The sequence below is a fragment of the Mitsuaria sp. RG genome (genome assembly GCF_028369275.1).
Classification (GTDB): domain Bacteria; phylum Pseudomonadota; class Gammaproteobacteria; order Pseudomonadales; family Pseudomonadaceae; genus Aquipseudomonas; species Aquipseudomonas peradeniyensis.
Window position 1 is genome coordinate 1 of the sequence record NZ_JAQMYQ010000001.1, and the last position, 112,420, is coordinate 112,420.

104 protein-coding genes and 1 tRNA gene (1 of these 105 cut by a window edge) are annotated in these 112,420 nt (G+C 64.7%); 64 read left to right on the forward strand and 41 right to left on the reverse strand.

The genetic code is table 11. The annotated features are described in order from the left end of the window. Positions 1–137: 137 nt before the first annotated feature. The 3 genes from ubiD (at position 138) to POF53_RS00015 (ending at position 3,567) form a co-directional block, all read left to right on the forward strand. Positions 138–1,604, forward strand: coding sequence for a 4-hydroxy-3-polyprenylbenzoate decarboxylase (gene ubiD, locus POF53_RS00005; protein WP_186660587.1), 1,467 nt, complete (start codon positions 138–140; stop codon positions 1,602–1,604). Continuing rightward, complete coding sequence (locus tag POF53_RS00010; RefSeq protein ID WP_203649512.1) at positions 1,604–2,572, forward strand: CDP-6-deoxy-delta-3,4-glucoseen reductase; 969 nt, start codon at positions 1,604–1,606, stop codon at positions 2,570–2,572. The genes ubiD and POF53_RS00010 overlap by 1 nt, the downstream gene beginning before the upstream one ends. 344 nt (positions 2,573–2,916) lie before the next feature. Further along, positions 2,917–3,567, forward strand: coding sequence for a gamma-glutamylcyclotransferase (locus POF53_RS00015; protein ID WP_203649520.1), 651 nt, complete (start codon positions 2,917–2,919; stop codon positions 3,565–3,567). A 16-nt stretch (positions 3,568–3,583) separates the two neighbouring features. On the opposite strand, the gene tcyN is transcribed toward POF53_RS00015, so the two are convergent. From tcyN to tcyJ, 3 genes are read right to left on the reverse strand one after another with little or no spacing between them, the layout of a single operon-like run. After that, positions 3,584–4,345 carry an L-cystine ABC transporter ATP-binding protein TcyN gene (gene tcyN, locus POF53_RS00020; protein WP_203649522.1) on the reverse strand — a complete coding sequence of 254 codons (762 nt, stop codon included), beginning with the start codon at positions 4,343–4,345 and terminating at the stop codon, positions 3,584–3,586. Between the two features lies 1 nt (position 4,346). Further along, positions 4,347–5,015, reverse strand: coding sequence for a cystine ABC transporter permease (gene tcyL, locus POF53_RS00025; protein ID WP_203649523.1), 669 nt, complete (start codon positions 5,013–5,015; stop codon positions 4,347–4,349). Continuing rightward, entirely contained in the window at positions 5,012–5,818 is an 807-nt protein-coding gene (gene tcyJ, locus POF53_RS00030) for a cystine ABC transporter substrate-binding protein (RefSeq protein WP_203649525.1), read from the reverse strand. The genes tcyL and tcyJ overlap by 4 nt, the downstream gene beginning before the upstream one ends. A 346-nt stretch (positions 5,819–6,164) precedes the next feature. Here tcyJ and epsC point away from each other — a divergent pair, with 346 nt between their 5' ends. Next, complete coding sequence (epsC, locus tag POF53_RS00035) at positions 6,165–7,103, forward strand: serine O-acetyltransferase EpsC (protein ID WP_498965776.1); 939 nt, start codon at positions 6,165–6,167, stop codon at positions 7,101–7,103. 269 nt (positions 7,104–7,372) lie between these two features. Then, complete coding sequence (betT, locus tag POF53_RS00040) at positions 7,373–9,376, forward strand: choline transporter BetT (protein ID WP_498965778.1); 2,004 nt, start codon at positions 7,373–7,375, stop codon at positions 9,374–9,376. A 117-nt stretch (positions 9,377–9,493) separates the two neighbouring features. Here the strand turns inward: betT and tauD are convergent, their stop codons facing one another. The 4 genes from tauD to tauA all read right to left on the reverse strand — a co-directional run bounded on the left by tauD (position 9,494) and on the right by tauA (position 13,052). Then, positions 9,494–10,327, reverse strand: coding sequence for a taurine dioxygenase (tauD, locus tag POF53_RS00045; protein ID WP_203649536.1), 834 nt, complete (start codon positions 10,325–10,327; stop codon positions 9,494–9,496). Positions 10,328–10,451: 124 nt separating this feature from the next. Continuing rightward, a complete protein-coding gene (gene tauC, locus POF53_RS00050; RefSeq protein ID WP_203649538.1) occupies positions 10,452–11,291 on the reverse strand; it encodes a taurine ABC transporter permease TauC in 840 nt (279 codons plus the stop codon). Next, positions 11,288–12,067, reverse strand: coding sequence for a taurine ABC transporter ATP-binding subunit (gene tauB, locus POF53_RS00055; protein ID WP_203649540.1), 780 nt, complete (start codon positions 12,065–12,067; stop codon positions 11,288–11,290). Before tauB ends, tauC begins: the two co-directional genes overlap by 4 nt. A gap of 13 nt (positions 12,068–12,080) precedes the next feature. Continuing rightward, complete coding sequence (gene tauA / locus POF53_RS00060; protein ID WP_232854974.1) at positions 12,081–13,052, reverse strand: taurine ABC transporter substrate-binding protein; 972 nt, start codon at positions 13,050–13,052, stop codon at positions 12,081–12,083. 516 nt (positions 13,053–13,568) lie between these two features. Here tauA and POF53_RS00065 point away from each other — a divergent pair. From POF53_RS00065 to POF53_RS00100, 8 genes are all read left to right on the forward strand, one after another. After that, complete coding sequence (locus POF53_RS00065) at positions 13,569–14,933, forward strand: OprD family porin (protein WP_203649544.1); 1,365 nt, start codon at positions 13,569–13,571, stop codon at positions 14,931–14,933. A gap of 164 nt (positions 14,934–15,097) precedes the next feature. Next, positions 15,098–15,736, forward strand: coding sequence for a peroxiredoxin (locus POF53_RS00070; RefSeq protein ID WP_028689219.1), 639 nt, complete (start codon positions 15,098–15,100; stop codon positions 15,734–15,736). Positions 15,737–16,080: 344 nt separating this feature from the next. Further along, positions 16,081–16,674 carry an NADPH-dependent FMN reductase gene (gene ssuE / locus POF53_RS00075; RefSeq protein ID WP_203649547.1) on the forward strand — a complete coding sequence of 198 codons (594 nt, stop codon included), beginning with the start codon at positions 16,081–16,083 and terminating at the stop codon, positions 16,672–16,674. A 95-nt stretch (positions 16,675–16,769) separates the two neighbouring features. Then, complete coding sequence (locus POF53_RS00080) at positions 16,770–17,735, forward strand: sulfonate ABC transporter substrate-binding protein (RefSeq protein WP_110735535.1); 966 nt, start codon at positions 16,770–16,772, stop codon at positions 17,733–17,735. 60 nt (positions 17,736–17,795) lie between these two features. After that, positions 17,796–18,944 (forward strand): FMNH2-dependent alkanesulfonate monooxygenase, encoded by a 1,149-nt coding sequence (gene ssuD / locus POF53_RS00085; RefSeq protein WP_203649551.1) that lies wholly within the window; start codon positions 17,796–17,798, stop codon positions 18,942–18,944. A gap of 11 nt (positions 18,945–18,955) precedes the next feature. Beyond that, positions 18,956–19,753, forward strand: a complete 798-nt coding sequence (gene ssuC / locus POF53_RS00090) for an aliphatic sulfonate ABC transporter permease SsuC (RefSeq protein WP_232854976.1) — start codon at positions 18,956–18,958, stop codon at positions 19,751–19,753. Beyond that, positions 19,750–20,565 carry an aliphatic sulfonates ABC transporter ATP-binding protein gene (gene ssuB / locus POF53_RS00095; protein ID WP_498965784.1) on the forward strand — a complete coding sequence of 272 codons (816 nt, stop codon included), beginning with the start codon at positions 19,750–19,752 and terminating at the stop codon, positions 20,563–20,565. The genes ssuC and ssuB overlap by 4 nt, the downstream gene beginning before the upstream one ends. A gap of 29 nt (positions 20,566–20,594) precedes the next feature. After that, on the forward strand, positions 20,595–20,810 hold the full coding sequence (locus tag POF53_RS00100; protein WP_008095172.1) for a TOBE domain-containing protein: 216 nt from the start codon (positions 20,595–20,597) through the stop codon (positions 20,808–20,810). 124 nt (positions 20,811–20,934) lie between these two features. Here the strand turns inward: POF53_RS00100 and POF53_RS00105 are convergent, their stop codons facing one another. The 4 genes from POF53_RS00105 to POF53_RS00120 all read right to left on the reverse strand — a co-directional run bounded on the left by POF53_RS00105 (position 20,935) and on the right by POF53_RS00120 (position 26,096). Then, positions 20,935–21,567 (reverse strand): TetR/AcrR family transcriptional regulator, encoded by a 633-nt coding sequence (locus POF53_RS00105; protein WP_232854977.1) that lies wholly within the window; start codon positions 21,565–21,567, stop codon positions 20,935–20,937. Continuing rightward, positions 21,567–23,144, reverse strand: coding sequence for a glutamate--cysteine ligase (gene gshA, locus POF53_RS00110; RefSeq protein WP_203649555.1), 1,578 nt, complete (start codon positions 23,142–23,144; stop codon positions 21,567–21,569). The genes POF53_RS00105 and gshA overlap by 1 nt, the downstream gene beginning before the upstream one ends. 241 nt (positions 23,145–23,385) lie before the next feature. Next, positions 23,386–23,769 carry a PaaI family thioesterase gene (locus POF53_RS00115; RefSeq protein ID WP_110735521.1) on the reverse strand — a complete coding sequence of 128 codons (384 nt, stop codon included), beginning with the start codon at positions 23,767–23,769 and terminating at the stop codon, positions 23,386–23,388. Further along, a complete protein-coding gene (locus POF53_RS00120; RefSeq protein ID WP_232854979.1) occupies positions 23,769–26,096 on the reverse strand; it encodes a Tex family protein in 2,328 nt (775 codons plus the stop codon). The genes POF53_RS00115 and POF53_RS00120 overlap by 1 nt, the downstream gene beginning before the upstream one ends. Positions 26,097–26,367: 271 nt before the next feature. Between POF53_RS00120 and ompR the strand changes: the two genes are divergently transcribed. Then, a complete protein-coding gene (ompR, locus tag POF53_RS00125) occupies positions 26,368–27,108 on the forward strand; it encodes an osmolarity response regulator transcription factor OmpR (protein WP_028689209.1) in 741 nt (246 codons plus the stop codon). A 94-nt stretch (positions 27,109–27,202) separates the two neighbouring features. Then, positions 27,203–28,516 carry an ATP-binding protein gene (locus POF53_RS00130; RefSeq protein WP_232854980.1) on the forward strand — a complete coding sequence of 438 codons (1,314 nt, stop codon included), beginning with the start codon at positions 27,203–27,205 and terminating at the stop codon, positions 28,514–28,516. Between the two features lie 114 nt (positions 28,517–28,630). Here the strand turns inward: POF53_RS00130 and rimK are convergent, their stop codons facing one another. Both rimK and rimB read right to left on the reverse strand, forming a co-directional pair. Continuing rightward, the gene (rimK, locus tag POF53_RS00135; protein ID WP_203649560.1) at positions 28,631–29,536 is read right to left on the reverse strand and encodes a 30S ribosomal protein S6--L-glutamate ligase; all 906 of its coding nucleotides are present in this window, start codon (positions 29,534–29,536) and stop codon (positions 28,631–28,633) included. After that, on the reverse strand, positions 29,533–30,015 hold the full coding sequence (rimB, locus tag POF53_RS00140) for a retropepsin-like aspartic endopeptidase RimB (protein WP_028689207.1): 483 nt from the start codon (positions 30,013–30,015) through the stop codon (positions 29,533–29,535). The genes rimK and rimB overlap by 4 nt, the downstream gene beginning before the upstream one ends. Before the next feature lie 109 nt (positions 30,016–30,124). Between rimB and POF53_RS00145 the strand changes: the two genes are divergently transcribed. From POF53_RS00145 to gcvP, 6 genes are all read left to right on the forward strand, one after another. Next, positions 30,125–30,526, forward strand: a complete 402-nt coding sequence (locus POF53_RS00145; RefSeq protein WP_203649562.1) for an RNA-binding S4 domain-containing protein — start codon at positions 30,125–30,127, stop codon at positions 30,524–30,526. Between the two features lie 123 nt (positions 30,527–30,649). Further along, positions 30,650–31,651: an extracellular solute-binding protein gene (locus POF53_RS00150; RefSeq protein ID WP_232854981.1), complete on the forward strand. Its 1,002-nt coding sequence runs from the start codon at positions 30,650–30,652 to the stop codon at positions 31,649–31,651. A gap of 162 nt (positions 31,652–31,813) precedes the next feature. Next, on the forward strand, positions 31,814–33,436 hold the full coding sequence (locus POF53_RS00155) for an ABC transporter permease (protein ID WP_232854982.1): 1,623 nt from the start codon (positions 31,814–31,816) through the stop codon (positions 33,434–33,436). 124 nt (positions 33,437–33,560) lie between these two features. Then, positions 33,561–34,643: a glycine cleavage system aminomethyltransferase GcvT gene (gene gcvT, locus POF53_RS00160; protein WP_232854983.1), complete on the forward strand. Its 1,083-nt coding sequence runs from the start codon at positions 33,561–33,563 to the stop codon at positions 34,641–34,643. A 49-nt stretch (positions 34,644–34,692) separates the two neighbouring features. Beyond that, positions 34,693–35,076, forward strand: a complete 384-nt coding sequence (gene gcvH, locus POF53_RS00165) for a glycine cleavage system protein GcvH (RefSeq protein WP_232854984.1) — start codon at positions 34,693–34,695, stop codon at positions 35,074–35,076. Positions 35,077–35,251: 175 nt separating this feature from the next. Further along, positions 35,252–38,125, forward strand: coding sequence for an aminomethyl-transferring glycine dehydrogenase (gcvP, locus tag POF53_RS00170; protein WP_498965791.1), 2,874 nt, complete (start codon positions 35,252–35,254; stop codon positions 38,123–38,125). Positions 38,126–38,282: 157 nt separating this feature from the next. On the opposite strand, the gene POF53_RS00175 is transcribed toward gcvP, so the two are convergent. The 3 genes from POF53_RS00175 to POF53_RS00185 all read right to left on the reverse strand — a co-directional run bounded on the left by POF53_RS00175 (position 38,283) and on the right by POF53_RS00185 (position 40,786). Next, complete coding sequence (locus POF53_RS00175) at positions 38,283–38,597, reverse strand: DUF2388 domain-containing protein (RefSeq protein ID WP_028688550.1); 315 nt, start codon at positions 38,595–38,597, stop codon at positions 38,283–38,285. Between the two features lie 92 nt (positions 38,598–38,689). Further along, positions 38,690–40,372, reverse strand: a complete 1,683-nt coding sequence (locus POF53_RS00180) for a GspE/PulE family protein (RefSeq protein ID WP_254464440.1) — start codon at positions 40,370–40,372, stop codon at positions 38,690–38,692. 99 nt (positions 40,373–40,471) lie between these two features. After that, positions 40,472–40,786 carry an ACT-like domain-containing protein gene (locus tag POF53_RS00185; protein ID WP_203649577.1) on the reverse strand — a complete coding sequence of 105 codons (315 nt, stop codon included), beginning with the start codon at positions 40,784–40,786 and terminating at the stop codon, positions 40,472–40,474. A 126-nt stretch (positions 40,787–40,912) separates the two neighbouring features. Between POF53_RS00185 and POF53_RS00190 the strand changes: the two genes are divergently transcribed. Continuing rightward, a complete protein-coding gene (locus tag POF53_RS00190; protein ID WP_050707492.1) occupies positions 40,913–41,383 on the forward strand; it encodes an Lrp/AsnC family transcriptional regulator in 471 nt (156 codons plus the stop codon). Between the two features lie 57 nt (positions 41,384–41,440). On the opposite strand, the gene POF53_RS00195 is transcribed toward POF53_RS00190, so the two are convergent. Then, on the reverse strand, positions 41,441–42,820 hold the full coding sequence (locus tag POF53_RS00195; RefSeq protein WP_498965794.1) for a CYTH domain-containing protein: 1,380 nt from the start codon (positions 42,818–42,820) through the stop codon (positions 41,441–41,443). 237 nt (positions 42,821–43,057) lie between these two features. On the opposite strand from POF53_RS00195, the gene argE reads away from it, so the two are divergent. After that, positions 43,058–44,203, forward strand: a complete 1,146-nt coding sequence (argE, locus tag POF53_RS00200; protein WP_203649582.1) for an acetylornithine deacetylase — start codon at positions 43,058–43,060, stop codon at positions 44,201–44,203. Positions 44,204–44,312: 109 nt separating this feature from the next. Next, positions 44,313–45,611 (forward strand): amino-acid N-acetyltransferase, encoded by a 1,299-nt coding sequence (gene argA / locus POF53_RS00205; RefSeq protein ID WP_110734217.1) that lies wholly within the window; start codon positions 44,313–44,315, stop codon positions 45,609–45,611. 207 nt (positions 45,612–45,818) lie between these two features. Here the strand turns inward: argA and POF53_RS00210 are convergent, their stop codons facing one another. Beyond that, a complete protein-coding gene (locus tag POF53_RS00210) occupies positions 45,819–47,099 on the reverse strand; it encodes a glutamine synthetase family protein (RefSeq protein WP_498965797.1) in 1,281 nt (426 codons plus the stop codon). Positions 47,100–47,862: 763 nt separating this feature from the next. On the opposite strand from POF53_RS00210, the gene POF53_RS00215 reads away from it, so the two are divergent. From POF53_RS00215 to POF53_RS00245, 7 genes are all read left to right on the forward strand, one after another. Further along, the gene (locus tag POF53_RS00215; RefSeq protein WP_028688542.1) at positions 47,863–49,221 is read left to right on the forward strand and encodes a glutamine synthetase family protein; all 1,359 of its coding nucleotides are present in this window, start codon (positions 47,863–47,865) and stop codon (positions 49,219–49,221) included. Between the two features lie 48 nt (positions 49,222–49,269). Next, positions 49,270–50,631 (forward strand): aspartate aminotransferase family protein, encoded by a 1,362-nt coding sequence (locus tag POF53_RS00220; RefSeq protein WP_498965799.1) that lies wholly within the window; start codon positions 49,270–49,272, stop codon positions 50,629–50,631. A gap of 168 nt (positions 50,632–50,799) precedes the next feature. Next, complete coding sequence (locus POF53_RS00225) at positions 50,800–51,897, forward strand: polyamine ABC transporter substrate-binding protein (RefSeq protein ID WP_232854989.1); 1,098 nt, start codon at positions 50,800–50,802, stop codon at positions 51,895–51,897. Between the two features lie 161 nt (positions 51,898–52,058). Then, positions 52,059–53,153, forward strand: a complete 1,095-nt coding sequence (locus tag POF53_RS00230) for a polyamine ABC transporter substrate-binding protein (protein WP_498965801.1) — start codon at positions 52,059–52,061, stop codon at positions 53,151–53,153. Positions 53,154–53,210: 57 nt separating this feature from the next. Beyond that, positions 53,211–54,353 (forward strand): polyamine ABC transporter ATP-binding protein, encoded by a 1,143-nt coding sequence (gene potA, locus POF53_RS00235; RefSeq protein WP_110734228.1) that lies wholly within the window; start codon positions 53,211–53,213, stop codon positions 54,351–54,353. Beyond that, complete coding sequence (locus tag POF53_RS00240) at positions 54,350–55,270, forward strand: ABC transporter permease subunit (protein ID WP_498965803.1); 921 nt, start codon at positions 54,350–54,352, stop codon at positions 55,268–55,270. Before potA ends, POF53_RS00240 begins: the two co-directional genes overlap by 4 nt. Further along, the gene (locus POF53_RS00245) at positions 55,267–56,160 is read left to right on the forward strand and encodes an ABC transporter permease subunit (protein WP_203649594.1); all 894 of its coding nucleotides are present in this window, start codon (positions 55,267–55,269) and stop codon (positions 56,158–56,160) included. Before POF53_RS00240 ends, POF53_RS00245 begins: the two co-directional genes overlap by 4 nt. Positions 56,161–56,248: 88 nt before the next feature. Here the strand turns inward: POF53_RS00245 and POF53_RS00250 are convergent, their stop codons facing one another. Beyond that, on the reverse strand, positions 56,249–57,415 hold the full coding sequence (locus POF53_RS00250) for an AAA family ATPase (RefSeq protein WP_232854991.1): 1,167 nt from the start codon (positions 57,413–57,415) through the stop codon (positions 56,249–56,251). A gap of 140 nt (positions 57,416–57,555) precedes the next feature. On the opposite strand from POF53_RS00250, the gene POF53_RS00255 reads away from it, so the two are divergent. From POF53_RS00255 to POF53_RS00340, 18 genes are all read left to right on the forward strand, one after another. After that, a complete protein-coding gene (locus POF53_RS00255; protein ID WP_203649598.1) occupies positions 57,556–58,644 on the forward strand; it encodes an efflux RND transporter periplasmic adaptor subunit in 1,089 nt (362 codons plus the stop codon). After that, positions 58,641–59,708: an efflux RND transporter periplasmic adaptor subunit gene (locus POF53_RS00260; protein ID WP_203649600.1), complete on the forward strand. Its 1,068-nt coding sequence runs from the start codon at positions 58,641–58,643 to the stop codon at positions 59,706–59,708. Before POF53_RS00255 ends, POF53_RS00260 begins: the two co-directional genes overlap by 4 nt. Beyond that, complete coding sequence (locus POF53_RS00265; protein WP_232854994.1) at positions 59,705–62,770, forward strand: efflux RND transporter permease subunit; 3,066 nt, start codon at positions 59,705–59,707, stop codon at positions 62,768–62,770. Before POF53_RS00260 ends, POF53_RS00265 begins: the two co-directional genes overlap by 4 nt. A gap of 259 nt (positions 62,771–63,029) precedes the next feature. Beyond that, the gene (oscA, locus tag POF53_RS00270; RefSeq protein WP_016489716.1) at positions 63,030–63,212 is read left to right on the forward strand and encodes a sulfur starvation response protein OscA; all 183 of its coding nucleotides are present in this window, start codon (positions 63,030–63,032) and stop codon (positions 63,210–63,212) included. Positions 63,213–63,260: 48 nt separating this feature from the next. Beyond that, positions 63,261–64,268, forward strand: a complete 1,008-nt coding sequence (locus tag POF53_RS00275) for a sulfate ABC transporter substrate-binding protein (RefSeq protein ID WP_186732399.1) — start codon at positions 63,261–63,263, stop codon at positions 64,266–64,268. Positions 64,269–64,453: 185 nt separating this feature from the next. Beyond that, positions 64,454–65,272, forward strand: coding sequence for a sulfate ABC transporter permease subunit CysT (cysT, locus tag POF53_RS00280; RefSeq protein ID WP_110734244.1), 819 nt, complete (start codon positions 64,454–64,456; stop codon positions 65,270–65,272). A 12-nt stretch (positions 65,273–65,284) separates the two neighbouring features. Beyond that, positions 65,285–66,157 (forward strand): sulfate ABC transporter permease subunit CysW, encoded by an 873-nt coding sequence (gene cysW / locus POF53_RS00285; RefSeq protein ID WP_234560613.1) that lies wholly within the window; start codon positions 65,285–65,287, stop codon positions 66,155–66,157. A gap of 3 nt (positions 66,158–66,160) precedes the next feature. Further along, positions 66,161–67,150: a sulfate/molybdate ABC transporter ATP-binding protein gene (locus POF53_RS00290; protein ID WP_011536261.1), complete on the forward strand. Its 990-nt coding sequence runs from the start codon at positions 66,161–66,163 to the stop codon at positions 67,148–67,150. 386 nt (positions 67,151–67,536) lie between these two features. Then, the gene (locus tag POF53_RS00295) at positions 67,537–68,334 is read left to right on the forward strand and encodes an energy transducer TonB (RefSeq protein ID WP_498965809.1); all 798 of its coding nucleotides are present in this window, start codon (positions 67,537–67,539) and stop codon (positions 68,332–68,334) included. 30 nt (positions 68,335–68,364) lie between these two features. Next, positions 68,365–69,087 carry a MotA/TolQ/ExbB proton channel family protein gene (locus tag POF53_RS00300; RefSeq protein WP_028688527.1) on the forward strand — a complete coding sequence of 241 codons (723 nt, stop codon included), beginning with the start codon at positions 68,365–68,367 and terminating at the stop codon, positions 69,085–69,087. A gap of 1 nt (position 69,088) precedes the next feature. Further along, positions 69,089–69,490, forward strand: coding sequence for an ExbD/TolR family protein (locus POF53_RS00305; RefSeq protein WP_028688526.1), 402 nt, complete (start codon positions 69,089–69,091; stop codon positions 69,488–69,490). A 341-nt stretch (positions 69,491–69,831) separates the two neighbouring features. Beyond that, complete coding sequence (locus tag POF53_RS00310; RefSeq protein WP_203649611.1) at positions 69,832–70,413, forward strand: alpha/beta hydrolase; 582 nt, start codon at positions 69,832–69,834, stop codon at positions 70,411–70,413. A gap of 63 nt (positions 70,414–70,476) precedes the next feature. Further along, a complete protein-coding gene (locus POF53_RS00315; protein WP_498965812.1) occupies positions 70,477–71,424 on the forward strand; it encodes a sigma 54-interacting transcriptional regulator in 948 nt (315 codons plus the stop codon). Between the two features lie 180 nt (positions 71,425–71,604). Further along, entirely contained in the window at positions 71,605–72,390 is a 786-nt protein-coding gene (locus tag POF53_RS00320) for a MetQ/NlpA family ABC transporter substrate-binding protein (RefSeq protein ID WP_498965814.1), read from the forward strand. A 553-nt stretch (positions 72,391–72,943) separates the two neighbouring features. Continuing rightward, a complete protein-coding gene (locus tag POF53_RS00325) occupies positions 72,944–73,609 on the forward strand; it encodes an amino acid ABC transporter permease (protein WP_498965816.1) in 666 nt (221 codons plus the stop codon). Then, complete coding sequence (locus POF53_RS00330; RefSeq protein WP_232855000.1) at positions 73,590–74,249, forward strand: amino acid ABC transporter permease; 660 nt, start codon at positions 73,590–73,592, stop codon at positions 74,247–74,249. Before POF53_RS00325 ends, POF53_RS00330 begins: the two co-directional genes overlap by 20 nt. Next, the gene (locus POF53_RS00335; RefSeq protein ID WP_232855001.1) at positions 74,246–75,019 is read left to right on the forward strand and encodes an amino acid ABC transporter ATP-binding protein; all 774 of its coding nucleotides are present in this window, start codon (positions 74,246–74,248) and stop codon (positions 75,017–75,019) included. The genes POF53_RS00330 and POF53_RS00335 overlap by 4 nt, the downstream gene beginning before the upstream one ends. Continuing rightward, on the forward strand, positions 75,016–75,888 hold the full coding sequence (locus POF53_RS00340; protein ID WP_234560618.1) for a transporter substrate-binding domain-containing protein: 873 nt from the start codon (positions 75,016–75,018) through the stop codon (positions 75,886–75,888). The genes POF53_RS00335 and POF53_RS00340 overlap by 4 nt, the downstream gene beginning before the upstream one ends. 207 nt (positions 75,889–76,095) lie before the next feature. Here the strand turns inward: POF53_RS00340 and POF53_RS00345 are convergent, their stop codons facing one another. Continuing rightward, the gene (locus POF53_RS00345; RefSeq protein ID WP_498965820.1) at positions 76,096–78,462 is read right to left on the reverse strand and encodes a penicillin acylase family protein; all 2,367 of its coding nucleotides are present in this window, start codon (positions 78,460–78,462) and stop codon (positions 76,096–76,098) included. A gap of 88 nt (positions 78,463–78,550) precedes the next feature. Between POF53_RS00345 and POF53_RS00350 the strand changes: the two genes are divergently transcribed. Further along, on the forward strand, positions 78,551–79,117 hold the full coding sequence (locus tag POF53_RS00350) for a sugar O-acetyltransferase (RefSeq protein WP_498965822.1): 567 nt from the start codon (positions 78,551–78,553) through the stop codon (positions 79,115–79,117). Here POF53_RS00350 and POF53_RS00355 read toward each other — a convergent pair. Continuing rightward, positions 79,096–79,653, reverse strand: a complete 558-nt coding sequence (locus tag POF53_RS00355; protein ID WP_234560620.1) for a DUF6436 domain-containing protein — start codon at positions 79,651–79,653, stop codon at positions 79,096–79,098. The two genes, POF53_RS00350 and POF53_RS00355, sit on opposite strands and share 22 nt — an antisense overlap. Before the next feature lie 192 nt (positions 79,654–79,845). Here POF53_RS00355 and bipL point away from each other — a divergent pair, with 192 nt between their 5' ends. Next, complete coding sequence (gene bipL, locus POF53_RS00360; RefSeq protein WP_203649631.1) at positions 79,846–80,772, forward strand: phospholipase BipL; 927 nt, start codon at positions 79,846–79,848, stop codon at positions 80,770–80,772. Here bipL and POF53_RS00365 read toward each other — a convergent pair whose 3' ends face one another. Beyond that, positions 80,773–81,525 (reverse strand): DUF2059 domain-containing protein, encoded by a 753-nt coding sequence (locus POF53_RS00365; protein WP_203649633.1) that lies wholly within the window; start codon positions 81,523–81,525, stop codon positions 80,773–80,775. A 121-nt stretch (positions 81,526–81,646) separates the two neighbouring features. On the opposite strand from POF53_RS00365, the gene POF53_RS00370 reads away from it, so the two are divergent. Both POF53_RS00370 and POF53_RS00375 read left to right on the forward strand, forming a co-directional pair. Then, positions 81,647–82,270, forward strand: coding sequence for a 2OG-Fe(II) oxygenase (locus POF53_RS00370; RefSeq protein ID WP_232855005.1), 624 nt, complete (start codon positions 81,647–81,649; stop codon positions 82,268–82,270). Beyond that, positions 82,257–82,754, forward strand: coding sequence for a 2-thiouracil desulfurase family protein (locus POF53_RS00375; RefSeq protein WP_498965825.1), 498 nt, complete (start codon positions 82,257–82,259; stop codon positions 82,752–82,754). The genes POF53_RS00370 and POF53_RS00375 overlap by 14 nt, the downstream gene beginning before the upstream one ends. Positions 82,755–82,830: 76 nt before the next feature. Here the strand turns inward: POF53_RS00375 and POF53_RS00380 are convergent, their stop codons facing one another. Continuing rightward, entirely contained in the window at positions 82,831–83,313 is a 483-nt protein-coding gene (locus tag POF53_RS00380; RefSeq protein ID WP_498965827.1) for a transporter substrate-binding domain-containing protein, read from the reverse strand. A 228-nt stretch (positions 83,314–83,541) separates the two neighbouring features. Between POF53_RS00380 and POF53_RS00385 the strand changes: the two genes are divergently transcribed. Further along, positions 83,542–84,018, forward strand: coding sequence for a DUF4399 domain-containing protein (locus POF53_RS00385; RefSeq protein WP_203649642.1), 477 nt, complete (start codon positions 83,542–83,544; stop codon positions 84,016–84,018). Between the two features lie 58 nt (positions 84,019–84,076). Here the strand turns inward: POF53_RS00385 and POF53_RS00390 are convergent, their stop codons facing one another. Together POF53_RS00390 and POF53_RS00395 are read right to left on the reverse strand one after the other, a co-directional pair. Then, entirely contained in the window at positions 84,077–84,946 is an 870-nt protein-coding gene (locus POF53_RS00390) for a LysR family transcriptional regulator (RefSeq protein ID WP_203649644.1), read from the reverse strand. A gap of 32 nt (positions 84,947–84,978) precedes the next feature. Next, positions 84,979–87,270: a heavy metal translocating P-type ATPase gene (locus tag POF53_RS00395; RefSeq protein ID WP_498965830.1), complete on the reverse strand. Its 2,292-nt coding sequence runs from the start codon at positions 87,268–87,270 to the stop codon at positions 84,979–84,981. A gap of 51 nt (positions 87,271–87,321) precedes the next feature. On the opposite strand from POF53_RS00395, the gene cadR reads away from it, so the two are divergent. Further along, complete coding sequence (cadR, locus tag POF53_RS00400; RefSeq protein ID WP_475860017.1) at positions 87,322–87,765, forward strand: cadmium resistance transcriptional regulator CadR; 444 nt, start codon at positions 87,322–87,324, stop codon at positions 87,763–87,765. 105 nt (positions 87,766–87,870) lie between these two features. Here cadR and POF53_RS00405 read toward each other — a convergent pair whose 3' ends face one another. Genes POF53_RS00405 through POF53_RS00415 form a run of 3 tightly spaced genes read right to left on the reverse strand, consistent with a single transcriptional unit; the run spans position 87,871 to position 90,498 of the window. Then, positions 87,871–88,842, reverse strand: a complete 972-nt coding sequence (locus tag POF53_RS00405; protein ID WP_232855009.1) for a thymidylate synthase — start codon at positions 88,840–88,842, stop codon at positions 87,871–87,873. A 47-nt stretch (positions 88,843–88,889) separates the two neighbouring features. Then, positions 88,890–89,699, reverse strand: coding sequence for a prolipoprotein diacylglyceryl transferase (gene lgt / locus POF53_RS00410; protein ID WP_186732418.1), 810 nt, complete (start codon positions 89,697–89,699; stop codon positions 88,890–88,892). A 16-nt stretch (positions 89,700–89,715) separates the two neighbouring features. Further along, complete coding sequence (locus tag POF53_RS00415) at positions 89,716–90,498, reverse strand: sulfite exporter TauE/SafE family protein (protein ID WP_050707397.1); 783 nt, start codon at positions 90,496–90,498, stop codon at positions 89,716–89,718. A 131-nt stretch (positions 90,499–90,629) separates the two neighbouring features. Here POF53_RS00415 and POF53_RS00420 point away from each other — a divergent pair, with 131 nt between their 5' ends. Then, on the forward strand, positions 90,630–91,376 hold the full coding sequence (locus POF53_RS00420; RefSeq protein WP_232855011.1) for an NRDE family protein: 747 nt from the start codon (positions 90,630–90,632) through the stop codon (positions 91,374–91,376). Between the two features lie 115 nt (positions 91,377–91,491). On the opposite strand, the gene ppk2 is transcribed toward POF53_RS00420, so the two are convergent. From ppk2 to POF53_RS00445, 5 genes are all read right to left on the reverse strand, one after another. Beyond that, on the reverse strand, positions 91,492–92,502 hold the full coding sequence (gene ppk2, locus POF53_RS00425; protein ID WP_254464427.1) for a polyphosphate kinase 2: 1,011 nt from the start codon (positions 92,500–92,502) through the stop codon (positions 91,492–91,494). Positions 92,503–92,690: 188 nt separating this feature from the next. After that, positions 92,691–92,766, reverse strand: a tRNA-Phe gene (locus POF53_RS00430). Between the two features lie 90 nt (positions 92,767–92,856). Continuing rightward, positions 92,857–93,129 carry an oxidative damage protection protein gene (locus POF53_RS00435; RefSeq protein ID WP_110734368.1) on the reverse strand — a complete coding sequence of 91 codons (273 nt, stop codon included), beginning with the start codon at positions 93,127–93,129 and terminating at the stop codon, positions 92,857–92,859. After that, positions 93,126–94,193 carry an A/G-specific adenine glycosylase gene (mutY, locus tag POF53_RS00440; RefSeq protein ID WP_232855013.1) on the reverse strand — a complete coding sequence of 356 codons (1,068 nt, stop codon included), beginning with the start codon at positions 94,191–94,193 and terminating at the stop codon, positions 93,126–93,128. The genes POF53_RS00435 and mutY overlap by 4 nt, the downstream gene beginning before the upstream one ends. Further along, positions 94,190–96,439 carry an AsmA family protein gene (locus POF53_RS00445; protein WP_498965835.1) on the reverse strand — a complete coding sequence of 750 codons (2,250 nt, stop codon included), beginning with the start codon at positions 96,437–96,439 and terminating at the stop codon, positions 94,190–94,192. Before POF53_RS00445 ends, mutY begins: the two co-directional genes overlap by 4 nt. A 436-nt stretch (positions 96,440–96,875) precedes the next feature. Between POF53_RS00445 and POF53_RS00450 the strand changes: the two genes are divergently transcribed. The 6 genes from POF53_RS00450 (at position 96,876) to hisF (ending at position 101,828) form a co-directional block, all read left to right on the forward strand. Beyond that, a complete protein-coding gene (locus POF53_RS00450) occupies positions 96,876–98,534 on the forward strand; it encodes an OFA family MFS transporter (RefSeq protein WP_498965837.1) in 1,659 nt (552 codons plus the stop codon). Between the two features lie 255 nt (positions 98,535–98,789). Continuing rightward, entirely contained in the window at positions 98,790–99,383 is a 594-nt protein-coding gene (hisB, locus tag POF53_RS00455; RefSeq protein ID WP_028688464.1) for an imidazoleglycerol-phosphate dehydratase HisB, read from the forward strand. Continuing rightward, complete coding sequence (gene hisH / locus POF53_RS00460; protein ID WP_203649682.1) at positions 99,384–100,022, forward strand: imidazole glycerol phosphate synthase subunit HisH; 639 nt, start codon at positions 99,384–99,386, stop codon at positions 100,020–100,022. Continuing rightward, complete coding sequence (locus POF53_RS00465; protein ID WP_016714500.1) at positions 100,023–100,283, forward strand: DUF2164 domain-containing protein; 261 nt, start codon at positions 100,023–100,025, stop codon at positions 100,281–100,283. Positions 100,284–100,310: 27 nt separating this feature from the next. Further along, positions 100,311–101,048, forward strand: a complete 738-nt coding sequence (gene hisA, locus POF53_RS00470) for a 1-(5-phosphoribosyl)-5-[(5-phosphoribosylamino)methylideneamino]imidazole-4-carboxamide isomerase (protein ID WP_232855015.1) — start codon at positions 100,311–100,313, stop codon at positions 101,046–101,048. A 9-nt stretch (positions 101,049–101,057) separates the two neighbouring features. After that, positions 101,058–101,828: an imidazole glycerol phosphate synthase subunit HisF gene (hisF, locus tag POF53_RS00475; RefSeq protein ID WP_186521271.1), complete on the forward strand. Its 771-nt coding sequence runs from the start codon at positions 101,058–101,060 to the stop codon at positions 101,826–101,828. A gap of 51 nt (positions 101,829–101,879) precedes the next feature. Here hisF and POF53_RS00480 read toward each other — a convergent pair whose 3' ends face one another. The 4 genes from POF53_RS00480 to choX all read right to left on the reverse strand — a co-directional run bounded on the left by POF53_RS00480 (position 101,880) and on the right by choX (position 106,652). Next, positions 101,880–103,463 (reverse strand): zinc-dependent metalloprotease family protein, encoded by a 1,584-nt coding sequence (locus POF53_RS00480; RefSeq protein ID WP_498965841.1) that lies wholly within the window; start codon positions 103,461–103,463, stop codon positions 101,880–101,882. Positions 103,464–103,599: 136 nt separating this feature from the next. Further along, on the reverse strand, positions 103,600–104,778 hold the full coding sequence (gene choV, locus POF53_RS00485; RefSeq protein ID WP_498965843.1) for a choline ABC transporter ATP-binding protein: 1,179 nt from the start codon (positions 104,776–104,778) through the stop codon (positions 103,600–103,602). Beyond that, positions 104,775–105,620, reverse strand: coding sequence for a choline ABC transporter permease subunit (choW, locus tag POF53_RS00490; RefSeq protein ID WP_269806675.1), 846 nt, complete (start codon positions 105,618–105,620; stop codon positions 104,775–104,777). The genes choV and choW overlap by 4 nt, the downstream gene beginning before the upstream one ends. 84 nt (positions 105,621–105,704) lie before the next feature. Then, positions 105,705–106,652: a choline ABC transporter substrate-binding protein gene (gene choX, locus POF53_RS00495; RefSeq protein WP_232855017.1), complete on the reverse strand. Its 948-nt coding sequence runs from the start codon at positions 106,650–106,652 to the stop codon at positions 105,705–105,707. A gap of 444 nt (positions 106,653–107,096) precedes the next feature. On the opposite strand from choX, the gene POF53_RS00500 reads away from it, so the two are divergent. Continuing rightward, complete coding sequence (locus POF53_RS00500) at positions 107,097–108,473, forward strand: L-serine ammonia-lyase (RefSeq protein ID WP_232855018.1); 1,377 nt, start codon at positions 107,097–107,099, stop codon at positions 108,471–108,473. Positions 108,474–108,862: 389 nt separating this feature from the next. Beyond that, entirely contained in the window at positions 108,863–109,969 is a 1,107-nt protein-coding gene (gene gbdR / locus POF53_RS00505; protein ID WP_050703415.1) for a choline metabolism transcriptional regulator GbdR, read from the forward strand. Positions 109,970–110,119: 150 nt separating this feature from the next. On the opposite strand, the gene POF53_RS00510 is transcribed toward gbdR, so the two are convergent. From POF53_RS00510 to cdhC, 4 genes are all read right to left on the reverse strand, one after another. Further along, positions 110,120–110,377: a hypothetical protein gene (locus POF53_RS00510; RefSeq protein ID WP_028688456.1), complete on the reverse strand. Its 258-nt coding sequence runs from the start codon at positions 110,375–110,377 to the stop codon at positions 110,120–110,122. A gap of 372 nt (positions 110,378–110,749) precedes the next feature. Beyond that, the gene (locus tag POF53_RS00515) at positions 110,750–111,223 is read right to left on the reverse strand and encodes a thioesterase family protein (protein WP_203649712.1); all 474 of its coding nucleotides are present in this window, start codon (positions 111,221–111,223) and stop codon (positions 110,750–110,752) included. A gap of 10 nt (positions 111,224–111,233) precedes the next feature. Beyond that, positions 111,234–112,199, reverse strand: coding sequence for an L-carnitine dehydrogenase (locus tag POF53_RS00520; protein WP_234560634.1), 966 nt, complete (start codon positions 112,197–112,199; stop codon positions 111,234–111,236). A gap of 153 nt (positions 112,200–112,352) precedes the next feature. Then, positions 112,353–112,420 carry the final stretch of a 3-dehydrocarnitine:acetyl-CoA trimethylamine transferase CdhC gene (cdhC, locus tag POF53_RS00525; protein WP_254464421.1) on the reverse strand. The gene runs 817 nt beyond the window's last position, so the window shows 68 of its 885 coding nt (coding positions 818–885); the start codon falls outside the window, past its right edge; it ends in the stop codon at positions 112,353–112,355.

A 112,420-nucleotide genomic window follows, 5' to 3' on the forward strand; every position in this document is an offset into this window, starting at 1 on the left:
TTAACAAGCCCCCTGTAGGAGCGGCCTTGTGCCGCGATGGGCCGCGAAGCGGCCCCTTTTCATTTTTGCCCCCAAACCAGGCGTGAACGGCGCTACACTCTGCACCCCGACCGATACGCCCAACACGAGGCCCTTGCATGCAGTATCGCGATCTGCGCGACTTCATCCGTGGCCTGGAACAGCGCGGTGAACTCAAGCGCATCCAGGTTCCCATCTCCCCCGTACTGGAAATGACCGAAGTCTGCGACCGCACCCTGCGCGCCAAGGGCCCGGCGTTGCTGTTCGAAAAGCCCACCGGCTTCGACATCCCGGTGCTGGGCAATCTGTTCGGCACTCCCGAGCGGGTGGCCATGGGCATGGGCGCCGAATCGACCGAGGAACTGCGCGAGATCGGCAAGCTGCTGGCGTTCCTCAAGGAGCCCGAGCCGCCGAAGGGGCTGAAGGACGCCTGGTCGAAACTGCCGATCTTCAAGAAGGTCGTGTCCATGGCGCCGAAGGTGGTCAAGGACGCGGTATGCCAGGAAATCGTGGTCGAAGGCGACGACGTCGACCTGGGCCAGTTGCCCATCCAGCACTGCTGGCCGGGCGACGTGGCGCCGCTGATCACCTGGGGCCTGACCGTCACCCGCGGGCCGAACAAGGACCGCCAGAACCTGGGTATCTACCGCCAGCAGGTGATCGGCCGCAACAAGGTGATCATGCGCTGGCTGAGCCACCGTGGCGGCGCGCTGGACTACCGCGAATGGTGCGAGAAACACCCAGGCCAGCCGTTCCCCGTGGCCGTTGCCCTGGGCGCAGACCCTGCGACCATCCTCGGCGCCGTGACCCCTGTCCCCGATACCCTTTCCGAATACGCCTTTGCCGGCCTGTTGCGCGGCAACCGTACCGAACTGGTCAAATGCCGTGGCAACGACCTGCAGGTGCCGGCCACTGCCGAGATCATCCTCGAAGGTGTGATCCACCCGGGCGAAATGGCCCCGGAAGGCCCGTACGGCGACCACACCGGTTACTACAACGAAGTGGACAGCTTCCCGGTGTTCACCGTCGAGCGCATCACCCACCGGCAGAAACCGATCTACCACAGCACCTACACCGGCCGACCGCCGGATGAGCCGGCGATCCTCGGGGTGGCGCTGAACGAAGTGTTCGTGCCGATCCTGCAGAAGCAGTTCCCCGAGATCACCGACTTCTACCTGCCGCCGGAAGGCTGCTCGTACCGCATGGCGGTGGTGACCATGAAGAAGCAGTATCCAGGCCACGCCAAGCGCGTCATGCTGGGTGTGTGGTCGTTCCTGCGACAGTTCATGTACACCAAGTTCGTTATCGTCACCGACGACGATATCAACGCCCGCGACTGGAACGATGTGATCTGGGCCATCACCACGCGCATGGACCCCAAGCGTGATACGGTGATGATCGACAACACCCCGATCGACTACCTCGACTTTGCGTCGCCGGTGTCGGGCCTGGGGTCGAAGATGGGCCTGGACGCCACCCACAAGTGGCCGGGCGAGACTACACGCGAATGGGGCCGGGTCATCGTCAAGGACGAGGCCGTCACCCGCCGTATCGATGAGCTGTGGGACCAGTTGGGAATAGATTGATGCAGGTAACCTTGCAGCCTTCCGGGGCGGTACTGGCGGTCGAACCGGGTGAAAGGATTCTGGATGCGGCGCGGCGCCTGGGCTACGACTGCCCAAGCAGCTGCCGCAACGGCAACTGCCATGTGTGTGCCGCGCTGCTGGTGGAAGGCAGTGTTCGCCAGGAAGGCCAAGTCCGCGATCACGGTGAACTGTTCACCTGCATCGCCGAGCCGCTGGAGGACTGCGTGTTGCTGTGGGATGGTGTGCTGGCCCTGGGCGAGCTGCCGGTGCGCAAGCTGGCCTGTACCGTGAGCGAATGCGTCGAGGTCGGTGGCGACGTCTGGCGCGTGCGCCTGCGCGCGCCTGCCGGCAAGCCGCCGCGCTATCACGCGGGGCAGTACCTGATGATCGAGCGTGAGGGCATGGACAAGGCGGCCTTCTCCCTCGCCTCGGCGCCCCATGGTGGGCGCGACCTCGAGCTGCACGTGCTGGCGCGGGAAAGCAGCGCGGTGCAGTTGATCCAGCAGTTGCAGCGCAATGGACTGGCACGCATCGAACTGCCGTTCGGCGACGCCCACCTGGCGGAGCTGCCCGATGGCCCTCTGGTACTGATTGCCGCCGGCACCGGCATGGGCCAGATGCACAGCCTGCTCGAGCACTGCCGCGCCCAGGGCTTCAAGCATCCGGTGCACCTGTACTGGGGCGTGCGCCGGCCTGAAGATTTCTACGAGATCGAGCACTGGGACGAGTGGCAGCGCCTGCCCAACCTGTTCCTGCACAAGGTGGTCAGCGACCTGTGCGGCTGGGAAGGACGCTGTGGGCTGCTGCACGAGGCGGTGTGCGAGGACATCGGCGACCTGAACCAGGTGCATGTCTATGCCAGCGGCTCGCCGAACATGGTCTATGCCACCCTCGATGCGTTGGTCGAGGCCGGCATGGATGCCCACCGCATGCGCGCCGACGTGTTTGCCTACGCGCCGCGCGGCTGAAACAACCCGCACGCTGCAAGGGCGTGCCGGGTTTAATAACCAAGTATTTTCCTGTTGATTATAGGGCGGGGATTATTACCGCTGCGGGTAATAAGTTTCGCTATACTCGGATTATTAGTTTCCGTTCAGCGGAAGGTTGAATGAAATTGTGTCTTCCGGCTTGAGTCGCAAGTGTCTTATCCCTTACGTTAAGCGCCAGGGTCTTCGCGGGTAAACCCGCTCCCACAAGCCCTGCACACCTCCTGTGGGAGCGGGTTTACCCGCGAAGACGTAGGGTCAGGCCCTGCATCAACAGCAGTGGAACGCGCAACTTTGTAGTTCACAGGAATTAATGGCGGCAGCTCATGTCGACACTTGAAAGTTTATCCTGGCAAATAGCCTATCCGCCGTCACTCGACTTCGGGCAACAGTTGTCCCGCGAACAACTGCAGCGCTCGATGCAGGAAACCATGTCCCTGCACGAAGGCGGCCCGGTCTGGCTGTTTGCCTACGGCTCGCTGATCTGGCGCCCCGAATGCAACTCGGTCGAGCGCCAGCGGGCACGGGTGCATGGCTACCACCGCGGCTTGTACCTGTGGTCCCACGAGCACCGTGGCACCCCGGAGTGCCCGGGCCTGGTGTTCGGCCTGGACCGTGGCGGTTCCTGCAGCGGTTTCGCCTACCGTCTGGACGAAAGCAACCTTGACGATTCGCTGATGGCCCTGTGGATGCGCGAAATGCCGTTCCCGGCCTATCGCCCGCACTGGCTCAGCTGCCGTCTGGGCGACGGCAGCAAGGTCCAGGCCCTGGGCTTCGTGCTGGAACGGCACCTGCCATGCTACGCGGGCAACCTGCCGGACACCTTGCTCAGCCAGATCCTCGCCAGCGCCAAGGGGCGCTATGGCACGACACGCGATTACGTGGAGCAGACCCTCAACGCCCTGCGCAGCCACCAGATGCCCGATCGCAACCTGGAAGCCCGTTTCAGGCGTTGCCACAACCTGCGCGAGGTGTGAGCCCCGCGCATCGGGCTCATTCCTGGCCGGCGGCGGTGCCGAGGAACTTGCGCAGGAACTGGCGGGTGCGCTCTTCCCGCGGATTGGCGAACAGCGCCTTGGCCTCGCCTTGCTCGACGATCACCCCCTTGTCGAAGAAGATCACCCGGTTGGCGACATCGCGGGCGAAGCTCATCTCGTGGGTGACGATGATCATGGTGCGCTTTTCCTCGGCCAGGCCGCGGATGGTTTCCAGCACCTCGCCCACCAGCTCCGGGTCGAGCGCCGAGGTAGGCTCGTCGAACAGGATCACCTCGGGTTCCATGGCCAGGGCGCGGGCGATGGCCACCCGCTGCTGCTGGCCACCGGACAGGCGGCGCGGGTAGGCGTCTTCCTTGCCCGCCAGGCCGACCTTGGCCAGCAGGCGCCTGGCCAGCTCGATGGCCTTGTCGCGGGGCGTCTTCTTGACGATCACCGGCCCCTCGATGACGTTCTCCAGGGCGGTGCGGTGGGGAAACAGGTTGAAGTTCTGGAACACGAATCCGGCCTGCTGGCGCAGGCGGCGGATCGCACCCTGCTGGCCGCCCAGCGGGCGATTGGCATCGATGCTGATGTCGCCGATCTGGATGCGTCCGGCATCGGGGGTTTCCAGCAGGTTCAGGCAACGCAGGAACGTGGTCTTGCCCGAGCCGCTGGGGCCGATGATGGCGACCACCTCGCCGGGTTGCACGGTCAGGTCGATGCCGTTGAGCACGGTATGGCCCTTGAACTGCTTGGTCAGGCCTTGTACTACGATCATCTCATTGCTCCTGGTCGTGCTGGTTGACCCGCGCTTCCATGCGGTTCTGGAAGTGCGCCAGGATGCTGCAGAGGATCCAGTAGACCACCGCGACAGCCAGGTACATGGTGAAGACCTCGAAGGTCCGGGCGGTGATCAGCTGTGCCTGGCGGAACAGCTCGGGCACCTGGATGGTCGCCGCCAGGGCGGTGTCCTTGACCAGCGAGATGAAGCTGTTGCCCAGCGGCGGCAGTGCGGTGCGCAGGGCCTGCGGCAGGATCGCCCGGCGCATGGCCTGGGTGCGGGTCATGCCGATGCTGGCCGCCGCTTCCCACTGACCACGGTCGATCGAAGAGATCGCCGCGCGGAGGATTTCGCAGATATACGCCGCCATGTTCAGCGACAGGCCGATCAGCGATGCCGGGATCGGATCAAGCTCGATGCCGATCTGCGGCAGGCCGAAGTAGATCACGAACAGCTGCACCAGCAGCGGCGTGCCGCGGAAGAACGACACGTAGATGCGGGCGAGCCAGTCCAGCGGCAGGATCTTCGACAGGCGCATCAGTGCCAGGGCGAAGCCCAGCACCAGGCCGAAGAACATGCCGCCGACACTGAGCAGCACGGTATAGCCCGCGCCCTTGAGCAGGAAGGGCGCGGAATCGACAACGAGTTGCAGGCTTTCAGCGATCATTTGGTGACATCGGCACCGAAGTATTTCTCGGACAGCTTGGCCAGCGTGCCGTCGGCCTTGAGCTTGTCGATGGCCTTGTTCAGCGCCGCGAGCAGTTCAGGCTCGCCCTTGCGCAGGGCAACGCCCGACTCCAGCTTGGAGAATTTCTCGCCGGCCAGCGCGGTGGGTTTCTTGTCCTTGGCGGTTTTCTGCACGTACTCGAGCGCGGCCAGGCGGTCGATCAGGATGGCGTCGATACGGCCGTTGCGCAGGTCGGCGAATTTGGTCGGGTCGTCTTCATAGGTACGGACATCGGCTGTCGGCACGTCCTGTTTCACCCACTGCTCGTAGTTGGTGCCCAGGCCGACGCCGACCTTCTTGCCACCGAGGTCGGCGGCGGTCTTGATGTTCTTCTCGTTGTCGCTGCCCTTGAGCACCAGGGCCTGGATGCCGGAAACCGTGTAGGGCTCGGAGAAGTCGTACTTCTTCTTGCGCTCCTCGGAGATGGTCACCTGGTTGATCACCACGTCCAGGCGCTTGGACTCCAGGGCGGCGAGGATACCGTCCCACTTGGTCGGCTGGACCTTGGCCTTGACCCCCAGTTCCTTGGCCAGCAGTTCGGACAGTTCGACCTCGAAGCCGGCCAGCTTGCCGTTCTCGTCCTGGAAGCTGAACGGTGGGTAGGTGCCTTCCAGGCCGACGTTGATCACGCCCTTCTCCTGGATGGTCTTCAACTGCTCGCCGGCGAAGGCCTGGCCGAGCAGGCCGGCACCGAGCAGGAGCGCCAGGCTGGCGTTGAGAAGGGGTTTGGCGAATTTGGTCATGGCAGGCCCCGCGCTTGTTGTGGAAGTAGTGAGGTGGCGACTATAGAGGTGGGCTTCATAGGCCGGGAAATAATAAAAAATCATGTTGTTATTCCCGTTTCTGCATTTTGCAGTCGCTTATGCCCGACTTAGCTCAGGATGGAATAAAGCGTTGTTTTTTCCAAGAGGCAGATTTGACGTATCGTTGATCGCATCCATCCAATGCTGGCCTCTTCGCGGGTAAACCCGCTCCCACAGGTCCAGCGCAAGCCTCAAGGGCAATACGGTCCCTGTGGGAGCGGGTTTACCCGCGAAGGGGCCCTACCCGGCGATAAAAACAGTTGGCCTATCCGGCAGGAGAAACACCGTGAGCGAACAACCATCAACCGGGCACTGGCAACTGCAGGGCATCGTCAGTGGCCTGCGCAGCGCCCGTGAGCAGTGGCGCAGCAACAACGGCCGCAGCAGCGGCGAGCAGGGCGGGCGCGAGCTGCCGTCGCGCGAGGCGCTGCGGCAGATTCTCGAGCAGCTGTGCGGCGCGCTGTTCCCCATGCGCCTGGGCCCGGTGGATCTGCGTGAAGAGAGCGAAGACTTCTACGTCGGCCACACCCTCGACGCCGCGCTCACCGCGCTGCTGGCCCAGGCCCGCCTGGAGCTGCGCTACGCGGCGCGCCATGGCAAGACCGATGTGGTCGATGTCGATGGCCATGCCCTGCGCCTGATCCAGGACTTCGCCGCGGCCCTGCCGGCCCTGCGCGTGCTGCTGGACACCGACGTGCTCGCGGCCTTCCACGGCGACCCGGCGGCGCGCAGCGTCGACGAGGTGCTGCTGTGCTACCCGGGCATCCTGGCGATCATCCACCACCGCCTGGCCCACCACCTGTACCGGGCCGGCCTGCCGTTGCTGGCGCGGATCAGCTCGGAGCTGGCGCACTCGGCCACCGGCATCGACATCCACCCCGGCGCGCAGATCGGCCCGAGTTTCTTCATCGACCATGGCACCGGCGTGGTGATCGGCGAGACCGCGATCATCGGCGAGCGGGTGCGTATCTACCAGGCCGTAACCCTGGGCGCCAAGCGCTTCCCCAGCGACGAGTCGGGCACCCTGCACAAGGGCCTGGCCCGCCACCCGATCGTCGAGGACGACGTCGTCATCTACGCGGGTGCGACCATCCTCGGGCGGATCACCATCGGCAAGGGTTCGACCATCGGCGGCAACGTCTGGCTGACTCGCAGCGTGCCGGCTGACAGCAATATTACCCAGGCTAACCTGCAGTTGGATTGCGAGGGCAAGAAAGCCCTCTAGCATCGAGTGTCTGGACCGTGGGAGCGGGCTTGCCCCGCGATGGCGACGTCAGTTCAACCATCGCCATCGCGGGGCAAGCCCGCTCCCACGTGCTAGACACTCGATGCCCCGCCCAGCGGCATCGGGTCGCATTGAAACTCGATCCATGTTTAACTTGAACGCTTGTTCAACGAAAAACGCTGGTCCATTGCCGGTGTTCAAAAGGAGGAATCGCCTTTGCTGAACCCGTTCAATCCGAACCTCACGTCCTTCGACGAGGTGCCTGTTCAATGAGTGCACCGACCCCCGACCTTGCCAACGGCAAGATCCGCATGAACCCCCCCGTGTTCTACTTCGCGGCAAGCTTCATCCTCCTCTTCGGCCTGGTCGTCATCGCCCAGCCCCAGGCGGCCGGCGACTGGCTGCTGGCGGCGCAGAACTGGGCGGCCAACACCGTCGGCTGGTACTACATGCTGGCCATGACCCTGTACCTGGTCTTCGTGGTGGTTACCGCCCTGTCCGGCTACGGCAAGATCAAGCTTGGCGCCGACCACGACGAGCCCGAGTTCAGCTACCTGTCCTGGGCCGGCATGCTGTTCGCCGCCGGCATCAGCATCACCCTGTTCTTCTTCTGCGTCTCCGAGCCGCTGACCCACATGCTCCAGCCGCCGCAGGGCGAGGCCGGCACGGCCGAGGCCGGGCGCCAGGCGATGCAGATCCTGTTCCTGCACTGGGGCCTGCACGGCTGGGGCGTGTTCGCCTTCGTCGGCATGGCGCTGGCCTACTTCGCCTACCGGCACAACCTGCCGCTGGCCCTGCGCTCGGCGCTTTACCCGCTGATAGGCAAACGCATCAACGGCCCGATCGGCTACGCGGTGGACGGCTTCGGCATCATCGCCACGGTGTTTGGCCTGGGGGCCGACATGGGCTTCGGCGTGCTGCACCTGAACGCTGGCCTCGACTACCTGTTCGGCATCAGCCACAGCCAGTGGGTGCAGGTGATCCTCATCACCCTGATGATGGGCGCGGCGGTGGCCGTGGCGGTCGCCGGGGTGGAGAAGGGCGTGCGGGTGATGAGCGACATCAACCTGTTCCTGGCCTGCGCGCTGCTGCTGTTCGTGCTGTTCGCCGGGCCCACCCAGCACCTGTTCAATACCCTGATCCAGAACCTCGGTGACTACCTGGGCGCCTTGCCGCGCAAGAGCTTTGATGTGTACGCCTACGGCGAGCAACGCGACTGGCTGGGTGGCTGGACGGTGTTCTATTGGGCCTGGTGGATTGCCTGGGCGCCGTTCGTGGGGCTGTTCATCGCGCGGATTTCGCGCGGGCGCACCATCCGTGAGTTCGTCTTCGGCGTGTTGCTGATCCCGCTGGGCTTCACCCTGGCGTGGATGTCGATCTTCGGCAACAGCGCCCTGGACCAGGTGATCAACCACGGCATGACCGCCCTCGGCCAGTCGGCCATCGACAACCCGTCGATGAGCCTGTACCTGCTGCTGGAAACCTACCCGTGGAGCAAGACGGTGATCGCCGTGACGGTGTTCATCAGCTTCGTGTTCTTCATCACCTCGGCCGACTCCGGCACGGTGGTGCTGTCGACGCTGTCTGCCAAGGGCGGTGGCGCCGACGAGGACGGCCCGAACTGGCTGCGCATCTTCTGGGGCGCGATGACCGCGCTGATCACCAGCGCGCTGCTGTTCGCCGGCAGCATCGATTCGCTGAAGTCGGCGGTGGTGCTGACCTCGCTGCCGTTCTCGCTGATCCTGCTGTGCATGATGTGGGGGCTGCACAAGGCCTTCTACCTGGAAAGTCAGCGGCAGATCGCGCAGATGCATTCGCTGGCACCCTTCGCCCAGTCCCGGCGTGGGCGTGGCGGCTGGCGCCAGCGCCTGAGCCAGGCCGTGCACTTCCCGTCGCGGGACGAGGTGTACCGCTTCATGGACGACGTGGTGCGCCCGGCGATTGCCGAGGTGCGCGAGGTGTTCGAGCAGAAGGGGCTGGTGCTGATCACCCAGGACGATCCGAGCCATGACAACGTCAGCCTGAAGATCGGCCATGGCGAGGAGCAGCCGTTCATCTACCAGGTGCAGATGCGTGGCTACTTCACGCCGTCGTTCGCATTGGGTGGGTTGGGTACCCAGGAGTTGAAGAACCGTCGCTACTACCGGGCGGAGGTGCACTTGAGCGAAGGTAGCCAGAACTATGATCTGGTGGGCTACAGCAAGGAGCAGATCATCAACGACATCCTCGACCAGTACGAGCGGCACATGCAGTACCTGCATCTGGTCAGGTAGATCGCTGGGGCCGCTTTGCGGCCCTTATCGCGGCACAAGGCCGCTCCTACAGGGGAATGTGATCTCCTGTAGGAGCGGCCTTGCGCCGCGAAAGGAGGCCAAAGGCCTCCCAGGGGCTCAGAACGGCGCATCCCCCAGGATGGTCGCCCGGTGCATCACCCGCCGATTGGGTCGGTAATCATCCACAGCAAAATGCTGCGTGACGCGGTTGTCCCAGAACGCCACGTCATTTTCCTGCCATCGCCAGCGAATGCTGAACTCCGGCCGCGTCGCATGGGCGAACAGCAGCTTGAGCAGCGCCTCGCTCTCCTGCTCGTTCAGCTCGTTGATCCGCGTGGTGAACCCCTCGTTGACGAACAATGCCTTGCGCCCGCTGACCGGATGGGTGCGCACCACCGGGTGCGACAGCGGCGGGTTGTTGCGTCGGGTAGCTTCCCAGCGCGCCAGGTCCTCTGGGGTGGTGCCGAAGCGCTCCAGCGGGAACGACTTGGTGAAATCGTGGGTGGCGGTCAGGCCGTCGAGCATCGTGCGCAGCGGCGCCGACAGCGCCTCGAACGCGGCGATCCCGCTGGCCCACAGGGTGTCGCCGCCAAAGGCCGGCAACTGCTTGGCGCTGAGCACCGCGCCCAGCGCGGGAGTCGGCAGGAAGGTCACGTCGGTGTGCCAGACGGCGTTGTCGCGCACGTCGGTGACCGCGGTGTCGAGGATCAGTACCTGCGGCGTCTGCGGCACATTGGGGTAGATCGGGTGGATGTGCAGGTCGCCGAAGCGCGCGGCGAAACGGGCCTGTTGCTCGGGGGTGATCGGCTGGTCGCGGAAGAACAGCACCTGGTGTTCGAGCAGCGCCTGCTCGATGGCATCACGCTGTTCGAGGGTGATGTCGCGGCTGATGTCCACGCCGCTGATCTGCGCGCCAAGGGCCGGGCTGAGAGGGGTGATGGTCAGGCTCATGTCGGTCTCGCTTGAAGGTTCGTTTCTCGTGCAGGCCGAGAAGTTCTATCGCGGGGCAAGCCCGCTCCCACGAGGTGAGACGGCTGCGTGGGAGCGGGCTTGCCCCGCGAATGGTCGTGACGGATCAGTGGCTCTGGCCATGCCAGGGCACCAGCTTGCGCTGCAGGGCGCGCAGGCCCATTTCCAGGGTGAAGGCGATCAGGGCGATCAGCAGGATCCCCAGCACCACCACGTCGGTGACCAGGAACTGCGCCGCCGACTGCACCATGAAGCCCAGGCCGCTGGTGGCGGCGATCAGCTCGGCGGCGACCAGGGTCGACCAGCCCACGCCAAGGCCGATGCGGATGCCGGTGAGGATGTCGGGCAGGGCGCTGGGCAGGATCACATGGCGGATCAGTTGCGCCCGGGTGGCCCCCAGCGACTGCGCGGCGCGCAGCTTGGCCGGGTCGACGGTGCGCACGCCGGTGGCGGTGGCGATGGCGATCGGGGCGAAGATCGCCAGGTAGATCAGCAGCACCTTCGACAGCTCGCCGATGCCGCACCAGATGACGATCAACGGCAGGTAGGCCAGCGGCGGGATCGGCCGGTAGAACTCGATCAGCGGGTCGAGGATGCCACGGGCCACGCGGTTGTAGCCGATGGCCAGGCCGACGGGGATGGCGGTCAGGGTCGCCGCCACCAGCGCCAGGCCGATACGGCCCAGGCTTGCGCCCAGGTGCTGCCACAGGCTGGCATCCATGTAGCCCTGGGTAAGCAGCGTCCAGCCCTTGGCCAGGATATCGGCGGGCGAGGGCAGGAACAGGGGTTCGACCCAGCCGGCGGCGGTTACCAGCCACCACGCCAGCAACAGGGAGGCCAGGGTGAGGGTGCTGATCCAGCGGGTCGGCAAGGGCTTGCGGGTTTTCACGACAGGAGGCGTGCGTGGTGCCCGCTTGGCGGCGGCCGGCAATTCGATACTGCTCATGCGGACTCCTGACGTTGCGAGAACACCCGCGCCAGCACGTGCTCGCGGGTTTCGATGAAGCGGGGATCGGACTTGATCGCCCGGGCCGACTCGCCAGCGGCGTAGCGCTGGCCGAAGTCCAGTTGCAGACGCTCGACCACACGCCCCGGATTGGGCGCCAGCAGCACCAGCTCGGTGGCGAGGAACACCGCCTCTTCGATGTCGTGGGTGATCAGGAACACTGGTTTGGCGGTGCGCTGCCAGACCTGCAACAGCAGCTCCTGCATCTGTTCGCGGGTAAAGGCATCGAGGGCGCCGAACGGCTCGTCCATCAACAGCACCCGCGGGTCGGCGGCCAGCGCCCGGGCCAGGCCCACGCGCTGCTTCTGCCCGCCGGACAATTGCCAGATACGCCGCTCGCCGAAGCCGGCGAGGTCGACCAGCGCCAGCATCTCGCGGGCCTTGGCTTCACGCTGGACACGGGGCACGCCGGCCAGCTCGAGGCCGAAGGCGACGTTGCCGAGCACGTCCTGCCAGGGCAGCAGGGCATCGTCCTGGAACACCACGCCGCGATCGGCGCCAGGGCCTTGCACTGGCGCGCCGTCGAGGCTGATGCGCCCGCCGCTGGGGGCAACGAAGCCGGCGATCAGGTTGAGCAACGAGGTCTTGCCGCTGCCGGACGGCCCGAGGGCCACCAGCAGCTGGCGCGGGCCCAGGCTCAGGTTGATGTCGGCCAGCACCGGGGTAGCGGCGCCGGGGTACTGTGCGCTGATGCGCTCCAGTTCGAGCAAGGCCATGACGGGCTCCGGATCAGTTGGGCAGGTATTGGGCGCTGACGTAGGGCGAGTAGTCGGGCAGCACGGCGTCGACCTTGCCCTGTTGCTTGAGGAAGGTGGCGGTGTCGGTCAGTGCCTGGGTGGTCGGCTCGCGCAGTGCGCTGGCCTGGTCGGCGGCCAGCGGATAGACGTTGCCCTGCAGCAGTACCGGGATATCGGCAGGCTTGGCGCCGGACAGCTTGACCAGCTTGGCGACGTTGTCCTTGTCGGCCAGCCAGGCTTTCGGGTCCTTGCGGTAGTCGGCGTAGGCATCGAGGGTGACCTTGGCGAACGACTTGACGATCTCCGGGTGCTTGGCGGCGAAGTCCTTGCGCACGATCCAGGCATCGAAGGTCGGCGCGCCTTTCTCGGCCAGCTCGCCCGAGGTGATCAGCACCTTGCCGTTTTCCTTGGCCACGCCCAGGGCCGGGTCCCAGACGTAGGTGGCGTCGATGTCGCCGCGCTTCCAGGCGGCGATGATCGCCGGTGGCGCGAGGTTGAGGATCTGCACTTTCGACGGGTCGATGTTCCAGCTCTTGAGCGCGGCCAGCAGGCTGTAGTGGCCGGTGGAAACGAACGGCACGGCGACTTTCTTGCCGATCAGGTCCTGCGGGGTCTTGATGTTGTCACGGGCGACCAGGGCCTCGCCGGCGCCGATCTGGGTAGCGATCAGGAAGGTCTCGACCGGCAGCTTGCGAGTGGCGGCGGCGGCCAGCGGGCTGGAGCCGAGGTAGCCGATCTGCACGTCGCCCGAGGCGACGGCGGTGATCACATCGGCGCCATTATCGAACTTGCGCCAGTCGATGCTGGCCTTGCTGTCCTTTTCATAGGTGCCATCGACCTGGGCCACCTTGGCCGGGTCGACGGTGGTCTGGTAGGCGACGGTCAGGTCGGCGGCCTGGGCCAGCCAGCTGGCACTGGCGAGGGTCAGGGCGGCGAACAGGCGCAGCGGAGCATGCGGGATCATGGTTGAACCTCTCGTCAGGCATTCTGGGATGGATGGCGAGAAGACTAGATGATCTAAGAAATAGTAAATAAATAACTTTTTAGAATTAGCTTAAAAGCCAAACGCTCTGAACCTGCGCGGTTTACGGGCTCGCTCCCACACGAGGTGGGAAGCTGGCGGAATCGCTCAAGACGGCTAGTCTAGTTCGGTTCCTGCGGGGGCACCATCGGTCGACAGTTCGGCAAACGTTTGCACATAACCTAAAGGTATGATTGACGGCGTCGATACAGCGTTTCGTAGGAATGGTTCCGATGTTATTCCGTAAAAATCTTACAGATTCATAAAACGGTCATTTTGGATTTATAGGATTGTCATTATCCTGTAGCGCAGGTCGGCGGGTTAGACCAAAGTCGCAGATCGACCGTTAGCGATTGACTTGGCGGTCACGCATTTGTGCTAAATCGCCAATCCGGGTGAGTGGGGCAGCAGACTCCGCCGCTTGAGACGCACAAAAATTAGAACGTAGAGGAGCAAAACATGTACAAGTCCAGCCTGGCCCTGGCCGTGGCACTGGGGGTTCTCGCCCAACAAGCAGGCGCTGCCGGTTTCATCGAAGACAGCAAGCTGTCCCTGAGCTCGCGCACCATGTACTTCGACAACAACAACCGCGAAGCGCACGCCACTCCGGCAACCGCGACTCGTCCGGCCGGCAAGCGTCCGGATCAGCGTGAAACCGGTCAAGGTTTCAAGCTCGACTACATCTCCGGCTTCACTGAAGGCACCGTAGGCTTTGGTGTCGATGCCCAGGCCGTGTGGGGTATCCACCTCGATGGTGGCAAGGGCTACCACAAGTCCGGCTTCCTTCCGGACGATACCGACGGCTCTTCGGTAAGCCAGTGGGCACGCGTTGGCGCCAACGCCAAGGCCCGCTTCTCCAAGACCGAAGCGCACTTCGGTAGCGCCCTGGCACCGATGCTGCCGATCCTGGTCTCCAACGACGGTCGTCTGCTGCCGCAGACCTTCGAAGGTGCAACCATCACCTCGAAGGAAATCGACAACCTGACCATCAACGCCGGTCAGCTGACCCACGCAATGGGTCGTGCCTCGAGCAACCGTACCGGCCTGTCGGTCAACGGCGCGACCGCTGACAGCAACAAGTTCCGCTACGGTGGCCTGGACTACAAGCTCACTCCAGACCTGACCCTGCAGTACTACTACTCGAACCTGGAAGACTTCTACAAGCAGAGCTTCCTGGGCGCCACCCACGTCTTCAAGATCGCTGACGACCAGTCGTTCAAGACCGACCTGCGCTACTTCGACAGCAGCAGCGATGGCAAGAACGGCCACGGTGGCGGCTACAACTTCAACAACAACGGCGGTTATGCCAAGGAAACCGGCAAGGTCGACAACAAGACCTGGTCCGCCATGTTCACCTATACCCTCGGTGGCCACGCGCTGATGCTCGGCCATCAGCAGGTCAACGATGATGGTGGCTTCGTCTGGCTGAACCAGGGCGGTGTCGTTGATGGCAACGGCCGTGCCGAAGGTGCGGGCGGCGCCAGCTTCTACCTGTTCACCGACAGCATGATCAACCAGTTCGCCAAGGCCGGTGAAAACACCACCTTCGGTCAGTACTCCTACGACTTCGCCCGTCTGGGCGTGCCGGGCCTGAAGGCTTCGGTCGCCTACCTGCGCGGTCAGGATGGTCGTAACACCGACGGCCACGGTACCTTCAGCGAGTGGGAGCGTGACGCGCGCGTCGACTACGTTCTGCAGGAAGGCACCCTCAAGGGCCTGGGCTTCAGCCTGCGCCAGGGCGTCTACCGTGGCACCGGTTCGGGCGCTGCGAACGACCAGGATCAGACTCGCTTCATCGTCAACTACACTTACGCCTTCATGTAAGTCGTAGCGGCATCAAGAAAGCCTCGCCTAGTGCGAGGCTTTTTTGTGTCTGCGAATCCGTATGCTTAATGGTTATAAATAAATCGATATTTATTCTTTTTATTTTTATTCGGAAGCAGGCACATTGAACCCACAAGGCCAGACACAGCACAGGAGCCGCTTTCATGAGCCTCAAACTCGGCGATATCGCCCCCGATTTCGAACAGGATTCCAGCGCCGGCAAGATCCGTTTCCACGAATGGCTGGGCGACAGCTGGGGCGTGCTGTTCTCCCACCCGGCCGACTTCACCCCGGTGTGCACCACCGAGCTGGGCCTGACCGCCAAGCTCAAGGAAGACTTCGCCAAGCGTGGCGTGAAAGCCATCGCCCTGTCGGTGGACCCGGTCGACTCGCACCACAAGTGGATCGATGACATCAACGAGACCCAGAACACCGTGGTCAACTTCCCGATCATCGCCGACGCCGACCGCAAGGTCTCCGACCTGTACGACCTGATCCACCCCAACGCCAGCGACACCCTGACCGTGCGCTCGCTGTTCGTCATCGACCCGAACAAGAAGGTGCGCCTGACCATCACCTATCCGGCCAGTACCGGGCGCAACTTCAACGAGATCCTGCGGGTGATCGACTCGCTGCAGCTGACCGACAACTACAAGGTCGCCACGCCAGGCAACTGGCAGGACGGCGACGAGGTAGTGATCGTGCCTTCGCTCAAGGACGAGGACGAAATCAAGCGGCGCTTCCCGAAAGGGTACCGGGCGGTGAAACCCTATCTGCGACTGACTCCGCAACCAAATCGATGAGGTATTGCTCGTTGCATTGCTCTTAGCCAAGCAGGGATCTTCGGGCCGTTTCGACGGCCCTTTTTTATGTCTACCGAAAGCCTGTAGGAGCGGCCTTGTGCCGCGAAAGGGGGGCGCAGCACCCCCAGGATTTTCAGCGTCAATGCACTTATCGCCGGGGCCGCTTTGCGGCCCTTTCGCGGCACAAGGCCGCTCCTACAGAGATAAATCTGAATATCTCTATATGGAATAAATAAATACGAAAATATGATTTCTAGATATATATGACTAACTGTTAATGTCACTTCCATCCAGCGGGGACAACCCCTCGCGGCCCTGCAATCGAATCGAAGGAAGCGCTTTCAATGCTGGTTGTTTCTGTCGGTGGTAGCCCCAGTCTTCGTTCACGCTCCGGCGTGCTGCTAGAGCGCTCGCGCGACTGGCTGCAGGAGCGCGGCGTCGAGGTGGTGACCTTCCAGGTGCGGGAATTCCCCGCCGAGGACCTGCTCCACGCGCGCTTCGACAGCCCGCAGGTGCGTCACTTCAATGAACTGGTGGCCCAGGCCGATGGCCTGGTGGTCGCCACCCCGGTGTACAAGGCGTCGTTCGCCGGCGCCCTGAAGACCTTGCTCGACCTGCTGCCCGAGCGTGCCCTGGAACACAAGGTGGTCCTGCCGATCGCCACCGGTGGCAGCATCGCCCACATGCTGGCCGTGGACTACGCCCTCAAGCCCGTGCTGTCGGCCCTCAAGGCGCAGGAGACCCTGCAGGGGATCTTCGCCGACGACAGCCAGATCGCCTACGGCGAAGGCGCCAGGCCCGCGCAACTGGCCGCTGCCCTGGAGCAGCGCCTGCAGGATTCGCTGGAAACGTTCCACAGCGCCCTGGCGCGCCGGCCTCGGCCGGTGGTACCGGGCGAACTCAACGAACGCCTGATCAGTGCCCGTTGGAGCATCTGACCGCCCGCTATACCGCTTGACCGTTTTTCCCACCTTACTCGCCCGTCAACGAGGCAAGCAGGTGCTACCCGAACCCACTCGCACAGGAGAGCGCCATGCGCACAGTCTTCTTGCGTCGCGGTCTGGTCGCCCTGTTTGCGGCGGCTGTGTCCTTCGGCGCCATCACTCAAGCCCAGGCCGAGAGCCTGCGCATCGGTTACCAGAAATACGGCACCCTGGTGCTGCTCAAGGCCAAGGGCTCGCTGGAAAAGCGCCTGAAGGAGCAGGGCATCGACGTGCAATGGACCGAGTTCCCCGGCGGCCCGCAACTGCTCGAAGGCCTCAACGTCGGCTCCATCGACTTCGGCGTGACCGGCGAAACCCCGCCGGTGTTTGCCCAGGCCGCGGGTGCCGACCTGCTGTACGTCGCCTATGAGCCGCCAGCCCCGCACAGCGAGGCGATCCTTGTGCCGAAGGGATCGACGATCCAGTCGGTGAAGGAACTCAAGGGCAAGAAAGTCGCCCTCAACAAGGGCTCCAACGTGCACTACCTGCTGGTGCGCGCCCTGGAAGACGCCGGCCTCAAGTACACCGATATCCAGCCCGTCTACCTGCCGCCGGCCGACGCCCGCGCCGCCTTCGAGCGCGGCAGCGTCGACGCCTGGGTGATCTGGGACCCGTACCAGGCCGCCGCCGAACAACAGCTGCAGGCGCGCACCCTGCGTGACGGCAAGGACCTGGTCGACAACCACCAGTTCTACCTCGCCACCCGCAGCTATGCCACCCAGCACCCGGCGGTGATCAACACCCTGGTCGAGGAAGTGCGCGCCGTGGGCGAATGGTCCCGGGCCAACCCGCAGCAGGTCACCGACCAGGTCGCGCCACTGCTCGGCCTGCCCGCCGACATCACCCTGACCTCGGTCAAGCGCCAAGGCTACGGCGCCGCGCCGCTGACTCCGGAAGTGATCGCCGCGCAGCAGAAGATTGCCGACACCTTCCAGGCCCTGAAGCTGATTCCCAAGCCCTTGAGCATCAAGGATGTGATCTGGACACCCCCGGCCAAGGTCGCCAGCGCGCCTTGAACGATTCGCCTGCGCCGGGGCGTCGCCCCGGCTTGAGCCACCCTTGAGGAGACAACTCCAATGAGCCTTAACATCTTCTGGTTCCTCCCCACCCACGGTGACGGCAAGTACCTGGGCACCAGCGAAGGCGCCCGCGCCGTCGACCACGGCTACCTGAGCCAGATCGCCCAGGCCGCCGACCGCCTGGGCTTTGGCGGCGTGCTGATCCCCACCGGACGTTCCTGCGAGGACTCCTGGCTGGTGGCGGCCTCGCTGATTCCGGTGACCGAGCGCCTGAAGTTCCTGGTGGCCCTGCGTCCGGGAATCATTTCGCCGACCGTGGCCGCCCGTCAGGCCGCCACCCTGGATCGCCTGTCCAACGGCCGTGCGCTGTTCAACCTGGTGACCGGCGGTGATCCGGACGAACTGGCCGGCGATGGCCTGCACCTGAACCACCAGGAGCGATACGAGGCGTCGGTGGAATTCACCCGCATCTGGCGCAAGGTGCTCGAAGGCGAAACGGTCGACTATGACGGCAAGCATATCCAGGTGAAGGGCGCCAAGCTGCTCTACCCGCCGATCCAGCAACCGCGCCCGCCGCTGTACTTCGGTGGTTCCTCCGAGGCCGCCCAGGACCTGGCCGCCGAGCAGGTCGAGCTATACCTGACCTGGGGCGAGCCACCGGCGGCCGTCGCCGAGAAGATCGCCCAGGTGCGCGAGAAGGCTGCGGCCCAAGGCCGCGAAGTGCGCTTCGGCATCCGCCTGCACGTGATCGTGCGGGAAACCAATGAAGAGGCCTGGGCCGCCGCCGACAGGCTCATCTCGCACCTGGACGACGACACCATCGCCCGTGCCCAGGCGTCGCTGGCGCGCTTCGACTCGGTCGGCCAGCAACGCATGGCCGCCCTGCATGGCGGCAAGCGCGACAAGCTGGAAGTGGCGCCGAACCTGTGGGCCGGTGTCGGCCTGGTGCGTGGCGGTGCCGGCACCGCGCTGGTGGGCGATGGCCCGACCGTCGCGGCGCGGGTCAAGGAATACGCCGATCTTGGCATCGACACCTTCATCTTCTCCGGTTATCCACACCTGGAAGAGTCGTACCGCGTCGCCGAGCTGCTGTTCCCGCACCTGGACGTGCAGCGCCCGGAACAACCGAAGACCGGTGGCTACGTGAGCCCGTTCGGTGAAATGGTCGCCAACGACATCCTGCCCAAGTCCGTGTCGCAGAGCTGAGGACCGGGGCCATGAGTCGAGCATCCCCCACCACCTGGTCGAAGCGCCTGGCGCCCTGGGCCCTGCCGATCCTGCTGCTGGCGGTATGGCAGCTGGCGGTCAGCGCGGGCTGGCTGTCGACCCGCATCCTGCCAGCGCCGAGCGCGGTGGTCAGTGCCGGTGTCGAGCTGGTGCGCAGCGGCCAGCTCTGGACCCACCTGGCCATCAGCGGCTGGCGTGCCGGCCTGGGCTTCGTGATCGGCGGCAGCCTCGGCCTGTTGCTGGGCTTCGTCACCGGCCTGTCGAACTGGGGCGAGCGCCTGCTCGACAGCTCGGTGCAGATGATCCGCAACGTGCCGCACCTGGCGCTGATCCCGCTGGTGATCCTGTGGTTCGGCATCGACGAGTCGGCAAAGATATTCCTGGTGGCGCTGGGGACGCTGTTCCCCATCTACCTGAACACCTACCACGGGATCCGCAACGTCGATCCGGCGCTGGTGGAGATGGCGCGCAGCTATGGGCTGTCGGGCTTTGCGTTGTTCCGCCAGGTGATCCTGCCGGGGGCGCTGCCCTCGATCCTGGTCGGCGTGCGCTTTGCCCTGGGCTTCATGTGGCTGACGCTGATCGTCGCCGAGACCATTTCGGCCAACGCCGGCATCGGCTACCTGGCGATGAACGCCCGCGAGTTCCTGCAGACCGATGTGGTGGTGCTGGCCATCGTCCTGTACGCGGTGCTCGGCAAGCTGGCCGACCTGGCCGCCCGTGGCCTGGAGCGGGTGTGGCTGCGCTGGCACCCGGCGTACCAGGTGGCGAAGAAGGAGGGCGCATGATGACCGTGCTCAAGGAACAGCCGCCACGCCTGCTGCGTGGCATCCCCCTGGCGGCCCGGGACCTGCGTCGCACCTTCGGCCAGCGTGAAGTGCTGCGCGGCATCGACCTGCACATTCCGGCCGGCCAGTTCGTCGCCATCGTCGGCCGCAGTGGCTGCGGCAAGAGCACCTTGTTGCGGCTGCTGGCCGGGCTCGACCAACCCAGCGCCGGCCAACTGTTGGCGGGGGCCGCGCCGCTGGCCGAGGCCCGCGAGGATACCCGCCTGATGTTCCAGGACGCGCGCCTGCTGCCCTGGAAGAAAGTGATCGACAACGTCGGCCTGGGCTTGTCCGGAAACTGGCGGCCCCGCGCCCTGGAGGCATTGGCGGCGGTCGGCCTGGTCGATCGCGCCAACGACTGGCCGGCGGCGTTGTCCGGCGGCCAGAAGCAGCGGGTGGCCCTGGCCCGGGCGCTGATCCACCAGCCGCGCCTGCTGCTGCTGGACGAGCCATTGGGCGCGCTGGATGCCCTGACCCGTATCGAAATGCAGCAATTGATCGAGCGCCTGTGGCGCCAGCACGGTTTCACCGTGCTGCTGGTCACCCACGACGTCAGCGAAGCCGTCGCCGTGGCCGACCGGGTGATCCTGATCGAAGACGGCGCCGTCGGCCTGGACCTGGTCGTCGACCTGCCACGGCCACGGGTGCGGGGTTCGCACCGCCTGGCGGCGCTGGAAAGCGAAGTGCTCAACCGTGTTCTGTCCGTCCCGGGCACCCCGCCCGAGCCGGAGCCTGTAGCCCCCTTGCCCACGCAGTTGCGTTGGGCTCACTGAATCCTCGAAGCCGCAAAAGGAATGACGCCATGACCATCAAAGCCATCAACGTTCGCAACCAGTTCAAAGGCACCGTGAAGGAAATCCTCGAAGGCCCGGTACTGTCGGAAATCGACGTGCAGACCGCCTCCGGTATCGTCACTTCGGTGATCACCACCCGTTCCGTGAAGGAGCTGGAATTGCAGGTGGGCAGTGAGGTGATCGCCTTCGTGAAATCGACCGAGGTGTCCATCGCCAAGTTGTGATGGTCTGGATAGAGGGCGCTGTGCGCCCTTTTCGCGGCACGAGGCCGCTCCTACAGGGGATCGCATAACCCCTGTAGGAGCGGCCTCGTGCCGCGAAAAGGGCCGCAAAGCGGCCCCAAGGATCTCAAGCCGACCGCTTGGCCAGAAACGGCGGCAGATACAGCCCCAGATACGCCTCGAACACCCGCATCCCCTCTTCCGCCATGCGCGGCGTGATCGCTTCATGCAACTGCATCGAGCGGGCATACACCCGGTCGCTCAGCTCCATCGCCAACGCGAACACATCCACATCCCGAGGCATCGTAGGCAGCTGGAAATGCCGATCGAACAGCCGGTGCATCAGCTCGCCCAGCTCCAGGTCGTGCTGACGGTCGGCCTGTACCACTTCGCTCAGCCCATGCTGGGCCAGGATCAGTTGCCGCGCCGCGGCATCTTCGGTGTAGATGTCGAGCATGCGCTGCTCGATCAGACGCGACAGTTGCGGCCAGGTACTGAATGCAGTGCTGTCGATGGGCGCGTTCAGGGCCTCGCGAAAAGCCCGATGCACGTCGGCGGTCAGTGCCTCGAGCAAGGCCGGCACGCTGGCGAAGAAGTGATACACCGACGACGGCGGAATCTGCGCCCGTTCGGCCACACTGTAGATCGACAGCGCCGCCACCCCTTGTCCGGCCAGCAGCTCGCGGGCCGCAGCGAGGATCGCTTCGATCCTGGCCTGGCTGCTGGCGCGTGGCTTGCGCGGGGTGGCGGGGCGGGTCATCAGTTGCTGATCGCCAGGATGCTGGCCTGGTAGGCACCGACGAACAGGTCGAAGTCACCCACCTCCTGCTGCTCCAGGCGCGACTGCTCGGCCAGGGATTCGCGGGCGAGGGTCTCGAAGGCCTGCTGGCGCTCGGTGGGCAGCGGCTGCTCGCGGAAGGTCTCGGCGTGGTTCCGGCTTTGGCGCAGGGAGAACTTGATGAAGCTTTCGTTGTGTTCGGCCATGCGTGCCAGCACCTGGGCGGATGGCGTCAGCGAGGCGTCATCGACCTTGGCCTGTTGCGCTTCCAGCGCCTTGGCATGTTCGTCGCCACCTTGGGCATGGTCGAGCAACTCGGCCAACTGCCCGATGCGGCCGATCAATTCGCTGGCCCACACTTTCAGCTCGATCGGCTGGCCGTCACGGTGCAGTTCCAGGCCAGGACGGCGGCCTTCCTTGACCACGGTGAGGAAGTTGTCGGTGCACTGGCCGCACTCGCCGTTGTCCAGTTGCGGGCTCTCTTCCAGCGCGCAGAACAGCAGGAAGGCGTCGAGGAAGCGCGCTTCGGTCAGGTCGATACCCACCGGCAGGAACGGGTTGATGTCCAGGCAGCGTACTTCCACGTACTGCACGCCACGGGAGGTCAGGGCCTGGATTGGCCGCTCGCCGGTGTAGGTGACGCGCTTGGGGCGGATGTTCGAGTAGTACTCGTTCTCGATCTGCAGGATGTTGGTGTTCAACTGCACCCACTCGCCATCCTTGTGCGTGCCGACCTCGACATAGGGCGGGTAGGGCGTGCCCACCGCCTTGCGCAGGCTGTCGGTGTAGCTGGCGAGGTTGTTGTAGCAGGGCGTCAGGCCTGCCTGGGCGTTGCTCTGGTAACCCAGGTCGCTCATGCGCAGGCTGGTGGCGTAGGGCAGGTAGAGCGTCTCGGCATCCAGCTCTTCGAGCTGGTGCGCACGACCGCGCAGGAAGCCTTTGTCCAGGGCCGGGGACGCGCCGAACAGGTACATCAGCAGCCAGCTGTAGCGGCGGAAGTTGCGGATCAGCGCGATATAGGCCGAGGACTGGTAGTCGCGGTCGTCCTGCTCGCCGCCTTCGGCATCGCGCAGCAACGGCCACAGCGCTTCGGGCAGGGAGAAGTTGTAGTGGATGCCGGCGATGCACTGCATGGTACGGCCGTAACGCAGGGCCAGGCCCTTGCGATAGACGTGCTTGAGCTTGCCGATGTTCGAGCTGCCATATTCGGCGATCGGGATGTCTTCCTCGGCCGGCAGCGCGCAGGGCATCGACGGGCTCCACAGGTATTCGTCGCCCAGCTTGGTGTAGACGAAACGGTGGATCTGGTCGAGGCTCTCGAGCACCTTGGCCGGGTCGGCCAGGGCCGGGGTGATGAACTCCAGCAGCGACTCGGAATAGTCGGTGGTGATCTGCTCGTTGGTCAGCGCCGAACCCAGGGCTTCGGGGTGCGGGGTCTGGGCCAGGCGACCGTCGTTGGTCACCCGCAGGCATTCGCGCTCAATGCCGTGCAGGCACTGCTTGAGCAGGTCGATATTGTCGCCGAGCAGGCTCAGGCGGCGGTTGAGGAGGTCGCTCAAGATGGATTCCTTCACGCGTCAGTCGCCCCAATATGGGGGTAGGGATGACGGTCTACAAGGGTAGTTGGGAAAGGAACTGGCGTTGTCGCCTGGTTTACGCGGTTCCGTCGCTGGCCTGTATGCGTCTGATCGCGGGACAAGCCCGCTCCCACTAAGCCTGTGAGCATTCGTGGGAGCGGGCTTGCCCCGCGATCAGGTGTACAGCAATACGCCGAAAATACCGCAGATGGGGGCCTGTCAGCTAGAGAACCGCGAAGGTTCCCTGCGCCTTGGCCACCAGCTTGTCGTCCTGAAGCACGTCGGCGTCGACCACCAGCGTGCGCCGCCCGGCGTGCAGCACCCGGGCGGTGCACAGCACCTCGCCCTCGCTGACGGCGCGCATGTAGTTGATCTTGCACTCGATGGTCACGCTCTGCTGGTCGAAGCCATGGCTGGCCGAGCAGGCCAGGCCCATGGCGATGTCCACCAGGCTGAAGATCGCTCCGCCGTGCAGCTTCTGGCCGCGGTTGCGCAGGTGCGGCTCGAGCGCCAGGGCCACCTCTGCAACACCCGTGTCCAGGCGTTGCAGGCGGCAACCCAGCAATTGGCTGAAGGCGCTCTCGACGTACGCTTTCGGTACGTCCATCACTTCTTCTTCAGCTGCTTGGCGTTGGCGAACAGTGCCGCCATGGCGTTGTTGGCCGGTGCGGTGGCGGCGCTGGTCTCGCGCTGGCGCGGCGCCTGCTGCTGGCGGTTGCCGCCGTTGCCACGGTTGCCGCCGCGGTTGCCCTCGACTTTCTCGCCGGGGGTGTCGCTCATGCGCATGGACAGGCCGACGCGCTTGCGCGGGATGTCCACTTCCATGACCTTGACCTTGACCACGTCGCCGGCCTTGACCGCTTCACGCGGGTCCTTGACGAACTTCTCGGACAGCGCCGAGATGTGCACCAGGCCGTCCTGGTGCACGCCGATGTCGACGAAGGCACCGAAGTTGGTGACGTTGGTCACCACACCTTCGAGGATCATCCCCGGCTCCAGGTCCTTGAGGTCCTCGACGCCGTCCTGGAAGGTGGCGGTCTTGAACTCCGGGCGCGGGTCGCGGCCCGGCTTGTCCAGCTCCTGGAGGATGTCGGTGACGGTCGGCAGGCCGAAGCTTTCGTCGGTGAACTTCTTCGGGTCCAGGCGCTTGAGGAAACCGCTGTCGCCGATCAGCGAGCGAATGTCGCGGTCGGTGTCGGCGGCGATGCGCTGTACCAGCGGGTAGGCTTCCGGGTGCACCGCCGAGGCGTCCAGCGGGTTGTCGCCGTTCATCACGCGCAGGAAGCCGGCGGCCTGTTCGAAGGTCTTCTCGCCCAGGCGGCTGACTTTCTTCAGCGCGGCACGGGTGGCGAACGGGCCGTTGGCGTCGCGGTGGCTGACGATGTTCTGCGCCAGGGTCGCGTTGAGGCCGGAAATGCGCGTCAGCAGCGCCACGGAAGCGGTGTTGACGTCGACGCCCACGGCGTTCACGCAGTCCTCGACCACGGCGTCCAGGCCACGGGCCAGCTTCACCTGCGACACGTCGTGCTGGTATTGGCCGACGCCGATGGATTTCGGGTCGATCTTCACCAGTTCGGCCAGCGGGTCCTGCAGGCGACGGGCGATGGACACGGCGCCACGGATCGACACATCCAGGTCCGGGAACTCGCGAGCAGCCAGCTCGGAAGCCGAGTACACCGAGGCGCCGGCCTCGGAGACCATGATCTTGGTGATCTTCAGGGCCGGGTATTTCTTGACCAGCTCGGCCACCAGCTTGTCGCTTTCGCGGCTGGCGGTGCCGTTGCCGATGGCGATCAGCTCGACCGAGTGCTTGGCGCACAGCGCGGCCATGATGGAGATGGTGCGGTCCCAGTCGTTCTTCGGCGCGTGCGGGTAGACCGTGGTGTGGTCCAGCAGCTTGCCGGTAGCATCGACCACGGCGATCTTGCAGCCGGTGCGCAGGCCCGGGTCGAAGCCGAGCGTTGCGCGCGGACCGGCCGGGGCGGCCAGCAGCAGGTCGTGCAGGTTGTGGGCGAAGACGTTGATCGCCTCGCCTTCGGCGTTGTCGCGCAGCTCGCCGAACAGGTCGGTTTCCAGGTGGGTGTACAGCTTGACCTTCCAGGTCCAGCGCACCACTTCGCCCAGCCACTTGTCGGCCGGGCGGTTGCGGTTCTCGATGCCGACCTGCTGGCCGATCATCAGCTCGCACGGGTGCAGGGTGCCCGGCAGCTCCTCGCCGACTTTCAGCGAGGCGCTCAGCACGCCTTCGTTGCGTCCGCGGAAGATCGCCAGGGCGCGGTGCGACGGCGCGGTGCGCAGCAGCTCGTCGTGGGCGAAGTAGTCGCGGAACTTGGCGCCTTCTTCTTCTTTACCGGGAACCACGCGGGCGGTCAGCACCGCTTCCTGCTTGAGGAAGCTGCGCAGCTTGTCGAGCAGGGCAGCGTCCTCGGCGAAGCGCTCCATGAGGATGTACTTGGCGCCTTCCAGGGCAGCCTTGACGTCGGCCACGCCTTTTTCGGCGTCGACGAAACGTGCCGCTTCGCTTTCCGGGTTCAGCTGCGGATCGTTGAACAGGCCGTCGGCCAACTCGCCCAGGCCCGCTTCCAGGGCGATCTGGCCCTTGGTGCGGCGCTTCTGCTTGTACGGCAGGTACAGGTCTTCGAGGCGGGTCTTGGTGTCGGCCAGCTTGATCTCGCGGGCCAGCTCCGGGGTCAGCTTGCCCTGCTCCTCGATGCTGGCCAGGATGCTGGCGCGACGATCGTCGAGCTCGCGCAGGTAGCGCAGGCGCTCTTCCAGGTGGCGCAGTTGGGTGTCATCCAGGCTGCCGGTCACTTCCTTGCGGTAACGGGCGATGAAGGGCACGGTCGATCCTTCGTCCAACAGGCCCACGGCCGCTTCGACCTGTTGTGGGCGCACGCCCAGTTCCTCGGCGATACGGCTGTTGATGCTGTCCATGAAAACCACCTGGCAAGGATTTAAAGCGGCGCATTATACCGATGTGGGAGCGGGTTTACCCGCGAACAGGGTCAAGTCCTTGTCAGGCACCGTGCTGGTTTCTTCGCGGGTAAACCCGCACACAGGGATCGCGCCAGATTCTAAAAATTGAGCAAGACAGTTGCTCCCACAAGCCTGGAAGTGGCGCCGGGGGAAAAATCTGCTAACAATGCACACGGCACGCGCTGCAATGGCTACGCCATAATGCGCGGCGATATCAGAGGAGTTATTCATGACCAGCACCGCAAACGCCGCAGAAGGCGACAAGATTCTCATCGTCGACGACGACCCGGGCCTGAGCAGCCTGCTGGACCGTTTCTTCACCAGCAAGGGCTTCCGTGTCCGCACCGTGCCCAACGTCGAACAGATGGACCGCCTGCTGGCCCGTGAAGTGTTCAACCTGGTGGTCCTCGACCTGATGCTGCCGGGCGAGGACGGCCTGTCCGCGTGCAAGCGCCTGCGCGCGTCGAACAACCAGATCCCGATCATCATGCTCACCGCCAAGGGCGACGAGCTCAGCCGTATCAAGGGCCTGGAGCTGGGCGCCGACGACTACCTGGCCAAGCCGTTCAACCCCGACGAACTGGTGGCCCGGGTCAAGGCCGTGCTGCGCCGCCAGTCCCCGAGCGTGCCGGGCGCGCCGGGCAGCGAGGAAGAGACCGTCACCTTTGGCGACTACGAACTGTCGCTGGCCACCCGCGAACTCAAGCGCGGCGAAGAGACACACATGCTCACCACCGGTGAGTTCGCCGTGCTCAAGGCCCTGGTGATGCACGCCCGCGAGCCGCTGACCCGCGACAAGCTGATGAACCTGGCCCGTGGCCGCGAGTGGGACGCCCTGGAGCGCTCCATCGACGTGCAGATCTCGCGCCTGCGCCGGATGATCGAGCCCGATCCGTCCAAACCACGCTACATCCAGACTGTATGGGGTGTGGGCTACGTCTTCGTGCCGGACGGAAACGCCGGCAAATGAGCCTGTCGGCTCGTCAGGGTGCAGCAGGGCGACCCACGCGGGTCGCCCTGTTTGCGTCTGTGACGGCCGGCCCTTTCAGTACAGTAGTTGATCGATGAAAACGCCTCTCTGGTTCCCGCAAAGCTTCTTCGCCCGCACCCTCTGGCTGGTGCTGATCGTCGTGCTGTTTTCCAAGGCACTGACGCTCGTGTACCTGCTGATGAACGAGGACGTGCTGGTCGACCGCCAGTACAGCCACGGCGTGGCCCTGACGCTGCGCGCCTACTGGGCCGCGGATGAAGAGAACCGTGACCAGATCGCCGAGGCGGCCGGGCTGATCCGGGTGACCGGCGCCGGCGTGCCGGAGGGCGAGCAGCACTGGCCGTACAGCGAGATCTACCAGCGCCAGATGCAGGCCGAGCTGGGCGACGACACCGAGGTGCGCCTGCGCATCCACGCGCCGCCCGCGCTGTGGGTGAATGCCCCGAGCCTGGGCCCGGGCTGGCTCAAGGTGCCGCTGTATCCGCACCCGCTGCGTGGGCAGAAGATCTGGAACGTACTGGGCTGGTTCCTGGCCATCGGCCTGTTGTCCACGGCATCGGCGTGGATCTTCGTGCGTCAGCTCAACCAGCCGCTCAAGCGCCTGGTGTTCGCTGCCCGCCAGCTGGGCCAGGGGCGCAGCGTGCGCCTGCCGATCAGCGACACCCCCAGCGAGATGACCGAGGTGTACCGCGCGTTCAACCAGATGGCCGAGGATGTCGAGCAGGCCGGGCGTGAGCGCGAGCTGATGCTGGCCGGAGTGTCCCATGACCTGCGCACGCCGCTGACCCGGCTGCGCCTGTCGCTGTCGCTGATGGACAACGACAGCGACCTCAGCGAGGACATGGTCCGTGACATCGAAGACATGGACGCGATCCTCGACCAGTTCCTGGCGTTCATTCGTGACGGGCGCGACGAACCGGTGGAGGAGGTCGACCTCAACGACCTGATCTACGAAGTGGTGGCGCCCTACAACCAGCACAAGGAGCAGGTACGGCTGTGCCTGGAGCCGATCCCGCCGTTCCCGCTGCGCCGGGTGTCGCTCAAGCGCATGCTGGGCAACCTGATCGGCAACGCCCTGCATCACGCCGGCAAGGGCGTGGAGGTGGCGGCCTATGTGTCGGGCGAGCAGAGCGCGCCGTATGTGGTGCTCAGCGTGCTGGACCGAGGCGCGGGCATCGACGAGTCGGAGCTGGAGACCATCTTCAACCCGTTCATCCGTGGCGACCGGGCACGGGGCGGCAAGGGCACCGGGTTGGGGCTGGCGATCGTCAAGCGCATTGCCGCGCAGCATGGCGGCAATGTGGAGTTGCGCAATCGCTCCGGTGGCGGGATCGAGGCGCGAGTGAGGTTGCCGCTGGGGTTGTTGTTGCCGCGTAATGCCGTGTGATTTCCGGGGCCGCTTTGCGGCCCTTTCGCGACATCAGGCCGCTCTTACAGGACTGCGCGAGTCCCTGTAGGAGCGGCCTTGTGCCGCGATGGGCTGCGCAGCAGCCCCGGAATCTCAACCCTTGCCCTTGGTCCGTGTCTGATTCGGCCCGCTGTTCTTCTCCAGGTGCTCGATGATCATCCCGGCCACGTCCTTGCCGGTGGTCACCTCGATACCCTCCAGCCCCGGCGATGAATTCACCTCCATCACCAGCGGCCCGTGATTGGATCGCAGGATATCCACCCCCGCCACGCTCAGGCCCATGACCTTCGCCGCGCGAATCGCGGTCATGCGCTCTTCCGGGGTGATCTTGATCAGGCTGGCCACGCCGCCACGGTGCAGGTTGGAGCGGAACTCGCCCGGCTTGGCCTGGCGCTTCATCGAGGCAATCACCTTGTCGCCCACCACGAAGCAGCGGATATCGGCGCCCCCGGCCTCCTTGATGTATTCCTGGACCATGATGTTCTGCTTCAGGCCCATGAACGCCTCGATCACCGACTCGGCGGCCTTGGCGGTTTCGCACAGCACCACGCCGATGCCCTGGGTACCTTCGAGCACCTTGATCACCAGTGGCGCGCCGTTGACCATCTGGATCAGGTCGGGAATGTCGTCCGGCGAGTGGGCGAAACCGGTGATCGGCAGGCCGATACCGCGCCGAGACAGCAGTTGCAGCGAGCGCAGCTTGTCCCGCGAGCGGGCGATGGCCACCGACTCGTTGAGCGGGTAGACGCCCATCATCTCGAACTGGCGCAGCACCGCGCAGCCATAGAAAGTGACCGATGCGCCGATGCGCGGGATCACTGCATCGAACCCCTCCAGCGGCTTGCCGCGGTAATGGATCTGCGGCTTGTGGCTGGCGATGTTCATATAGGCCCGGAGCGTGTCGATCACCACCACTTCGTGGCCCCGCTGGATACCGGCCTCGACCAGGCGGCGGGTGGAATACAGACGCGGATTGCGCGACAGCACAGCGATCTTCATGCAGCACCTGTGACAGGGGAAAGGGTGGCCGGGAAGGCCGGTTTGTCCTGGACGTACTTCAGACCTGGGTTGACCACCAGCTGGCCATGGATGAGCGCTTTCGAGCCGAGCAGCAGCCGATAGCGCATGCTCTTGCGGCAGGCCAGGGTGAATTCGACTTCCCAGACCCGGTCACCGAGCGCCAGGGCCGTGCGGATCACATAGCGGATCTGGGCCTGGCCATTGGAGCTCTTGATGGTCTTCATGGTCACCAGCGGCGCCTCGCAACGTCGGTGGCGCAACTGCACCACCGAGCCCAGGTGCGCGGTGAAACGCACCCATGGCTGGCCATCGCGCTCGAACGGTTCGACCTCGGTGGCGTGCAGGCTGGAGGTGCTGGCACCGGTGTCGATCTTGGCGCGCAGGCCGGCGACACCCAGCTCGGGCAGGGCGACCCACTCGCGCAGGCCGATCACAGTCAGGTGGTCAAATGTCTTCACGAAGCGTGCCCTGGGGATATGGAGGTGAACTGTAATGACGGCACGGACTTTTTGCATCCGTCAGTCACGGTAGTACAGTTCCGTGAAAGACAGAATTCGAGGAAAGACCATGGCACAAAAGCCTGAAGACGACGACAAGGTACGCCTGGACAAATGGCTGTGGGCGGCGCGCTTCTACAAGACCCGCGCCTTGGCCAAGGCGGCGATCGAAAGCGGCAAGGTGCACTGCCGGGGCGAGCGCTGCAAGCCGGGCAAGGAGCCGCGGGTGGGCGACGAGTTCGTGCTGCGCACCGGTTTCGACGAGCGCACCGTGGTGGTCAGGGCATTGTCGGTGGTGCGCCGCGGAGCGCCCGAGGCGCAGACGCTCTACGAGGAAACTGCCGAGAGCGTGAAACGTCGCGAACAGGCGGCCGAGATGCGCAAGGCGGGCGCGCTGGGCATGACCAGCGATGGGCGACCGAACAAGAAGCAGCGGCGGCAGATCCACCAGTTGCAGGGCAATTTCGAATGATCGGTGCTGCTGTGCAGCCCTCGCAATCAGCCCCTTGCAACATCCGGTAACTCCTCGACAGATGAGCAGGAAAATGGGATTCACTACCATTTACACTTCTCAATCCAGCGAGGAGTACCCCCGATGTTGCCCCGCAAGCCCCTACTGGCCGCCCTGGCCCTCACTCTGTTCGGCGGCACCGCCCAGGCGGCGGATGAAGTGGTGGTGTACTCCTCGCGCATCGATGAGCTGATCAAGCCGGTGTTCGACGCCTATACCGCCAAGACCGGCGTCAAGATCAAGTTCATCACCGACAAGGAAGCCCCGCTGATGCAGCGCATCAAGGCCGAGGGCGAGAACGGCGTGGCCGACCTGCTGCTCACCGTCGATGCCGGCAACCTCTGGCAGGCCGAGCAGATGGGCATCCTGCAGCCGATCAAGTCGGCGGTCATCGACCAGAATATCCCTGCGCAGTACCGCGCCTCGTCCCATGACTGGACCGGCCTGAGCCTGCGTGCGCGGACCATCGCCTACTCCACCGAGCGGGTCAAGCCGGCGGAGCTGACCACCTACGAAGCCTTGGCCGACAAAAATTGGGAAGGCCGCCTGTGCTTGCGTACGGCGAAGAAGGTCTACAACCAGTCGCTGACCGCCACGCTGATCGAGAACCACGGCGAGGCCGAGACCGAGAAGCTGATCAAGGGCTGGGTCAACAATCTGTCCACCGATGTGTTCTCCGACGACACCGCGGTGATCCAGGCCATCGCCGCCGGCCAGTGCGACGTGGGCATCGTCAACACCTACTACTACGGGCGCCTGCACAAGGAAAAGCCCGACCTGCCGGTGAAGCTGTTCTGGCCCAACCAGGGCGACCGTGGCGTGCACGTCAACCTGTCGGGCATCGGCCTGACCAAGCATGCGCCGCATCCGGAAGCGGCGAAGAAACTGGTGGAGTGGATGACCGGCGAGGAGGCGCAGAAGCTGTTCGCCGACATCAACCAGGAGTTCCCGGCCAACCCGAAGGTCATGCCTTCGACGGAAGTCGCGGCCTGGGGCAGCTTCAAGGCCGACAGCATTCCGGTGGAAGTCGCCGGCAAGCGCCAGGCCGAAGCGATTCGCTTGATGGACCGGGCTGGCTGGAACTGAGTTTCAACGCTTATCCTTGCGGGGCCCTACAAGGGCCCCTTCGCGGCTAAAGCCGCTCCCACAGGTTCTGCGCTGCCTGGCAGGTTTGCGCGATTCCTGTGGGAGCGGCTTTAGCCGCGAACGACCGCGTAGCGGTCGCCACCTGCAACCGAGACTCCTGCATTGCCCCACACCCCCCAACGCCGCTGGTACCTGCCGGTCTCCCTGACCGCCGCCCTGGTCCTGCTCCCGCTGAGCGTCCTGCTGCTGTCCTGGCAATCGGTCGACATGCAGATCTGGTCGCACCTGCTCGACACCCAGATGGGCCGCCTGCTGGGCAACACCCTGACCCTGGTGCTGGGGGTGGGCCTCGGCGTGACCGTGCTGGGGGTGAGCCTGGCCTGGCTCACCAGCCTCTGCGAATTCCCCGGTCGGCGCTGGCTGGACTGGGCGCTGATGCTGCCGTTCGCGATTCCGGCCTATGTCCTGGCGTTCGTCTTCGTCGGCCTGCTCGACTTCGCAGGCCCGGTGCAGACGGCCCTGCGCGAGGTGTTCGGGCCCATGCGCCTGCCGCGGGTGCGCTCCACGGGCGGCGTGATCACGGTGCTGGTGCTGGTGTTCTATCCCTATGTCTACCTGCTGGCGCGCACCGCGTTCATGGCCCAGGGCAAGGGCCTGATGGAGGCGGCGCGGGTACTCGGGCTGTCGCCGCTGCAGGCGTTCTGGCGGGTGGCCTTGCCCATGGCGCGCCCGGCCATCGGCGCCGGCATCGCCCTGGCGCTGATGGAGACCCTGGCCGATTTCGGCGCGGTGGCGGTGTTCAACTTCGACACCTTCACCACGGCCATCTACAAGACCTGGTACGGCTTCTTCAGCCTGTCCAGCGCGGCGCAGCTGGCCAGCCTGCTGCTGCTGGCGGTGATGCTGGTGCTGTATGGCGAGCGCCGCGCCCGTGGTGCCAGCCGCAGCGGCAATGAGCGGCCGCGAGGCCAGGCGCTGTACCACCTGCGGGGGATCAAGGCATTGGCCGCCAGCGGCTGGTGCCTGCTGGTGTTCGCCTGCGCCTTCGTCATTCCGATGCTGCAGTTGCTGGCGTGGTTCTGGCAGCGCGGCCGACACGATCTGGATGAGCGGTATGTCGGGTTGGTCCTGCACACTTTGTACCTGGGCGCCATGGCGGCGCTGATCACGGTCAGTGTGGCCATGCTGATGGCCTTCGCCCGGCGCCAGGCGCCGACCACGGCCATCCGCGCCGGGGTCGGCCTGGCCAACCTCGGCTATGCCTTGCCGGGCTCGGTGCTGGCTGTATCGATCATGCTGGCGTTCAGCTACCTGGACAACCAACTGGTGGTGCCGCTGTCGCAATGGTTGGGCGGGGCGGGCAAGCCGTTGCTGCTGGGCAGCCTGTCGGCCCTGCTGCTGGCCTACCTGGTGCGCTTCATCGCCGTGGCCTATGGCCCGTTGGAAAGCAGCCTGGAGCGGATCCGTCCGTCGTTGCCGGAGGCGTCGCGCAGCCTCGGGGTCGCCGGGCCGGGATTGTTTTTCAAGGTGTATCTGCCGTTGCTGGTGCCCGGTGCGCTCAGCGCCGCCCTGCTGGTGTTCGTCGACGTGTTGAAAGAGATGCCGGCGACCCTGCTGATGCGCCCGTTCGGCTGGGACACCCTGGCCGTGCGGGTGTTCGAGATGACCAGCGAGGGCGAATGGGCACGGGCCTCGCTGCCGGCCCTGACCCTGGTGCTGGTCGGCCTGCTGCCGGTGATCGGCCTGATCCGTCGCTCGGCCCATCGTCCGGGCCACCCGCGCTGAGGGTGCCACGCAGCTTCCTTGCGGCTACAATGCGCGGCATTCGCAGCGACGGGTCCTACAAGAACAGGTGATGATTGAACATCGCCGACCGCCGCCGCCTCGCCACGCCCGGAAGGAGAAACCCATGGGACAGCGTACGCCTCTGTATGACCTGCACCTGGCGCTCGGCGCCAAGACGGTCGATTTCGGCGGATGGGACATGCCCCTGCATTACGGCTCGCAAGTCGAGGAGCACCACCAGGTGCGCAGTGACTGCGGGGTCTTCGATGTCTCCCACATGACCGTCATCGATATCGACGGTTGCGCCGCCACACCCTGGCTGCAACACCTGCTGGCCAATGACGTGACGCGTCTGGAAAGCCCCGGCAAGGCCCTCTACAGCCCCCTGCTCAACGCCGACGGCGGGGTGATCGACGACCTGATCGCCTACCGCACCGAGGACGGCTACCGTCTGGTGGCCAATGCCGCCACCCGCGACAAGGTACTGGCCTGGCTGCAAGCGCGTAGCGAAGGTTTCAAGGTCGGTTTCAAGGTGCGCCCTGACCTGGCCATTCTCGCCATCCAGGGCCCCCATGCCCGGGAAAAGGTCGCCGCCTTGCTCAGCGCCTCGCGTGCCGCGCTGATCCGCGAACTGCGCTCGTTCGAAGGCCTCGCCGACGGTGACTGGTTCATCGCCCGCACCGGTTATACCGGCGAGGACGGCCTGGAGATCATCCTTCCCGGCGCACAGGCCCCGGCGTTCTTCAACGACCTGGTCGGCGCCGGCATCGCCCCGAGCGGCCTGGGCGCGCGCGATACGCTGCGCCTGGAAGCCGGCATGAACCTGTATGGCCAGGACATCGACGAAGCCCACACCCCGCTGACCTCCAACCTGGGTTGGAGCGTCGCCTGGGAGCCGGCGGGGCGCGAATTCATTGGCCGTGCCGGCCTGCTGGCGGAAATCGAGCAGGGCGTGAAGGAAAAACTGGTCGGCCTGGTGCTCGAGGAGCGGGGTGTACTGCGTGCCCACCAGGTGGTCCGTGTATCCGGGATTGGCGAAGGAGAGATAACCAGTGGTAGTTTCTCGCCTACGCTGAGCAAATCCATTGCCCTGGCCCGCGTGCCCATGGCCACCGGCGACCGCGCCGAGGTGGAGATCCGCGGCAAGTGGTACCCGGTGCGGGTGGTCAAGCCGACCTTCGTGCGCCATGGCAAGATCCTGATCTGATTATTCAAATGGCGGGCCGACCGCTGACCCTAACGAGGAATACAAGACAATGAGCCAAATCCCCGCCGACCTGCGTTTTGCCGAAAGCCATGAATGGGCCCGCCTGGAAGCCGATGGCACAGTGACCGTGGGTATCAGCGACCACGCCCAGGAAGCCCTGGGTGACGTGGTGTTCGTCGAGCTGGCCGAAGTCGGCAAGGTGTTCACCGCTGGCGACGCCGCTGGCGTGGTCGAGTCGGTCAAGGCAGCTTCGGACATCTACGCGCCGGTGGGTGGCGAGGTGATCGCGGTCAACGATGCGCTGGCCGACAGCCCGGAGCTGCTCAACGAGTCGCCGTACGATTCGTGGATCTTCAAGCTCAAGCCGAGCGACAAGTCCGAGCTGGACAAACTGCTGGATGCCGCTGGTTACGCAGCCCTGATCGGCGAGTGACAGGACCGGCCTCATCGCGGGGCAAGCCCGCTCCCACGCATGGTACACATCGTGGGAGCGGGCTTGCCCCGCGATGAGGCCGGTATTGTAAAAGCAAGTTTTCCCGCAACATCGCCGATCCCTTCCTAGACTTGTAAGTCTCCCATGAGAACTGGTCCAGGAAGAGATCGTCGCCATGTCCCAGTCGCCATCCCTGCATCAACTGCAAGAGCCCAATCCGTTCCTGCGTCGCCACCTGGGGCCCGATGCCCAGGAGCAGCAGGCCATGCTCGACGCTCTCGGCGTCGCCAGCCGCAGCGAACTGATCGAGCAGACGGTACCGCCGGGCATCCGCTTCAACCGCCCGCTGGACCTGCCGCCAGCCCTCGATGAGCAGGCCGCGCTGGCCAGGCTGGCGAGCCATGCCGCGCAGAACCAGCTGTGGACCAGCCTGATCGGCATGGGCTACCACGCGACCATCACCCCTACGGTCATCCTGCGCAACGTGCTGGAGAATCCCGGCTGGTACACCGCCTACACGCCCTATCAGCCGGAAATCGCCCAAGGGCGGCTGGAGGCGCTGCTGAACTACCAGCAGATGGTCATCGACCTCACCGGCCTGGCCCTGGCCAATGCCTCGTTGCTCGACGAGGCCACCGCCGCCGCCGAGGCCATGGCCATGGCCAAACGTGTGGCACGCAGCAAGAGCAATGCCTTTTTCGCCGACGAGCACTGCCACCCGCAGACCCTGTCGGTGCTCAAGACCCGCGCCGAGGGCTTCGGCTTCGAGCTGATCATCGATTCTGTGGATAACCTGGCCAAGCACAAGGTATTCGGGGCGTTGCTGCAGTACCCGGACACCCACGGCGAGGTGCGCGACCTGCGTCCGCTGGTCGAGCAACTGCACGCCCAGCAGGCCCTGGCCTGCGTCGCCGCCGACATTCTCAGCCTGGTGGTGCTGACGCCGCCGGGCGAGCTGGGGGCCGACGTGGTGCTCGGCTCGACCCAGCGCTTTGGCGTGCCCATGGGCTACGGCGGGCCACACGCGGCCTATTTCGCCTGCCGCGACGACTACAAGCGGGCCATGCCCGGGCGCATCATCGGCGTGTCCCGCGATGCCCGCGGCAACACCGCGCTGCGCATGGCCCTGCAGACCCGCGAGCAACACATCCGCCGGGAGAAGGCCAACTCCAATATCTGCACGGCCCAGGTGCTGCTGGCCAACATCGCCGGCTTCTACGCTGTCTACCACGGCCCCGAGGGCCTGCAGCGCATCGCCCAGCGGGTGCACAGGCTGACCTTCATCCTTGCCGCCGGCCTCGAAGCCAAGGGCATCAAGCGCCTCAACCAGCACTTCTTCGATACCCTGACCCTGGACGTCGGCGGCACCCAGGCGGCGATCATCGAAAGCGCCGTGAACGCCCGCATCAACCTGCGCATCCTCGGGCGCGGGCACCTGGGGGTGAGCCTGGACGAAACCTGTAACGAAGCCACGGTGCTCAAGCTGCTGGATATCTTCCTCGGCGTCGACCACGGCCTGGACATCGCCACGCTCGACCAGCAGGCGCTGCCCGAAGGCATCCCCGGTGCGCTGGTGCGCCGTACGCCGATCCTCGGGCACCCGGTGTTCAACCTGCACCACAGCGAAACCGAGATGCTGCGCTACCTCAAGCAGCTGGAGAACAAGGACCTGGCTTTGAACCAGTCGATGATCCCACTGGGCTCGTGCACCATGAAGCTCAACGCCACCAGCGAGATGATCCCGATCACCTGGCCGGAGTTCGCCCAGCCGCACCCCTTCGCCCCGGCCGCCCAGGTGCAAGGCTACAAGGCGATGATCGACGAGCTGGAAAGCTGGTTGTGCGCCATCACCGGCTTCGACGCCATCTGCATGCAACCCAACTCCGGCGCCCAGGGCGAATACGCCGGGCTCATGGCCATCACCCGTTACCACCGCAGCCGTCACCAGCCCGGGCGCACCTTGTGCCTGATCCCGTCCTCGGCCCATGGCACCAACCCGGCATCGGCGCAGATGGCCGGCATGGAAGTGGTGATCGTCGAGTGCGACGAAGACGGCAACGTCGATCTCGATGATCTCAAGGCCAAGGCCCACGCCGCCGGCGAGCGGCTGTCATGCCTCATGGTGACCTACCCCTCCACCCATGGCGTGTACGAGGAGGGGATCCGCGAGATCTGCGAAGTGGTGCACCAGTACGGTGGGCAGGTGTACATGGACGGCGCCAACCTCAATGCCCAGGTGGGGCTGGCGCGACCGGCGGACATCGGTGCCGATGTCTCGCACATGAACCTGCACAAGACCTTCTGCATTCCCCATGGCGGTGGCGGTCCGGGCATGGGCCCGATCGGCATCCGCGCCCACCTCAAGCCGTTCGTCGCCAGCCACCCGGTGGTGCCGGTGCCGGGCTTGGAGCCGACCAACAGCGCGGTGAGCGCGGCGCCCTGGGGCAGTGCCAGCATCCTGCCGATCAGCTGGATGTACATCGCCATGATGGGGCCGCAACTGGCCGACGCCAGCGAGGTGGCGATCCTGTCCGCCAACTACCTGGCCAGCCAGCTGCGCGATGCCTTCCCGGTGCTCTACCGTGGGCGCAACCAACGGGTGGCCCATGAGTGCATCTTTGACCTGCGGCCGCTCAAGGCGCTGACCGGCATCACCGAGGAGGATGTGGCCAAGCGCCTGATGGACTACGGCTTCCATGCGCCGACCATGTCGTTCCCGGTGCCGGGCACGCTGATGGTCGAGCCCACCGAGAGCGAGTCGAAGGCCGAACTGGACCGTTTCGTCGAGGCGATGCTGGCGATCAGGGCGGAAATCGCCGAGGTGCAGGAGGGCAACTGGCCGGCCGAGGACAATCCGCTCAAGCATGCGCCGCACACCCTGGCCGACGTGCTGGCGCCGTGGAACCGGCCATACAGCATCGAGCAGGGCATCGCCCCCAGCGCTCACGCGCGCCAGCACAAGTACTGGCCGGCGGTGAACCGGGTCGACAACGTGTATGGGGACAGGAATCTGTTCTGTGCGTGCGTGCCGGTGGAGGCGTATCGCTGAGAGGGGAACCATCCCCTGTAGGAGCGGCCTTGTGCCGCGAAAAGGGGTGCGAAGCACCCCCGGCGATTCGTGGACCAAGCTGATATCGCCGGAGCCGCTTTCGGCCCTTTCGCGGCACAAGGCCGCTCCTACAGAAGGGAGCGATTGTTTTGAATGATTACTCGGCCACGGCGTTCTTGGCCAGGATCGCGTTGGCCAGCTCCATGTCGCTGGCCTGGACGCCCGGGTTGTCCGCGCGCACCTGGCGGATCGCGGCTTCCAGGAACGGCCCGCGGATGGCGCCTTCGCTGGCGACGAAGCTGCCGGCGTCGTCCTGGGCGGCGACGATCAGCTTGTGATCCTTGAAGGTCAGGTAGGTCGAGGCAGTGGTGGCACCGGAGGAGATGATGTTGCGCCAGAACGTGTCGGCCATGGCGGAGCCAAGGGGCAGCGAGCAGAGGACGGTGGCTGCGATGGCTGTTTTGAAACGCATGATGAATCACCTCGGTCGATGAGGGCTGTCGGAATGCCGGTTTGATCCGGTTTTCCGCTGCCAAGTTCCCGACCACACAGGGGATTTCTTACTTATCCACAGACCCGCAGCACTTCCTCGAGGGAGGTCAGCCGTTGCTCGGCCAGCCGGCGCCCGCAGCGGCGCAGGTCGTGCAGGCCATCGGCGGCCGCCTGCTGGCGCAGCGCCTCCAGATCGGCGCCCGGGGTAATGCGCTGGCGCAGCGCGCTGCCGACCCGGAGCAGCTCGAACAGCCCGGTGCGGCCATGAAAGCCGCTGCCCCTGCAGGTCTGGCAGGCCGGGCGATCAGTGTGCTCCATGCCTTGGCAGGACGGACACAGGGTGCGCACCAGCCGCTGGGCCATGACCCCGAGCAACGTGGCCCTGATCAGGTAGTCGGCCACCTTCAGCTCCTGCAGGCGGGTGATCGCCGCGCAGGCATCGTCGGTGTGCAGGGTGGACAGCACCAGGTGGCCGGTCAGGGCCGCTTGTACTGCCACCTGGGCGGTTTCCTGATCGCGGATCTCGCCGATCATGATGATGTCCGGGTCCTGCCGCAGCAGGGCGCGCACGCCATCGGCGAAGCCCAGGCCCAGGCCTGGTTGCACCTGCAGCTGGTTGATCGCAGGCTCCAGTCGCTCGATGGGGTCTTCGATGCTGCACAGGTTGACCTGGGGCGTGGCCAGGTGGCGCAGGCTGGCGTACAGGGTACTGGTCTTGCCCGAGCCGGTGGGTCCGGTCACCAGCAGGATACCCTGGCGTCGCTGCAGCAGGGCTTTCCACTGGGTGAGCAAGGGCGCCTCCAGGCCAAGGTGTTCGAGGGTTTCGTGGCGTAGCTGCGGATCGAACAGGCGCAGCACCAGCTTTTCGCCGAATGGCGTGGGCAGCGTGGACAGGCGCAGTTCGATCTGCGCGCCATCCGCCAGGCGGCTTTTCAGGCGGCCGTCCTGTGGCCGGCGTTTCTCCGCCACGTTCATCCGGCCCAGGTGCTTGAGGCGGCTGACCATGGCCAGGGCGACGCCGGCCGGGAAGGCATAGACGGGGTACAGCAGGCCATCGATGCGCAGGCGCAGGTGACCCAGTTCACGGCGCGGTTCCAGGTGGATATCGCTGGCGCGCTGTTCGATGGCGTATTGCAGTATCCAGTCGACGATGCGCACCACATGCTGATCGTCGGCATCCGCCTGCGCTTGGCTAGCGCCGAGCTCCAGCAGTTGCTCCAGCTCGCCGAGCCCGGGTGTAGGGGGCTGTCCGGCACCGCGCAGCGAATGCGCCAGGCCGAAGAAGGTGGGCGTCAGCTGGCGGATCTGCCGTGGACTGGCCAGCACCCGTTGCACGCGCTTGCCCAGGGCTTGGCTCAGGTCGGCTTCCCAGTCACGTCGATAGGGTTGGGCGCTGGCCACGGTGACGCTGCTGTCGTCCACTGCCACGGCGAGAATGCCGTGGCGTTCGGCGAAGGCCGCGGACATCAGGTTGGCGATCTGTGTCAGGTCGACCCGCAGCGGGTCGATGTGCAGGAACGGTTGGCCCACCACGCCCGCCAGCCAGTGGCAGAGCGCGTCGAGGCTCAGGTGCTGGCCAGGGTGCAACGGGTCTGCCAGGGCCAGCTCGGCAATCAGCTCCAGGGGATGCTTGTCAGGGTGCTGCCTGGCCCGTTCGAGCGCCTTGAGCGCGTCGCAGGCGGCGATCCGCTGTTCGGCGAGCAAGGCGTCGAGCAGGCGGTTCAGGTCCAGGTCTTGGCTAGCGTTGGCGAACATGGCGATATCCCTGCCAGGTGATCCATGACGCTGGCAAGGCTAGCCAGAGGGCGCGGCGGTCGGGTGAATAAAGGGTTTCGGAATCTTGCCGGAGCGCGATCAGGCCGAGGCGGCCTGCGCCAGGCGTGGCCGGCACTCCAGGCTGACATCGGCCACGCAGACCAGGTTGCGCAGCTTCTGCGCGATGACTTCGGCGCGGTGCCAGCTCAGGCCGCCGATGCCGATTTCCATGTCCAGCAGGTCATCGCACTGGCTGACCTGCACGCTGTGCGGCGTGAGGAACTGCAGGGCGAACAGGTTGAGCACCCGGCACAGGCTGTCCGGTTCCGCCTCGGCCTGCAGGCGGTAGTGGACGGTGCTGTGGGCGGTGTTGGCGGCCCAGGCGTCGATCCTGGGATGTTCGGCTGCGTGCATGGCGTTTCTCCGCGAAAGTGGAGAAATTCTTGCACGTTGGCGGTGGCATTTTTTCGCTATGATTTGAGTGTTTTGCATTCATTATGAATAATTCAATTCGCTAATTTGAGCTTTGGAGAATTGATAATGCATGGCGAATTGGATGCCTATGATCGGCGGATCCTCGAATTGCTGCAGGAGGACGCGTCGCTGTCCAGCGCGCAGATCGCCGAGCGCGTGGGCCTGTCGCAATCGCCGTGCTGGCGACGCATCCAGCGCTTGAAGGAGGAGGGTGTGATCCGCGGGCAGGTGACCCTGCTGGATCGCAAGAAGGTGGGGCTGAACACGCAGATCTTCGCCGAGGTAAAGCTCAACGCCCACGGGCGGTCGAATTTCGCCGAGTTCACCGAGGCCATCCGCGGTTTTCCCGAAGTGCTGGAATGCTACGTGCTGATGGGGGCGGTGGACTTCCTGCTGCGCATCGTCACCTCGGATATCGAGGCTTACGAGCGGTTCTTCTTCGAAAAGCTGTCGAACGTGCCGGGTATCCAGGAGGTGAACTCGATCGTGGCCTTGTCGGAGATCAAGTCGACCACCAGCTTGCCGTTGAGACCCTGAAGCGTCGATCGTGGAACAAGCCCGCTCCCACGCAGTGCAGGAGCGGGCGGCGCGGACTCAGGCCTTGAGCAGATGCTTCCAGGCGCGGTTCTGCTCAATGGCGCGGGCCTGCTCGATGCGGGCTTCGAGCAGTTCTTCCTTGCCTTCTTCGACCAGCGGCAGCTCGGCCAGCTCGTGCAGTTTGTTCAGCTCGCCGTAGAGACGGTCCTGCTGCGGCAGGTCCAGCACCTGGCGGGCGTGGTGCAGCCACGCCTGCACGCATTCGATGCGCGGCAGCTGCTCGGCCAGGTCTTCCGGGCGCTGCACGTACAGCGGCAGCTTCAGGGCGCGGGACTCCTCGCCCAGCAGGTGCTGCAGCCAGCTGGCCAGCTGCGCGTTGCCCTGGCGCTCGCCACGGCCCTTGCGCTCGGCGGTCCAGGCGCGGGCAGTCAGCCAGCGCGCGGTCTCCAGGGAGAACTGGCCCCAGCGCGGGTCTTCCAGCTCTTCGGCGAACTGCTCGGGGGCGGCGCGGCGAATGTCCTCGTCATCGTTGCCGGCCAGCACCAGCGGGCGCCAGTCTTCCAGCAGCGCGTCGAGGCTGGCGCGCAGGGCGCGGGTGGTCGGGCGCGGCGCGGCCTGGCCGAGGCTGGCGGTGAGGGCGCGCAGTTCGGCCAGGCAGCGAACCCAGTCCTGCAGCAGGCGCCAGTGGCCATTGTGGCGATACTGCTCGGCCAGGCGCTGGCTGCTGCCCAGCAGTTGCCAGGCGAGGGCGGCGTAGGCGTCGTCCAGCGGCATCTCGGCCTGCAGTTCGGTCACCGGCAGGCCCAGCTCGTAGCTGTCCGGATCGAGCAGGCGGTAGCCGCGCTCGGCCTTGCTGATGTCGCAGGGCATCAGGGCCAGGCTGGCGGACAGCTCGGCGGCCAGCTCCAGCAGCGCTTCCGGGGCCCCTTCACGCAGCTCCAGCTCCAGCTCGCAGATCTCTTCCTTGCGCTTGCCGGCGATGACGAAACCCTGGTCCAGCGCAGCCTCGATCACCACCTTCGCCTTGCCGCGGCCCCAGGAGATCTCGGCGTACTCGCGGGTGAAGTCGGTGGTGAACAGCGGCTTGATGGTCTTCTTGTCCAGCTCGGCCAGTTGCTCGGGCCAGCAGGCGGCGTCGAGCTTCTTCAGGTCGAGCTTGGCCTTGTCCAGGTGCCACTCGTGCTCGTTGCGCTCGGACAGCCCGGCCACGCTCTGGCCACGGCACTTGAGGGTCTGGATGACGACCTCGCCATCGCGACGCAGGCGCAGGGCAACACGGGCGGCGGACAGGTCGCGCTCCGGGGTGTCGAAGTACTGGTTGAGCAGTTCGCGGGTCTGCCAGCCGGACTTGTTGCGCTTCTTCAGCAGGGGGTGCTCGCGCAGCGCGGCAAGGGTCTCGCGGCTGGCGCGGAGTTTGAGTTCGGTTTCTTTGTGCATCGCGGGCTCGGGAAGGGGGCGTCGTAGGCGTGCAGTCTACCGCAGTTACGGCCTGATTCCTTGTTCGTGGGAGCGGGCTTGTCCCGCGATGCTGCCAGATCCGAATGCGAGGGTGTGCAGGCTTGCGCCATCGCGGGGCAAGCCCGCTTCCACGAAGGCCTCCTCTTGGGGTTTGCAGGCTTGCCCCGCGAGGCTTTCGCGTTGCTATGATGGGCCATGCTTCCAAGGAGTCCGCGCATGCCGTTGCCGTCGCTGAAAGACCAGTTCGCCGCCCTGATCGCCGCGCCCTCGGTCAGTTGCACTCAACCCGCGCTGGACCAGTCCAACCGCGCGGTCATCGACCTGCTGGCCGGCTGGCTGGATGACCTGGGCTTCACCTGCGAAATCCAGCAGGTCAGCCCCGGCAAGTTCAACCTCCTGGCCAGCCGCGGCACCGGCCCGGGCGGCCTGGTGCTGGCCGGGCACAGCGATACCGTGCCCTACGACCCGCAGCTGTGGAGCAGCGATCCACTCAAGCTGACCGAGGTCGATGGCCGTTGGGTCGGGCTGGGTAGCTGCGACATGAAAGGCTTCTTCGCCCTGGTCATCGATGCGGTGATCCCGCTGCTCGAACACGATTTCAAGCAACCGCTGCTGATCCTCGCCACCTGCGACGAGGAAAGCTCGATGTCCGGTGCCCGCGCCCTGGCCGAGGCCGGCCAGCCGCTCGGCCGGGCGGCGGTGATCGGCGAGCCCACCGGGCTCAAGCCGATCAGGATGCACAAGGGCATTCTCATGGACCGCATCGACATCCTCGGCCGCAGTGGCCATTCGTCGGATCCGAGCCTGGGCCGCAGCGCCATGGAAGCCATGCACGCGGTGATGGGCGAGCTGATGGGCCTGCGTCGCACCTGGCAGGAGCAGTACCGCAACCCGCAGTTCACGGTGCCGACGCCGACCCTGAACTTCGGCTGCATCCACGGTGGCGACAACCCCAACCGCATCTGTGGCCAGTGCGCCCTGGAGTTCGACCTGCGCCCGCTGCCGGGCATGGATGTCGAGCAGCTGCGCGCGGCGATCCGCGGCAAGCTCGCGCCATTGGCCGAGCGCCATGAAGTGCGTATCGACTATGCGCCGCTGTTCCCCGAAGTGCCGCCGTTCGAGCAGAACGCCGACAGCGAACTGGTGCGGGTGGCCGAGCGTCTGACCGGCCACCGCGCCGAAGCGGTGGCCTTTGGCACCGAAGCGCCTTATCTTCAGCAGCTCGGTTGCCAGACCATCGTGCTCGGTCCGGGTGACATCGCCTGTGCCCACCAGCCCGGCGAATACCTTGAAATGTCACGAATCGAGCCTACCGTGCGTCTATTGCGTGACCTGATCCGGCACTATTGCCTGAGCCATTGATCTTTCCCTGACCAGAGGAGACCGCGCGTGACCGCAAGCCTGTTCCGACGATGACTTTCGAACGTTGTGCGCCTTTTCGTTCTCCGTTCACTTATCCACAGGCCCTGTCATGCCCGATTACGTCAACTGGCTGCGTCATGCGTCTCCCTACATCAACGCCCACCGCGACTGCACCTTCGTGGTCATGCTCCCCGGTGACGGCGTCGAACACCCGAACTTCGGCAACATCGTCCACGACCTGGTGCTGCTGCACAGCCTCGGCGTGCGCCTGGTGCTGGTCCATGGTTCGCGCCCGCAGATCGAAAGTCGCCTGGCCGCGCGCGGCCTGACCCCGCACTACCATCACGGCATGCGCATTACCGACGCGGCGACGCTCGACTGCGTGATCGATGCGGTCGGCGCCCTGCGCCTGGCCATCGAGGCGCGCCTGTCGATGGACATGGCGGCCTCGCCGATGCAGGGCTCGCGCCTGCGGGTGGCCTCCGGCAACCTGGTCACGGCACGGCCGATCGGTGTGCTCGAGGGGGTCGACTACCACCACACCGGCGAAGTGCGCCGGGTCGACCGCAAGGGGATCAACCGCCTGCTCGACGAGCGCTCCATCGTGCTGCTGTCGCCGCTGGGCTATTCGCCGACCGGCGAGATCTTCAACCTCGCCTGCGAGGACGTGGCCACCCGCGCCGCCATCGAGCTGGGTGCCGACAAGCTGCTGCTGTTCGGCGCCGAGCCGGGCCTGCTGGACGCCCATGGCCAGCTGGTGCGCGAACTGCGGCCACAACACATTGCGCCGCACCTGCAGCGCCTGGGCAGCGACTACCAGGCCGAGCTGCTGGATGCCGCCGCCGAGGCCTGCAAGGGCGGCGTGGCGCGCAGCCATATCGTCAGCTATGCCGAGGACGGCGCGCTGCTGACCGAGCTGTTCACCCGTGGCGGTGGCGGCACGCTGGTGTCCCAGGAGCAGTTCGAGGTGGTGCGCGAGGCGACCATCGAGGATGTCGGCGGCCTGCTGGAGCTGATCAGCCCGCTGGAAGAGCAGGGCATTCTGGTGCGCCGTTCGCGCGAGGTGCTGGAGCGGGAGATCGAGCAGTTCAGCGTGGTCGAGCGCGAGGGCATGATTATCGCCTGCGCGGCGCTGTACCCGATTGCCGACTCCGAGGCCGGGGAGCTGGCGTGCCTGGCGGTGAACCCGGAGTACCGGCATGGCGGGCGTGGCGACGAACTGCTCGAGCGCATCGAGGAGCGGGCGCGCAAGCTGGGGCTCAATACCCTGTTCGTGTTGACGACCCGGACTGCGCACTGGTTCCGTGAGCGCGGCTTCGCACCCAGTGGTGTGGAGCGGCTGCCGGCGGCGCGGGCGTCGCTGTACAACTACCAGCGTAATTCGAAGATCTTCGAGAAGCCGCTCTGACAGCAAATACGGCCCCTGTAGGAGCGGCCTTGCCGAGGCGTCGGACCGGCCGGAAAGGGCCGCGCAGCGGCCCCGGCAATTTCAGAATTGATGCACAAATCTTGGGGGCGCTTCGCACCCCTTTCGCGGCGCAAGGCCGCTCCTACACATGGATGGGTGTATCTGCGGGCCAAAGAAAAACGCCGCCCTTGTGGGCGGCGTTTTCGTTTACACGGTGTGCAGGTACCAGTTGTACTCGAGGTCGGAGATCGAATGCTCGAACTCCTCCAGCTCGCTCTCCTTGCACGCGACGAAGATGTCGATGTACTTCGGATCGATGTACTTGTTGAGGATCTCGCTGTCGTCCAGCTCGCGCAGGGCATCACGCAGGTTGTTCGGCAGGCTCTGCTCCAGCTGCTCGTACGAGTTGCCTTCGATCGGCTCGCCCGGTTCGATCTTGTTGGTCAGACCATGGTGCACGCCGGCCAGCACGGCCGCCATCATCAGGTACGGGTTGGCGTCGGCGCCGGCCACCCGGTGCTCGATGCGCACGGCATCAGGCGAGCCGGTCGGCACGCGCAGGGCCACGGTACGGTTGTCCAGGCCCCAGCTCGGTGCGTTGGGCACGTAGAACTGCGCACCGAAACGGCGGTACGAGTTGACGTTCGGGCAGAGGAACGCCATCGAAGCGGGCAGGGTCTCGAGCACACCGCCGACAGCGTGACGTAGCGCGGCGTTCTGCTCGGGATCCTCGCTGGTGAAGATGTTGTTGCCATCCTTGTCCAGCACGGAAATGTGTACATGCAGGCCGTTGCCTGCCTGGCCCGGGTAGGGCTTGGCCATGAAGGTGGTGTCCATTTCATGGTCGTAGGCGATGTTCTTGATCAGGCGCTTGAGCAGTACTGCGTAGTCACAGGCCTTGAGCGGGTCGGCGACGTGGTGCAGGTTGACTTCGAACTGCGCCGGGGCGCTTTCCTTGACGATGGCGTCGGCCGGGATGCCTTGTTCTTTCGCGCCTTCGAGGATGTCCTGCAGGCAGTCGGCGTATTCGTCGAGGTCGTCGATCAGGTACACCTGGGTCGACTGCGGGCGCTTGCCCGAGATCGGCGAGCGCGGCGGTTGTGGACGGCCGTTCACGTTCTCCTGGTCGATCAGGTAGAACTCCAGCTCGAACGCGGCGCAGATGGTCAGGCCCATGTCGGTGAACTTGCTCACCACCTGGCGCAGCACTTCACGCGGGTCGGCGAAGAACGGCTCGCCTTCGATTTCGTGCATGGTCATCAGCAGCTGCGCGGTCGGGCGCTTCTGCCAGGGTTCGTTGGAGAGGGTGCCGGGGATGGGGTAGCAGATGCGGTCGGCGTCGCCGATGTCCAGGCCAAGGCCGGTGCTTTCGACGGTCGAACCGTTGATATCCAGGGCGAAGAGGGAGGCAGGCAGGTTGATGCCTTTCTCGTAAACCTTGTGGAGGCTGGTGCGCTCTATGCGCTTGCCGCGCACCACACCATTCATATCTGCAATCAGAAGGTCAACGTAGAGAACCTCAGGATGTTCCTTAAGGAACGCGTTCGCTTCGTTAAGCTGAACGGCACGCGGGGGTACCGACATGATGCAACACCTTTGTTGTTAAAAATATCAATCAAGGGGGGCTTGCAACCCCAGTCAATCGGAAAGACCAGGTGAAGTCAAGCCAAGCCCATGATGCCCTTAAATGGCACATCTACGGCAGATTTGCTGCATATCGGGGCGTGCCATTATCCGCTATTTTCGCCCTGAAGGGTTATCCCGAGCGGGGCGTGTTTTATTTTTTACGGAGAGGTTGTGTAAAAAAATGAACGAGGATAAGCTCGGTCACAACCCAGAACACAATAATACGAGGGTCACATGGTCCGCTTGCCGAGACCTGTCAGCGCCGCATGCACGGTGCGTTCAGGTACATCTCCCGGTTGCCGTCCGGTCATCGCACGCCTGCATCGAAAGGGCGCCGCGCTGGCCGCAATAATTGACGGTTCGCGTAAAAAAGCCATACCTCGTAACGCTTTACCGCTACACCTCCTTTCCTTCTGCCCTTCGCTTTCTGCTCGGACACGCGCTCGCGGTGTGTATCCGCTGTGGTCCCGCGCGTGGGGTTTTGCTTTAGCCATGCACAGCATCCAGAATCAAGGCGCGGGCCTTTCCAGGCCCCTCGGCGCCCTGCGCGCCGACTTTGCCCGACGCCTGGCGTCAGTGGCCGCCGGTTGCCTGCAACCGCGCCACATTACCTCCTGAGGTATTTATGAGTCACAACCTCGACCAGCTCACCGATTGGTTGAAAGAGCACAAGATCACCGAAGTGGAATGCCTGATCAGCGACCTGACCGGCATCACCCGCGGCAAGATCTCGCCCACCAACAAATTCATCGCCGAGAAAGGCATGCGCCTGCCCGAGAGCGTGCTGCTGCAGACCGTGACCGGCGACTACGTCGACGACGACATCTATTACGAACTGCTCGACCCGGCCGACATCGACATGATCTGCCGCCCTGACGAGAACGCGGTGTTTCTCGTGCCATGGGCCATCGAGCCGACCGCCCAGGTGATCCACGACACCTACGACAAGAAGGGCAACCCGGTCGAGCTGTCGCCGCGCAACGTATTGAAGAAGGTCCTGAAACTCTACGCCGACAAGGGCTGGCAGCCGATCGTCGCGCCCGAGATGGAGTTCTACCTCACCAAGCGTAGCGAAGACCCGGACTTTCCGCTGCAGCCGCCGGTGGGGCGTTCCGGCCGCCCGGAAACTGGCCGACAGTCGTTCTCCATCGAGGCGGCCAACGAATTCGACCCGCTGTTCGAAGATGTCTACGACTGGTGCGAACTGCAGCAGCTGGACCTCGACACGCTGATCCACGAAGACGGCACCGCGCAGATGGAAATCAACTTCCGTCACGGCGATGCCCTGCACCTGGCCGACCAGATCCTGGTGTTCAAGCGCACCATGCGCGAGGCCGCGCTCAAGCACAACGTGGCCGCCACCTTCATGGCCAAGCCCATGACCGGCGAGCCGGGCAGCGCGATGCACCTGCACCAGAGCGTGGTCGACGTGGCCACCGGCAAGAACATCTTCTCCAACGCCGACGGCAGCATGAGCGAGCTGTTCCTGCACCATATCGGCGGCCTGCAGAAGTTCATCCCCGAGGCGCTGCCGCTGTTCGCCCCCAACGTCAACTCGTTCCGCCGCTTCCTGCCGGACACCTCGGCGCCGGTGAACGTCGAGTGGGGCGAAGAGAACCGTACCGTCGGCCTGCGCGTGCCGGATGCCGGCCCGCAGAACCGCCGGGTCGAGAACCGCCTGCCGGGCGCCGACGCCAACCCCTACCTGGCCATCGCCGCCAGCCTGCTGTGTGGCTACATCGGCATGGTCGAGGGCATCGAGGCCAGCGCGCCGGTGCAGGGCCGTGGCTACGAGCGGCGCAACCTGCGCCTGCCGCTGACCATCGAGGACGCCCTGGAGCGCATGGAGAACAGCCGCGCGCTGGTGCAGTACCTGGGCAAGAAATTCATCACCGGCTACGTCGCCACCAAGCGCGCCGAGCATGAGAACTTCAAGCGCGTCATCAGCTCCTGGGAGCGTGAGTTCCTGCTGTTTGCTGTGTGATCAACCCTGAGGCCGCCTGTGGGCGGCCACCGGAAAATGGAGAGGCACATGAGCGTCAACAACCCGCAAACCCGTGAATGGCAAACCCTGAGCGGCGAGCACCACCTTGCACCCTTCAGTGACTACAAGCAGCTGAAGGAGAAGGGGCCGCGCATCATCACCAAGGCGCAGGGCGTGCATTTGTGGGACAGCGAGGGGCACAAGATCCTCGACGGCATGGCTGGCCTGTGGTGCGTGGCGGTCGGCTATGGCCGCGAAGAGCTGGTGCAGGCGGCAGAAAAGCAGATGCGCGAACTGCCGTACTACAACCTGTTCTTCCAGACCGCCCACCCGCCGGCGCTGGAGCTGGCCAAGGCGATCACCGACGTGGCGCCCGAGGGCATGACCCATGTGTTCTTCACCGGCTCCGGTTCCGAGGGCAACGACACCGTGCTGCGCATGGTTCGCCACTACTGGGCGCTCAAGGGTAAACCGCACAAGCAGACCATCATCGGCCGCATCAACGGCTACCACGGCTCCACCTTCGCAGGTGCGTGCCTGGGCGGCATGAGCGGCATGCACGAGCAGGGCGGCCTACCGATCCCAGGCATCGTGCATATCCCGCAGCCGTACTGGTTCGGCGAGGGTGGCGACATGACCCCGGACGAGTTCGGCGTGTGGGCGGCCGAACAGCTGGAGAAGAAAATTCTCGAAGTCGGCGAGGACAACGTCGCCGCGTTCATCGCCGAGCCGATCCAGGGCGCGGGTGGGGTGATCATTCCGCCGGACACCTACTGGCCGAAGGTCAAGGAGATCCTCGCCAAGTACGACATCCTGTTCGTCGCCGACGAAGTGATCTGCGGTTTTGGTCGCACCGGCGAGTGGTTCGGCTCCGACTACTACGACCTTGCGCCCGACCTGATGACCATCGCCAAGGGCCTGACTTCCGGTTACATCCCCATGGGCGGTGTGATCGTGCGTGACAAAGTGGCCAAGGTGATCAGCGAAGGCGGCGATTTCAACCACGGCTTCACCTACTCCGGCCACCCGGTGGCGGCGGCGGTGGGCCTGGAAAACCTGCGCATCCTGCGTGACGAGAAGATTGTCGAGCGTGCCCGCACCGAAACGGCACCGTATTTGCAAAAACGACTGCGTGAGCTGCAGGACCACCCGCTGGTGGGCGAGGTACGCGGCCTGGGCCTGCTCGGCGCGATCGAGCTGGTCAAGGACAAAGCTACCCGCAGCCGTTACGAGGGCAAGGGTGTGGGCATGGTCTGCCGCAACTTCTGCTTCGAAAACGGCCTGATCATGCGCGCCGTGGGCGACACCATGATCATCGCCCCGCCGCTGGTGATTACCCATGCCGAGGTGGACGAACTGGTGGAAAAGGCGCGCAAGTGCCTGGATTTGACGTACGAAGCGATCAAATGACGGTCTGCTAGGCTGGCGAGGTGACATTAAGTCGTTACAAGGCCCTGCTTTGGTTGAAACAGCGCCTTGTAACTTGCCAGACTAACGGCTGTTTAGTCGCCCAACGCGCGTCCCGTGGTACCTGGCTGCTGAACAGATGGCTTGATAATAAATTCTGGAGCATTACGCATGAAGAAATTGGGCAAGACGTTGCTGGCCGCCGCCCTGATGGGTGCCATGGCCACCGCTGTTCAGGCTGACGACAAGGTGCTGCACGTTTACAACTGGTCGGACTACATCGCACCAGAAACCGTGGCCAAGTTTGAGAAGCAGACCGGCATCAAGGTGGTCTACGACGTCTTTGACAGCAACGAGACCCTGGAAGCCAAGCTGCTGGCGGGCAAGTCGGGTTACGACATCGTCGTGCCGTCCAACAACTTCCTGGCCAAGCAGATCAAGGCCGGCGTATATCAGGAACTGGACAAGAGCAAACTGCCGAACTGGAAGAATCTTGACGAAGACTTGCTCAAGGCCGTCGGCGACGCCAGCGACCCAGGCAACAAGCACGCCTTCCCGTACATGTGGGGCTCCATCGGTATTGGCTACAACCCGGAGAAGGTCAAGGCCGCGTTGGGCGTGGACAAGATCGACTCGTGGGACGTCGTGTTCAAGCCCGAGAACATCGCCAAGCTCAAGAGCTGCGGCGTGAGCTTCCTGGATGCGCCGACCGAAATGATTCCGGCCGCCCTGCACTACCTGGGCAAACCGACCGCCAGCAAGGACAAGGCTGATCTGAAAGCCGCTGAAGATCTGTTCCTTAAGATCCGTCCTTCGATTACCTACTTTCACTCGTCCAAGTACATTTCCGACCTGGCCAACGGCAATATTTGCGTAGCCGTCGGCTACTCGGGCGATCTGGAGCAATCCAAGGCCCGTGCTCATGAGGCCGGTGACAAGGTCAAGCTGGCCTACACCATTCCGAAAGAAGGTGCCGGTACCTTCTACGACATGGTTGCGATTCCGAAAGATGCCGAGAACGTCGACGCCGCCTATCAATGGATGAACTTCCTGCTGCAGCCGGAAGTCATGGCCGAGATCACCAATGCTGTGCGCTTCCCCAACGGTAACAAGGCGGCCACGCCGCTGGTGGACAAGGACATCACCAGCGACCCGGCCATTTACCCGTCGGCTGAAGTGAAGAAGCAGCTGTATGCGATCTCTGACCAGGATGCAGGCACCCTGCGCCTGATCACCCGCAGCTGGACCAAGATCAAGTCGGGCAAGTAAGCCCGATGCAAGGCCCTCTGGGCCGGGGTTTCCCGGCCCAGAGGCAGGTAACGGCAAATAAGTTTGCGGCATCCACGCCGTGAAGGTAAGTTGCGCGCCGGTTTTGCGTGTGCGGCCGAGTTTTTCCGCCACTTGAGGCACTGATTGTGAGGACCACCCACTTGTCTATTTCTGTTTTTCGCAAGGCCTTGATGGCTGGAGCGGGTCTGACGCTGGCTTACAGCGTCCAAGCGGCGCCCACGGTGCACATCTACAACTGGTCCGACTACGTCGGCCCGAATACCCTCGCCGAGTTCCAGAAGGAAACCGGCATCACCCCGAAATACGACGTCTTCGACAGCAACGAGACGCTGGAAGGCAAGCTGCTGGCCGGACGTACCGGCTATGACGTGGTCGTGCCGTCCAACCATTTCCTCGGCAAGCAGATCAAGGCGGGCGCGTTCCAGAAGCTCGACCGCAACCTGCTGCCCAACTACGCGAACCTCGACCCGGCGCTGATGAAGCGCCTGGAAAAGAACGATCCGGGCAACCTGTACGCCGTCCCCTACCTGTGGGGCACCAATGGCATCGGCTACAACGTCGAGAAGGTCAAGGCGGTACTGGGCACCGACCAGATCGACTCCTGGGCGGTGCTGTTCGAGCCCGAGAACATGAAGAAGCTCAGCAAATGCGGCGTGGCCTTCCTCGACTCGGCCGACGAGATGCTCCCGGCGGTGCTCAACTACATGGGCCTGGACCCAAACAGCAGCAACCCCAAGGACTACCAGAAGGCGGAAGAGAAACTGCTGGCCGTGCGCCCGTACGTGACCTACTTCCACTCCTCGAAGTACATCTCCGATCTCGCCAACGGCGATATCTGCGTGGCCGCCGGTTTCTCCGGCGACGTGTTCCAGGCCAAAGCCCGCGCCGAAGAGGCGAAAAAGGGCGTGAAACTGGCCTACGCCATTCCCAAGGAAGGCGGCAACCTCTGGTTCGATGTGCTGGCGATTCCCAAGGACGCCCGCAACGTCAAGGAGGCCCACGCCTTCATCAACTATTTGCTGAAACCTGAGGTGATCGCCCAGGTCAGTGATTACGTCGGTTACGCCAACCCGAACCCCAAGGCTGGCGACCTGATGGACCAGGCCGTGAGGACTGACGCCGCGGTTTACCCACCGCAGGAAGTGCTGGACAAGATGTTCGTCAACGCCGAGTTGCCACCCAAGGTGCAACGTTTGATGACCCGCAGCTGGACCAAGGTCAAGTCGGGCAAGTAACAATCCAGGCCCGCCAGCGCAGTGGCGGGCACATAAATCTTGTTGGGAGTTTCACTCATGGCAGTTGCCTCCGGTGCCTATAAGAAAGCCCTCGAGGGTGGCCAGCAACCCAAGCAGGTGCTGGTCAAGATCGACCGGGTCACGAAAAAATTCGACGAAACGGTAGCCGTGGACGATGTGTCCCTGGAAATCCGCAAGGGTGAGATCTTCGCCCTGCTGGGCGGCTCCGGGTCCGGCAAATCGACCTTGCTGCGCATGCTGGCCGGCTTCGAGCGTCCGACCGAAGGGCGGATCTTCCTCGATGGCGTCGACATCACCGACATGCCGCCCTACGAGCGGCCGATCAACATGATGTTCCAGTCCTACGCGCTGTTCCCGCACATGACCGTGGCGCAGAACATCGCCTTCGGCCTGCAGCAGGACAAGATGCCCAAGGCCGAGATCGACGCCCGCGTGGCCGAGATGCTCAAGCTGGTGCACATGACCCAGTACGCCAAGCGCAAGCCGCACCAGCTGTCCGGTGGCCAGCGCCAGCGCGTGGCCCTGGCCCGTTCGCTGGCCAAGCGTCCGAAATTGCTGCTGCTCGACGAGCCCATGGGCGCGCTGGACAAGAAGCTGCGCTCGCAGATGCAGCTGGAACTGGTGGAGATCATCGAGCGCGTGGGCGTGACCTGCGTGATGGTGACCCACGACCAGGAAGAGGCCATGACCATGGCCCAGCGCATCGCCATCATGCACCTGGGCTGGATCGCCCAGATCGGCAGCCCGATCGATATCTATGAAACCCCGACCAGCCGCCTGGTCTGCGAGTTCATCGGCAACGTCAACCTGTTCGAAGGCGAAGTGGTCGACGACGCCGAAGGCCATGCGGTCATCGCCAGCCCGGAGCTGGAGCGCAAGATCTACGTCGGCCATGGCGTCACCACCTCGGTCGAGGACAAGCACATCACCTACGCCCTGCGTCCGGAGAAGCTGCTGGTCACCACCGAGCAGCCGACCTGCGAACACAACTGGTCGCGCGGCAAGGTCCACGACATCGCCTACCTTGGCGGTCACTCGGTGTTCTACGTCGAGCTGCCCGGCGGCAAGATCGTCCAGTCGTTCGTCGCCAACGCCGAGCGCCAGGGCACCCGCCCGACCTGGGATGACGAAGTCTACGTGTGGTGGGAAGACGACAGCGGCGTGGTACTGCGGTCATGAAACTTCGCAAGCTCAAGCGAGCCTTCCAGCGTCTTGTTCCCGAGGGACGGCACCTGGTGATCGGTGTGCCGTTCATCTGGCTGTTCCTGTTCTTCATGCTGCCGTTCTTCATCGTCCTGAAGATCAGCTTCGCCGAAGCCGACGTGGCGATTCCGCCGTACACCGAGATCTACACCTATCTCGAAGGCAAGGTGCAGCTGGTGCTGAACCTGGCCAACTACGGCCTGCTGACCGAGGACGAGCTGTACATCGCGGCCTACCTCGGCTCGCTGAAGGTGGCCTTCTTCAGCACTTTGCTGTGCCTGTTGGTCGGCTACCCGATGGCCTACGCCATCTCCAAGGCCAGGAAGGAGTCGCAGACCGTCCTGCTGCTGCTGATCATGATGCCGACCTGGACCGCGATCCTGATCCGCGTCTATGCCTGGATGGGCATCCTCAGCAACAACGGGCTGCTCAACAGCTTCCTGCTGTGGCTGGGCCTGATCGACCAGCCGCTGCAGATCCTCAACACCAACCTGGCGGTCTATATCGGTGTGGTCTATTCGTACCTGCCGTTCATGATCCTGCCGCTGTACGCCAACCTGGTGAAACACGACGAGAGCCTGCTCGAAGCCGCATCGGACCTGGGTTCGAGCACCTTCAACAGCTTCTGGAAGATCACCGTGCCGCTGTCGAAGAACGGCATCATCGCCGGCTGCATGCTGGTGTTCATCCCGGTGGTGGGCGAGTTCGTCATCCCTGAACTGCTCGGCGGCCCGGAAACCCTGATGATCGGTAAAGTGCTGTGGCAGGAGTTCTTCAACAACCGCGACTGGCCGGTGGCGTCCGCCCTGGCGGTGGTGATGCTGGCGATCCTGATCGTGCCGATCCTGCTGTTCAACCGTAGCCAGGCCAAAGAGATGGAGGGCCGCGCATGAAACGCTTCAGTTTCTCCAAGCTGATGCTGGTGCTCGGCTTGCTGTTCATCTACCTGCCGATGCTGATCCTGGTGATCTACTCGTTCAACGCCTCGAAGCTGGTGACGGTGTGGGGCGGCTGGTCGGTAAAGTGGTACGTCGGCCTGCTCGACAACACCCAGCTGATGGGGTCGGTGATGCGCTCGTTGGAGATCGCCTGCTATACGGCGGTCGCCGCCGTGGCGCTGGGTACCCTGGCGGCTTTCGTGCTGACCCGGGTCACCCGCTTCAAGGGCCGCACCCTGTTCGGTGGCCTGGTCACCGCGCCGCTGGTGATGCCCGAGGTGATCACCGGTCTGTCGCTGCTGCTGCTGTTCGTGGCCATGGCACAGATGATCGGCTGGCCGCAGGAACGGGGCATCGTCACCATCTGGATCGCCCACACCACGTTCTGCGCCGCCTATGTGGCGGTGGTGGTGTCGGCGCGCCTGCGCGAGCTGGACCTGTCCATCGAGGAGGCGGCCATGGACCTGGGCGCCAAGCCGTGGAAGGTGTTCTTCCTGATCACCATCCCGATGATCGCGCCATCGCTGGCGGCGGGTGGCATGATGTCGTTCGCCCTGTCGCTGGATGACCTGGTGCTGGCCAGCTTCGTCTCCGGCCCGGGCTCGACCACCCTGCCGATGGAAGTGTTCTCGGCCGTGCGCCTGGGCGTGAAGCCGGAGATCAACGCCGTGGCCAGCCTGATCCTGCTGTCGGTGTCGCTGGTGACCTTCCTGGTCTGGTACTTCAGCCGCCAGGCCGAAGAGCGCCGCCGCCGTGCGATCCAGCAGGCTATCGAAGAAGGCGCCGCGGCTAACGTCTCGCAGCCGCAGACCCGCCGTCCGGCCCAGGCCGCAGCGCAGGCCTGAGCCAACCCATCGCGGGGCAAGCCCGCTCCCACGCCAATGACCGGCGTGGGAGCGGCGGTGCGCCGATGCGACTTGCCCCGCGATCTTTTCAGCCTTGGTCCGGCCAGTACCAGGCCGGTTCATCGAGCATGCCCTGCCCGACGATCCCGGTTTGTCCCAGCGTTTTCTCCAAGTGGATCGAGTTGCAGCCCTCGTCCTCCTCCAGCGCCGCCACCAGCCGGGGCGCGTGCGATACCACCCACACCTGACATTGCTGCGCCGCTCGGCGGATCAGGCGCGCCAGTGCTGGCAACAGGTCCGGGTGCAGGCTGGTTTCCGGCTCGTTGAGCACCATCATGCTCGGCGGGCGCGGCGTGAGCAGGGCAGCCACCAGCAACAGGTAGCGCAAGGTCCCGTCGGACAACTCCGCAGCGCTCAGCGGCCGCAGCAGCCCGGCCTGGTGGAAACGCAGGCCGAACAGGCCGCCAGGCTGGGCGTCGACCGCGAGCCGGGCGCCGGGAAAGGCGTCGCCCACCGCGTCCTGCAGGGCCTGCAGGTCACCGATCTCGTCGATGGTCTGCAGCGCGGCGGCGAGGTCGCGGCCGTCGTGATGCAGCACCGGCGTGCGCGTTCCCAGTCGCGATTGCCGGGCTGGGGCTTCGGCATCGGTACGGAAATGGTCGTAGAAGCGCCAGCTGCGGATCTGCTCGCGCAGATGCGGCACCTCGGGGGAGCCCTGGAGACTGCCGACCTGGTCGAACAGGCTGTCGAATTCGGTCATGTGCTGGTGCAGCACCTGCCATTGGCGACCGTCACGGGCCTTGACCATCCCTGCGTTGCGTTGCACCAGCTGGCTGGAGGGGCGGCACAGGGGGCCGGCCCAGATCGTCTCCTGCTTGATCTGCGGGTCCAGGGCGAACTGCGACCGGCTGGGTTCGGGCAGGCCGAGGCTGATCGCGTAGCCGAAGTCTTCGCTGGCAAAGCCCATCTTCAGGCGCCTGGCCTGCTGGCGTGGCCCGCCCTCCACTGGCACCTCGCCGTTGAGCATGCGCCGGGTGAGCTTCTCGGGGCCGGCCCAGAAGGTCGACTCCAGCCCGCCCTCGGCAGCCAGCGCATTGACCACACCGCCGCGGGCGGTCTCGGCCAGCAGGCGCAAGGCTTTGTACAGGTTGGACTTGCCGCTGCCGTTGGCACCGGTGATCACGTTGAGCCGCCCCAGCGGCATCACCAGCTGGTTGATCGAGCGGTAGTTGGCAATGGCCAGGGTGGTCAGCATCGGCGGTGTCCTTGAGCGTCTGGCTGGCAGTATCGCCGATAGCGCTGTGCTTTGTTGAGCCGACATCGGTGTCGTTTGTCCATCCCTGATCTACGCTTCAAACGCATCCCTCTCACCCTTTGTCGAAGCAAGGAGCCTGCATGACGGTAACGCGTCCGCCGATGGTCGTTTGCCTGGGGCTGCTGTTCATGCTTTCGGGCTGTGGCAAGGAAGAAGCTGCCCCGGTATTGCCCCGGGTCGCGGTGCAACAGGTGCAGCCCACCGACTTTGCCGCCCGGGTCACCTTGACCGGTGACGTGCAGGCGCGGGTGCAGACCGACCTTTCGTTCCGCGTAGGCGGCAAGATCATCGCCCGCGGCGTCGATGTCGGCGACCACGTCAAGGCCAACCAGGTGCTGGCGCGCCTGGATCCGAAGGACCTGCAGAACACCGTTGATTCGGCCAAGGCCGAGGTGTTCGCCGAGCAGGCGCGGGTCACCCAGACCAGCGCCGCGTTCGTGCGCCAACAGAAGCTCCTGCCCAAGGGCTACACCAGCCAGAGTGAGTACGATTCCGCGGAAGCCGCGCTGCGCAGCAGCCAGAGCGCGCTGAAGGCCGCCCAGGCGCAGTTGGCCAACGCCAACGAGCAGCTGAGTTACACGGCGCTGGTGTCCGAAGCCGACGGGGTGATCACCGCGCGCCAGGCCGAGGTTGGCCAGGTGGTGCAGGCGACCATGCCGATCTTCAGCCTGGCGGTCGATGGCGACCGTGACGCGGTGTTTAATGTCTACGAATCGCTGCTGGTGAAGTCCCCCAGTGATGAGGGCGTCGTCGTCAGTTTGCTGGACAACCCGGCGATCAAGGCCGAGGGCCGGGTCCGCGAGATCACTCCGACGGTGTCCGCCGAGAGCGGCACGGTGCAGGTCAAGGTCGCGCTGCGCAACGTGCCGGCGGGCATGCAGTTGGGCTCACCGGTCACGGCCACCGGCAACACTCAGGGCCGGCCCAGCATCGAATTGCCGTGGTCGGCGCTGACCAAGGCGCTGAAGGAGCCGGCGGTGTGGGTGGTGGGCGAGGGCGACAAGGTCGAGTTGCGCAAGGTCCAGGTGGCGCGCTACCTCACCGGCAAGGTGGTGATCGCTGACGGTATCAAGGGCGGCGAGACCGTGGTGGTGGGCGGTGGGCAGTTGCTGCACCCGGGCATGCAGGTCGAGAAGGTCAGCGCCAAGGACGGAGGGGCTGCACCATGAAACGTCAGTTGCTGATAGTGTCCGCCAGCCTGATGCTCGCTGCCTGCGGGGGCGATGAGGCGCCGCCTGAGGCGATACGCCCGGTGCTGTCGACGCTGGTCGAGCCGCAGGTACAGTCGCAGCTGGGCCGCTTTGCCGGCGCCATCCAGGCCCGCTACGAAAGCACCCTGGGGTTCCGGGTGTCCGGACGCATTGCCCGACGCTGGCTGGATGTCGGCGCCCGGGTAAGCCCTGGCGACACCCTGGCCACCCTCGACCCTACCGACCAGCAAAACCAGCTGCGCGCCGCCGAAGGCGACCTGGCCAAGGTCCAGGCGCAATGGATCAACGCCCAGGCCAATGCCCGCCGCCAGCAGCAGCTGTACGACCGTGGAGTCGGCGCCCAGGCCCAGCTGGACATCGCCCAGACCGACCTGAAGACCACCGGCGCCGCGTTGGAGCAGGCACGCTCGGCGGTCAGCCAGGCCCGCGACCAGCTCGGCTACAGCACCCTGCGCAGTGATCATGCGGCGGTGGTCACCGCCTGGCAGGCCGAGGCGGGGCAGACCGTCAGCGCCGGTCAGGCCGTGGTCACCCTGGCCCGTCCGGACGTCAAGGAGGCGGTGATCGACCTGCCGATTCCGCTCGCCGAACAGTTGAACAAGGACCTCACCTTCACCGTCGCCTCGCAGCTCGACCCAGCCATCAATACCACCGCCACGCTGCGCGAGCTCGAGCCACAGGCCGACGCCACCACCCGTACCCGTCGCGCCCGCTTGACCCTGACCAGCACGCCCGATGCCTTCCACCTGGGCACCGCGGTCAGCGTCACCCTGACCTCGGCGGTGAGCCCGCGCAGCGAGTTGCCGCTGACCGCGCTGCTCGAACGTGACGGCAAGACCCAGGTGTGGGTGGTCGATCCGCAGCAGAAAACCGTGGCCACCCGTGACGTCGCGTTGATCGAGCGTACCGCCGACAGCATCGTCCTGGCCTCCGGCGTGCAGCCCGGCGAGCGCGTGGTGACCGCTGGAGTGAACAGCCTCAAGCCCGGCCAGAAGGTCACCTTCGACGAGGACGCGCAATGAAAGGAAGCTTCAACCTCTCGGAGTGGGCGCTGAAGCACCAGTCCTTCGTCTGGTACCTGATGTTCGTCGGCCTGCTGATGGGGATCTTCTCCTACTTCAACCTCGGCCGTGAGGAAGACCCGTCCTTTACCATCAAGACCATGGTCATCCAGACCCGCTGGCCCGGCGCCACCCAGGACGAGACCCTGTATCAGGTCACCGACCGCATCGAGAAGAAGCTCGAAGAGCTCGATTCGCTCGACTACGTGAAAAGCTATACCCGCCCGGGCGAATCCACGGTCTACGTCTACCTGCGCGACACCACCAAGGCCAAGGACATCCCCGAGATCTGGTACCAGGTGCGCAAGAAGATCCAGGACATCCGCGGACAGTTCCCCGCAGGCATCCAGGGGCCCGCCTTCAACGATGAGTTCGGTGACGTGTTCGGTTCGATCTACGCCTTCACCGCCGACGGCCTCACCCTGCGCCAGCTGCGCGACTATGTCGAGGTGGCGCGGGCCGAAGTGCGCGAAGTGCCCAATATCGGCAAGGTCGAGCTGATCGGTACCCAGGACGAAGTGCTGTACCTGAATTTCTCCACCCGCAAGCTGGCCGCGCTGGGCATCGACCAGGGCCAGGCCATGCAGGCCCTGCAGCAGCAGAACGCGGTGACCCCGGCCGGGGTGATCGAGGCCGGGCCCGAGCGCATCTCGGTGCGCACCACCGGGCAGTTCGCCTCGGAGAAGGACCTGCAGACGGTGAACCTGCGCATCAACGACCGCTTCTTCCGCCTGGCCGACATCGCCGATATCGAGCGCGGCTATGTCGATCCGCCGTCGCCGATGTTCCGCTTCAACGGCCAGACCGCCATCGGCCTGGCGATCGGCATGAAGGCCGGCGCCAACATCGAGGTGTTCGGCGCGGCCCTGAAGGCGCGGATGGACCGCGTCGTCCGCGACCTGCCGGTGGGCGTTGGCGTGCACAACGTGTCCGACCAGGCGGTGGTGGTCAAGCAGGCGGTCGGCGGCTTCACCAGCGCGTTGTTCGAAGCCGTGGTGATCGTCCTGGCGGTGAGCTTCGTCAGCCTCGGCATCCGCGCGGGGCTGGTGGTGGCCTGCTCGATCCCGCTGGTGCTGGCCATGGTCTTCGTGTTCATGGAATACAGCGACATCACCATGCAGCGGATCTCGCTTGGTGCGCTGATCATCGCCCTGGGCCTGCTGGTGGATGACGCGATGATCACCGTCGAGGTGATGGTCACGCGCCTGGAGATGGGCGAGACCAAGGAGCAGGCGGCCACCTTCGCCTACACCTCCACGGCGTTCCCCATGCTCACCGGCACCCTGGTGACGGTGGCCGGCTTCGTGCCGATCGGTCTTAATGCCAGCTCCGCGGGCGAGTACACCTACACCCTGTTCGCGGTGATCGCCGTGGCCTTGCTGGTGTCCTGGGTGGTGGCGGTGTTCTTCGCACCGGTGCTGGGTGTGCACATTCTCAGCAGCAGCAAGCTCAAGGCGCACGAGGCCGAGCCCGGGCGTGTCGGCCGGGCATTCGAGGGCGGGTTGCTGTGGTGCATGCGCCACCGCTGGCTGACCATCATCGGCACGGTGCTGCTGTTCGCCCTGTCGATCTTCAGCATGCGTTTCGTGCAGAACCAGTTCTTCCCGTCGTCGGACCGGCCGGAGATCCTGGTCGACCTGAACCTGCCGCAGAACGCCTCGATCGAGGAAACGCGCAAGGTCGTCGACCGCCTGGAGGCGAGGATCAAGGACGACCCGGACCTGGCGCGCTGGAGTACCTACATCGGCCAGGGCGCGATTCGCTTCTACCTGCCCCTCGACCAGCAGTTGCAGAACCCGTACTACGCCCAGCTGGTGATCGTCAGCAAGGGCTTCGAGGAGCGCGAGGGCATGATGCAGCGCCTGCAGAAGCTGCTGCACGAGGAGTTCGTCGGTATCGGTACCAACGTCCAGTCGCTGGAGATGGGTCCACCGGTGGGTCGACCGATCCAGTACCGGGTCAGCGGCAAGGATATCGACCAGGTGCGCCGGCATGCCATCGAGCTGGCGACCCTGCTCGACAGCAACGAACACATCGGCGAGATGATCTACGACTGGAACGAGCCCGGCAAGGTGCTGCGCATCGAGATCGCCCAGGACAAGGCGCGCCAGCTGGGCCTGTCGTCCGAGGACGTGGCCAATGTGATGAACAGCATCGTCAGCGGCGTGCCGGTCACCCAGGTCAACGACAACATCTACCTGGTCAACGTGGTGGCCCGCGCCGAGGACAGCGAACGCGGCTCGCCGGATACCTTGCAGAACCTGCAGATCGTCACGCCCAGCGGCGCCTCGATCCCGCTGCTGGCCTTCGCCACCGTGCGCTACGAGCAGGAGCAGCCGCTGGTGTGGCGCCGCGACCGCAAGCCGACCATCACCATCAAGGCCTCGGTGGTCGGTGACATCCAGCCCACCGACCTGGTAGCCGAACTCAAGCCCGGCATCGATGACTTCGCCGGCAAGCTGCCGGTGGGCTACGACGTGGCCACCGGTGGTACGGTGGAAGAGAGCGCCAAGGCCCAGGGGCCGATCGCCGCCGTGATCCCGCTGATGCTGTTCCTGATGGCGACCTTCCTGATGATCCAGCTGCACAGCGTGCAGAAGCTGTTCCTGGTGGTCAGCGTCGCGCCCCTGGGGTTGATCGGCGTGGTGCTGGCATTGGTGCCCACGGGCACGCCGATGGGCTTTGTGGCGATCCTCGGGATTCTTGCCCTGGCCGGTATCATCATCCGCAACTCGGTGATCCTGGTGACCCAGATCGACGAGTTCGAGGAGCAGGGCTATTCGCCCTGGGATGCGGTGGTGGAGGCGACCAATCACCGCCGTCGGCCGATCCTGCTGACGGCGGCGGCGGCGAGCCTGGGCATGATCCCGATCGCCCGGGAAGTGTTCTGGGGGCCGATGGCCTACGCCATGATTGGCGGCATCATCAGTGCAACGCTGCTGACGCTGCTGTTCCTGCCGGCGCTGTATGTGGCCTGGTACAAGATCCGCGAGCCCGAGGACAAAACTCCGCGACCACATTGACCCTTGTAAGAGCGGCCTTGTGCCGCGATGGGCTGCGTAGCAGCCCCAGGATCTGGGCATCTTGCAGAATTGTCGGGGCTGCTGCGCAGCCCATCGCGGCGCAAGGCCGCTCTTACAGGGTATCTACCTAAAGTTGGTTATATAAACATTCTTAAACAGTATTTTTAAGAATATCCGCGCCTCACTACTATTGCCTTCAAGCCAGGCGCAAATCCCCTTCAAACCTCTGCCCGGCACCCTTACTCACAGGAGAACGAGCATGAGTGCATCTCTGCGCAGCATCGACGGTCAGGACGAAGCCACCATTCTGCGTGAAATCCAGAGCGCGCTGCGCGACCTGCGCTTCGGCGCGGTGGAGATCACCGTGCACAACGCCCAGGTGGTGCAGATCGAACGCAAGGAGAAGTTCCGCCTGCAGCAGCCCGGCAACAAGTCCGGCTGACACCGCATCACTTCAAAAACTAGAAAAATGCCAATCGGGAGCTTCACCATGTCCATCCGCCGTTATGCGCTTGCCGCCCTGGCCAGTGCCGTTTTTGCCGGTTCCGCGATCGCCAAGGACTACGAACTGCTGAACGTGTCCTATGACCCGACCCGCGAGCTGTACCAGCAGTACAACGCCGAGTTCATCAAGCACTGGCAGGCCGCTCACCCGGGCGACAAGGTGAAGATCCAGCAGTCCCACGGTGGTTCGGGCAAGCAGGGGCGCGCGGTGATCGACGGCCTGCGCGCCGATGTGGTGACCCTGGCCCTGGCCGGCGACATCGACGAGATCGCCAAGCTCGGCAAGACCCTGCCGGAGGACTGGCAGAAGCGCCTGCCGGACGCCAGCACCCCCTATACCTCGACCATCGTGTTCCTGGTGCGCAAGGGCAACCCGAAAGGCATCAAGGACTGGGGCGACCTGATCAAGAAGGACGTCTCGGTCATCACCCCCAACCCGAAAACCTCCGGCGGCGCCCGCTGGAACTTCCTCGCCGCCTGGGCCTATGGCCTCAAGGCCGGCGGCAATGAAGACAAGGCCAAGGCCTACGTGCAGGAGCTGTTCAAGCACGTGCCGGTGCTCGATACCGGTGCCCGTGGCTCGACCATCACCTTCGTCAACAACGGCCAGGGCGATGTGTTGCTGGCCTGGGAGAACGAGGCCTTCCTGGCGCTGAAGGAGGACGGCGGCGCCGACAAGTTCGAGATCGTCGTGCCTTCGCTGTCGATCCTGGCCGAGCCACCGGTGGCGGTGGTCGACAAGAACGCTGAGAAGAAGGGCAACGAAAAGATCGCCGAGGAATACCTCAAGCACCTGTACAGCCCGGCTGGCCAGAAGATCGCCGCAGAAAACTTCTACCGTCCGCGTGACGCCAAGGTCGCCGCCGAATTCGGCAAGCAGTTCCCGAAACTGGACCTGGTGACCATCGACAAGGACTTCGGGGGCTGGAAGACTGCGCAGCCGAAGTTCTTCAATGATGGTGGGGTGTTCGACCAGATCTATCAGGCACAGTAAACGCCAGGGAAAAGCGGGGCCGCTGTGCGGCCCTTTCGCGGCGCAAGGCCGCTCCTACAGGAAATCGCGTGCTGTTGTAGGAGCGGCCTTGTGCCGCGAAAGGGCTGCTCAGCAGCCCCGGGATTCAGAAGCTAGCACCAGCCCGGGAGCCTTTCCGGGCTTCGTGCGTTCAACCAGGGACCTTTATGTCACGTCGCATTTCCCCCGTCATACCCGGCTTCGGGCTGACGCTGGGCTACACCTTGGTGTACCTCAGCCTGATCGTGCTGATACCGCTGGCGGCCATGTTCATCCATGCCTCGCAGCTCACCTGGGAGCAGTTCTGGAATATCGTCAGCGCGCCACGGGTCATCGCCGCGCTGAAACTGAGTTTCGGCACCGCCCTGTTCGCCGCCATCATCAACGGTGTGATCGGCACCCTGCTGGCCTGGGTGCTGGTGCGCTATACCTTCCCCGGGCGCAAGATCATCGATGCGATGATCGACCTGCCGTTCGCCCTGCCCACCGCCGTCGCCGGCATCGCCCTGACCGCCCTGTACGCCCCGGCGGGCTGGGTCGGGCAGTTCGCCACCGACCTCGGCTTCAAGATCGCCTACACCCCCCTGGGCATCACCCTGGCGCTGACCTTCGTCACCCTGCCGTTCGTGGTGCGTACGGTGCAGCCGGTGCTGGCCGACATCCCACGTGAAGTGGAAGAGGCCGCCGCCTGCCTGGGTGCGAAGCCCTTGCAGGTGTTCCGTCATGTGCTGGCGCCGGCTTTGCTGCCAGCCTGGCTGACCGGTTTCGCCCTGGCCTTCGCCCGGGGCGTGGGCGAGTACGGTTCGGTGATCTTCATCGCCGGCAACATGCCGATGAAGACCGAGATCCTGCCGTTGCTGATCATGGTCAAGCTCGACCAGTACGACTACACCGGCGCCACCGCCATCGGCGTGCTGATGCTGGTGGTTTCCTTCATCCTGCTGCTGCTGATCAACCTGCTGCAGCGACGCATCGAAACCCCTTGAAGGAGGCCGGCAATGTCTAGTCAACCCATGAGCGCAACCGCCGCCGCCAACGCCGCCCGACGCAGCAGCGCCACCTCGCGCCGGGTGCTGATCACCCTGGCCTGGATCGTCTTCGCGCTGTTCCTGGCGCTGCCGCTGGTGATCGTGGTGTCGCAGGCGCTGAAGAACGGCTTCGGCACGTTCTTCGAAGCGATCTTCGAGGCCGACGCGTTGTCGGCATTGAAGCTGACCCTGCTGGCCGTGGCCATCTCGGTGCCGCTGAACCTGGTGTTCGGCGTGTCCGCCGCCTGGTGCGTGAGCAAGTACACGTTCCGCGGCAAGAGCGTGCTGGTAACCCTGATCGACCTGCCGTTCTCGGTGTCACCGGTGATCGCCGGCCTGGTCTACGTGCTGATGTTCGGCGCGCAAGGCCTGTTCGGGCCGTGGCTGCAGGATCACGATATCCAGATCGTCTTCGCCCTGCCGGGCATCGTCCTGGCGACCATCTTCGTCACCGTGCCGTTTGTCGCCCGTGAACTGATCCCGCTGATGCAGGAGCAGGGCACGCAAGAAGAGGAGGCCGCGCGCCTGCTCGGCGCCAACGGCTGGCAGATGTTCTGGCACGTCACCCTGCCGAACATCAAATGGGGCCTGATCTACGGCGTGGTGCTGTGCACCGCCCGGGCCATGGGCGAGTTCGGCGCGGTGTCGGTGGTGTCGGGCCATATCCGCGGCGTCACCAACACCTTGCCGCTGCACGTGGAGATCCTCTACAACGAGTACAACCACGTCGCGGCCTTCAGCGTGGCCAGCCTGCTGCTGATCCTGGCGCTCTTCATCCTGCTGCTCAAGCAGTGGAGCGAGAACCGTATTAACCGCCTGCGCCACAGCGCCGCGGAGGAATGATTCATGTCGATCGAAGTTCGTAACGTCAGCAAGCGCTTCAACAGCTTCCAGGCCCTGGACAACATCAACCTGGATATCCACAGCGGCGAGCTGGTGGCTCTGCTCGGCCCGTCCGGCTGCGGCAAGACCACCCTTTTGCGCATCATCGCCGGCCTCGAGACCCCGGACAACGGCAGCATCGTGTTCCACGGCGAGGACGTGTCCGGCCATGATGTGCGCGATCGCAACGTCGGTTTCGTGTTCCAGCACTACGCGTTGTTCCGCCACATGAGCGTGTTCGACAACGTCGCCTTCGGCCTGCGCATGAAGCCCAAGGGCGAGCGCCCGAGCGAGAGCAAGATCGCCGAGAAGGTCCATGAACTGTTGAACATGGTCCAGCTCGACTGGTTGTCCGACCGCTACCCCGAGCAGCTGTCCGGTGGCCAGCGCCAGCGTATCGCCCTGGCCCGTGCCCTGGCGGTGGAGCCCAAGGTACTGCTGCTCGACGAGCCGTTCGGGGCGCTGGATGCCAAGGTGCGCAAGGAGCTGCGCCGTTGGCTGGCGCGGCTGCACGAGGACATCAACCTGACCTCGGTGTTCGTCACCCACGACCAGGAAGAGGCCATGGAAGTCGCCGACCGTATCGTGGTGATGAACAAGGGCGTGATCGAGCAGATCGGTTCGCCCGGCGAGGTGTACGAGAAACCGGCCAACGACTTCGTCTATCACTTCCTTGGCGATTCCAACCGCCTGGCGCTGAGCGAAGGGCACCACGTGCTGTTCCGTCCGCACGAGGTGTCGCTGTCGCGCCATGAGACCGAGGGGCATCATGCCGCCGAAGTGCGCGATATCCGTCCGCTGGGTGCGACCACGCGGGTGACGCTGAAGGTGGAAGGGCAGAGCGAGCTGATCGAGGCCGAGGTGGTCAAGGATCACGACAGCCTCACCGGGCTGGCGCGGGGGGAGACGTTGTTCTTCCGGCCGAAGGTGTGGCAGAAGGTGGCGGATATCTGAGCCGGCGCTTGTGATGGAAAACCCGGGCATGGTCCCGGGTTTTTTATTGCCTGCGAGATTGCCGGGGCTGCTGCGCAGCCCATCGCGGCACAAGGCCGCTCCTACAGGGCACCGCGATCTCTTGTGTAGGAGCGGCCTTGTGCCGCGATCGAGGGCGAAGCCCTCGCGGTGAATTGATGCCTTGAACGAATATTTTGAATGCCTATAAGGCATCATTCTTGAGCTGTTCTGCGGCAGGCCGCGAACGACGCGGGCTATGGACAGACCATGAAAATCATTATTCCATTAAGGTCTAATTTTAAGTTTAAACATTTCTTTATGAGCTAAGCACCTGGCACCGATGATTCAGCCACACACCTGAATCAAGAACCCCAGGAGTTTTAGCAATGGGCAATGTCCAGACGGCCGTCAGGGCCTACGACCAGCCATGGCGCCCGGCATCGGGTGACCTGGTCGAGCTCGGACGCACGCTGCGCCTGCCGCTGGGCCAGTTGCGCCTGCAACGCACGCCGGTCAGCGGCCTCAAGCGTCGCGACAAGCTGGTGCTGGGCCTGCTGGTGCTGGTGCTGCACGGCGCGGCGGCGTACTGGGTCAGCCACCAGCCGACCCCTGAGCTGCCGGTCATCCCGCCGAAGATTCCGCCCATGACCATCGAGTTCGCCGCGCCCGCACCACCGGTAGTCGAACCGCCGCCGCCGGCCCCTGTGGTCCAGCCGCCGCCACCGCCACCAGTGGTCGACGAACTGGCTGCCAAGCCCGCGCCCAAGCCGGTCCTGAAACCCAAGCCAGTGCCCAAGCCCGTGGCCAAGCCGCAGCCCAAGCCAGTCGAGGCGCCACCGCCGAAACCGGTTGCCGCGCCATCACCCCCGGCGCCGGCACCCGCGCCACCCGCGCCTGCGCCAGTGACCCCGGCCTCGGCCAACGCCGCGTACCTGAAGAATCCGGCGCCGGAGTATCCGCAGATGGCCCAGCGCCGTGGCTGGGAAGGCACCGTGCTGCTGCGCGTGGAAGTGCTGCCCAGTGGCAAGCCAGGGCAGGTCCAGGTCCAGAAGAGCAGTGGCCGCGACGCCCTGGACGCCGCCGCATTGGCCGCGGTGAAGCGCTGGAGCTTCGTCCCGGCCAAGCAGGGCGACGTGGCCCAGGTGGGCTGGGTCAGCGTACCGATCGATTTCAAGCTTCGTTAACTTGCGACCGCATACAGGAAGGACTTCATCATGAGCTTGTTGGCATCCCCCCTCGAATCCGTTGAAAGCGCGGTCATCTGGCTGCTGGTCGGCTTCTCCGTCGCCACCTGGGCACTGGCCCTGGTCAAGGTCGTGCAGTTCGTGCGCCTGAAGAACCAGGACAAACGCTTCCACCAGCAGTTCTGGGCCGCGTCCAGCCTCGACTCCGCCGCCGAGCCCGCCCACGATCTGCCCGGCCCGGCTGCCCGTGTCGCCCAGGCGGGCTTTGCGGCGATCGCGGTTGGCGAGCCAGGCCAGGCCAGTGATCTCAGCCAGGCCATCAACCACCAGGATCGCCTGGAGCGCGCCCTGCGCCAGCAGATCGTCCGCGAGCGCCGTTCGCTGGAGACCGGCCTGGCAGTGGTGGCCAGTATCGGCAGCACCTCGCCGTTCATCGGCCTGTTCGGCACCGTGTGGGGCATCATGGAGGCGCTCAAGGGCATCAGCGCGGCGGGCTCGGCGAGCCTGGAAACCGTGGCCGGCCCGATCGGCGCGGCGCTGGTCGCCACCGGCGTGGGTATCGCCGTCGCGGTGCCGGCGGTGCTGGTCTACAACTACTTCCTCCGTCGCCTGAAGCTGACTGCGGCGGACCTCGACGACTTCGCCCACGATTTCTACAGCCTGGCGCAGAAGAGTGCCTTCCGCGTGCTGGTGCACCCGGCGGTGCAGCGCCAGCACACCGGCTTCACCCAGCCTGTGAAGGAGGCCTCCTGACATGGCCTTCTCGACCCAGGACAGCGATGAAGTGTTGAGTGAAATCAACGTCACGCCATTGGTGGACGTCATGCTGGTGCTGTTGGTGGTGTTCATCGTCACCGCGCCGTTGCTGACCAATGCCATCCCGATCAACCTGCCCAAGACCGAGGCCGTGGCCCCGGTCGAGCAGAAGGACCCGCTGGTGGTGAGCATCGACGGCAGCGGCAAGCTGTTCATCAACAAGGACGAGATCCAGCCCGACTTGCTGGAGACCAACCTCAAGGCTGCCAAGGACAAGGACGCCGAGCTGCGTGTGCAGCTGCAGGCCGACGATGGTGTGAACTACGGCGAGGTCGCCCGGGCGATGGCGGCGATCGAGCGTGCCGGGATCAGCAAGCTGGCGGTGATCACCGCCCGCTGACCGGCGATACCCTCTTCAGGCAAGTGCTTAGGGGCCATTTTCCTTGGCAGGGGATGGCCCTTTTTTTATGCCCGCTGAAAGCCATGCATACCCCTGTAGGAGCGGCCTTGTGCCGCGAAAGGGCCGCAAAGCGGCCCCAATGTATTGGCGACATGCACAGATCGCGGGGCCGCTACGCAGCCCTTTCGCGGCACAAGGCCGCTCCTACAGGGGAGAGGCGCAGGGTTCGAACACTGCGGCTTTGAATTTATAGTTATTAATAAATAGCTTCTTATTCCTTTACGAATATAACCCCCTCCCTATACTTGCACCCAAGCACGCAAACTTCCGGAGGCGTCCCCATGCGCAATGAGTCGATTCGTTACCTGATTGTGCCGGGCTGGCAAGGATCGCCAGACAACCATTGGCAGAGTCACTGGCAGCGCAGCCTGCCCAACAGCGCCCGGGTCGAGCAGCATGACTGGCTGACCCCGCAGCGGCGCGACTGGGTCCAGGCGCTGGAGCAGGCGATTGCCGCTGAACGCTCGCCGGTGATTCTCATTGCCCACAGTCTGGGCTGTGTCACGGTCGCCCATTGGGCCGCCCAGGCCAGCCCCGAGCTGCTGCGCCGGGTGCGCGGTGCGCTGCTGGTGGCGCCGGCGGATGTCGAACGGCCGACCTGCGCACCGGCCCTGCGCAACTTCGCGCCGATTCCACTGCAGGCCTTGCCGTTCCCCAGCCAGGTGGTCAGCTCCGACAACGACCCGGCGGTGAGCGTGCCGCGTGCGCTGTACCTGGCCCAGGCCTGGGGCGCCGAGGCCGGGCTGCTGGCCGACGCCGGACATATCAACGTCAAGTCGGGCCATGAGCGTTGGGAACAGGGTTTTGCCTACCTCTACCGCTTGCAGGCCCGTATCGATCAGCGCGCGCTGCGCCGCGCCTGATCCGCCGGTTTTCATCGAACGAATCGAATCCCCGGCCGCCTGCGACCGGGGCGGGAGCATTCCATGACATTCCACACTGCTTTCGGCCAGCCGCTGCTGACCTTCCCCGAACTGGACAAGAGCCCGTTGAGCATCCGCGCCAAGGCGCTGGTGTTCGTCGATCCGCGCTCCCAGTCGCTGCGCCAGGCCTTGGAGCGATTGGCGCCACAACCGCTGCCGGTGCTGATCCGTGGCGAAACCGGCACTGGCAAGGAACTGCTGGCCCGGCAGATCCACCGCGCCAGTGACCGCGGCGGGCTGTTCGTGTCGGTCAACTGCGCGGCCATCAGCCCGACCTACGCCGATGCCGAATTGTTCGGCTACAGCGCCGGCACCCAGGGCGGCACCGCCAGCAGTCGAGCCGGCTGGTTCGGCTCGGCCAACGGCGGCACGCTATACCTGGACGAGATCGCCGACCTGCCCCTGGCGATCCAGGGCAAGCTGCTGGCGGCCCTGGAGAACCGCGAGGTAACCCGGGTCGGCGCCACCCAGCCGCAGGCGGTCGATGTGCGGCTGGTGGCCGCGTCCAGCATCGACCTGGCCCAGGCCGTGCGCGCCGGGCGCTTCAACGAGCGGCTCTACCATTACCTGCACGAGGGTGAACTCGAGCTGCCGGCATTGCGTGATCGGGTCGGCGATATCCTGCCGCTGGCCGAGTACTTCGTCGGCATCTACAGCGTGCGCCTGGATCGGCCGCTGCCCTTGATCAGCGAGGCGGCCCAGCAGGCGCTGGAGGCCCATGCCTGGCCGGGCAATACCCGTGAGCTGGAGAACGTCATCCACTTCGCCCTGCTGGTCAGTGATGGCGAGGAGATCCTTCCCGAGCACCTCGACCTTCCGGATACCGCCCCGCTGGCCAGCCTGGCCCGTCAGCTCGCGCAACTGCGCGCCAGTCGGGAGCCGCAAACCCTGGCCGAACTGCGCGGGCTGCTGGGCGCAGCCTTGGCGCAATTGGGCGAATCCGCGCCGTAGAGGTGTGCCTGGCCGTTCATAAGCAAAGGCGGTGATGGCGATTTGTTTTTGGAATAAGCAGCTAATCAAAAGATATTGTTACGGAATAAAAAATCTCGGTATTGTCCGTTCACGCCCACCCGAACGGATGGGCACCTGACTCGCCATCTGCGATGGCCCAGCTCCAGAACAAGGATCACCATGAAAAAGACCCTGCTGACCACCGCCCTGGCCGCCGCCCTGTCGTTCGCTGGCCTGGCCAATGCCGCCGAGAAACTGGTGGTCGCCGCCACGCCCGTGCCGCATGCCGAAATCCTCGAACTGATCAAGCCGACCCTGGCCAAGGAAGGCGTGGACCTGCAGATCAAGGTCTTCACCGACTACGTCCAGCCTAACGTGCAGGTCGACCAGAAGCGCCTGGATGCCAACTACTTCCAGACCCTGCCGTACCTGAAGAACTTCAACGAAGGCAAGGGCACCCACCTGGAAACCGTGATCGGCGTGCACGTCGAGCCGTTCGGTGGCTACTCGAAGAAGGTCAAGAGCCTGGCCGAGCTGAAGGACGGCGCCACCGTCGCCATCCCCAACGAAGGCAGCAACAGCGGCCGCGCCCTGCTGCTGCTGCAGAAGGCTGGCCTGATCACCCTGAAGGACCCGAAGAACGCCCTGGCCACGCCGAAAGACATCGCCGAGAACCCGAAGAAGCTCAAGTTCCGCGAGCTGGAATCGGCCATGCTGCCGCGTGTGCTGGATCAGGTCGACCTGGACATGATCAACACCAACTACGCCCTCGAAGCTGGCCTGAACCCGGCCAAGGACGCCCTGGTGATCGAAGGCAGCGACTCGCCGTACGTGAACTTCCTGGTCGCCCGCCCGGACAACAAGGACAGCGAGGCCATCCAGAAGCTGGCCAAGGCGCTGACCAGCCCGCAAGTGAAGGCGTTCATCGAGAAGAAGTACAGCGGTGCGGTACTGCCGGCGTTCTGATACGCGGCCTGGTACGAGAAACGCCGACGCATTTTGCGTCGGCGTTTTTGTTTGGGCTGGCTTGATGAGGGGGCGGCAGGTCCGGCCCTAATCGCGGGGCAAGCCCGCTCCCACAGGTGCCTCACATTTGTGAGAACAAGCTGCGTGGGAGCGGGCTTGCCCCGCGATGGCGTCTTCAACGCTGACTGGCCAGCGCCCGGCGCAGTGCCAGGAGCCACAGCAGTTGTTCATTCGAAGCAGGCAAGCAGGGGCTGTTCATCGTTGTCTTCCTTGTTGAATGTGATGGGCCGTGCAAGTCACAGTTTGAAACCCCTTGGAGGGGGATTTGCTCGGAAAGATCCGTGTGTCATGAAGGAAATTTCCGAGCGTAGCGGGGCAGTGATATCGATATGCAATAAAGGTATTTATAAAAATATTTTTATAGCTTTAGAGTCTAGTGATTGTGCTTACCGGCACAGCGCCATTACCCGTGTAACGACGCCGAGCCACCCTCGTGCCGACCCTGGACCTGCCCCATGCCGTACCTTCGTGACCCCGTGTCGAGGCCCCTTCCATGAGCTTCGACACCGCTTTCATGCTTAGTACACTGCCGGCCTTCTTCAAGGCGGTTGGCGTGACCCTGCAGGTCGGGGCGATCGCCATCGCTACCTCGCTGCTGGTGGCCCTGCTCAACGCGACGATCCTGGTGCTGCGCACGCCGTACCTGTGGCGCCTGGTCAAGGGCTACGTGGAACTGGCCCGCAACACACCGCTGCTGATCCAGCTGTTCTTCGTCTATTTCGCCTTGCCCGGCCTGGGCGTGAAAGTGTCGGGCTTTGCCGCCGCGATCATCACCATGACCTTCATGGGCGGTGCCTATCTCACCGAGGTGCTGCGCGCCGGGGTCGAGGCCGTGCCGCGGGCGCAGCTGGAGTCCGGACGCTCCATAGGGCTCTCCGAGGGCCAGTTGCTGCGCCATGTGATCCTGCCCCAGGCCGGCATCCTCAGCCTGCCGGCGCTGTTCGCCAACTTCGTGTTCCTGCTCAAGGAGACCACCGTGGTGTCGGCGGTGGCGGTGCCGGAGATCCTCTACACCACCAAGAACTACATCGCCCTGTACTACAAGACCTACGAAATGCTCGCCGTGCTGACCCTGCTCTGCGTGCTGATCTTCCTGCCGCTGTCGCTGCTGCTGCGCTACCTGGAACGGAGGCTGCAACATGGCCAGTTCGGGAATTGAGCTGTTGCTGGTTTCGCTGCCGCAACTGGCCACGGGCGCCTGGCAGACCCTGGCGATCTCGGCCCTGGGCATCCTGTTCGCCACCTTGGGCGGCGTGCTCTACGGCGTGCTGGCAACCCTCGGCAACCGTTGGCTGAACATCCTGCTGCAGGTGTACCTGGAACTGTTCCGGGCAATCCCGGTGCTGGTCTGGCTGTACCTGGTGTTCTTCGGCTTGCCGATCTTCTTCGGCCTGAGCATTCCCAGCTTCTGGTGCGCGGTGCTGGTGCTGGGCCTGTGGGGTGCCAGCGAGGTCGGCGAGGTGGTGCGCGGCGCCTTGCAGTCGCTGCCACGCGGGCAGCGTGAGGCGGGGTTGTCGATCGGCCTTGGCGGCTGGCAGCTGTATGGCTACGTGCTGCTGCCCCAGGCGCTCAAGCGCATGACCCCGCCGACCATCAACATCTACACGCGGATCATCAAGACCAGCTCGCTGGCGGTGCTGATCGGCGTGGTCGAAGTGATCAAGGCGGGGCAGCAGATCATCGAGCGCACCTACGAATCGGTGCTGATCTACGGCGCACTGTTGTTGTTCTTCTTTCTTGTCTGCTATCCGCTGTCGGCCGCTTCCCGCGTGCTGGAGCGTCGCTGGGCCCACGCATGAATCCATTGATCGAATTCCAAGGCTTCAACAAGTTCTTCGGCCAGCACCAGGTGCTCGCGGACGTCGACCTCAAGGTCCAGGCCGGCGAGGTGGTGGTGATTCTCGGCCCCAGCGGCTGCGGCAAGAGCACCCTGCTGCGCTGCCTCAACGGCCTGGAGGAGGCCCAGGGCGGCAGCCTGCGCCTCGACGGCCAGGAGCTGCTCGGCCCCGACACCGACTGGCGCCAGGTGCGCCAGCGGGTCGGCATGGTGTTCCAGAGCTACCACCTGTTCGGCCACATGAGCGTGATCGACAACCTGCTGCTGGGCCCGCTGAAGGTGCAGAAGCGCGAACGCCGCGAGGCCCAGGCCCAGGCCGAGGCGCTGTTGGCCCGGGTAGGCCTGCTGGACAAGCGCGACGCCTTTCCCCGCCAGCTTTCCGGTGGCCAGCAGCAACGCATCGCCATCGTCCGCTCGCTGTGCATGAACCCCCAGGTGATGCTGTTCGACGAGGTCACCGCCGCCCTCGACCCGGAAATGGTCAAGGAAGTGCTGCAGGTGATCCAGGGCCTGGCCCGCGAAGGCATGACCCTGCTCATCGTCACCCACGAAATGGCCTTCGCCCGCGCGGTGGCCGATCGCATCGTGTTCATGGAGGCCGGCAGGATCCTTGAACAGAACCACCCTGAGCGCTTCTTCACCCAACCGCAGACCGCACGCGCGCAGCAGTTCCTGGAGAAATTCTCGTTCGTCGAAAGCCTGCCCAAGACACTGCACAAGGAACTGTCATGAAGACTGCCCCGTTCGCCAAACTGCTCGCTCCACTGCTTGGCCTGGCCCTGCTGGCCGGCTGCAACAAGTCCGAAGACCCGGCCAAGCCCGCCGCGGCCTCGCCGGCCACCAGCTACCTGGAAACCATCAAGGCCCGCGACAAGCTGATCGTCGGCGTGTTCACCGACAAGCCACCGTTCGGCTTCGTCGATGAAAGCGGCCGCTACGTGGGCTTTGACACCGACATCGGCCGCCGCTTCGCCAAGGACCTGCTGGGCGATGAAAGCAAGGTCGAGTTCGTCGCCGTCGAGCCCGCCAGCCGCATTCCGTTCCTGCAGAGCGACAAGGTCGACTTGATCCTCGCCAACATGACCGTCACCCCCGAGCGCAAGGACGCGGTGGACTTCACCAACCCCAACCTGCGCGTGGCGGTGCAGGCCATCGTCGCCGACGGCAGCCCGGTACAGAAGCTCGACGACCTGGCCGACAAGACCATCATCGTCACCACCGGCACCACCGCCGATATCTGGCTGACCAAGAATCACCCGGACTGGAAGCTGCTCAAGTTCGAGAAGAACACCGAGTCGCTGGCCGCCCTGGCCAATGGTCGTGGCGATGCCTATGCCCAGGACAACCTGATCCTGTTCAGCTGGGCCAAGCAGAACCCGGGCTACCGCGTGCTGCCGCAGCTGCTGGGCGACGAGGCGCCGATTGCTCCGGCAGTGAAGAAGGGCAACACCGAGCTGCGTGACTGGGTGAACAGCGAGCTGGCCAAGCTGGGCGAGGAGAAATTCCTGCTCAAGCTGTACGACCAGTACGTGCGCAAGGAACTGAGCGACGACACTAAGCCTGAGAGCGTCATCGTCGAAGGCGGCAAGTGGCAGGGTTGAGCCTCGTCTGCTGATCGCGGGACAAGCCCGCTCCCACAACTGGCAAAGGTCAAGCGTGGGAGCGGGCTTTCCCCCACAGGTGGCAAAGGTCACGCGTGGGAATGGGCTTGCCCCCACAGGTGGCAAAGGTCATGCGTGGGAGCGGGCTTGCCCCCACAGGTGGCAAAGGTCGTACGTGGGAGCGGGCTTGCCCCGCGATGGGGTGAATCAATTACCCGGCACTAGCCGCAACGTACTCTGCGCCGGAATCACCCCCATCCGCGCCTTGTGATAGCGCCCCTCGATATAGTCCTCGGCCTGATCGCCGTAATGCCGGTCGAACGGCACGCCACTCTGCCCTACCGGGTTGATGGTCAGCGCGGCGCCTGCGTCGGCAAAGTCGATCACCCGGCGGGTTGAAGGCCCATAGGTGACCGGCCAGGGCGCCGGGCCGATCTTCGCCGACAGGTTGTTCGGCACCTCGTGGGTGCCGGGGGCGGCGAACGGGCCGACATTGAACAGCAGGTTGAGCGGCTTCTTCACCCCCAGCGGATGGTTGTGGGTGAGGGTGTGGGCCTTGCCCCATTGCCAGCTGGCCGGATCCTTGCCGAACGTCTCGCGCAGGTGCTTGAGGCTGCGTTGCCAGGCCTGGCGCACGATGGCGCCACGGTCGGTGCGTTCGCTGGCGCCGCGCTGGTTCCACCAGGGCGATGTCGGGTCCGCGGCAAGGCGCGGCAGGGCGGCGTCGATGGCGCGGGTGCTGATCAGCACCGGGAACCAGGTGTCGCCCAGCTCGTCGTGCAGGGCGGCGAACGCCAGTTCGTAGAGGAACTGGTTGAACAGCGTGGCACTGGTGGAGTCCAGCGGATAATCACCGCGCCAGGCAGCCAACTGCTCGACCAGCTCCTTCTCCTCGTCGCCCTGGGCGATATTGCGCAAGGTGCCGAGCAGCGGCGCCAGGGTGCGCGGGCCATAGTCGGTGCTGGTGTCCAGTTGCAGGGCCTGGCTGTTCTGGGTGTCCCACTTGATGTCCGGGTCGCTCAACTGGCGATCGAGCTGACGACCGCGATCGGCCAGGTTGTAGTAGCCGGGCACGGGGATTGCGCCGGGTGGCTGGTAGTTGGCCGAGACGATGTAGCCGCTGGCCGGATTCTCCTGCTGCGGATTGGCGCTGAACGGGTAGAAGCCCGGCTTGGTGGCCTGGCCGCTGGCGCCATCGAGAATGAACGCCGGGTTGACGCCGTCCGGGCGGATCGGCAGGCGCGCCGCTGCCCACCAGCCAATGTCACCCCGGGCGTTGGCCCATACCAGGTTCAATCCAGGCGCCTGGACCTTGGCCGCCGCCTCGCGCATCTTGCCCAGGGTGTCGGCGCGGTTGATCTGGTAGAAGCCTTCGAGGATCGGGTTGTCGGTTTCCAGGAACGCCCACCACATGGCGATGGGCGTCGGGCCTGCGGTATCGCCGAGCACGCTGTTGACGATCGGGCCGTGGGGCGAGCGGCGCAGAGTGATGCTGGCAGGTTCCGCGCCCTTGACCGCGATCTTCTGCTCGGTCTTTTCCAGTGGCTGCCAGCGGCCATCGACCATCACCTGCTCGGGGTCCTGCGGATGGGTCCGCTCCGCAACCAGGTCGACGTCGTCGTTCTGGAACATGGTCAGGCTCCAGCCGAAGTCGCGATTGTGGCCGAGCAGGGCGAACGGGTTGAGTGCCTGGAAGTAGCCATACAGGTTGAACCCCGGCGCCGACAGCTCCGCCTCGTACCAGATTGCCGGCACGGCAAAGCTGATATGCGGGTCGCCCGCCAGCAGCGGCCGGCCACTGCGGGTGCGACTGCCGGCCACGGCCCAGGCGTTGCTGCCTTCGAACTGCGGGATGCCGGCGTCGCCCAGGGCGTCGTGGCTCAGCCGCGCCAGCTGCTCGAGGCTGCGCCAGTCGGCGGCGGCCAGGGGCGTGGCCACGGCGCCGTCGGGCTGCCAGTCGAGGTCGAAGATCTTCAGGTATTCGGGGCCGAGCTGGTCGCGGATGTAGGTCAGCGCAGGGTCGGTACGGAATGCTGCGGCGAAGCTGTAGGCGAGGTAGCCGGCGATGCTCAGGGTGTCCTCGGCGGTGAAGGGGCGTGGCGGGATGCCGAGCAGGTCGAACTCCATCGGTTTGGGGTGGCCGGCCTGCCACTGGTTGATGCCGTCCAGGTACGCCTGCAGCGCCTGCCAGGCCGGCGACTGGCGGTCCTGGCGCTGCGCCATCAGGGCCGCCTGGTCGCGGATGCGCAGGCTGCGGAACAGGGTGTCGGTGGGCAGCAGCTTGTCGCCCAGCACTTCGGCCAGTTCACCGCGGGCCAGGCGGCGCATGATCTCCATCTGGAACAGGCGGTCCTGGGCATGCACGTAGCCCAGGGCGCGGTACAGGTCCTGCTCGTTCTGCGCTTGGAGGTGGGGTACGCCACGGGCATCGAAGCGCACGCTGACCGGCGCCTGCAATCCGCCGATGGCCACCTCGCCGTCACGTTGCGGTTGCTTGTCCCGCACGTACCAGTAACCGGTGCCTGCGGCGGCCACGGCGATCACCACCGCCAGCAAGGTCAGGCTGCGCTTCATCGAGACTCCTTGTGCACTCGAACGAGAAAATGTGGTCCGATCATCGGCGGATTCGCGAACTGAGCATAGTCCCCTGGAAGGAGTTTCCATGTCCCTCAGCGAAAAACAGAAAATGCTGGCAGGCCAGCTCTACCATGCCGGCTGCCCCGAGCTGCAAGCCGAACAGGCGGCCAATCGGCAGTGGATGCACCGCTACAACGCCAGCGTCGAGCAACCTAATGAGGCGCGCCATGATTTGTTGACGGCGCATTTCGCCAGCGTGGGCGAAGGGGTGGTGATCCGACCGCCGTTCCACTGCGACTACGGCTACAACATCAGCGTGGGCGCCAACACTTTCATGAATTTCAACTGCGTGATCCTCGACGTGCTGCCAGTGCGCATCGGTGCCGATTGCCAGATTGCTCCGTCGGTGCAGATCTATACCGCCGACCATCCGTTGGATCATGAGTTGCGCCGTAGCGGTCTAGAAAGCGGGCGTCCCGTGACCATCGGCGACAATGTATGGATCGGTGGCGGGGCGATTATCCTGCCGGGGGTGACTATCGGCGACAATGCGGTGGTGGGCGCCGGCAGTGTGGTAACCCGCGATGTGCCGGCGGGGGCGGTGGTGGTGGGCAATCCGGCGCGGGTGCGTCAGCCGGCCCAGGGGCAATAGCAGCCGACGGCCAGGGTATTGGATGCCTGCACCCGGCGGCCTTCATTTAGCGCCGTGAGGATCGGCTCGATGAAACTGTTACTGGAGTTGCACACCGCGCCTTCGCTGTAGGGGCCGAAGTAGGCGAGGTTACCGTCGCGGTCCCAGATCGCCACGGCGGGGGTGGCTGGCAGCTGCTCGCTGCCGGGCAGGCTGGCCAGGGGCTTGAGCGCGGCGAGGTTGGCCGGCAACTGGCCGTGGCTGCCGGGGCGCTGCAGAACATGGAAGCTGACGCCCTGCGGCGCGAAGTGCTCGACCAGTTCGCCCAGGTGCTGCTGGTTGCCGACGTTGCAGGGGCAGGCCGGGTCCCAGAAGTGCACCACGCGGATCGGGCCTGGACCTGCCAGTTCGGGGGGCAGGCTCAGCTGGCTGCCGTCGAAGAAGGTGGTCTGGTTGTCGAAGGTGCGCAGGTAGCGGGACTGGAAGCTGTCGTAGGCCCACCAGAGGGCGGTGGCGCAGAGCAGCAGTACAAGGAGTGTGAGAAGTCGCTTCGCCATGGGGGCCTTGGCGCGATTTGCGTGGGAGCGGGCTTGCCCCGCGATGGCGCCTGTGAGTCTGGCGCTGCCATCGCGGGGCAAGCCCGCTCCCACGAGGTCGCATTGTTCGTCGGAGGGAGGGGCCAAGCTTGCCATGACGCAGCCCAGAGCTGAATATCGCAGATCAATACTTGCTGCACACTGGATGTACCGATGCCCGCCAGCTTCAATCCCGACCCGCTGCGTACCAGCCTGTCGCCCCTCGTCGATCGCCAGCCATTGTCCGCCCAGGGCCAGGCCTACCAGCGCTTCTACGGCCTGGATCTGCCCGCGCGCAGTTGGCTGGGCGGCTTCCAGGTGGCGGGTTTCGATCTGGTCGGGCAGCTCTGGCTGCCGGAGCAACCGGTGGCGACATTGTTCCTGCTGCACGGCTACTACGATCACATGGGCCTGTACCGGCATGTGATCGCGTGGGCATTGGGCCAGGGCTACGCGGTGATCGGTTGCGACCTGCCCGGCCATGGCCTGTCCAGCGGCGAGCGGGCCAGCATCGATGATTTCGGCATCTACCAGCAGGTGCTCGATGCGCTGTTCGAGCAGGCCCGTCTGCTGGAACTGCCGCGACCCTGGCATCTGTGTGGACAGAGCACCGGCGGGGCGATCGCGGTTGATCACCTGTTGCATCAGGGCGAGCGCAGCCCGGTCGACGGCCAGGTGATCCTGCTGGCGCCCCTGGTGCGCCCGCGTGCCTGGCACTGGTCGAAACTGAGCTATCGGGTGCTGCGCCACTTCGTCAACGGCATCGAGCGGCGCTTCAGCGAGAACACCAACGACCCGGCCTTCCTGCCCTTCCTCGAGGCCGATCCGCTGCAGCCACGGCGCCTGCCGACCGCCTGGGTCGGGGCGCTGATGAAGTGGGTCCGGCGTATCGAAGCTGCGCCGCGCAGCACACGCCAGCCCCTGATCGTGCAGGGCGAGGCGGACGGCACGGTGGACTGGCCCTACAACCTCAAGGTGCTCAAGGCCAAGTTCGCCGAGCCGCAGATCCTCATGCTGCCCGAGGCGCGGCATCACCTGGCCAACGAGCTGCCCGGCATTCGCCAGCGCTACTTCGACTTCATCGGCCAGCGCCTGGGCTGATCACTTCAGCTCGGCGGCGTTCTGGCCCACGGCCAGGGCTGCGCGTACCGCGGCCACTGCCGCCTTGTAGTAGGCCTGGCCGTCGGTGGACTCGGCGAAGGTGGCAAATTGCTCCAGCTCGGCGTCCGACAGGTCGCGATAGACGTACAGCAGGGTGTTGTTCAGGTCTTCGCCAACCTGGTTCATCAGGCGTTGGCGCTGGCCATCGAGCAGATTCTGCGCCTGGCCGCCGCCGAACAGGCCGGGCAGCATCGAACTCAGGCTGTCGGCCGCCACCCCGGCGATTGCCAGGCTGACCTCGGCGCCGGCTTCGCGGGCCGGCAGGGCCTGGGCCAGGTGGCCGACGATCAGCAGGCGGTTGTCGCTGGCCTGGACCTTCGGCAGGCCCTTGGCGTTTTTCGCCAGCTGGTCCTTGCGCGTGGCCAGCAGTTCGGCGGCCACCACCTTGCGCCCCAGTGGCGACTGGAAAAACGCCAGGGCCGGCGAGGGATTCGCCAGGTTGGCGCGCAGCTGCGCCTGGGCCCGGCGATCCATGGCCTGGGCCTGGAAGCGCTGGTTGCTGTTGTTGACCAGCGCCTGGTAGACGGCAGGCGGCAGGCTGTTGCGGTAGCGCTGCTGGGCGGCGCTCACGGCATCGTTGAAATGGGCGCGCTGGTCGGGCCAGCCGGCGGCCTTGTACAGCTGATCGAGACTGTCTGCCCAGACAGGCATGGTGCAGATCATCAGCAGAAGCAGGGAAAACAGACGGCGCATTCAGGACTCCTGTCGGCAGGCCGCTATTGTCCTAGGCGTGGCGGGGCTTTGTCGAGTCGCCAGCGGCGCTTCCTGACCAAGTGGCGCTGTGCGAGCGATTGCCGAATGGCTATGATGCGCCATGCACACTCCTTTCGAACATCCGCTGCTGTCGACGATCGTCGACGACCTGGCCACCCGTGGCTGGTCGCAGCAACCTCTCTTCCTGCCCGACGAGCTGTCGCGCGCGCTGGCGGCCGAATGCCGTCGCCGTCACGCCGAAGGCGAGCTCAACCCTGCCAGCATTGGTCGCGGTGCCGCGCAGGAGATCCGCGAGGCGATCCGTGGCGACCAGATCCAGTGGCTCGACCCCGGCGAGTCGGCGGTCTGCGACCGCTACCTGGGCGCGATGGACAGCTTGCGCCAGGCCATCAACCAGGGATTGTTCCTGGGGCTGGAGGACTTCGAGTGCCATTTTGCCCTGTATCCGCCGGGGGCTTTCTACAAGCGTCATCTCGACCGTTTCCGTGACGACGACCGGCGCATGGTGTCGGCCGTGTTCTACCTCAATGAAGGCTGGCAGCCGGAGGATGGCGGGCAGCTGCGGATGTTCCTGCAGGACGGTGTCGAACACGACGTGCAGCCGGTGGCGGGCAGCCTGGTGGTGTTCCTGTCGGGTGAAGTGCCGCACGAAGTGCTCCCGGCCGGGCGTGAGCGCCTGTCGTTGACCGGCTGGTTCCGGCGCCGTGGCAATGACCCGTTCTGAGCGGCCGAAGGTGCTGGTCAGCGCCTGCCTGCTGGGCCAGCCGGTGCGCTATGACGGACGTGCCAGCGGCCATCCCGACGTGTTGCAGCGCTGGCAGGCCGAAGGCCGGGTGGTGCCGCTGTGCCCGGAGGTGGCCGGTGGCTTGCCGACGCCGCGCCCGCCTGCGGAAATTCCGGGCGGGCAGGGCGGCCAGGTCCTGGATGGGCAGGCGCGGGTAGTGACGGTGTCCGGCGACGATGTCAGCGAGGCGTTTCTGGCGGGGGCCCGACTGGCGCTGGAGCTGGTGCGTCGGCATGGCATCCGTGTGGCGGTGCTCAAGTCCGGCAGCCCGTCGTGTGGCAACCTGCAGACCTATGACGGCAGCTTCAGCGGTGTGAAGGTGGCGGGGGAAGGGGTGACCACAGCCTTGCTGCGTCGCGAAGGGGTGCTCGTGTTCAGCGAACTGGAGCTGGAAGACGCGCAGCGAGCGTTGGCCAAGGTCTGATCGCGGGGCAAGCCCGCTCCCACGCGATGGTGACCATGACGGCAGCGTGGGAGCGGGCTTGCCCCGCGATGCGGTGTTACTGTCCGGTGGTCGCCTGCTTGGTGCCCTTGAACCATTTGCCTTCCAGGTCGGCCAGACGGCCATCATCCTCGATCCGCTGCAGGGCATTGTTCACCGCCGTCTCGAAAGCTGGATTGCCCTTCTGGTAAGGGATCACCAGTTTCTGGCTGGCCAGGGCCCGAATGGCGTCAAGCTTGTCGCTCAGTTCGATGTCCTGCTTGTTGAAGGTCATATCGAACCTGCCACTCTCCACCCCGGGCAGAACCTCTTCGGCGGCGATCTCGACGAACTCGGCCCGCACATCCAGCTCCTTGGCCAGGGCCTGGCCCAACTCGATCTCGAAGCCGGTCAGGTGTTCGTTCTCCTTGAACGCATAGGGTGGCGCGTCGCCAAGCACGGCGATGCGCAGTTCGCCACGGTCGTTGATTTCGTCGATCAGTTCGGCCTGGGCCAGTGGGCTGAACAGTACCGCCAGCAGAATGCCAATGGTCAAACGCATGAGTGCCCCTTTCTTGTTCGGCAGATGAAGTGCATTCGCCGTGGCTTTCTCGTCTGCCCCGGTCGAACGCAGCCTATGACCTCCAGGTCGCGGCAAGGTTTTCTTCTGCCCTGAAATATTTCTGTCCCTGTTTTTGAACCTCTGCCGGCCGAGCTGGACTATGGTGAAGTACCGCCGTACTTCGTTTAAGTGATAGCGGTCAATTGAAGTGAATCACAGGAGAAGTGAATGAAAAGCCTATTTTCGCGTGCTGCCGTCGCCGGTCTGCTGATGGGGGCGTCGGTGTTCGCCAGTGCCGCGGATGCCCTGAAGAGCGAGCAGCCACCGGAAGGCGCCAAGGTCTTCATCGTTTCGCCCGCCGACGGGGCCACGGTCGACAAGACCTTCACCGTCAAGTTCGGCATCGAAGGCATGGACCTCAAGCCTGCGGGTGACCAGACCCCGCACTCTGGCCATCACCACCTGCTGGTGGACGTGGACAAGGCCCCCCTGGCCGACCAGCCGCTGCCCACCAGCCTGATGCCGGAGAACAACGCGCCGTTGCCGGCAGGTCCGCAAGTGCTGCACTTCGGCAAGGCGCAGACCGAGGCGAGCATCACTCTCACGCCGGGCAAGCACACCCTGCAACTGGTGCTGGGTGACAAGTACCACGTGCCGTTCAAGCCGAGCGTCGAGTCGCAGAAGATCACCGTCAACGTGAAATAACCCACTGCGCCATCGCCGGCAGGCCAGCTTGCCGGCGATGAGGTCATTGCAGGCCGTTTCAGAACTGCGAGCCAACCACTTCCTGCGCCACGCCCAGAAAAGCCGCCGGCAACCGCGCCTGGCGCCGCTCCTTCAGGCAATACAGGTACTCGTGCATCACCGGCGCATCCTCCAGCACCAGCACCCGTAGCTCCGGGTTATGCGGCACCTCGTGGCGGGCAATGATGCTGATGCCGATGTTGCGTAGCACCGCCTCGCGTATTGATTCGCGGCTGCCGATCTCTAGTTGCGCTCCAGCCTTCACGTTGGCCTCCTGCATCATCTGCTCGGTCAGCTTGCGCGTGGTCGAGCCCTGCTCGCGCATCAGCAGGCAATGCCCGGCCACCACGTCGATGGACACCGCCTGACGCTGGGCCAGCGGATGATTGCGGTGCACCGCCACCACCAGCGGGTCGGTGCCCAGCACCCGGCGCACCAGGCGTGCATCGTCGAGCAGTTGCGAGGACGCGGCGATATCCACCCGGTAATCCTCGAGCATCTCCAGCACCTGCTGCGAGTTGCCGATCTCCACCGCCACCTCCACCTGGGGCAGGCGCTCGCGGAAGATCTTCACCAGGTCGAGGATGTAGTAGGGCGCCGTGGCGGCAATGCGCAGGCTGCCCTGGGCCTGGCCGCTGTTGCGCAGCTCGAATTCGATGTCGGCCTCCTGCTGCAGCAGTGCCTTGACCATCGGCAGCAGGCGCACGCCTTCCTCGCTCAGCACCAGGCGCCGGCCTCCGCGGTAGAACAGCTCGACGTTGTACTGACCCTCGAGATTGCGGATCTGCGTGGTCACCGTCGGCTGGCTGAGCCCGAGCTTCTTCGCCGCCAGGGTGATGCTGCCCAGGCGGGCCACCATGTAGAAGGCTTTGAGCTCGGCGCTCAGCATTGTGGATAACCTCTGTTCTGCGCTGCGGGCGCCTATTTGCGCAGCAGGCGCAAGCCGTTGAATACCACCAGCAGGCTCACGCCCATGTCGGCGAACACCGCCATCCACATGGTGGCCATGCCGGCAAAGGTGATCGCCAGGAAGATCGCCTTGATCCCCAGGGCCAGGACGATGTTCTGGGTGAGGATCGCCGCGCTTTGGCGCGACAGCCTGACGAACGCCGGGATTTTGCGCAAGTCATCATCCATCAGCGCCACGTCGGCGGTCTCGATGGCGGTGTCGGTGCCGGCGGCGGCCATGGCGAAGCCGATTTCGGCACGGGCCAGGGCCGGTGCGTCGTTGATGCCGTCTCCGACCATGCCGACCCGGTGGCCCTCGCCGTACAGGCGCTCGATGCTGGCCAGCTTGTCCGCCGGCAGCAGGTTGCCCTCGGCGCGATCGATCCCCACCTGGGCGGCGATGGCCTGGGCGGTGTGGGGATTGTCGCCGGTCAGCATGACAGTCTTGATGCCTAGCGCGTGCAGTTCGGCGATGGCCTGGCGGCTGCTGTCCTTGACCGTATCGGCCACGGCGAACAGCGCCAGCGGGCCGGAGCGGTCGAGCAACAGCACCACGGTCTTGCCCTGGCGCTCCAGCACATCCAATTGCGCCTCGAGCTGCGGGGAGCACAGGCCAAGCTCTTCCACCAGACGATGGTTGCCCAGGTGGTAGGTCTGGCCCTCGATATCACCGCGCACACCGCGACCGGCCAGGGCGGCGAACTCGCTGACCTCGCTCAAGGCCAGGCCCTGGTCCTTGGCGAACAGGGCGATGGCACCGGACACCGGATGGTCGGAGCGGGCAGCCAGGCTGGCGGCCAGGGCCTGGGCCCGACCTTCGAACAGCGGGTCGAGGACCTTGCTGTCGGTCTGCACCGGCTTGCCGTGGGTGATGGTGCCGGTCTTGTCCAGGGCGATGAAGTCCAGCTTGCGCCCGCCTTCGAGGTACACGCCACCCTTGATCAGGATGCCCTTGCGCGCCGCCGCGGCCAGGCCGCTGACGATGGTCACCGGGGTCGAGATCACCAGCGCGCACGGGCAGGCCACCACCAGCAGCACCAGGGCGCGGTAGATCCAGTCGAACCAGGCGCCGGCCATGAACAGCGGTGGGATCACCGCCACGGCCAGGGCCACGGCGAACACCACCGGGGTGTAGATGCGCGAGAACTGGTCGACGAAGCGCTGGGTCGGCGCACGGGCGCCCTGCGCCTCCTCGACCGCCTTGATGATCCGCGCCAGGGTCGACTGGCCGGCGGCGGCGGTGACACGGTACTCCAGCGCGCCGGCCTGGTTGATGGTGCCGGCGAACAGTTTGTCGCCCACAGCCTTCTCGACCGGCAGGCTCTCGCCGGTGATCGGCGCCTGGTCGACGCTGGACTGGCCACTGACCACCTCGCCATCCAGGCCGATACGCTCGCCCGGCCGTACCCGCACCAGGGCACCGATCGGCACCTCGCGCACGTCGAGCTCGCGCCACTGGCCGTCAGCCTGTTGCACGGTGGCCAGGTCCGGCGCCAGTTGCATCAAGCCGCCGATGGCATTGCGCGCACGATCCAGCGAACGCGCCTCGATCAGCTCGGCGATGGTGAACAGCACCATGACCATGGCCGCTTCCGGCCACTGGCCGATCAGCACGGCGCCGGTCACGGCGATGCTCATCAGGGCATTGATGTTGAGGTTGCGGTTCTTCAGGGCGATCCAGCCCTTCTTGTAGGTGCCCAGGCCGCAGCCGAGGATCGCCGCCAATGCCAGGGCGGCAACCACCCACTCCGGCGCCTTGCCGGAGAAGTGCACGATTTCTGCGGCGATCGCCGCGATACCCGACAAGGCCAGCGGCCACCAGCGGGTCTTGGCTGCCTGCGGCGCAACGGCGCTGCCGTCGTCCTCGGCGGCCAGCGGCTCGGCCTTCATGCCCAGGCTGTCGATGGCCCGCTCGATCTCGGCGGTGCCGGCCAGCGTGTGGCGCACGCCGAGCACGCGGTTGATCAGGTTGAACTCCAGTTGCTCGATGCCGGCCAGCTTGCCCAGCTTGTCCTGGATCAGCGTCTGTTCGGTAGGGCAGTCCATGGCCTCGATGCGAAAGCGGCTGAGCTGCGCCTGGGCGCTGGCCTTTTCGGTCAGCTGCACCAGGGCCGGGGCAGCCTTGCTGGAGCAGCAGCTGTGGGCGTGGGGCTCGTGGCCATGCGCGTGGCCATGCTTGTGGTCGGGGCTGACAGGCTGGTTCATGGAATCATCCTTAACTGAGCACTGGCCTCTGCAGTTATCCGCAGAGTGGGTTGTTGCCAAGTGAACACCCTGTAGCCACTATAGGGTCAAGCCCTCTGCCGGAGATTTACCATGAAGATCGGAGAACTGGCCAAGGCCACCGACTGCGCCGTGGAGACCATCCGCTATTACGAACGCGAGCAACTACTGCCCGAGCCCGCCCGCAGCGACGGCAACTATCGGCTCTACACCCAGGCCCATGTCGAACGGCTGACCTTCATCCGCAACTGCCGCACCCTGGACATGACTCTCGATGAAATCCGCAGCCTGTTGGGCCTGCGCGACAGCCCCGACGGCTCATGCGGCAGCGTCAATGCGCTGATCGACGCGCACATCGAGCATGTGCAGGCGAGGATCGACGGGCTGGTGGCGCTGCAGGCGCAACTGGTGGAGTTGCGCCAGCAATGCAATGCGCAGGGGGCGGAGTGCGCGATTCTGCAGCAGCTGGAAACCAATGGGGCGGTGACGGTGCCGGAGATAGAGCATTCCCATGTGGGGCGCAGTCACGGGCATTGATGCCAAAAGCATCGCGGGGCAAGCCCGCTCCCACGCCGGCTGTGTATAACCTGCGTGGGAGCGGGCTTGCCCCGCGATTGCGTCAGCTCAGGCGATGAAGATCTGTCAGACCGCCATCGGCGCCGTCATCGGCGCATGGTGTTCATAACCTTCCAGCCAGAAGTCGCTCGGCTCGATCTTCTCCAGCCACTCCGGCTCGTACCTGCCGGTTTCGGCAAATGCCGGCACGCGGTCGCTGATCACCAGCTTCGGTGCCGCCAGCGGTTCGCGCTTCATCTGCTCGCCCAGCATGTCCAGGTGGTTCTCGTACACATGGGCGTCGCCGATGAAGTAGGTGAACCAGCGCGGGGTGTAGCCGGTCAGGCGGCCGAACAGCGACAGCAGCGCCGCGCCTTCGGTGAGGTTGAAAGGCGTGCCCAGGCCCAGGTCATTGGAGCGGATGTAGAGGGTCAGGGAAATTTCCTTGGTCTCGACATTCGGGTGGAACTGGTACAGCAGGTGGCACGGCGGCAGGGCCATTTCATCCAGTTGGGCGCAGTTCCAGCCGTGGAACAGGATGCGGCGGCTGCCCGGGTCGTTGGCGATGGTGTCCAGGCACTGGCGCACCTGGTCGATGGCCTTGTACAGGATGACGAACGCCTGGCCGTCCTCTTCGTCTTGGGCGATGCGGCGAAAACCTGCCTGCTCGGCCATCTCGATGGCTGCCGGGTTGCTCAGCGGGATGCGCTTGTAGCCCGGCCACTGGCGCCACTGCACGCCGTAGATCTCGCCGAGGTCGTCATGGCCCTGGCGGAACGGGTTGGCCAGCCACTGGGCGTTCTCGTTGGCGTTCTGGTCCCAGACCTTGCAGCCCAGCTCGCGGAACTCGCCGGCGTTCTTCACGCCGCGCAAAAAGCCCACCATCTCGCCGATCGCCGACTTGAACGCCAGCTTGCGCGTGGTGATGGCCGGGAAGCCTTTCTGCAGGTCGAACTTGAGCATGGCGCCCGGCAGGCTGATGGTGCGGATGCCGGTGCGGTTTTCCTGCAGCGTGCCGTTGTCGATGACGTCACGGACCAGATCTAGATACTGTTTCATGGCTTACCTGTAGCAAAAACGGCAGGGAATCACCCCTGCCGTGGAAATCAGACGGTGGCCTTGGCCGACGGTTTACGGTTGTAGGCCCACCAGATCAGGAAGATGCCGCCGACGACCATCGGCACGCAGAGCAACTGACCCATGGTCAACCAGCCGAAGGCGATGTAGCCCAGCTGGGCGTCGGGTACCCGCACGAACTCCACGATGAAGCGGAAGATGCCGTAGAACAGCGCGAACATGCCGGAAACGGCCATGGTCGGGCGCGGCTTGCGCGAGTACAGCCAAAGGATGACAAATAATGCCACACCTTCGAGGGCGAACTGATACAGCTGCGACGGGTGACGCGGCAGCTGGGCCGGGTCGCTGAACGGCGGGAACACCATTGCCCACGGCACGTCGGTGGCCTTGCCCCACAGTTCGGCGTTGATGAAGTTGCCGATACGCCCGGCGCCCAGGCCGATCGGCACCAGCGGCGCGACGAAGTCCATCAGCTCGAAGAACGACTTGTTGTTGCGCTTGCCGAACCACAGCGCGGCCAGCATCACGCCGATGAAACCGCCGTGGAACGACATGCCGCCTTTCCACACTTCGAAGATCAAGGTCGGGTTGGCCAGGTACTGGTGCAGATCGTAGAACAGCACGTAGCCCAGGCGCCCGCCGACGATCACCCCCATCGACAGCCAGAACACCAGGTCGGAGAGTTTCTCGCGGCTCCAGGTCGGGTCGAAGCGGTTCAACCGGCGCGAGGCCAGCAGCCAGGCGCCGCCGATGCCGATCAGGTACATCAGGCCGTACCAGTGGATTTTCAGTGGACCGAGGGCCACGGCCACCGGGTCGATCTGCGGGTAAGGCAGCATTGTCTTTCCTCTAGGTTCAGATAAGGAAGCTGAGTCCGACGCAGAACAGCAGCGCGGCGAACAGGCGCTTGAGCACACGCGGCGACAGCTTGTGCGCCAGACGCGCGCCGTAGCGGGCGAAGAACATACTGGTGGCCGCGATGCCGACCAGCGCCGGAAGGTAGACGTAGCCCAGGCTGTGGGCCGGCAGGTGTTCCTCGTGCCAGCCCAGCCAGATGAAGCCCAGGGCACTGGCCAGGGCGATCGGCAGGCCGCAGGCCGACGAGGTGGCCACCGCCTGCTGCATGGGCAGGCTGCGCCAGGTGAGGAACGGCACGGTCAGCGAACCGCCACCGATGCCGAAGATCGCCGAGGCCCAGCCGATCACCCCGCCGGCGGCGGTCAACCCAGGCTTTCCGGGGATGCCGCGGCTGGCCTTGGGCTTGAGGTCCAGGGCCATCTGCGCGGCGATCACCAGGGCGAACACGCCGATGATCTTCTGCAGCATCGGACCCTGGATCAGCGAGGCGGTCTTGGCCCCGACCAGCGCGCCGAGCAGGATGCCCACGGTCATCCAGGCGAAGATCGGCCATTGCACCGCGCCCTTGCGCTGGTGCTCGCGCACGGCATTGATCGAGGTGAAGACGATGGTCGCCAGCGACGTGCCGACCGCCAGGTGGGTCAGCACCGAAGGGTCAAAGCCCTGCAGGGTGAAGCTGAACACCAGCACTGGCACGATGATGATGCCGCCACCGACGCCGAACAGCCCGGCCAGCACCCCGGCGCAGGCGCCCAACAGCAGATAGAGAGCGAATTCCATTCGTGGCCCCAGTGGAAAACAATCCGGCATGGTAACGGAAGCCAAGCCCGGCGCTCTAGTGAACTCTGTGTCAGATGATGGATAGCGGTCGGCGGCGCGGGTAGAGTGGCCGAAAACACAGGGGACAACCTATGTGCCTGATCGTATTCGCCTGGCGGCCGGGGACGGCCCGGCCGCTGATCGTCGCAGCCAACCGCGACGAGTTCTATGCCCGGCCAACCCAGGCCCTGGCCGCCTGGGAGGATGCCCCAGGCGTGCATGCCGGACGCGACCTGGAGGCTGGCGGAACCTGGCTTGGCGTGGGGCCGAACGGGCGCTTCGCCGCGCTGACCAACATCCGCGACCCGCGCCAGCCACCGGGGCCGCGCTCACGGGGCGAGCTGGTGGCGGCGTACCTGCAGGGCGAACTGGGGGTCGAGGCCTACCTGGACCAGGTGGCCAGCCGCAGCGAGCAGTACTCGGGGTTCAACCTGTTGGTGGGCGATGGCGGGCGGCTGGGCTATCTGCATGCCCGCGAGGCCGCGCCGCGCTTGCTGGAGCCTGGTGTCTACGGGCTGTCGAATGCCGGGCTGGATACGCCGTGGCCGAAGCTGGTCAAGGCGCGCAGTGGGCTTGAGGGGTTGCTTGAGGCCGCCGATCCGCAACGGCTATTGGCCCTGCTGGGCGATGCGCAGCCCGCGCCGGACGGCGAGTTGCCGGAGACCGGCGTGGGGCTGGCCACCGAAAGGCTGCTGTCGAGCGTGTTCATCGCCAGCCAGAACTATGGGACGCGGGCGAGCACGGTGCTGATCGTCGATGACCAGGGGCGGCGGCAGATGGTCGAGCGCAGTTTCGGACCGTATGGTGGGCACTTGGGCGAGGTGGATATAGACGTTTGAATGCAGGGGGCGCTTTGCGCCCCTTTCGCGGCACAAGGCCGCTCCTACAGGGGGCGCGTATGATTTGTAGGAGCGGCCTTGCGCCGCGAAAGGGCTGCGCAGCAGCCCCAGCGATTCAGCCTGCCAGCACCGCCGGCTCATCCTCCTCGAACCCCCGCGAAGCCCGTCCGACCAGCAGCGGATCCGGCGCATGCGCCACGCTGTGGTCCTTGCCCGGATAATCCAGCGAATGCAGGAAGTGGCGAATGCAGTTGATCCGCGCCCGCTTCTTGTCGTCCGACTTGATCACCGTCCATGGCGCGTCAGCGGTGTCGGTATGGAAGAACATCGCTTCCTTGGCCGCGGTGTAGTCCTCCCACTTGTCCAGCGACTTGATGTCGATGGGCGACAGCTTCCAGTGCTTGAGTGGATCGTCACGACGGGAGATGAAGCGGCGCAACTGCTCCTCGCGGTTCACCGAGAACCAGAACTTGAACAGCAGGATGCCGCTGTTGCACAGCATGCGCTCCAGATCCGGCGCCTGACGCATGAACTCCAGGTATTGCAGGGGCGAGCAGAAGTCCATGACCTTCTCGACCCCGGCGCGGTTGTACCAGGAGCGGTCAAAGAACACCATTTCACCGGCCGTGGGCAGGTGCTGGACATAGCGCTGGAAGTACCACTGGCCCTTCTCCTGCTCGGAGGGCTTCTCCAGTGCAACGATGCGCGCGCCGCGCGGGTTCAGGTGCTCCATGAAGCGCTTGATGGTGCCGCCCTTGCCGGCGGCGTCACGGCCCTCGAACAGCACGACGATGCGCTGGCCGGTTTCCTTCACCCAGTTCTGCACCTTGAGCAGCTCGATCTGCAGGTCATGCTTGGCCTTCTCGTAGTCCTGGCGGCGCATGCGCGTGCGATAGGGGTAGTTGGCCGGCAGGCGGGCCGAGGTGCTGTCTTCGTTGCTGCCTTTGCGGGCATTGGCCACTTCCAGGGCGGCGGGCTGCTGGCTGACCTGGGTGATGGTCTCTTGCGCGGCGGTGCTGGTGGCCGGCTTGCGCTGGCGTGGGCGACGAGGGCGAGGGGCTGGCTTGGGGCTGCTGTCGGCCTCGGCGGGCGCTGGCAGGAGGAGGGTGGCGGATTCTTCGCTCATGGAGGTCCTTGCGGGGGTCGGTCGAATGTCCACCTTCCATCCTATGCAGGCGCGAAGGGAGGCATTTTGATATCGATCAACCAGGGGCGAAGGATTCCTGGGGTAAAACTGAAGACAACAAAAAACCCGCACTAGGCGGGTTTTTTGTGTCGCTTCGGGTAACTTTGCAACCACCAGAAGCTTGAAGGTGGTGCCCAGAGACGGAGTCGAACCGCCGACACGAGGATTTTCAATCCTCTGCTCTACCGACTGAGCTATCTGGGCGACGGGGTGAATTAAATAGATTTTCTCAGAGGCCGTCAACGACTTTTTTCTAAAAAATTTAAATTAATTCCGTCGCTTACGATTCGTGGGTCAATTCGAGGGCGGAACGTAGCCTTCGGCCTGGGCGTAATCCTCACCGGCGAAGAACTTGTCCATCTCGGCCTGGATGAATTTGCGGTCCTCGGCATTCATCATGTTCAGGCGCTTCTCGTTGATCAGCATGGTCTGGTGGTCCTGCCACTCCTTCCAGGCCTTCTGCGAGATGTTTTCGAAGATGTCCTGGCCCTTGGCGCCCGGATAGGGCGGGCGGTCCAGGCCGGGGAGTTCTTCGTTGTACTTGCGGCACTTCACGGTGCGGGTCATGGCTTCTCTCCTGCAATCAATTCGTCGGCCGCGCGTTGCAGCAGCTTCTTGACCGGGGCGGCGAGGCCCAGGCGCGGCGGGGTGGCGAGGTTATACCAGAGCCAGTCGGGCTCGGCCACGTGCGAGCCGACGGGCTCGACACGCACCAGCCAGGGTTCGATGGCCAGCTGGAAATGGCTGAAGGTGTGGGTCAGGCCGTCCAGGGCCTGGCTGGCGCTCAGGCGCAGGCCGTGCTGGTAGGCGAGGTCGTCGAGCTGTTCCAGGCTGTCCAGCTCCGGCAGGCTCCACAGGCCGCCCCACAGGCCGGTGGAGGGCCGGCGATAGAGCAGGATCGCGCCTTCGTGGTTGGTCAGCAGCGGCATCAGGGTCTTGCGCTGGGGCAGGGCCTTGCGCGGCTTGGGCTCGGGATAGCGGGTCTCCTCGCCGTGCAGGTGGGCTTCGCAGCCGCGCTGCAACGGGCAGATCAGGCAACTGGGCTTGCTGCGGGTGCACAGCGTGGCGCCCATGTCCATCATCGCCTGGGTGAAGTGGTTGACCCGGGTCATCGGTGTGAAGCGCTCGGCGGTGGCCCATAGCTGGTTGGCTACTTTCGGCTCGCCGGGGTAGCCTGCCTGCGCGGTAAAGCGGGCCAGCACGCGCTTGACGTTGCCGTCGAGGATCGGCGCGCGGATGCCCATGCTGATACTGGCGATGGCGCCTGCCGTGGAGCGCCCGATGCCGGGCAATTCGGTGAGTTGCTCGACGCTGCGCGGGAACTCGCCGCCATGCTGCTCGACGACGATCTTCGCGGCTTTTTGCAGGTTACGGGCGCGGGTGTAGTAGCCCAGGCCCGTCCACAGGTGCAGCACCTCGTCCTCCGGCGCCTCGGCCAGGGCCTGCACGGTCGGCAGGGCCTGCATGAAACGGTCGAAGTAGTTGAGCACGGTGCTGACTTGCGTCTGCTGCAGCATGATTTCGGAGACCCACACCCGATACGGGTTGATGCCCTGTTGCCAGGGCAGGTCGTGGCGGCCGTGCTGGTCGTACCAGTCCAGCACGGCGCTGGAGAACTGCTGGGGGCTCATCGTTTGAACAGCCCCTTGAGCGCATCTTTGAGTTCCGGGCTCACTTTGTCTCCGAGTTTCTCTTCGAGTTTTTCATCGATCTTGTCCTTCAGGCGGTTGCCGGCCAGCTTCGCGGCGACCTTGCCCAGGCCGTCCTGGTCCAGGCGACAGGCCTTGGCGCCCAGCTCCAGCGGGCCACGGCAGCGCAGCGGCACTTCGACGCCGGTAAAGCGCTCGTTGACCTGGCAAGCCGGGTCGGGCATGGCGCGCTGGTCGCCCTCGACGATCACGCCGACGTTGTAGTCCATGCCCAGTACGCGCAGGTCGAGGTCGCCATGGCCGTTGACGGTCAGGCCCGGGATGCGCGCCTTGAGGTCCGGGTTGCTGGCCACGCCGTTACGCACCACCAGGCTGCCGCGCAGCTCCTGGAACGGTGTGTCCTTGCCCCGCTGTTCGCCGCTGAGCTGCTTGCGGTTGAGGGTGGCGATGGCCTGGCACAGTTGCTGTTCCAGGTTGGCGTTGACCAGCACGCCGTCGTTGATGGTGAAGCTGGCGTTGCCGTTGAGCGTATCGACCAGGGCCTTCTGGCTGTTGCCGGTGGCGGTGAGGTCGCTGTTCAGGGTCAGCAGGCCCTTGACCGGCGGCGCCTGGTCCGGGCTTTCGCGCTTGATGAAGTGCTCCACCGGCACGCGATTGATCTTGGTGTTCACGCCGATCTGCGGCACGGCGGGGCGCACATCGACAGTGCCCTTGGCCTCGAAGGTGCCGTTGTACAGGCCGCCGCGCAGGGTCTGCAGGGTGACCAGGCCGGCCTGGCCGCTGGCGGTCAGCTGTGCGTCGCTGATCGGCAGTTTGTCCAGGGTCAGCGCGCCGAACGACAGGTCGGCCTGCAGGTCCAGGGCGCGCAGGCGGTCGACCGGCAACAGCTTGTCGTTGCTCCAGGCCACCTGGGTCGGTGCGTCGGGCAGCGGTGTGGTGCCCGCGCCAGCGACGGCGGTGGCCTCCTGCTGCTTGACCTCGGCCTGGCGTGCCGCCGTGGCGCCCTTGGCCTCTTCGCTTTTGGCCGGCAGGTAGCGATCGGCGTTGAACGTGTCGGCTTTGAGGCGCACACGCAACGCTTGCTTGGCGAAATCGTCCACGGCGACACGGCCGGTGAAGGTGCTGTCGTCCAGCTTCACTGCCAGGTCTTCCAGGGCCAGGCTGCTCTGCGTGCCCTGCAGGCGGGTGACCAGCTCCAGTTTCTTGAACGCCGCCGGGTCGGCGGTGGCCCGCAGCGGGTGGCCGATGCCGTCGAGGAAGGTGCGCAGGTCGAACTGGGCGATGGACAGGCCGCCGCTGACCTGCGGGGCCTTGTCCAGATCACGCACGTTCAGCTCGCCCAGGGCGCGCAGCTGGTTGGCCGAGACCTTCAGGCCGCTCCAGGACGCGACATTGGCCGCCAGGTCGACCAGCACCTGCCCTTGGGCGACGAAGGTCAGGGTCTTGCCGGCCAGCGGCTCGCCCGAGGTCTCGCCGGACAGGCGCATGTCTTCCAGGTTGTAGCGCTTGAGCTTGCGGTCGAAGCGCAGCTCGCCGGTCAGCTCGGTGCGCGCCTTGATGTTCGGCTGGCTGGCACTGAGGAAGGCGCTGGCCTTTAGCGCGATGTTCGCGCCTTCGTGCACGGGGCCGGTGCTCAGCTGGATGCTTTCGGCGCCGTAGGTCTGCCCGGCCTTCTCGTCGGTGTAGAGCACGCGGGCGTTGTTGACGGTCAGGCTGTCGATATCAAGCTTGACCGAACGTTCGCTGGCCTCTGGTTTGGCGGGTACGGTGTCCGACGCCTCGGCGGGCGTGCTGGCAGGTGCGCCGGCGACGGTCGGCTGCGGCAGTGGCTTGCCGATGTCTTCCCAGTTGCCGTGACCATTGGCGTCGCGGGTCAGGGTCAGGTTGAGGCCTTCGACCCGCACATCGCTCATCTGCACTTCGCGGCGCAGCAGCGGCAGCACGCGCACCGACAAGCCGAGCATCTGCAGGTCGGCGAACGGCACCTTGGGGTTGTTCAGCGTGGCGATGCTCGCCTCGTGCAGCTCCAGGCCCAGCCAGGGGAACAGGCTCCAGCCGATGTCGCCGTTGAGGGTCAGCTCCACATGGGCCTTGTCGCGGGCCAGCTTGCGGATTTCGTCTTTGTAGTCGTTGGGATCGAAGAGGTGGCTCAGGGCGAAGCCCAGCGCCACGATGATCAGCAACAACCCGAGAAGCCCCAGCCCCAGGATTTTGCCGAACGCTTTCATGGGCGAGTCCTTGTAGTCCGATTTAGAAATTCAGCGGCGAGTATAGCGCCGTGGCACTTGGCTCTGCGTATCCGACATTTCGACAGTGGCAATGGCGACAGTTCATTTATTGCCTGCTCGGGCCTCATCGCGGGGCAAGCCCGCTCCCACGCATGACCGAGAGCGGCATGGACTTGCGTGGGAGCGGGCTTGCCCCGCGATGAGGCCCGAACAGGCGACACAACCTCACCTGAATACACGAAATACCGATTCAGCTAGCGAAAAAAACACGATATCAGATTGCTTTCATGTCACCCCCTGCTGGTAATCTTGCGCCCGCCCGTGGAGCCCCCGCGACCCATTGTCGCGGGGTGCCAGCCCAAGCGGCCGGGCTGCCTTGCGTGCAGCCAAAGCAGAGCCGTCCACGCGCACAGCCCACCTACAAAAGGAACAATCCATGAACAGCAGTATCACGGCGGGGGCGGCGGCAAGCGCGCCGGGCTTCCTGTCGAAGGAGCGCATCATCGCCCGCCCGGGCTTCAACCGCTGGCTGGTGCCGCCGGCGGCCCTGGCGATCCACCTGTGCATTGGCATGGCCTATGGCTTCTCGGTGTTCTGGTTGCCGCTGTCCCAGGCCCTGGGTGTCAGCGCGCCAGTGGCATGCGCCGCCGACATGGGCTTCATCGCCCGTCTGTTCAGCGCCGAGTGCGACTGGCCGATTTCCATGCTCAGCTGGATCTACACCCTGTTCTTCGTGTTCCTCGGCTGCTCGGCCGCAGTGCTCGGCGGCTGGCTGGAACACGCCGGCCCGCGCAAGGCCGGCCTGGTATCGGCACTGTGCTGGTGCGGCGGCCTGCTGATCTCGGCGATCGGCGTGAAGACCCACCAGCTGTGGCTGATGTGGCTGGGCTCGGGGGTGATCGGCGGGATCGGCCTGGGGCTGGGCTACATCTCGCCGGTGTCGACGCTGATCAAGTGGTTCCCGGACAAGCGCGGCATGGCCACCGGCATGGCGATCATGGGCTTTGGCGGGGGTGCCATGGTGGGCGCGCCGCTGGCCACCGCGCTGATGGGCCATTTCTCCAGCCCGACCGAAGTGGGCGTATGGCAGAGCTTCGTCGCCATGGCCGCGATCTACTTCGTGTTCATGACCGCTGGCGCCCTGGCCTACCGCGTGCCGCCGACCGGCTGGAAGCCTGAGGGCTGGACGCCGCCGGCGAAGAAGGCCAACGCCATGGTCACCGACCGTCACGTGCACGTCAGCGTGGCCTGGAAGACCCCGCAATTTGCCTTGGTGTGGTTGGTGCTGTGCCTGAACGTGTCGGCCGGTATCGGCATTCTCGGCATGGCCTCGCCGCTGCTGCAGGAAGTGTTCGCCGGCAAGCTGCTGGGCAACGAGTTGACCTTCAGCGAGCTGAACGCCGCGCAACTGGCGCAGATTGCCGCCATTGCCGCCGGCTTCACCGGCCTTTTGAGCCTGTTCAACATCGGCGGACGCTTCTTCTGGGCGTCGTTCTCCGACTACATCGGCCGCAAGAACACCTACTTCGCCTTCTTCGCCCTGGGCGTGGGCCTCTACAGCCTGGTGCCGAACATGGGGCACATCGGCAACGTGGCGCTGTTCGTGGCGGCGTTCTGCATCATCCTGTCGATGTATGGCGGCGGCTTCGCCACCGTGCCGGCGTACCTGGCCGACCTGTTCGGCACGCAGATGGTCGGCGCCATCCATGGTCGCCTGCTGACTGCCTGGGCGGCGGCCGGCGTGCTCGGTCCTGTACTGATCACCTACCTGCGCGAGGCGCAGCTGGCGGCGGGGGTGGAGCGGGCCGCGGCCTACGACATGACCCTGTACATCCTCGCCGGCCTGCTGGTGCTGGGCTTCATCTGCAACATGCTGGTGCGGCCGGTGGCGGACAAGTACTTCATGACCGATGCCGAACTGGCTGCCGAGCGGGCGCTGAGCCATGACAAAGGTGTCGATTCGGCACGCTCGCTGGAGTGGCATGCGGTGCCGGGCAGTCTGCCATTGGTGCTGCTGGCCTGGGCGGTGGTGGTGATTCCGCTGGGCTGGGGGGTTTGGATCACCTTGCAGAAGACGGCGGTACTGTTTCACTGATTGAGATCGTCGGGGGCGCCTTGCGCCCCTTTCGCGGCACAAGGCCGCTCCTACAGAGGTGCGCGGTGCCATTGTAGGAGCGGCCTTGTGCCGCGAAAGGGCTGCAACGCAGCCCCAGGGCTCGGTTGTATAGACCTGTAGACCCGTCCCGCCCCCGTAATTACTAGCCTTGCCATATGTCATCCGCGTTTCAAGCCGGCGCATTCTGGGCCTATAATGGAGCCCTTTTCGCCCAATGATTTTGCGGAGCTGGTGATGGTCGAACGTAAGGCTTCCGTCGAGCGCAATACCCTGGAAACCCAGGTCAAGTGCTCGATCAACCTCGATGGCAGCGGCAAGGCCCGATTTGAAATCGGCGTGCCTTTCCTTGAACACATGCTCGACCAGATCGCCCGACATGGGCTGATCGACCTGGACATCGAGTGCAAGGGCGACCTGCATATCGACGATCACCATACCGTCGAGGACGTCGGCATCACCCTGGGCATGGCGTTCGCCCAGGCCATTGGCGACAAGAAAGGCATCTTCCGCTACGGCCATGCCTATGTGCCGCTGGACGAAGCGCTGTCGCGCGTGGTCATCGATTTCTCTGGCCGGCCGGGCCTGCAGATGCATGTGCCCTACACCCGCGCCACCGTCGGCGGCTTCGATGTCGACCTGTTCCAGGAGTTCTTCCAGGGCTTCGTCAACCACGCCCTGGTGACCCTGCACATCGACAACCTGCGTGGCCACAACACCCACCACCAGATCGAGACCGTGTTCAAGGCCTTCGGCCGCGCGCTGCGCATGGCCGTTACCCTCGACGAGCGCATGGCCGGGCAGATGCCGTCCACCAAAGGGTGCCTGTAAATGCAGACGGTAGCCGTAATCGACTATGGCATGGGCAACCTGCACTCGGTGGCCAAGGCACTGGAGCACGTGGGCGCCGGCAAGGTGCTGGTGACCAGCGACGCCGCGGTGATTCGTGAGGCCGACCGCGTGGTGTTTCCCGGCGTCGGCGCGATCCGCGACTGCATGGCCGAGATCCGCCGCCTGGGCTTCGACAGCCTGGTCCGCGAGGTCAGCCAGGATCGCCCGTTCCTCGGCATCTGTGTCGGCATGCAGGCGCTGCTCGACCACAGCGAAGAGAACGAAGGCGTCGACTGCATCGGCCTGTTCCCAGGCCAGGTACGCTTCTTCGGTAAAGACCTGAAGGAAGACGGCGAGCACCTGAAGGTGCCGCACATGGGCTGGAACGAGGTCGGCCAGACCAATGACCACCCGTTGTGGCACGACATCCCCGACCGGGCGCGTTTCTACTTCGTGCACAGCTACTACATCAACGCCGGCAAGCCAGGCCAGGTGGTCGGTCGCGGCCACTATGGCGTCGATTTCGCCGCCGCGCTGGCCGATGGCTCACGCTTTGCCGTGCAGTTCCACCCGGAGAAGAGCCATACCCATGGCCTGCAGCTGCTGCAGAACTTCGTCGCCTGGGACGGGCGCTGGTAAATGAGCCGATCGAAGACCAAGGCCCCCGTCATCACGCTGGCCCCGGAGCAGGAGCGCGACGCGCTCGACACGCTCAAGCGCTTCCTCGAAGACCGCTTCGAGCTGCAGCTGGGGTCGTTCGAGGTGGCCGAGGTCCTCGAGCTGTTCAGCAAGGAAATTGCACCCCATTACTACAACAGGGCGATTGCCGATGTTCAGCTGCACCTCAAGGAGCGGTTCGAGAGCATCGAAAGCGACCTGTGGGCGCTCGAGAAGCCCTGAACCCAACGAACAAGACAGGTTGCCAAGATGCTGATTATCCCCGCTATCGATCTCAAGGACGGTGCCTGCGTACGCCTGCGCCAAGGCCGCATGGAAGACTCCACCGTATTCTCCGACGACCCGGTGAGCATGGCCGCCAAATGGGTCGAGGGTGGCTGCCGTCGCCTGCACCTGGTCGATCTGAACGGCGCCTTCGAAGGCCAGCCGGTCAATGGTGAGGTGGTCACCGCCATCGCCCGGCGCTACCCGAACCTGCCGATCCAGATCGGCGGCGGCATCCGCTCGCTGGAAACCATCGAGCACTACGTCAAGGCCGGCGTCAGCCACGTGATCATCGGCACCAAGGCGGTCAAGCAGCCCGAGTTCGTCGCCGAAGCCTGCAAGGCCTTCCCGGGCAAGGTCATCGTCGGCCTGGATGCCAAGGACGGCTTCGTCGCCACCGACGGCTGGGCCGAAGTGAGCTCGGTGCAGGTCATCGACCTGGCCAAGCGTTTCGAGGCTGATGGCGTGTCGTCGATCGTCTACACCGACATCGCCAAGGACGGCATGATGCAGGGCTGCAACGTGCCGTTCACCAAGGCCCTGGCCGAAGCCACCCGCATTCCGGTAATCGCCTCCGGTGGCATCCACAACCTGGGTGACATCAAGGCCCTGCTGGACGCGAAAGCCCCTGGCATCATCGGCGCCATCACCGGCCGCGCGATCTACGAAGGCACCCTCGACGTCGCCGAGGCCCAGGCCTTCTGCGACAACTACCAAGGCTGAGGAACTACCATGGCATTGGCCAAGCGCATCATCCCTTGCCTGGACGTGGATAACGGCCGGGTGGTCAAGGGCGTCAAGTTCGAGAACATCCGCGATGCCGGCGACCCGGTGGAGATCGCCCGCCGCTACAACGAGCAGGGCGCGGACGAGATCACCTTCCTGGATATCACCGCCAGCGTCGATGGCCGTGACACCACCCTGCATACCGTCGAGCGCATGGCCAGCCAGGTGTTCATCCCGCTGACCGTCGGCGGCGGCGTGCGCACTGTGCAGGACATCCGCAACCTGCTCAACGCCGGTGCCGACAAGGTCTCGATCAACACCGCCGCGGTGTTCAACCCGGAGTTCGTCGGCGAGGCGGCGGACCGTTTCGGTTCGCAGTGCATCGTTGTCGCCATCGATGCCAAGAAAGTGTCCGGGCCCGGTGAAACGCCGCGCTGGGAAATCTTCACCCACGGTGGGCGCAAGCCGACCGGGCTGGATGCCGTCGAGTGGGCGAAGAAGATGGAAGGGCTGGGTGCCGGCGAGATCCTGCTGACCAGCATGGACCAGGATGGCATGAAGAACGGCTTCGACCTGGGGGTTACCCGGGCGATCAGCGATGCGCTGGGGATTCCGGTGATTGCCTCGGGTGGTGTGGGCAACCTGCAACACCTGGCCGACGGGATTCTGCAAGGGCATGCCAGCGCGGTGCTGGCGGCCAGTATCTTCCACTTTGGCGAGTACACGGTGCCGGAGGCCAAGGCCTATATGGCTTCGCGTGGGATTGTGGTCAGATAAAAATTTTGGAGCCGCGTGCGGCTCCAAAAGCACATGGCAAAGCCAGGTTGGCTACTTATACATGTATCGAACAAGAGCAGGCGTTCCTAAACCGGTCTTTTGGAAAGTTATGCCTGCAGGTAGGCCAACACCTGTGTAAATATTACTGATGTTGAAGTCACCGCTGTAGGTTCCGGAATAGCAGAATTTCGTTGTATTGAGCAGGTTGCTGAAGCACAAGGTTCCAGCATTAGACCACTTGGATATTCTTGCACTTGTCGGATTTATTTTCTCTTCTTTGCATTCAGGCGTCCAATTAATCATGGCCCAGTCTTCACTTCTCCTGGCGACGATTGAACAATTATTTGAGCCATCATTCAAGGTAAGTACGATGTTCGGGTACTCTGGGGGAGTAGGAGGAGGGTAGATATTCTCTATTACTTCCCTGCGCTCATTAAGGCCTCGGGCGACATTGTGGTGACTCGCTGTGCCAATTGGAATGCCACTGTAAGTCAAATTTGGATTTGAATAAAAGGGGATTTTTGGGCATGTATCCCCCGAGCAATCATAAGACATTTGTGTTCTGAATCGAGGGGAACCTGTATATCGGTAGCCGTTCACGTAGGGTGGGTCTTTAGGTTCGCCTCCCTCCCAGTTGTGATACATCCCGAAGTTGTGGCCGATCTCGTGAGCCAGTGAGGATAGGCATCGGATGGCACTGAAGCCGTATCGTTTGCTAGGGCCGTGCTTCCCTGCGCCGCACAGTTCCCTGTTAACGACCAGCATTGACACCAGATCAGCTGAAAGCTCATCACGCTGTTGCTTGACTTCCTCGATACGGTAAGTCAGGTCGTTGAGGATTTCACCGAATTTCTTACCTGACTCGTCATAGTCGGGATCCACAAATCCAGCAAGTTCAAATGTTATTGCTACGCCGCTATTTTGAATTATCGTATTTACATTTTGTAATTGTTCAGTCAGCAGAAGGCGGCTGTTTGGATGGGCTGCGCGCGATTGCCTGGTTGTTGCGAATAGAAGTCTTATATAACTATGTGTTGAGGCCGGTTGGCTCTTTGGCCACATCCTGGCAGTTGCTAGTTCTGCGGGAGATGTTAAGTCTTGGTCCAGGGGTTGCTTTGATTCATCAATGTGGAACAGTACATGTTTGTTGGCGGAGATAGGTTCTAAACGATAAGGCTTGCCGTCGATGAAAATGCTTGCAGCTATCTGTGTCCCATCCTTCATAATAGAGATCCAGTTGAGAGGATCCCATTCTATTTCAGTTGTTGTGGTGGATTTTTTTCTTTTATCTGATGGTATGCCGCCCACCCAGCCAACCATGCCCCTTCCAAATTGGTAGGAAGGTCTTCTTGTAAAAGTAATTGTTTTACCATTTTGTAGAGGAAGGCTTATGGTGTTGGAATCTTCACTAACGAGTGCAGTGTTAATCGTTACTTCTTGAATTTCTTGATTGGCCGGGTCTTCAATTATTTTTTGCAGGTAGGGTGAATTTGTTTTTTTTGCGGTAGTGTAGATTTCTGGTTGTATCTGGAATAACGGTTTTTGAATGTCGGTGGTGTGCGTTTGCGAGGTGCAGGCTGTAGTGAGCAAGTAGCTTGTGGTCAGAAGTACAAGTCTACGGTATATGAGATTCATGTTGAGTCCTCACTGATGTGAGGAACTAGTAAACTTGCGTTTGGCTTTTGGCAACAACTGGCAAAAGTGTTAGGTGAGGTTGCTGATCAGCCATGCTAAAACGCATGATTGGGGCCGCAACGCGGCCCCAATGCCATCACCCGTGATTCTTGCCGAGCAACGCGTGATACAGCTCGGTATCCCCCAGAATCCCCACCACCTTGTCGTTATCCTGCAGCACCAGCTTGTTGCCGGTCTGGTAGCGAATCCGCAGCGCCTCGCGCATGCCGATATCGGCGTGCACCACGGTCGGTCTGCGCTCCAGCAGCTCCACATCCTGCCCCGGTGCCCAGTTCTGCATGTCCAGCCCGTTCTGGCCCTGGCGTGCGCGCTTGATCGAATTGCCTTCGCCAAGGTCCAGCCAGGAGTCGATCCCCGGGTCCAGGCACACCGAGCCGTTGACCCGCCTGCACTGGTCCAGGCTGCGCATCAGGCTGCGACCGCACAGCACGTTGAGCGGGTTGGTGTGGGCGACGAAGGTGCGCACATACTCGTCGGCCGGGTTGAGCACGATGTCTTCCGGCTTGCTGTACTGGATGATCCGCCCGTCCTTCATGATTGCGATGCGGCTGCCCAGCTTCAGCGCCTCGTCGAGGTCGTGGCTGACGAACACGATGGTCTTGCTCAGCTTGCTCTGCAGGGCCAGCAACTCGTCCTGCAGGCCCTGGCGAATCAGCGGGTCGAGGGCCGAGAACGGCTCGTCCATCAGCAGGATGTCGGCATCCATCGCCAGCGCCCGGGCCAGGCCCACGCGCTGCTGCATGCCGCCGGAGAGTTCGTCCGGCTTCTTGTTGCGCCATTGGGTCAGGCCTACCAGCTCGAGCTTTTCGTCGACCAGCTTGCGCCGTTCCTTCTCCGGGCGGCCCTGCATCTCCAGGCCGAAACTGATGTTCTCGCGCACCGTCAGCCAGGGCATCAGGGCGAACTTCTGGAACACCATGGCGATGCGCTTGGTGCGCATCATCTTAAGTTCCGCCGGGGTGCAGTGGGCGATGTCGATGTGCTTGCCTTCGTGCTCGACGAACAGTTTGCCGCGGCTCACGGTGTTGAGGCCGTTGATGCAGCGCAGCAGGCTGGATTTGCCCGAGCCCGACAGGCCCATCAGCACGCAGATCTCGCCCTTGTTGATGTCCAGGTTGGCCTTCTCGACGCCGACCACAAGGCCCGTCTGCTTGAGGATCTGCTCGCGTGTCTTGCCCTGGTCGAGCAGGGAAAGCGCTTCGCGCGGCTTGCTGGAGAAGATGACGTCGACGTCTTCGAAACGAATGATGCTCATGCCTCACCCCTTACCGGCAGTTCCGGTTGCTTGCAGATACGGTCGAGCATGATCGCCAGCAGCACGATCGCCAGGCCCGCTTCGAAGCCCAGGGAGATATCAGCGGTGTTCAGTGCGTTGACCACAGGTTTGCCCAGGCCGTCAGCGCCGACCAGGGCGGCGATTACCACCATCGACAGCGACAGCATGATGCACTGGGTGACGCCGGCAGCGATGCTTGGCATGGCGTGCGGCAGTTCGATGCGGGTGAGCAGCTGGCGGCGCGAGCAGCCAAACGCCTTGCCCGCGTCCATCAGCTCTTGCGGCACATCGCAGATGCCCAGGTAGGTGAGGCGGATAGGCGCGGCGATGGCGAACACCACGGTAGAGATCAGCCCCGGTACCACGCCCAGGCCAAACAGGGTCAGGGTTGGGATCAGGTAGACGAAGGTGGGCACGGTCTGCATCAGGTCCAGCACCGGGCGCATGGCGGTATAGAACATCGGCTTGTGCGCGGCGAGGATGCCCAGCGGCACGCCGATGACAACGCACACCACCGTGGCGAAGGTGACCTGCGCCAGGGTTTCCATGGTTTCCTGCCAGTAGCCCAGGTTGAGGATGAGCAGGAACGACAGGGCGACGAAGACGGTGAGCGCCCACTTGCGCTGGATCAGGTGCGCGAGGGCGGCGAACAGGGCGATGAGTACGAACGGGTTGAACCAGGTCAGGGCGCTGGTGACCCCATGGATCATGAATTCCAGGCCTGCGGCGATGGCGTCGAAATAGCTGGCGCCGTTCTGGGTCAACCATTCGACGAATGAGGCGATGTACTGCCCCAGGGGTATTTTCTGATCGATAAGCATGATAGCGAGCTTCCACCTGCAAAGATTGAAATCAGTCCGGGGCGGGCACGGTCCCGCCCCGCGGTGTTGCCATTGCGTCTTGCGTTATTGCGTCAGTTTGGCCTTGGCCGCCTCGAGGCCGGGTTTGCCGTCCACGGTGCTTACGCCGGCCAGCCAGGCATCCAGCTTGCCGGGGTTGTCCTTGAGCCACTTCTTGGCCGCCGCCTCGGGTTTCATCTTGTCGTCCAGGACATAGCCCATCATGGTGCTTTCATCCTTGAGCTCGAACGACAGGTTCTTCAGCAGCTGGCCGACGTTGGCGCATTCCTGCGCATAGCCCTTGCGGGTGTTGGTGAGCACGGTGGCCTTGCCGAAATCGGGACCGAAATAGGCGTCCCCGCCGGTCAGGTACTGCATCTTGAAGCGGGTGTTCATCGGGTGTGGTTCCCAACCGAGGAACACGATCGCCTCGTCGCGCTTCTGCGCCCGGTCGACCTGGGCGAGCATGCCGGCCTCGCTGGACTGCACGATCTGGAAACCGGCGTCCTTCAGGCCGAAGGCGTTGTCGTCGATCATCTTCTGGATGGTGCGGTTGCCGTCGTTGCCCGGTTCGATGCCGTAGATCTTGCCCTTGAGGTCCTGCTTGAACTTGGGCAGGTCGGCGAAGTCCTTCAGACCCTTGTCATACAGGGCCTGGGGCACGGCCAGGGTGTACTTGGCGTTCTCCAGGTTGGCGCGCACGGTCTCGACAGTGCCGGCGTCGCGGTACTGCTTGATGTCGTTCTCCATGGTCGGCATCCAGTTGCCGAGAAACACGTCCAGGTCCTTGCCGGTGGCCAGCGACTTGTAGGTCACCGGTACCGAGATCATGGTGGTGTGGGTCTTGTAGCCCAGGGCTTGGAGCACGACGCTGGTGGTCGCGGTGGTGACCGTGATATCGGTCCAGCCGACATCCGAGAAACGCACCGTTTGACACTGCTCGGGTTCGGCGGCCTGGGCCAGCAGCGGAGCGGACAGCAACGCGACCAGCAACAGCGAGGGTGAACCTTTCATGGATGGACTCCTGTGATTTTATCTTCGGGTTCGCGTGGGTCGCCGGGCGTTCTCAGGGCTCCGGTCGACCAGGCCTGCAGAGGGCAGGATGCGAGGCCGTGCAATACGAGTCGCTTTCGATAATCCTCCAGCGTTCGGCAATCGCCTACTGGTGGCGTCGTATCCAGTACAGGACGGGTCGCATCCAGTACGGACGATGTCGCAACTGGATTTTTCCACCCCCCGACCTCGGTTTTTGCGGCGTCCCGGCGCTGGAAAACGGCGCACGCAGGGCCGGTGCAGTGGCGGCGCTGCTGGACAAAAGTACGTCGGTTGCAGACGGCGAGGGGGTGGGCAAAAGCCCGATGATGCGAGCATTCCAAGGCGGCTCGAGCTTTCAGCCTAGCAGTTGCGCAAGGCGGTGTTCGGCGCTGCGAGACAAGCCCATCAAGAGGTGATGCGACAATGGCCATCAGCGTGTTCGACCTGTTCAAGATCGGTGTCGGGCCTTCCAGCTCACACACCGTCGGCCCCATGCGCGCCGGCGCGCTGTTCGTCCAGGGGCTGCGCGAACGCGGCGAGCTGGAGCGGGTTCGGCGCATCGAGGTGCGGCTGTATGGCTCGCTGTCGGCCACCGGCGTCGGCCACGGCACCGACAACGCCACGATCATGGGCCTGATGGGCGAATGGCCCGACGCCATCGACCCCAGCCAGATCACCCCACGCATCGCCGACCTGCGCGAAACCCGCGTGCTCAAGCTCGACAATCGCTTGCCCATCGAGTTTGTCTGGGGCCGCGACATGCTGCTGCTGGACGAGAACCTGCCGTATCACCCCAACGCCATGACCCTGATCGCCGAAGGCGAGGGCGGCGAGCTGCACCGCGACACTTACTACTCGGTGGGCGGCGGCTTCGTGGTCGATGCCGGCCAGGCCGCCAGTGGCGTGCTGGACGCCGACCAGACCGTGCTGCCCTATGACTTCAACAGCGCGGCCGAACTGCTGCAGCTGTGCAGGCAAAACGACCTGAGCGTGTCGCAATTGATGCTGGTCAACGAGAAGGTCTGGCGCAACGAAGCAGAGATCCGCGCCGGCCTGATCAGGCTCTGGAATGCCATGCAGGAGTGCGTGAACAACGGCCTCAAGCACGAGGGCATCTTGCCTGGCGGGTTGAATGTGCGCCGTCGCGCCGCCCGCCTGCACCGCAGCCTGCAAGAGCTGGGCAAGCCCAATGTGATCGGCTCGACCATGAGCGCCATGGAATGGGTCAACCTCTACGCCCTGGCGGTCAACGAGGAGAACGCCGCCGGCGGGCGCATGGTCACCGCGCCCACCAACGGCGCGGCCGGGATCATTCCGGCGGTGCTGCACTACTACATGCGTTTCTCCGATGTGGTGGACGAATCCAACGTGGTGGACTTCTTCCTCGGCGCGGCGGCGGTGGGCATCCTGTGCAAGAAGAACGCCTCGATCTCCGGCGCCGAGGTCGGTTGCCAGGGCGAGGTCGGTTCGGCCTGCGCCATGGCCGCGGCGGGCCTGGCCGAAGTGCTGGGCGCGACGCCCGCGCAGTTGGAAAATGCCGCCGAGATCGCCCTGGAGCACAACCTCGGGCTGACCTGCGACCCGGTCGGCGGCCTGGTCCAGGTGCCGTGCATCGAGCGCAACGCCATCGCCGCGGTGAAGGCGATCAACGCCGTGCAGATGGCCCTGCGCGGCGATGGCGAGCACTTCATCTCCCTCGACCAGGTGATCCGCACCATGCGCGACACCGGCGCCGACATGCACGACAAGTACAAGGAAACCTCGCGCGGCGGCCTTGCGGTCAGCGTCATCGAGTGCTGATGCGCCGTTCTGGCCCACGCCTGACCGATGCGCCACATTCTGGCGCATCGGTTGTCATCTACCGGCCGTCGCCTGTCGTTACCAGCAGGGTCATTGTCGGTGACACTCAAGTCTGTCGCATCTGGGCAACCTTCCCACAAGTGCTACCGAATTGCTCAGCGGTGACGCGCAGGGGCGCTGGCGCGCCCGTTTGCGTTTGACCTGACGCTCATCCCCCGGCCCGCTGGAAGGCGCATGCCGACGTCGTTTTTGGGTTTTATTGGATGAGCGTTCAATTTCAGGCATGCCATTTGCGTTGAGATTGGCAAAGCCCCTGCATACGAAACGGGGCCATTACAAGAACAGTGCTCGCCTGAGGCACACCCTGCATTGTGTGAGGAGAAATCGCGATGACGTCGTACACCTCCGGGAACCCAACCCAGAACCGCACAGCACCCCAGTCCATCGGCTTTCTCCTGCTGGACAACTTCACCCTCATCTCCCTGGCCTCGGCCGTCGAACCCCTGCGCATGGCCAACCAGCTGTCCGGTCGCGAGCTGTACCGCTGGCACACGCTGACCGTCGACGGTGGCCAGGTATGGGCCAGTGATGGCCTGCAGATCACCCCGGACGCGGCGATGCACAACGCACCGCCCATGGACACGGTGATCGTCTGCGGCGGCGTGGGCATCCAGCGCACCGTCACCCGCGAGCACGTCACCTGGCTGCAGGCCCAGGCCCGCCAGTCGCGCCGCCTGGGCGCGGTGTGCACCGGCAGCTGGGCGCTGGCCTGCGCCGGCCTGCTCGACGGCTTCGACTGCAGCGTGCACTGGGAATGCCTGGCGGCGATGCAGGAAGCCTACCCCCGGGTGAACATGAGCACCCGCCTGTTCACCCTCGACCGCAACCGCTTCACCAGCTCCGGCGGCACCGCGCCGTTGGACATGATGCTGCACCTGATCAGCCGCGATCATGGCCGCGAGCTGTCGGCGGCGATCTCCGAGATGTTCGTCTACGAGCGCATCCGCAACGAGCAGGACCACCAGCGCGTGCCGCTCAAGCACATGCTCGGCACCAATCAGCCGAAGCTGCAGGAAATCGTCGCGCTGATGGAAGCCAACCTCGAGGAGCCGATCGACCTGGACGAATTGGCGGTGTACGTGGCGGTGTCGCGGCGTCAGCTCGAGCGATTGTTCCAGAAGTACCTGCACTGCTCGCCTTCGCGCTACTACCTCAAGCTGCGCCTGATCCGTGCCCGGCAGTTGCTCAAGCAGACGCCGATGTCGATCATCGAAGTGGCGTCGGTGTGCGGGTTCGTGTCCACGCCGCACTTCTCCAAGTGCTACCGCGAGTACTTTGGCATCCCGCCGCGTGACGAGCGCGTGGGTTCGAACACCACCCAGCAGGTGGCGATGATGCCGATTCCGCAGGCCATGGCCCTGTCGCCGCACAGCGGGCCGATGGCGGCGCTGAGTCAGGCGCGTAATGAGTCGACCTTTGCCAGCGTGCGCCTGTAGCTGAAAACTGGCCCCCTGTAGGAGCGGCCTTGTGCCGCGAAAGGGCTGCAAAGCAGCCCCAGCAATCTAGGCATCAACGCTAAGCTCCTGGGGCTGCTGCGCAGCCCTTTCGCGGCACAAGGCCGCTCCTACAAAGGGCCAGTCAGTGCTTCAGGCGCGCTTGTTGAACTGCGCCAACGCCGGCAGCAACTGCTTGTCGATGGCCTGGCGCACGGCCGGCAGGATCGTCGCGCTGCCGGTGTACATCTGCTCGACCATGCCCTTCAGGGCCCGCGCATTGGGCTCGGTCAGCCCGCGTATCACCACCTCGCAGGCCTGCTCGGCGCTGGCGCCGGCCGGAATGTCGAAACCCCGCGAGCGCAGCTGGCCCAGCAGGTCGTCCTGGTCGATCAAGTCCGCATGCATCATGACTAATGTCCTTCGCCGCTGTTGTTTGCCATCGATTCTGTGTCCGACGCGCCAGGGCGGCAAGGGCGGATTGTCGCGATGGCCGCTTTGGCTAAGAACAGGTCGTTTACGGCTAAATCGTCGGGGAAGGAAGGCCGCACACTGAAGTCATTCACGGCACCGAGGGCTTGGTCACCCTCACTTCATGCACAGTGGATGTTGCTCGCTCTTGGCCCCGGATGCTCACGGCTTTCCGGGGTTGTTTTTTTGAGAGCGGTGGGGGCTGCTGCGCAGCCCTTTCGCGGCACAAGGCCGCTCCTACAGAGGTTACGCAAACCCGCTGTAGGAGCGGCCTTGTGCCGCGAATGGGGCGCAAAGCGCCCCCAGGATCTGTCAGCCAGCAGGTAACCCCAGCACGCGCCCGACAAACTGTGGTGCCTGCAGATCACGCTGCTCATCCATCAGGCCCTGCAGCAGCGCAACACTGTGCTCGCCAAACGGCGCCGACTTCGGCCCCGCCAGATCCACATGCAGCAGCATCTGTTCACTGGCCGCCAAGGCCTCGTCGAACCCCTCCCGGTGCAGGCTGTGGTACAGATGCAGGCGCTTCCTGTCGAAGCCGATGACCTGCGTCTGCACCCACACCTCGGTATCGAGCTTCACCTCGTGCAGGTAGTTGATGTGTGCCTCCAGGGTGAACAGCGAATGCCCGCTCTGGCCACGAGCATCGGCGTCCAGGCCGATGCGTTCCATCAGCGCATCGGTGGCGTAGCTGAAGATCAGCAGGTAATAGGCATCACGCAGGTGGCCGTTGTAGTCGACCCATTCCGGCAACACCCGGGTACGGTAGGTGATCAGGGCGGGCATCGTGTTCTCCTCAGTCGCCGAAGGCCATGCCGTGACTGGCTTTGCTGGAACTGACCGCCTCCAGCACCGCCAGCAGGGTGTCATCACGATAGCGCTCCAGCGCGGCGATGCTGCGTTCACCCAACTGCTCCGAGGTACCTTCCACCACATCGTCGATCAGCTTGTCAGTCAGCTCCGGTGCCGGCAGGTAAGTCCAGGGCAGCTTGAGCGCCGGGCCGAACTGGGCCATGAAGTGGCGCATGCCGGCGTCGCCACCGGCCAGGGTGTAGGTAAGGAAGGTGCCCATGAACGACCAGCGCAGACCGGCGCCGAAGCGGATCGCGTCGTCGATCTCGCCGGTGCTGGCGACACCGTCGTTGACCAGGTGCAGGGCCTCGCGCCAGAGCGCTTCGAGCAGGCGGTCGGCGATAAAGCCGGGGACTTCCTTGCGCACATGCAGTGGGCGCATGCCCAGCGCGGTGTAGATGGTTTTCGCCGCCTCGATGGCGTCCGGGCTGGTATTGCGGCCACCGACGATCTCCACCAGTGGCAACAGGTACACCGGGTTGAAGGGGTGGCCCACCACGCAGCGCTCGGGATGGGTGGCCGACTCGTAGAACTCGCTGGGCAGCAGGCCCGAGGTGCTGGAGCCGATGATCGCGTTGGGCTTGGCGGCGGCGCTGATCTTCGCGTGCAGGTCGAGCTTGAGGTCCAGGCGTTCGGGTGCACTCTCCTGGATGAAATCGGCGTCGCGCACGCACGCCTCGATGGTGGCGACAAAGGTCAGGCGATCCTGCGAGGCGCCGGGCGCCAGGCCCTGCTTCTCCAGGGCCGGCCAGGCATTGGCGATGCGCTTGCGCAGGGCCTCCTCGGCGCCCGGCGCCGGATCCCAGGCGATCACGTCCAGGCCATGGGCCAGGGCGCGGGCAACCCAGCCGCTGCCGATCACGCCGCTACCCAGGGCGGCGAAGGTCTTGATGTCGGTAATGAAAGGCATATCTGGCTCCTGCGGAACGTTGATCAATGATGTGTCGTGCACGCGTGGGAGCAGGCTTGGCCCGCGATCACCGGCCAAGCCGGTGCCATCCGGCACGGTGCCTGTTTCGCGGGGCAAGCCCGCTCCCACAAGATCCCCATGATCTGCGGGGGCTCAGCGACGCTTGAGGTTCATCTTTTCCCGGCCTTCGGCCGGGGTGAGCACGCGGGCACCCATGCGGG

What these genes read in the sequence shown, in the direction of transcription:
- POF53_RS00515 (WP_203649712.1), bottom strand. Translation starts at nt 111,223, where the DNA reads ATGCCCGCCCTGATCACCTACCGTACCCGGGTGTTGCCGGAATGGGTC.
- POF53_RS00015 (WP_203649520.1), top strand. Translation starts at nt 2,917, where the DNA reads ATGTCGACACTTGAAAGTTTATCCTGGCAAATAGCCTATCCGCCGTCA.
- POF53_RS00340 (WP_234560618.1), top strand. Translation starts at nt 75,016, where the DNA reads ATGAAGACTGCCCCGTTCGCCAAACTGCTCGCTCCACTGCTTGGCCTG.
- cysW (WP_234560613.1), top strand. Translation starts at nt 65,285, where the DNA reads ATGTCTAGTCAACCCATGAGCGCAACCGCCGCCGCCAACGCCGCCCGA.
- POF53_RS00445 (WP_498965835.1), bottom strand. Translation starts at nt 96,439, where the DNA reads ATGAAAGCGTTCGGCAAAATCCTGGGGCTGGGGCTTCTCGGGTTGTTG.
- POF53_RS00295 (WP_498965809.1), top strand. Translation starts at nt 67,537, where the DNA reads ATGGGCAATGTCCAGACGGCCGTCAGGGCCTACGACCAGCCATGGCGC.
- POF53_RS00350 (WP_498965822.1), top strand. Translation starts at nt 78,551, where the DNA reads ATGTCCCTCAGCGAAAAACAGAAAATGCTGGCAGGCCAGCTCTACCAT.
- POF53_RS00145 (WP_203649562.1), top strand. Translation starts at nt 30,125, where the DNA reads ATGGCACAAAAGCCTGAAGACGACGACAAGGTACGCCTGGACAAATGG.
- POF53_RS00100 (WP_008095172.1), top strand. Translation starts at nt 20,595, where the DNA reads ATGACCATCAAAGCCATCAACGTTCGCAACCAGTTCAAAGGCACCGTG.
- POF53_RS00435 (WP_110734368.1), bottom strand. Translation starts at nt 93,129, where the DNA reads ATGACCCGCACCGTGAAGTGCCGCAAGTACAACGAAGAACTCCCCGGC.
- tcyJ (WP_203649525.1), bottom strand. Translation starts at nt 5,818, where the DNA reads ATGACCAAATTCGCCAAACCCCTTCTCAACGCCAGCCTGGCGCTCCTG.
- POF53_RS00465 (WP_016714500.1), top strand. Translation starts at nt 100,023, where the DNA reads ATGAGCCGATCGAAGACCAAGGCCCCCGTCATCACGCTGGCCCCGGAG.
- gcvP (WP_498965791.1), top strand. Translation starts at nt 35,252, where the DNA reads ATGTCCCAGTCGCCATCCCTGCATCAACTGCAAGAGCCCAATCCGTTC.
- POF53_RS00310 (WP_203649611.1), top strand. Translation starts at nt 69,832, where the DNA reads ATGCGCAATGAGTCGATTCGTTACCTGATTGTGCCGGGCTGGCAAGGA.
- gcvH (WP_232854984.1), top strand. Translation starts at nt 34,693, where the DNA reads ATGAGCCAAATCCCCGCCGACCTGCGTTTTGCCGAAAGCCATGAATGG.
- tauD (WP_203649536.1), bottom strand. Translation starts at nt 10,327, where the DNA reads ATGAGCCTGACCATCACCCCTCTCAGCCCGGCCCTTGGCGCGCAGATC.
- POF53_RS00405 (WP_232855009.1), bottom strand. Translation starts at nt 88,842, where the DNA reads ATGAAACAGTATCTAGATCTGGTCCGTGACGTCATCGACAACGGCACG.
- hisA (WP_232855015.1), top strand. Translation starts at nt 100,311, where the DNA reads ATGCTGATTATCCCCGCTATCGATCTCAAGGACGGTGCCTGCGTACGC.
- POF53_RS00325 (WP_498965816.1), top strand. Translation starts at nt 72,944, where the DNA reads ATGAGCTTCGACACCGCTTTCATGCTTAGTACACTGCCGGCCTTCTTC.
- POF53_RS00240 (WP_498965803.1), top strand. Translation starts at nt 54,350, where the DNA reads ATGAAACTTCGCAAGCTCAAGCGAGCCTTCCAGCGTCTTGTTCCCGAG.
- ssuD (WP_203649551.1), top strand. Translation starts at nt 17,796, where the DNA reads ATGAGCCTTAACATCTTCTGGTTCCTCCCCACCCACGGTGACGGCAAG.
- mutY (WP_232855013.1), bottom strand. Translation starts at nt 94,193, where the DNA reads ATGAGCCCCCAGCAGTTCTCCAGCGCCGTGCTGGACTGGTACGACCAG.
- cadR (WP_475860017.1), top strand. Translation starts at nt 87,322, where the DNA reads ATGAAGATCGGAGAACTGGCCAAGGCCACCGACTGCGCCGTGGAGACC.
- ppk2 (WP_254464427.1), bottom strand. Translation starts at nt 92,502, where the DNA reads ATGAGCGAAGAATCCGCCACCCTCCTCCTGCCAGCGCCCGCCGAGGCC.
- POF53_RS00130 (WP_232854980.1), top strand. Translation starts at nt 27,203, where the DNA reads ATGAAAACGCCTCTCTGGTTCCCGCAAAGCTTCTTCGCCCGCACCCTC.
- POF53_RS00190 (WP_050707492.1), top strand. Translation starts at nt 40,913, where the DNA reads ATGCATGGCGAATTGGATGCCTATGATCGGCGGATCCTCGAATTGCTG.
- POF53_RS00365 (WP_203649633.1), bottom strand. Translation starts at nt 81,525, where the DNA reads ATGCGCCGTCTGTTTTCCCTGCTTCTGCTGATGATCTGCACCATGCCT.
- POF53_RS00300 (WP_028688527.1), top strand. Translation starts at nt 68,365, where the DNA reads ATGAGCTTGTTGGCATCCCCCCTCGAATCCGTTGAAAGCGCGGTCATC.
- ssuC (WP_232854976.1), top strand. Translation starts at nt 18,956, where the DNA reads ATGAGTCGAGCATCCCCCACCACCTGGTCGAAGCGCCTGGCGCCCTGG.
- hisB (WP_028688464.1), top strand. Translation starts at nt 98,790, where the DNA reads ATGGTCGAACGTAAGGCTTCCGTCGAGCGCAATACCCTGGAAACCCAG.
- POF53_RS00375 (WP_498965825.1), top strand. Translation starts at nt 82,257, where the DNA reads ATGACCCGTTCTGAGCGGCCGAAGGTGCTGGTCAGCGCCTGCCTGCTG.
- POF53_RS00330 (WP_232855000.1), top strand. Translation starts at nt 73,590, where the DNA reads ATGGCCAGTTCGGGAATTGAGCTGTTGCTGGTTTCGCTGCCGCAACTG.
- POF53_RS00195 (WP_498965794.1), bottom strand. Translation starts at nt 42,820, where the DNA reads ATGCACAAAGAAACCGAACTCAAACTCCGCGCCAGCCGCGAGACCCTT.
- choV (WP_498965843.1), bottom strand. Translation starts at nt 104,778, where the DNA reads ATGAGCATCATTCGTTTCGAAGACGTCGACGTCATCTTCTCCAGCAAG.
- oscA (WP_016489716.1), top strand. Translation starts at nt 63,030, where the DNA reads ATGAGTGCATCTCTGCGCAGCATCGACGGTCAGGACGAAGCCACCATT.
- POF53_RS00305 (WP_028688526.1), top strand. Translation starts at nt 69,089, where the DNA reads ATGGCCTTCTCGACCCAGGACAGCGATGAAGTGTTGAGTGAAATCAAC.
- POF53_RS00080 (WP_110735535.1), top strand. Translation starts at nt 16,770, where the DNA reads ATGCGCACAGTCTTCTTGCGTCGCGGTCTGGTCGCCCTGTTTGCGGCG.
- POF53_RS00175 (WP_028688550.1), bottom strand. Translation starts at nt 38,597, where the DNA reads ATGCGTTTCAAAACAGCCATCGCAGCCACCGTCCTCTGCTCGCTGCCC.
- lgt (WP_186732418.1), bottom strand. Translation starts at nt 89,699, where the DNA reads ATGCTGCCTTACCCGCAGATCGACCCGGTGGCCGTGGCCCTCGGTCCA.
- POF53_RS00220 (WP_498965799.1), top strand. Translation starts at nt 49,270, where the DNA reads ATGAGCGTCAACAACCCGCAAACCCGTGAATGGCAAACCCTGAGCGGC.
- gcvT (WP_232854983.1), top strand. Translation starts at nt 33,561, where the DNA reads ATGGGACAGCGTACGCCTCTGTATGACCTGCACCTGGCGCTCGGCGCC.
- POF53_RS00120 (WP_232854979.1), bottom strand. Translation starts at nt 26,096, where the DNA reads ATGGACAGCATCAACAGCCGTATCGCCGAGGAACTGGGCGTGCGCCCA.
- tcyN (WP_203649522.1), bottom strand. Translation starts at nt 4,345, where the DNA reads ATGATCGTAGTACAAGGCCTGACCAAGCAGTTCAAGGGCCATACCGTG.
- POF53_RS00370 (WP_232855005.1), top strand. Translation starts at nt 81,647, where the DNA reads ATGCACACTCCTTTCGAACATCCGCTGCTGTCGACGATCGTCGACGAC.
- POF53_RS00010 (WP_203649512.1), top strand. Translation starts at nt 1,604, where the DNA reads ATGCAGGTAACCTTGCAGCCTTCCGGGGCGGTACTGGCGGTCGAACCG.
- POF53_RS00290 (WP_011536261.1), top strand. Translation starts at nt 66,161, where the DNA reads ATGTCGATCGAAGTTCGTAACGTCAGCAAGCGCTTCAACAGCTTCCAG.
- potA (WP_110734228.1), top strand. Translation starts at nt 53,211, where the DNA reads ATGGCAGTTGCCTCCGGTGCCTATAAGAAAGCCCTCGAGGGTGGCCAG.
- POF53_RS00185 (WP_203649577.1), bottom strand. Translation starts at nt 40,786, where the DNA reads ATGCACGCAGCCGAACATCCCAGGATCGACGCCTGGGCCGCCAACACC.
- POF53_RS00105 (WP_232854977.1), bottom strand. Translation starts at nt 21,567, where the DNA reads ATGACCCGCCCCGCCACCCCGCGCAAGCCACGCGCCAGCAGCCAGGCC.
- POF53_RS00250 (WP_232854991.1), bottom strand. Translation starts at nt 57,415, where the DNA reads ATGCTGACCACCCTGGCCATTGCCAACTACCGCTCGATCAACCAGCTG.
- choW (WP_269806675.1), bottom strand. Translation starts at nt 105,620, where the DNA reads ATGCTTATCGATCAGAAAATACCCCTGGGGCAGTACATCGCCTCATTC.
- POF53_RS00115 (WP_110735521.1), bottom strand. Translation starts at nt 23,769, where the DNA reads ATGGACGTACCGAAAGCGTACGTCGAGAGCGCCTTCAGCCAATTGCTG.
- ssuB (WP_498965784.1), top strand. Translation starts at nt 19,750, where the DNA reads ATGATGACCGTGCTCAAGGAACAGCCGCCACGCCTGCTGCGTGGCATC.
- POF53_RS00380 (WP_498965827.1), bottom strand. Translation starts at nt 83,313, where the DNA reads ATGCGTTTGACCATTGGCATTCTGCTGGCGGTACTGTTCAGCCCACTG.
- POF53_RS00225 (WP_232854989.1), top strand. Translation starts at nt 50,800, where the DNA reads ATGAAGAAATTGGGCAAGACGTTGCTGGCCGCCGCCCTGATGGGTGCC.
- POF53_RS00275 (WP_186732399.1), top strand. Translation starts at nt 63,261, where the DNA reads ATGTCCATCCGCCGTTATGCGCTTGCCGCCCTGGCCAGTGCCGTTTTT.
- tauA (WP_232854974.1), bottom strand. Translation starts at nt 13,052, where the DNA reads ATGATCCCGCATGCTCCGCTGCGCCTGTTCGCCGCCCTGACCCTCGCC.
- gbdR (WP_050703415.1), top strand. Translation starts at nt 108,863, where the DNA reads ATGACGTCGTACACCTCCGGGAACCCAACCCAGAACCGCACAGCACCC.
- POF53_RS00180 (WP_254464440.1), bottom strand. Translation starts at nt 40,372, where the DNA reads ATGTTCGCCAACGCTAGCCAAGACCTGGACCTGAACCGCCTGCTCGAC.
- POF53_RS00480 (WP_498965841.1), bottom strand. Translation starts at nt 103,463, where the DNA reads ATGAATCTCATATACCGTAGACTTGTACTTCTGACCACAAGCTACTTG.
- argA (WP_110734217.1), top strand. Translation starts at nt 44,313, where the DNA reads ATGCCCGATTACGTCAACTGGCTGCGTCATGCGTCTCCCTACATCAAC.
- tcyL (WP_203649523.1), bottom strand. Translation starts at nt 5,015, where the DNA reads ATGATCGCTGAAAGCCTGCAACTCGTTGTCGATTCCGCGCCCTTCCTG.
- POF53_RS00245 (WP_203649594.1), top strand. Translation starts at nt 55,267, where the DNA reads ATGAAACGCTTCAGTTTCTCCAAGCTGATGCTGGTGCTCGGCTTGCTG.
- POF53_RS00355 (WP_234560620.1), bottom strand. Translation starts at nt 79,653, where the DNA reads ATGGCGAAGCGACTTCTCACACTCCTTGTACTGCTGCTCTGCGCCACC.
- POF53_RS00500 (WP_232855018.1), top strand. Translation starts at nt 107,097, where the DNA reads ATGGCCATCAGCGTGTTCGACCTGTTCAAGATCGGTGTCGGGCCTTCC.
- POF53_RS00255 (WP_203649598.1), top strand. Translation starts at nt 57,556, where the DNA reads ATGACGGTAACGCGTCCGCCGATGGTCGTTTGCCTGGGGCTGCTGTTC.
- ompR (WP_028689209.1), top strand. Translation starts at nt 26,368, where the DNA reads ATGACCAGCACCGCAAACGCCGCAGAAGGCGACAAGATTCTCATCGTC.
- bipL (WP_203649631.1), top strand. Translation starts at nt 79,846, where the DNA reads ATGCCCGCCAGCTTCAATCCCGACCCGCTGCGTACCAGCCTGTCGCCC.
- POF53_RS00335 (WP_232855001.1), top strand. Translation starts at nt 74,246, where the DNA reads ATGAATCCATTGATCGAATTCCAAGGCTTCAACAAGTTCTTCGGCCAG.
- POF53_RS00520 (WP_234560634.1), bottom strand. Translation starts at nt 112,199, where the DNA reads ATGCCTTTCATTACCGACATCAAGACCTTCGCCGCCCTGGGTAGCGGC.
- POF53_RS00150 (WP_232854981.1), top strand. Translation starts at nt 30,650, where the DNA reads ATGTTGCCCCGCAAGCCCCTACTGGCCGCCCTGGCCCTCACTCTGTTC.
- argE (WP_203649582.1), top strand. Translation starts at nt 43,058, where the DNA reads ATGCCGTTGCCGTCGCTGAAAGACCAGTTCGCCGCCCTGATCGCCGCG.
- ssuE (WP_203649547.1), top strand. Translation starts at nt 16,081, where the DNA reads ATGCTGGTTGTTTCTGTCGGTGGTAGCCCCAGTCTTCGTTCACGCTCC.
- POF53_RS00065 (WP_203649544.1), top strand. Translation starts at nt 13,569, where the DNA reads ATGTACAAGTCCAGCCTGGCCCTGGCCGTGGCACTGGGGGTTCTCGCC.
- cysT (WP_110734244.1), top strand. Translation starts at nt 64,454, where the DNA reads ATGTCACGTCGCATTTCCCCCGTCATACCCGGCTTCGGGCTGACGCTG.
- tauB (WP_203649540.1), bottom strand. Translation starts at nt 12,067, where the DNA reads ATGGCCTTGCTCGAACTGGAGCGCATCAGCGCACAGTACCCCGGCGCC.
- POF53_RS00070 (WP_028689219.1), top strand. Translation starts at nt 15,098, where the DNA reads ATGAGCCTCAAACTCGGCGATATCGCCCCCGATTTCGAACAGGATTCC.
- hisH (WP_203649682.1), top strand. Translation starts at nt 99,384, where the DNA reads ATGCAGACGGTAGCCGTAATCGACTATGGCATGGGCAACCTGCACTCG.
- ubiD (WP_186660587.1), top strand. Translation starts at nt 138, where the DNA reads ATGCAGTATCGCGATCTGCGCGACTTCATCCGTGGCCTGGAACAGCGC.
- choX (WP_232855017.1), bottom strand. Translation starts at nt 106,652, where the DNA reads ATGAAAGGTTCACCCTCGCTGTTGCTGGTCGCGTTGCTGTCCGCTCCG.
- POF53_RS00420 (WP_232855011.1), top strand. Translation starts at nt 90,630, where the DNA reads ATGTGCCTGATCGTATTCGCCTGGCGGCCGGGGACGGCCCGGCCGCTG.
- hisF (WP_186521271.1), top strand. Translation starts at nt 101,058, where the DNA reads ATGGCATTGGCCAAGCGCATCATCCCTTGCCTGGACGTGGATAACGGC.
- POF53_RS00210 (WP_498965797.1), bottom strand. Translation starts at nt 47,099, where the DNA reads ATGAATGGTGTGGTGCGCGGCAAGCGCATAGAGCGCACCAGCCTCCAC.
- tauC (WP_203649538.1), bottom strand. Translation starts at nt 11,291, where the DNA reads ATGAGCAGTATCGAATTGCCGGCCGCCGCCAAGCGGGCACCACGCACG.
- POF53_RS00450 (WP_498965837.1), top strand. Translation starts at nt 96,876, where the DNA reads ATGAACAGCAGTATCACGGCGGGGGCGGCGGCAAGCGCGCCGGGCTTC.
- POF53_RS00260 (WP_203649600.1), top strand. Translation starts at nt 58,641, where the DNA reads ATGAAACGTCAGTTGCTGATAGTGTCCGCCAGCCTGATGCTCGCTGCC.
- POF53_RS00415 (WP_050707397.1), bottom strand. Translation starts at nt 90,498, where the DNA reads ATGGAATTCGCTCTCTATCTGCTGTTGGGCGCCTGCGCCGGGGTGCTG.
- POF53_RS00385 (WP_203649642.1), top strand. Translation starts at nt 83,542, where the DNA reads ATGAAAAGCCTATTTTCGCGTGCTGCCGTCGCCGGTCTGCTGATGGGG.
- POF53_RS00215 (WP_028688542.1), top strand. Translation starts at nt 47,863, where the DNA reads ATGAGTCACAACCTCGACCAGCTCACCGATTGGTTGAAAGAGCACAAG.
- betT (WP_498965778.1), top strand. Translation starts at nt 7,373, where the DNA reads ATGAGTGCACCGACCCCCGACCTTGCCAACGGCAAGATCCGCATGAAC.
- POF53_RS00320 (WP_498965814.1), top strand. Translation starts at nt 71,605, where the DNA reads ATGAAAAAGACCCTGCTGACCACCGCCCTGGCCGCCGCCCTGTCGTTC.
- POF53_RS00345 (WP_498965820.1), bottom strand. Translation starts at nt 78,462, where the DNA reads ATGAAGCGCAGCCTGACCTTGCTGGCGGTGGTGATCGCCGTGGCCGCC.
- POF53_RS00315 (WP_498965812.1), top strand. Translation starts at nt 70,477, where the DNA reads ATGACATTCCACACTGCTTTCGGCCAGCCGCTGCTGACCTTCCCCGAA.
- POF53_RS00510 (WP_028688456.1), bottom strand. Translation starts at nt 110,377, where the DNA reads ATGATGCATGCGGACTTGATCGACCAGGACGACCTGCTGGGCCAGCTG.
- rimK (WP_203649560.1), bottom strand. Translation starts at nt 29,536, where the DNA reads ATGAAGATCGCTGTGCTGTCGCGCAATCCGCGTCTGTATTCCACCCGC.
- POF53_RS00265 (WP_232854994.1), top strand. Translation starts at nt 59,705, where the DNA reads ATGAAAGGAAGCTTCAACCTCTCGGAGTGGGCGCTGAAGCACCAGTCC.
- POF53_RS00390 (WP_203649644.1), bottom strand. Translation starts at nt 84,946, where the DNA reads ATGCTGAGCGCCGAGCTCAAAGCCTTCTACATGGTGGCCCGCCTGGGC.